Raw genomic sequence first — 115,343 nt, forward strand, 5'->3', positions numbered from 1 at the left:
GCGTGCGCAGTATCCGGACCTCTCGCCCCGGCCGCTCGCGGGAGAGCAGGCCGGCCTGTTCCAGCTGCCGGCGGTGCAGTGCAGCAGGTCGGCCAACTTGCCCATGGAGACGGGCCGGTTGCCCTTGCGCAGGATGACGGCCCGCAGCTCGCCGAGCGTCATGGCGAGCGCATCGGCCCCAGTCCCGTCCTCGCCTTCTCTCCCTGGAGGAGCGGAGCGAGCCCGGCGACGGGACAGCCGATGTACGCGTCACCGTCCCTGTCGACGCGATGGACACACGCGCGCGTGCCCGAGACGAGGGGCATGCAACGGTGCCGACTCCGGCCGGACATCCGGCGGGAGCGACGACAGACCTCCGGCGTGAGGAGCTCCGACGCGGTGCCCGTGAGGCCGGGGCACCGGGAAATTACCCATTGACCTCGCGGTCCGACAGGCGTTCCATGGACATAAAGGACAGATAAGGCTGCTGACAGGAGGCGGCCCACCATGACCACCCGTTCAGACATCACACAACACCCGGACCTGGCCGAGATGCGTTCCCGCTTCGAGCGGGCGACGACCAATCCCGCGGCCCAGGCCGTCGAAGCCCTGGCACTGCTGACCGGCGTCTACCTGGCGGCATCGCCGTGGATAGCCGGATTCAGCGGCCTCACCGCCCTCGCGGTGACCAACCTGATCCTCGGTATCGCCTACGCAGCCTGCATGGGCGGCCTGGGATCGGCGTACGAACGCACCCACGCCATGGCATGGGCAGGATGCGCCATAGGCGCCTTCACGATCATCGCGCCGTGGGTCGTCGCCGGAAACGTCGACACCACGCGGACCGTCATCAACAACGTGATCGTCGGCGTTGTCGCCCTGCTCTGCGCCCTGGCCATGGCAGTCGGTGCCCGGGGCGAGCGCGGACGCGGACGCAGCCTAGGTCCCTCTGCGATGAGCTGAGCTGTCGCAACCACTCGGACGAGGGCCCCGGCACGAGGATGTGCCGGGGCCCTCGTCCACGGGCCGTACGAGGCTCCGGCCGCCGGTCCTGACAGCGGCCCCGAAGACTCAGGGCCCGGGCTTCACCCCGCCCTTGAGGCGTTCCAGGTCGTCGGGGCGGACCTGGATGACGAGCAGCGCGAGCACCGCGGCGACGGCGGTGAAGACGGCGGCCACGATGAAGGCGGCGGAGACACCGGAGGTCAGGATCTCGTCGCTCCACGGCGCCGGCAGCTGACCGGTGCGCTCGAAGCGGATCCGTTCCGCCGGTGTCGCCTGGGCCGTGAAGCGGGGGATCTGGTCCTTGGCCTCGTTGGTGCTCGCCGTACCGAAGACGGTGACGAGGATGGAGAGTCCGAGGGAACCGCCCACCTGCTGCGTGGTGTTCAGCAGGCCGGAAGCCGCACCGGACTCGTGCCTCGGGACCCGGGAGAGCGCCATGAGGGTGATCGAGACGAACTGCATGCCCATGCCGAGACTGAAGACCAGCATCGGCCCCAGGACGCTGCCGGCGTACGTGGAGTGGACGTCGGTCAGTGTCAGCCACGCCAGCCCGGCCGCGGCCAGGAGCGCACCGGTCACCATGAACGGCTTCGGGCCGTATGTCGGCAGCAGGTGAGAGGTGAGTCCGGCGCCGGCCGCGATCAGGACACTGACCGGCAGGAAGGCGAGTCCGGCCTGGAGAGGGCTGAAGTCCAGCACGTTCTGGACGAAGAGGGTGAGGAAGAAGAACATCCCGAAGATCGCCGCCGCGAGGCACAGCATGATGCCGTACGTGCCCGCCCGGTTGCGGTCGGCGAACATGTGCAGCGGGGTGATCGGCTGCTTCGAGCGCCGCTCGACGGTGACGAAGGCGACGAGCATCACCAGGGCCGCCCCGAAGGACGCCAGGGTGAGCGCGTCACGCCAGCCCTCCTGCGCCGCGCGGATGAACCCGTAGACGAGCGCCGCCACGCCGAGGGTGGAGGTCAGGGCGCCGAGGAGGTCGAAGTGGCCCGGGTGCCGCTCGGACTCCTTGATCCAGCGCGGTGCGGCGATCGCGATCAGCAGACCTATCGGCACGTTGACGAACAGCACCCAGCGCCAGTCGAGCCATTCGACGAGCATGCCGCCCGCCAGCAGGCCGATCGCGCCGCCGCCGGCCGAGACGGCCGCGAAGACGCCGAAGGCCCGGTTGCGCTCCGGGCCCTCCTCGAAGGTGGTGCTGATCAGCGCCAGCGAGGTGGGAGAGGCGATCGCGCCGCCGACGCCCTGAAGGGCACGGGCGGCGAGGAGCTGTCCGGCGTTCTGCGCCAGCCCGCCGAGCAGCGAGGCGCCGACGAACAGCAGGACGCCGGAGACCAACACGCGGCGACGGCCGAGGATGTCACCGGCGCGCCCGCCGAGCAGCAGCAGCCCGCCGAAGGTCAGCGTGTAGGCGTTGAGCACCCACGACAGGCTGGTGGTGGAGAAGTCCAGCGAGGTCTGGATGTGCGGCAGAGCGATGTTCACGATGGTGATGTCGAGGACCACCATCAGCTGGCAGGAGGCGATGACCACAAGTGCCATCCCGTTGCCGCCGCCGCCCTTGTCGGGGGTGCTGCCCGAGAGGGCTGGTGTCGGCTGCGGGGTCGTCATGGCGCATCGTGCCTCTGTGGTGGGGAATCCTGTGCGGATATCACCCGTTCGGCAGGTTTGAAGCGGTTGAGTCCACTGTTTCGACGTTAAGCCCGGCCCTTGGGGAGTCACCACTCGATCATGGGCGGTCGCCGGCCCGTTCGGTGACGAAGGACCGCAGTGCGGCGGCCAGTTTCTCCGGTTGGTCCTCCGCCACCAGCGTGCAGCTGTCCTCGATCTCCAACAGCCGTCCGCGCGGCAGCAGTTCGGCCAGCCGGCGGCCGTGCTCGCGCGGCATCATGCGGTCGTCGGCCGCCCAGACCACCAGGGCCGGCCTGTCGAAGGAGGACAGTTCCTCGGCCGCTTCGAGCAGTTCGGTGCGGCGCACGCCCGCGTTGTAGCGGCGGAAGTCCTCCCGGATGGCCTTGTCGGTGCGCAGCGGCCGCAACCATCCGTCCACGATGGCGTCCGGGACCGGGTGCTTCACGAGGGCGCCGATGCCGATCAGCAGCCTGCGCAACGCCTTGAGCCCCAGCACCCTCACCATCAGCGCGATGCCGCCGGGCACCTTGCAGGCAAGGGAGATCATCTTGCCGGGAACGCCGGGCGGGTAGTTGTCGAACGCCTCGCAGATGAGGACCAGCCGGGCGAGGCGCTCGGGGTGCCTCGCGGCGACGGTCTGCGCCCGTCCGCAGTCGCTCTCGACGAGCGTGACGTCGCGCAGGCCGAGACGCTCCATGAACTCGACGACGAGCGCGTTGACGGCGTCGGGCGTGAGCGGGACGTCGCCGCGCATCGGAGTGTGGTGCGAGCCGTACGGAAGGGTCGGGGCGATGCACCGGTGGTCGCGCCGCAGTCGGCGACGACTTTGCGCCAGACGGTCGCGTCGTGCACAAGACCGTGCAGCAGGAGGAGGACGGGGCCGCTGCCGCCGGTGTCCTCGTAGTGGATCCTCCCGGCGCCGAGTTCGATCTCGGGCATCGCGTCTCCCCTCCACGGGTGTCTCCCGTGGTGGATAACGATGTTATTGCAAGCGGGTGCGGCCGGTACCAGGGACGCGGGGTCGCCGTCAGGGCAGTACGGCCGTCCCGTCCACCTCGACCAGGCAGGCGTCGTCCCACAGCCTGACCACGCCGATCACGGCCATCGCCGGGTAGTCGCGGCCCGCCAGACGCCGCCAGATGCGGCCCAGTTCGACGACGTGGGCCCGGTAGTCGGCCACGTCGGTGGCATAGACGGTGACGCGGGCGAGGTCGTGCGGGGTGCCGCCGGCCGCGGCGAGAGCGGCGAGCAGGTTGGTCAGGGCCGTCTCGAACTGCTCGGGCAGCGTGGTCCCCACGACCTTGCCGTCGGTGTCCAGAGCGGTCTGCCCGGCCAGGAACACCAGCCGCGTACCGGACGCGGTGACGGCGTGGGAGAAACCGGTGGGGGGCGACAGCTCCGCCGGGTTGTGCCGTTGCAGGCTCATCGGGCTGCCTCCTCGGCGTACAGCTCCTTGGCGATGATCGTGCGCTGGACCTCGGTCGCGCCCTCGTAGATCCGGGGGGCGCGGACCTCTCGGTAGAGGTGTTCGAGCAGGTGGCCGCGCTGGAGGGCGCGGGCGCCGTGCAGTTGGACGGCCGAGTCGACCACGTACTGGGCGGTCTCGGTCGCGAGCAGTTTGGCCATCGCGGACCGCGTCGGCACGTCGGCCGCCCCCTCGTCGTACGCGCAGGCCGCCGCGTACACCATCAGGCGGGCGGCCTCGGTACGGGTGGCCATCTCGGCGACCGTGTGGGCCACCGACTGCAGGTCGCCCAGCGTGCCGCCGAAGGCCCTGCGGTGCGCGGTGTGCGTGAGGGTCGCGTCCAGGGCGGCGCGCGCCATGCCCACCGCGAACGCTCCGACACTGGGCCGGAAGAGGTTGAGCGTGTTCATCGCGACGCGGAAGCCGCGGTCCGGCTCGCCGAGCAGGTCGTCGGCGGTCACGGGGACGTCGTCGAAGGCCAGGGCGCCGATCGGGTGCGGGGAGAGCATGTCGAGCGGCGTGCCGCTCAGTCCGGGACGGTCGGCGGGGACGAGGAACGCGGTGATGCCGCGGGCTCCGGCGCCTTCGGTGGTCCGTGCGAAGACGGAGTAGAAGTCGGCCTCCGGTGCGTTGGAGATCCAGCGCTTCTCGCCGCTCAGGCGCCAGCCGCGGCCGTCGGGCACCGCCTTCAGCATGAGCGCGGCGGCGTCCGAACCGGCGTCGGGCTCGCTCAGCGCGAAGGCCGCGACGGCCCGTCCGGCGACGACCTCGGGCAGCCAGCGCCGGCGCTGCTCCTCGGTACCCGCCTGGACGAGGGGAAAGGTGCCGAGGCCCTGGAGCGCGAGGGCGGTCTCGGCCTCCGTGCAGCCGTACGCCAGGGACTCGCGCAGCAGGCACAGTTCGAGGGCGCCCGCCGTGAAGAGGCGTTCCAGCAGGCCGAGTTCACCGAGGGCGGTCACCAAGGCGCGGTTGACGTGGCCCGGTTCGCCCTTCTCGGCGAGCGGAGCCAATCGGGTCATGGCCGTGGCGCGCAACTCGGCGCACCAGGCGGTCTGTACCGGATCGAGTGAGAATACGGGCATTCGCTCCCCACTTCGGACGGCCGGAGGCGCGGGGTGTTCCCCGGCGAAAAGCACAGTATCGCGCACCGTTGACTGTCGTCACCATCACGATACGCTCGTTTCACGACCCCACCACCAGAAGAGGGGCGAACCCATGGAGCTGACACCCTCGGCCCACCTGGACACCTTTGCGCGCGACCATCTGCCGCCCGGCGGGGAGTGGCCGGACATCCTCTTCGACCTGCCCTCGCTCCAGTACCCGCGGCGCCTCAACTGCGCGGCGGAGCTCCTGGACGGCACGATCGGGCGCCACGGCGCGGGCCGGCCCGTCTTCCGTACCGGCGAGGGCGCGGTCTGGACGTACGGTGAGCTGCGTGAACAGGTCGACCGCATCGCGCACGTCCTCACCTGCGAACTGGGCGTGGTCCCCGGCAACCGGGTCCTGCTGCGCGGGCCGACCACCCCTCATCTCGCGGCCTGCTGGCTCGCCGTCCTCAAGGCGGGCGCCGTCGCGGTCACCGTCCTGGCCCAGCAGCGGTCGAAGGAACTGGCCACGGTGTGCGAGATCGCGCGGGCCGGCCACGCCCTGTGCGACATCCGGTCGGTCGACGACCTGGTCAAGGCCGAGGTGCCGGGGCTGCGGATCACCACGTACGGCGGTGACGCGCCCGACGACCTGCTGCGGCGGGCCGCGGCGCGGTCCCCCGAGCCGTACGAGGCTGTCGCGACGGCCGCCGACGACGTGGCGCTGATCGCCTTCACCTCCGGGACCACGGGCCGTCCGAAAGGGTGCATGCACTTCCACCGGGACGTCCTCGCGATCGCCGACACCTTCTCGGCCCACGTGCTGCGGCCCCAGGCGGACGACGTGTTCGCGGGCAGTCCCCCGCTGGGGTTCACCTTCGGCCTCGGCGGGCTCGTGGTGTTCCCGATGCGGGCCGGGGCGTCCACGCTTCTGCTGGAACAGGCCGGTCCCCTTCAGCTGCTGCCGGCCGTCGCCGAGCACCGGGTGTCGGTCCTGTTCACGGCGCCCACCGCCTACCGCGTGATGCTGGACCACCTCGACGGGCATGACATCCGCTCGCTGCGGCGCTGTGTGTCGGCCGGTGAGAACCTGCCCGCGGCCACCTGGCAGTCCTGGCACGAGCGGACCGGTGTGCGCCTCATCAACGGCATCGGCGCCACCGAACTTCTGCACATCTTCATCTCCGCGGCCGACGACGCGATCCGGCCGGGCACCACCGGGGTCCCCGTGCCGGGCTGGCAGGCGCGCGTGGTGGACGAACAGGGCTACCCGCTGCCCGACGGCGAGCCGGGGCTGCTGGCCGTGCGCGGCCCGGTCGGCTGCCGCTACCTGTCCGACCCCCGGCAGACCGAGTACGTCCGGGGCGGCTGGAACATCACGGGCGACACCTACGTGCGCGAGCCGGACGGCTGGTTCCGCTACGTCGCCCGCGCCGACGACATGATCATCTCGGCCGGTTACAACATCGCGGGTCCGGAGGTGGAGGACGCCCTGCTGCACCACCCGGACGTGGCCGAGGCCGCGGTCGTCGGACGCCCGGACGAGCTGCGCGGCCAGATCGTGGTCGCCTACGTGGTGCTGCGCGAGGGGGCGGTGCGGGGCGACGGCACGGCCGCGGAGCTGACCGCGTCGGTCAAACAGCGCCTCGCGCCGTTCAAGTGCCCGCGCGAGATCGTCTTCCTCGACGCCCTGCCGCGTACACCGACCGGCAAGCTGCAGCGCTTCCGTCTGCGCGCTCTAGAGTGATCGCGTGGCCGAGCAGCACACCCCGCGATCCCTGATCGTCACCCTGTACGGCGCCTACGGGCGCGAGCACACGGGCTCCCTCGCCGTGGCCGAGCTCATCCGGCTGCTGAGCGTCCTCGGCGTGGACGCGCCGTCGGTGCGCTCCTCGGTGTCCCGGCTCAAGCGCCGCGGTCTGCTGGTGCCCGAGCGCACCGAGGACGGCGCCGCCGGTTACGCCCTGTCCGCCGACGCCCGTCAGCTCCTCGACGACGGCGACCGGCGGATCTACGCGGGCTCGTCGGCCGACCTCGCGGACGGCTGGGTCATCGCCGTGTTCTCGGTGCCCGAGGCGGAACGCCACAAGCGCCATCTGCTGCGCTCCCGGCTGGTCAGGCTGGGCTTCGGGGCTGCGGCTCCGGGCGTGTGGATCGCTCCTGCCCGCCTGTTCGAGGAGACGCAGCACACCCTGCGCCGCCTCCAGCTCGACACGTACGTGGACCTGTTCCGCGGCGAGCACCTCGGCTTCACCCCGACGGCGGAGGCGGTCTCGCGCTGGTGGGACCTGGCGGCGATCGCCAAGCAGCACGAGGAGTTCCTCGACCTGCACGAGCCGGTGCTGCGCTCCTGGGAGGCCCGGGAGGACACCGCGGCCGAGGACGCCTACCGGGACTACCTGCCGGCCCTGGACTCCTGGCGCCGGCTGCCGTACGCGGACCCGGGCCTGCCCGCCGAGCTGCTGCCCCAGGGCTGGCCGGGCGGACGCTCGGCGGACGTCTTCGCCCGGCTGCACGCGCGGCTGCGGGACGCCGGGGCGGCGTTCGTGCTCGGCGGCAGGGCCTGATCAGCCGAGCGTGAGCCTGGGCCTGGGCGCGTCGGTGCGGCCCGTCGGAGGCTTGCGGCTGCCCGCGCGGTACGGGAGCGGCCAGGGGGCCGCGTCGCCCTGGTAGTCCTGGTCGGCCGCCGCGTGCAGGGTCCAGTGGGGGTCGTAGAGGTGGGGCCTGGCCAGGGCGCAGAGGTCGGCCCGGCCCGCGAGCAGGATCGAGTTGACGTCGTCCCAGGAGGAGATGGCGCCCACCGCGATGACCGGCACGCCCGCCTCGTTGCGGATGCGGTCCGCGTACGGGGTCTGGTAGGAGCGCCCGTACTCGGGGCGTTCGTCGGGTACGACCTGGCCGGTGGAGACGTCGATGGCGTCGGCTCCGTGGGCGGCGAAGGCACGGGCGACGGCCACGGAGTCCTCGGCGGTGGTGCCGCCGTCCGCCCAGTCGGTGGCGGAGATGCGGACGGTCATGGGCCGCTCCTCGGGCCAGATCTCCCGCACGGCGTCGAAGACTTCGAGGGGGAAGCGCAGCCGGTTCTCCAGGGAACCGCCGTAGGCGTCCGTGCGGCGGTTGGTCAGCGGCGAGAGGAAGCCGGAGAGCAGGTAGCCGTGCGCGCAGTGGAGTTCGAGGAGGTCGAAGCCGCTGCGGGCGGCGCGGCGGGCGGCCGCGGCGAACTGGTCCCGGATCTCAGCCAGTCCGGCGCGGTCGAGCGCGTGCGGGATCTGGTTGACGCCGTGCCTGTACGGAATCGGGGAGGCGGCGGACACGGGCCAGTTGCCCTGCTCCAGGGGCTGGTCGATGCCTTCCCACATGAGCTTGGTGGAGCCCTTGCGGCCGGAGTGGCCGAGCTGGACGCCGATCGCCGCGCCCGGGGCCCGTTGGTGGACGAAGTCGGTGACGCGGCGCCAGGCGGTGGCCTGTTCGGGGGTGTAGAGCCCGGTGCAGCCCGGGGTGATCCGGCCCTCGGGGCTCACGCACACCATCTCGGTCATCACCAGGCCGGCGCCGCCCAGTGCGCGGGCGCCGAGGTGGACGACGTGGAAGTCGCCGGGGAGTCCGTCCTCGGCGACGTACAGGTCCATGGGCGAGACGACGACGCGGTTGCGCACGGTCAGTCCGCGCAGGCGGAAGGGGGTGAACATGGGCGGTGTGCCCGGCGGGCAGCCGAAGTCCCGCTCGACGGCCCCGGTGAAGGCGGGGTCGCGCAGCCGCAGGTTGTCGTGGGTCACGCGGCGGCTGCGGGTGAGGAGGTTGAAGGCGAACTGCCGGGGAGGCTGGTCGAGGTAGGTCGCGAGCTCCTCGAACCAGCGCAGGCTCGCGGCCGCCGCCCGCTGGGTGGACTCGACGACGGGGCGGCGCTCGCTCTCGTACGCGGCGAGGGCCGCGGGCAGGTCGGGCTGCTCCTGGACGCAGGCGACGAGGGCGAGGGCGTCCTCGACGGCGAGCTTGGTGCCCGAGCCGATGGAGAAGTGCGCGGTGTGGGCGGCGTCGCCGAGGAGCACGGTGTTGCCGTGCGACCAGCGGTCGTTGACGACGGTACGGAAGGCGATCCAGGCGGAGGAGTTGCCGCGCAGGGGGCGGCCGTCGAGCGCCTCGGCGAAGACCTTGGCGCAGCGGGCGGCGGATTCCTGCTCCCCGAGTTCGTCGAAGCCCGCGGCGCGCCAGACCTCCTCGCGCATCTCGACGATGACGGTGGAGGCGTCGGTGGAGAACGGGTAGCCGTGCAGCTGCATGACGCCGTACTCGGTCTCGGCGATCTCGAACCGGAAGGAGGGGAAGGCGAAGTCGGCGGCGAGCCAGATGTAGCGGCAGCGGTGGGTGGTGATCCGGGGCCCGAAGACGTCGGCGTGGGCGTCGCGGGTCGCGCTGTGGACACCGTCGGCGGCGATGACGAGGTCGTGGCCGGCGGCGAGTTCGGCGGCGGGCGGCGCGGGGGTGCGGAAGCGGAGGCGGACGCCGAGGGACGCGCAGCGCTCGTGGAGGATCTCCAGCAGGCGGCGCCGGCCGAGAGCGGCGAAGCCGTGCCCGCCGGAGGTGAGCGTGTGTCCGCGGTGGACGATGTCGATGTCGTCCCAGCGGACGAACTCGTCCTGCAGGGCGCCGTAGACCACGGGGTCGGCGTGCTCGATGCCGCCGAGCGTCTCGTCGGAGAGGACGACGCCGAAGCCGAAGGTGTCGTCGGGCGCGTTGCGTTCGTAGACGGTGATGTCGCGGGCCGGGTCGAGCCGCTTGAGCAGCGCGGCGGCGTACAGCCCGCCGGGCCCGCCGCCGATGACGGCGACGCGCAGGGGGTGCCCGTCCGACGGGACGGGGTGCCCCTGGGGCGCGTCGGCGTGCGGAGCGCCGGACACGGGCGTGGCGGGGGCGGGGGCCATGTCAGCGGCCCTGCCACTTGGGCGGGCGCTTCTCCGTGAACGCGGCGTGGAACTCCGCGTAGTCCTCGCCGTTCATCAGGAGCGCCTGAGTGGCCGCGTCCATCTCGACCGCCGCGGCGAGCGGCATGTCCAGTTCCGCGGTGAGCAGCGCCTTGGTCTGGGCGTACGCCAGCGCCGGGCCGTCGGCGAGACGCCGGGCCAGCTCGGCGGCGCGCTGGTCCGCCCGGCCCTCGTCGACGAGCTCGCTCAGGAGGCCGATCCGTTCGGCCTCGGGTGCGCGCACCGGTTCGCCGAGCATGAGGAGCCGCGTGGCGTGGCCCAGCCCGACCACCCGGGGCAGCAGGTACGCCGCTCCCATGTCGCCGCCGGACAGCCCGACCTTGGTGAACAGGAAGGCGAACCTCGCCGACGCGTCGGCGATCCGGAAGTCGGCGGCCAGCGCCAGCACCGCACCCGCTCCGGCGGCGACGCCGTGGACCGCGGCGATCACGGGGAAGGGGCACTCGCGGATCGCGCGGACGACCTGTCCCGTCATCCGGTTGAAGTCGAGGAGCTGCGCGGTGTCCATCGACAGGGTCGCGCCGATGATCTCGTCGACGTCGCCGCCCGAGCAGAAGCCGCGGCCCTCGCCGCCGAGCACGAGGGCCCGCACGGACCGCTCCCGGGAGAGCTCGGCGAGCAGATCGCGCAGGTCGGCGTAGGCGCCGAAGGTGAGGGCGTTGAGCTTGTCGGGCCGGTCGAGCGTCACGTGCGCCACGCCGTCCTGGAGCGTCAGCCGCAGATGGCGCCAGCGCTCGGTGGGCGTCGCGGAACCGGAAAAGGGGCTCATGGAGTGGGGCCTCCTTCGGCGGGCGGTCGGCCTGCTGCCTGCCTCTCGAAGTTATCACTCATCTGTGACTGCCGTCACGAGTGCGCGATATCCGTGTTGTGACAGTACCGGGATCCCGTCCCGGTTCTGGCACAGGTCACGGCCCCAGCCCTTCGGGGCCCCGGTCCGGCCTTCGGCTGTTCGTAGGGTGAACACACCACCGCCACCGAACGGACATACGCCTTGCCCGAAACCGCCGACTCCGCCGAGACCGCCTCCTGGCGCATCGCGCTGCCGCACACCACGGCAGCGGTGCCCATGGCCCGTGCGGTGGTCCGCGCCGCGCTGGCGGACATCGAGGCGTCCGCGGACAGCGACACGGCCGAGCTGCTCACGGCGGAGCTGGTGGCCAACGCGGTGGAGCACACTCCGTGCGGGGTGCCCATACAGCTGGTGATCGAGCTGCTGCCCACGGGCTGCCATGTGGAGGTGCACGACGCCGATCCGGCGCCGCCCGGCGATCTCTCACCGGCAGCGCCGGCTCATGCGCCCGACCCGTGGCAGGAGCACGGTCGTGGGCTGCTGCTCGTCCGCACGCTCAGCTCGGACTGCGGGCACCGCCCGACGGAGCGGGGCAAGGCGGTCTGGTTCACGCTGCCCGCCCGGCACTGACCGGCGCGCGGCCGGGGCTCACTCCACGGAGGCGGCGCCGGCCAGATCGTTCCGGCTGTCCGCGTCGCCCCCCGGGCCGGTGGCCAGCCGCGAGTGGCACCGGCCGTAGAGCGTGCAGACGACCGCGCCCACCAGCAGGAGGTCGTGCGGTGGGCGAGCGGGTGGTGCGGGCCCGCAGGTCGTGCACGGCCGCACACAAGGAAGTGGGGTCCGGGCTGAGCCCGGACCCCACCGATGGCGGCATGGAAACCGCCGTTGCGCATGATCGCCCGATCGGGCCCATGGCTATTCGGCAGCAGCGAGGGTGGCCACCATGACCGCCTTGATCGTGTGCATACGGTTCTCGGCCTCGTCGAAGACGACGGAGTGGGCCGACTCGAAGACCTCGTCGGTCACCTCCAGCTCCGTGAGGCCGTGACGCTCGTGGATCTCGCGCGCCACCGCGGTGCCGAGATCGTGGAAGGCCGGCAGGCAGTGCAGGAACTTGACGTCCGCGTTGCCCGTGGCGCGCAGCACGTCCATGGTCACCGCATAGGGAGCGAGCGCCTTGATCCGCTCGTCCCAGACCTCCTTGGGCTCGCCCATCGAGACCCAGACGTCGGTGGCGACGAAGTCGGCGCCTCGCACGCCCTCGGCGATGTCCTCGGTGAGCGTGATCCGCGCACCGCTCTCCTCGGCCACCCGGCGGGCCGTGGCGACGATCTCCTCGGCCGGCCAGTACGCCTTGGGTGCGACGATGCGCACGTCCATGCCCAGCAGAGCGCCGGTGACCAGGTAGGAGTTGCCCATGTTGAAGCGGGCGTCACCGAGGTAGGCGAAGGAGACGCTCTCCAGCGGCTTGTCGGTGTGCTCGGTCATGGTCAGCACGTCGGCGAGCATCTGGGTGGGGTGCCAGTCGTCGGTGAGCCCGTTGTAGACGGGCACGCCGGCGTGCGCGGCCAGCTGCTCGACGGTGTCCTGCGCGTCACCGCGGAACTCGATCGCGTCGAACATGCGGCCCAGCACCCGAGCGGTGTCCTTGGCCGACTCCTTGCTGCCGATGTGGGAGCCGGCCGGGTCGATGTAGGTCGTGGACGCGCCCTGGTCGGCGGCGGCGACCTCGAAGGAGCAGCGCGTACGGGTCGACGACTTCTCGAAGATCAGTGCGATGTTCTTGCCGCGCAGCCGCTGGACCTCGGTCCCCGCCCGCTTGGCGGCCTTGAGGTCGGCGGCCAGACCGATCAGGCCGCGGAACTCCTCGGCCGTGAAGTCCAGCTCCTTGAGGCAGTGGCGGCCTTCGAGATGTATCGCCATGGTGGCTGCTCCTGGGTCGCGGAAGGCGGTGACGATGGAAGTCTATACGACTCAATGCATCGCTATACAGCCTCGCGCTCCACAGGGCAGCTCATGCAGCGCGGGCCGCCCCTGCCCCGGCCCAGTTCGCTGCCGGGTATCTCGATCACCTCGATGCCCTGTTTGCGCAGATGGGTGTTGGTCGTGACGTTGCGCTCGTACGCCACGACGACACCCGGTTCGACGGCGAGCACGTTGCAGCCGTCGTCCCACTGCTCGCGCTCGGCCGCGTGCACGTCCTGGGTCGCGGTCAGCACCCGAATGTCCTTCAGCCCGAGCGCCGCCGCGATCGCGTCGTGCATCTGCTCCGGCGGATGGTCGCTGACCTTGAGCCCGCCGAAGCCGTCGGCCGGTTCGATGGTGTACGAGCGGAGCATGCCGAGCCCCGCGTACTGCGTGAACGTGTCCCCGTCGACCATGGTCATCACGGTGTCCAGGTGCATGAAGGCCCGGCGCTTGGGCATGTCCAGGGCCACGATCGTCCGCGCGGAACCGGTGGCGAACAGTCCGCGCGCCAGCATCTCCACGGCCTGCGGTGTGGTGCGCTCGCTCATCCCGATCAGCACCGCGCCGTTTCCGATCACCAGCACATCGCCGCCCTCGATGGTGGACGGGTAGTCGTCCTGCCCCTCCGACCAGTGGTGGAACGTCTCGGCCTCCGCACCCACGAAGTGGGGATGGTGCTTGTAGATGGCCTCGAAGTGCACGGTTTCCCGCTGCCGGGCCGGCCAGCGCATCGCGTTGATGCAGACGCCGTCGTAGATCCAGGCCGAAGTGTCCCGGGTGAAGAGGTGATTGGGCAGCGGCTGGAGCAGGAAGTCGTCCAGGTCCATCACATGGAAGCGGACCGACGTCGGCTCGGAGTGTCCTGCGAGGAACTCCCGCTTGGTCATCCCGCCCACCAGCGCCTCGACGAGATCGGACGTGGGCAGCGCGTCGAAGGCGACCCGCAGGTGGTCGGTCGCGAGCGGTCCGTACTCCTTCTCGTCGAAGACGCGGTCCAGCACCAGCTTCCTGGCCTCGGGGATCTCCAGCGACTCGCGCAGCAGGTCGCCGAAGAGATGCACCTCCACCCCTCGGTCACGCAGAACGTCCGCGAAGCCGTCGTGCTCCTGACGGGCCCGGCGGACCCAGAGCACGTCGTCGAAGAGCAACGCGTCCTTGTTGCTCGGCGTGAGCCGCTTCAGCTCCAGATCGGGCCGGTGGAGGATGACCTGGCGCAGTCGCCCGGTCTCGGAGTCGACATGGAATCCCATGTCTCCATCCTCGCCGCGCGGACGGTCCTTCACCCGGCGAACGGCCGACCTCGTGGAGTCCGCCGGGAGACCAGGGCCGGCATCGCCCGCCAGGCGGGGCTCGGCGCAGACATGGCCGCCCACGGACAGGCCGGAGCGCGTGACGTGCCGGCGGCCCTCCTCGCGCTCGGCACTGCCGGCCTCGTCCAGCAGCTCGCCGGCACGCGCGGCGTCGACGGCCGTGTCCCGTCCGGCGCCGGACCTGCGTACTGCGGGGAGGCACGGACCATGCCTCCCCGCAGCCGCACCGGACCGGGTCAGAGCCGGGGGTCGACCGGCTCCGACTCCAGGGCCAGCACCGCGAAGACGGCCTCGTGCACCCGCCACAGCGGTTCCCCGTCCGCGAGCCGGTCCAGGGCCTCCAGCCCCAGGGCGTACTCGCGCAGGGCGAGCGAGCGCTTGTGGTTCAGGAACCTCTGGCGCAGCCGCTCCAGGTTGTGCGGACGGGTGTACTCCGGGCCGTAGACGATGCGCAGGTACTCGCGGCCGCGGACCTTGATGCCCGGCTGCACCAGCCGGCCCTTCTCGTCCTTGGCGAGCGCCTGCAGCGGCTTGACGACCATGCCCTCGCCGCCGCGGCCCGTCATCTCCAGCCACCAGTCCACGCCCGCGCGCACGGACGCCTCGTCGCCGGTGTCGACGACCAGCCGCCGCGTGACCTGCAACAGGCCGGTCGAGTCGTGCTCCACGAGCCGGTCCAGCCAGGCGAGCTGCTCGTTGTGCGGGACAGCGGCCAGCGAGCGGCCCTGGGAGGCGAGGATCTGGAACGGCGCGAGACGCACGCCGTCGAGTCCGTCCGTCGTCCAGCAGTAACGGCGATAGGCGTCGGTGAACGCGGACGCGTCGCCGGCCCGTTCACGCTGCCGGCCGAGCAGACCCTCCACGTCGACACCCCGGGCGGCGGCCGCTTCCAGCGCCGCGCCGGCCCTGGGCAGCACGGCGCCGGAAGCCGCGCCGACCGCCGCGTACTGGGAGCGCAGCAGCCCGGACGCCTTGAGCGACCAGGGCATCAACTCGCCGTCCAGCAGGAGCCAGTCAGTGCCCAGCTCGTCCCAGAGGCCGGCCGCGGTGACGGCCGTGCGCAGCCGCTGGAGGATCTCCTCGGTGACCGTTCCGTCGTCGAAGAACGGCCGCCCGGTGCGGGTGTGCAAAGCCCCCGTGGCGCCCTCCACGCCGAAGCGTTCGCGCGCCGCCTCCGCGTCCCGGCACACGAGCACCACCGCACGCGACCCCATGTGCTTCTCCTCGCACACGACCTTGCCGATGCCGTCGGCCCGGTACTGCGCGAACGCCTCGGCCGGGTGCTCCAGGAAGGGTCCGTCAGCGGCTCCGCCGCCGGCGTCCTCCCGCGACGTCGCGGTGGGCGCCATCGTCGGCGGCAGGTAGACCAGCAGCCGGGGGTCGACGGCGAAGCGGCTCATGACCTCCAGCGCCGCCGCCGCGTTCTCCTCGCGGACGGCGATGCGCGCCATGTGCCGCGTCTCGACGACCCGGCGGCCCGCCACATCGGCGAGGTCCAGCGGGCGCCCCTCACGGGCGCCGGGCGCCTCCGTCAGGAGCGGCCTGACCGGCTCGTACCAGACCTTCTCGGCCGGAACGTCGACCAGTTCGCGCTCCGGCCAGCGCAGCGCGGTCATCCTGCCGCCGAAGACGGCACCGGTGTCCAGACAGATGGTGTTGTTGATCCACGAGGTGCTGGGCACGGGCGTGTGTCCGTAGACGACGGCTGCGCGGCCCCGGTAGTCCTCGGCCCACGGGTAGCGGACGGGCAGTCCGAACTCGTCGGTCTCGCCGGTCGTTTCGCCGTACAGCGCGTGCGAGCGGACCCGGCCGGAGGTGCGGCCGTGGTACTTCTCGGGCAGGCCGGCGTGGCAGACGACGAGCCTGCCCTCGTCGAGCACGTAGTGACTGACGAGGCCGTCGATGAAATCCCGTACCCGCTCGCGGAATTCCGGGTCCTTGGCGTCCTCCTTCTCCAGCTGCTCGATGGTCTCGGCGAGGCCGTGCGTGTGCTGGACGCCCCGGCCCTTGAGGTAACGGCCGAGCTTGTTCTCGTGGTTGCCCGGGACGCACAGGGCGTTGCCCGCGGCGACCATGCCCATGACGCGGCGCAGCACTCCGGGGCTGTCGGGGCCCCGGTCGACGAGGTCGCCGACGAAGACGGCGGTACGGCCCTCGGGGTGGGCGCCGTCCTCGTAGCCGAGCTTGGCGAGCAGGGTCTCCAGCTCGGAGCTGCAGCCGTGGATGTCCCCGATGATGTCGAACGGTCCGGTGAGGTGGCGCAGGTCGTTGTAGCGGCGCTCGAGAACGATCTCCGCGCTGTCGGCCTCCGCCGCGCTGCGCAGGACGTGGACCTTGCGGAAGCCCTCGCGCTCCAGCCCGCGCAGCGAGCGGCGCAGCTCGCGGCGGTGGCGGGCGATGACATGGCGGGGCATGCCGGCGCGGTCGGGTCGGTTCGCGTTGCGGGCGGCGCAGACGTCCTCGGGAAGGTCCAGGACGATGGCGATGGGCAGGACGTCGTGCTCGCGTGCGAGGCGTACGAGCTGCCGGCGGCTCTCTGTCTGCACGTTGGTGGCGTCGACGACGGTCAGCCGTCCGGCGGCGAGCCGCTTGCCCACGATGTAGTGCAGGACGTCGAACGCGTCGCCACTGGCGCTCTGGTCGTTCTCGTCGTCGGCGACGAGGCCCCGGCAGAAGTCGGAGGAGACGACCTCGGTGGGCTTGAAGTGCTTGCGGGCGAACGTGGACTTGCCCGACCCGGTGGCCCCGACGAGGACCACGAGGGACAGGTCGGTCACCGGGAGCCGGCGGCCCGGGGCGGTGACGGTGGTTTCCGTGGTGCTGGTCATGCGGCGGTCGCCTGCTTCGCGGTCGTGTCGGTCGTCGTCTTCTCGAACACCGCCATCTGGGTCGGCGGGCCCACCTCGGGGTCGTCGGGGCCGACGGCCACGAAGCGCACCGCGTAGCCGTGGCGTCCGGCGACGCCTTCGGCCCAGGTCCGGAACTCCTCCCGGGTCCATTCGAACCGGTGGTCGCCGTGGCGCACGTGTCCGGCGGGGAGCGTCTCCCAGCGCACGTTGTACTCGACGTTGGGCGTCGTCACGAGCACGGTGCGGGGGCGCGCCGTGCCGAACACCGCGTACTCCAGGGCCGGCAGCCTCGGCAGGTCGAGGTGCTCGATCACCTCACTGAGCACGGCGGCGTCGTAGCCCGTGAGGCGCTTGTCGGTGTACGTGAGCGAGCCCTGGATCAGCCGGACGCGGGCGGCCTGCCGCTCGCCGAGGCGGTCGAGCCTGAGCCGGCGCCCCGCGATGGTCAGGGCACGCACCGACACGTCGACGCCGACGATCTCGGTGAACCTGACGTCCTTGAGCAGCGCCTGCACCAACTGGCCCTGTCCGCAGCCCAGGTCGAGCACCCGGCTCGCACCGGCGGCGCGCAGCACTTCGAGGATGGCGTCCCTGCGCTGCTCGGCGAGCGGCACGGGGCGCTCCTCGGTGTCCGTGGTCTCGTCCACGGCGTTGTCCACGTCCTCGACCCCCAGGTCGTCGGTCTCGGCGAGGCGAACGAGCTCCAGGCGCTCCATGGCCTGCCGGGTCAGTCCCCAGCGGCGGGACAGGTAGCGGCTGGTGATGAGCTTGTGCTCGGGGTGCTCGGCGAGCCAGCCCTCGCCCGCGCGCAGCAGTTTGTCGACCTCGTCGGGAGCGACCCAGTAGTGCTTGGCGTCGTCGAGGACGGGGAGCAGGACGTAGAGCTGGCGCAACGCGTCGGCGAGCCGCAGCTCCCCTTCGAGCACGAGCCGTACGTAGCGCGACGCGCCCCATTCGGGGAACTGCTCGTCCAGGGCGATCGGTTCGGCCTCGACGGAGGTCCAGCCGAGTGGTCCGAAGAGCCCCCGGACCAGTTCGGCGCCGCCGCGGGCGGCGACGGCGGGCACCTCGATGCGCAGCGGCAGCGGGGCCTCGGCCCGTCCGGGCAGCGCCGCGCACACACCGCGCAGGGCGCTCTTGAACACAGTGCTCAGCGCCACTGCCAGCAGCGACGAGGCCGCGTAGGGGCGGTCGTTGACGTACTGCGCGAGCGCGGCATCGGGCGCGCCGCCGCGGCCCTTGCCCTTGCCGCGCCGCACGAGCGCCACCGGATCGACCTCCAGCAGCAGTGCGGCCGTGCACCGTTCCGCGGACGCCTCGGGGTAGAAGACGTGCGCGGTGCCGTGCGCGGTGGGATACGTCTGCGCCTTGTCGGGGTGCTTGTGCAGCAGAAAGCCGAGGTCGGTCGCGGGACGCTCAGGGGTGCCGGTCGTACTGATCGTCAGGAACACGCGTTTGAGTATCGTCCGGTCCGCCCGCCCCGACCAGCGGTTTTTGTCACAACCGGGCCGCAGAACGCCTTCCTCGCACCGCGGGGTCAGTCCGCGCCCAGCAGCCGGGCGAGGGCGCCGATCTCCTGCGGCCCCACGCGGCAGCAGCCGCCGACGAGGCGTGCTCCCCCGGCGCACCAGGCGTGTACCGCGGCGGGGTCGTACGCGCTCCCGCCCTGCCAGCGCCGCTCGGCGGCGTCCCAGCCCTCCCCGCTGTTCGGGTACGCGACGACGGGCTTGCCGGTCACCGCGGCGGCGGTCTCGACCGCCGCGGTCACCTCCCGCGGGTCGCAGCAGTTCACGCCCACCGCGAGCACGTCGTCCCGGCCCGCGGCCAGGGCGAACGCCTCCGCCAGGTCCTGGCCGGCCCTGGTCCGCCCGCCCGCGACGGTGTAGGAGAGCCACACCGGCACACCGCACCCCTCGGCTGCGCGCAGCAACGCCTCCGCCTCGTCGGCGTCCGGCACGGTCTCCAGGGCGAGCACGTCGGGCCCCGCGGCGACGAGGGCCTCGATACGCGGCCGGTGGAAGCGCTCGAGCTCCGCCGTGCCGAGCCCGTACCGCCCCCGGTACTCGCTGCCGTCGGCGAGCATCGCCCCGTACGGGCCGACCGAGGCGGCGACCCACACCTCGTGGGGCGCCGCGTCGGCGGCGGCGCGCGCCAGCGCGACACTGCGGCCGAGCAGGCGGGCGGCCGCCTCCGGGCGGACGCCCCTGCGGGCGAATCCCTCGAATGTGGCCTGGTAGCTCGACGTGATGAGCACCTGCGCACCCGCCCGCACGTACGCCGCGTGCGCCGCCTCGATCTGCCGCGGAGCGTCGGCGAGCAGCCGCGCCGACCAGAGGTCGTCGGACAGGTCGCAGCCCTGCGCCTCCAGCTGGTTGGACAGGCCGCCGTCGAGGACGAGCACGTCCCGGGCGAGCGCTTCGGCGAGTGTGCGGGCGGGTCTCACAGCGGCTCCCGGGGATCAGCTCAGCTGGGACTGGACCTGGGAGGAGATCAGCTCCAGGTGTTCGAGGTCGTCCAGGTCGAGCACCTGGAGGTAGATCCTCGACGAGCCGGTCGCCGCGTAGCGGCCGATCTTGTCGACGACCTCCGCCGGGGACCCGGCCAGGCCGTTCGCCTTGAGCTCGTCGACCTCCCGTCCGATCGCCGCCGCGCGGCGGGCCACCTCGGCGTCGTCCTTGCCGACGCACACGACCAGCGCGTTCGAGTAGACGAGGTCGTCCGGGGAGCGGCCGGCCTTCTCGGCGGCGGCACGGACGCGGCCGAACTGGCGCTCGGTGTCCTCGAGGGAGGCGAACGGCAGGTTGAACTCGTCCGCGTACTGCGCGGCGAGGCGGGGGGTGCGGGTGGCGCCGTGGCCGCCGATCAGCACGGGGACCTTGGTCTGGGCGGGCTTGAGCAGGGCCGGGGAGTCCGTCAGCCGGTAGTGGTGGCCCTCGAAGGTGTAGGTCTCGCCGACCTCGGTGGCCCACAGGCCGGTGATGATCTCCAGCTGCTCCTCGAAGCGTGCGAACCTCTCCTTGGGGAAGGGGATGCCGTACGCCCGGTGCTCCTCCTCGAACCACCCCGCGCCCAGCCCCAGTTCGACGCGGCCGCCCGACATCTGGTCGACCTGGGCGACCTGGATGGCGAGCACGCCGGGAAGCCGGAAGGTGCCGGCCGTCATCAGTGTGCCCAGACGGATCCGCTTGGTCTCGCGGGCCAGACCGGCCAGGGTGATCCAGGCATCGGTCGGGCCGGGCAGTCCGTCGGAGGAACCCATGTGCAGGTAGTGGTCGGATCGGAAGAAGGCGTCGAAGCCGAGCTCCTCGGTGGCCTTGGCGACGCTCAGGAGGGTCTCGTAGCTCGCCCCCTGCTGGGGCTCGGTGAAGATGCGTAGATCCATGCATCCATCCTGCACCTTTCGCCGCCGAGCAATCCGGTCCCGTGGGGGCTGGTGAGGTTCTCACGCGGGTCCGTGCGCCGGCCGGTCGCACCAGGACAGCCGCGGCTGCCCGCAGCACGGGGCGACCCGTGGAGTCCCGTCACGGCGCGCCGGCCGCGGAGTCCATCTCGGCGACGGGCCGCTCCGGGCCCGCCCGGCCGCGGACCGCTTCGGGCGGGCGCTCGTGCTCGTGCTCCGCCAGGCGGCGCAGCATGCCGCGCACGCGGTCGCTCGACTCGTCCGCGGCGTCTATCGTCTCGATGCACTGCCAGTAGAGCCCTTCGTCGTCCGTCGCGCAGGCGACCGCGACGAGAGCGATGCCGACCTCGCCGAGCAGGACGTTCAGCCCGGTCAACACCGCTTCGGGATCGGCCACTTCGGTGAGCTGGGCGGCCCGGACCCCGCCGCTGCGCACCATCGGGTGGTCGAGCACCCCGCACCCCCGTCCACCGATCTCGCCGAGCCCCCGGGCCTCGCCTCTCAGCTCGGCGGGCCCGCTCGCCGCGAGCCGGCTGCCGATCGCCTGGGCCAGCGCCTGGGCCTGCCATGCCTCGGCCACGGTCTCCGGCACGGACCGGCTCTGTGCCAGCGCGTGGCGGCTGATCTCGATGAGTCGTAACGCGTCCATGACCGCGCCCCCGTTCGCACGACTATCTGCCCACTCAGTTCATTACCCAGAGTGAAGGTCTTCGACCAGAAAAGCCAGGGGAATTCGGAAATCTGTGGACACCAAGGCTGTTGTGGATAACTCGACAACTCCGAAGAGTGACGAAGGGGTGTCGAAACGGCCCTCGGCCACCCCTGCGCGCCCGTCCGCGGCGCCCCGGCTCTACTGCGCCGGGAAACGCCGCTCGTTGCGGTCGATCTTGTCGGCCAGGGCCTGCAGCACGTCGATCCCGAGCACCTCGCAGAACTGGAGCAGGTAGGCGAGCACGTCCGCGACCTCGTCGCGGACGCGGTGGGCCGTGTCCTCCTCCTCCATCACCCGGGCCGACTGCTCGGGCGTCAGCCACTGGAAGATCTCGACCAGTTCGGCGGCCTCGACGCTCAGCGCCACCGCCAGGTTCTTCGGGGTGTGGTAGGGCTGCCAGTCGCGTGCCGCCGCGAACTCCGCCAGTCTGCGCTGCAGTCCCGCCACGTCCAGCCCGTCGTCTCTCGTCACGGCATCAGGTCTACCACCGACACGCCCTCGGTCCCCCGCGCGCACGACGGGTCGGACACGGCCCCCACCAGGCGGATGTGCCCCCGCGCGCACATCTCGGCTGCGAGACCCACCAGTTCGCGCGCCTGAGCCGGATCCAGGCACCGGTCGAACCCGTCCGCGAGCACCGTGAGCGACTGGTACGCGGCCGGCACCTCGGCCACCTGGTCCACGGACAGCACGCCCGGCCCCGTGAGCAGCACCAGGGCCAGGGCCAGATACCTCAACTCGCCCTCCCCGAGCCGTCCGAGGGGCGTGCCGGGACGGCCGCCGCCACGGGCGAGCAGTGCCCGGACCGTGCCGTCCCGAAGCTCCTCCACGCACAGGTCGGTCACCGGCCCCGCGCACCCCGCACGCGCCGCCGCCGCGAGCCGCGCGTGCCGCTTGCCGCATTCACTGCGCGTGCGGTGCAGGACCTCGGCAAGGTTGTCGCACCCGCGCCGCAGTCTGCCGGGCCCCGCGGCGACGGGCTCGCGCATCCGGTGGGGCCGCGGGTCGCAGGCGAAGACGGACCTCAGGGCGAGCACCACCTGCTCGGCCGCGGCCAGCACACGCAGCTGCGCCTGCGTCCTGCCGGCGACGTGCAGGGGCAGCAGGGCGGTGCCGAGCCGGTCGCCGGGCAGCCGGCCCCGGGTGACACCGTCCGCACCGGAGGTGTGCCAGGCGGCCTCCACCTCCGCGCGGCCGGGATCGCGCAGGGCCGTGGCGAGTAAGGTCCGTCCGCCGCTCGTCAGCCGTTCCCCGACGACGCGCAGGCGCGGCACGGCCTCCACCGCGAGGTCGAGGCGCACCGGGCCCGCGGGGCCGTCCACCGTGCACCCGATCCTAAAGCCGCGGCGTCCCTGGCGGTCGGGCCGGGCCCCCTCCGGAACGCACTCGGCCGCCTGCGGGAACGCGGTCTCCAGAACGTGTCCGGCGCCGAGCAGGGCGAGTGCCTCGTACGCCTCGAGGGCGCTGGACTTGCCGCTGCCGCTGACGCCGGTGAAGAGTGTCATGGGGCCGAGGGGAAGCGCCGCCCCTCGGTGCCTCCTGTAGGCGGAGAGCCGTAGTTCGGTGACGGCGGGCCGGGCGGCGCCCGCCTCCGCGGGCAGTGTCCTCGGGCCGGTGACCAGTGCGTTCGCGTCCATGGGCGGGACGGTACGCACCGTGCTCACCGCCGAACCGTTCCGTCGTGGCGGCCGTCCTACGAATGAGGTACAGCGGCCGACTCGGCTCCTTCCACCTCGGTGCCCACCGGCGCGAGGAGGAACACGTTGCGGTCGACCCGGTGCATCGCGCTGCCGAGTCCGAAGACGACGCCGCTGCTGAAGTCCAGGATGCGCTTGGCCACTTCGGTGTCGGCTGCGGTCAGGTCCAGCAGAACGGGCGTGCGGTTGACGAGGTACTCGGCGACCTCGCGCGCGTCGGCGAAGACCTGCACCCGCAGCACGACGAAACGACGCTGCTCGGCGGCCGCGTAGTCCTGCGGGACCGTCCGGTGGTCCACCCGCGACGGCCACTCGTCGCGACTGCGCAGCGGCACCACCTGTGCCAGGCCCTCCCACTGCTCGTCGGTGACGTCGTACCTCTCGTACCTACTCATGGGACCATCCTCCCGCCCCTCACCCGTTCGGCCCATCAGCGACACGGGTGAGGAGCGGGGGATCACGAATCGGTCAGCCGCGCTCGAAGACGGCGACCGTACGGGCCGGGACCGTGAAGGTTCCCGAACTCCGCTCGTACGACGAGGCCTTGACGGCCTCGTCCGCACCCGAACGCTGTACCGGGTGCAGGGCGTAGCCGCTGCCCGCGAGGTCCGCGACCCGCTGGGTCTGCCGCTCGGGCGTGGCGTTGAACACGACGACGAGGTCACCGAGGCGCATGGTGATCACGCCCGGGGTCTCGTCCGTGCCCGACAGCGGGAAGGACAGCGCCGACTGGACGTCCTCGGCGGTCGCGAGGCCGAACACGGGCTCGGTGGTCCGGATCCGCAGCAGGTCGCGGTAGGCGGCCGAGGCGCCGTCGATCTGCGCGCAGCCGACGGTGAGCGACGCGCTTGTCAGCAGCGGCTTCGCGTATCCCCACTTGGGCTTGTTGTCCGCGGCGGGCGGCAGGCCGCGGCCGAAGCCGTTGCCGTCGCGGCAGTCCCAGTGGATGGCGTTGAACCAGTCGCCGCTGTCGTACGAGTTGCGGTCCAGCGACTTGGAGCGCAGCAGGTCGGTGCCCGCCTGGGAGAGGGCGGGCCCCTGCGACAGGGCCGAGGTCGCCATCGCGAGCACCTGCATGCGCGCCCGGTCCGCGGCGGACGTACCGGCCGGGAGCTTGAAGGCGAGTGCGTCGTACAGCGTCTCGTTGTCGTGGGCGTCCGCGTAGGCGAGCGCGTCACCGGGCGCCGCGGCGTAGCCGGCCGGGGCGCCGTTGTAGTCGACCTCGGAGCCCTTGACGGCGCGGCCGCGGGTGTCCGTGAAGGAGTACGAGGCGAGGTTGCCCGAAAGACCGACCTTGATCAGGTCCTGGTAGTGCAGCAGCCGCGCCCTCTGCTCCGCCTCGGTGCCGTTGGCCTTCGAGGAGTTCGGCTCGGTGTACAGGCCCGAGGCGAAGCCCTGCACGCCCGGGTCGTCGTCGAACGGACCGCCGCCGCGCACGGCGTCGCGCGCACGGTCGGAGAAAGTCGCGATGCCGGTGCCGGCCATGTTCTTCTGGGTGGCCTGGACGAAGCGGGCGTCGTCGGCGATCTCGCCGAAGTCCCAGCCCTCCCCGTACAGCACGATCTTCTTCCCGTCGACGCCGTCGCGCTCCACGGTGAGCTCGTCGAGCGCCTGGCGCACCGCGAGGATGTTGGCCTTCGGGTGGTGGCCCATCAGGTCGAAGCGGAAGCCGTCCACCTTGTAGTCGCGCGCCCAGGTCACGATCGAGTCCACGACGAGCTTGCCCATCATGGCGTTCTCGGGGGCGGTGTTGGCGCAGCAGGTCGAGGTCGCCACCGAGCCGTCGGCGAGCAGCCGCTGGTAGTAGCCGGGCACGATCCTGTCGAGGACGGACTTGTCGGCCTGGCCGCTCGCGACGGTGTGGTTGTAGACGACGTCCATGACGGTGCGCAGGCCGTCGTCGTTGAGGGACTTCACCATCTGCCGGAACTCGACCGTGCGCCGCGTGCCGTCCGGGTCGGTGGCGTACGAGCCCTCGGGGACCGTGTAGTGCAGGGGGTCGTAACCCCAGTTGTAGGCGTCCTTCGCGGCGGCCTTCGCGACGCAGGCCTGCTGCTCCTCGGAGTCGGGTGCGTAGATCTTCAGGTCGCACTCGGGCTGCTGCTGGTCGGCCTTCTTCTCGGGGATGGTGCCGATGTCGAAGGCGGGCAGCAGGTGGACGTAGGAGGTGCCGGCGCCGGCGAGGGCGCGCAGGTGCTTCGAGCCCTTGCTGTCCTTGTCGGCGAAGGCGAGGTACGTGCCCCGGTGGTCGGCCGTCGGGTCCGCGACGGAGAAGTCGCGGATGTGCAGCTCCTGGATCTGGGCGTCCTTCAGCGGCACGGCGGCGGGCTTCTTCAGCGAGGACCAGCCGGCGGGGGCCAGGGACGGGTCGGAGAGGTCGGTGACGATGCTCCGCTCGGAGTTCGCCGTCAGGGCGACGGAGTAAGGGTCGGTGACCTTGTTCGTGACGACCTTCTGCACGCTCGGGGCCCACACGCGCACGTCGTAGCGGTACTTGCCCCCCTTCCAGCCCTTCCTGCCGCGCACCGACCAGACGCCGCTCGCGTCGTCGCGGCGCATGGCGACCCTCTCGCCGTCGATCTCCAGCGCGACGTGCTGCGCGGTCGGCGCCCACAGCCGCAGCGTGGGCACGCCCTTGCGGTCGAACGTCGCGCCGAGCGACGCCTTGGTGGCCTCCGGCGCGTACAGGTCGTCGAGGACGCCGGCGATCTGGACGCCGGTCGCCGTGACGACGGCGCCGTTGGCCGCGTACTGGGCGGCCACGACCTGGCCGCGCAGGGCTTCGCGCACCCGGTCGCGGTCGCGTTCGTCGACGCGGTGGGCCGTGTACGTCTTCAGGTGCGGGTGCTTGGCCTTCTGCGCGTCGGTCAGCGACGCCTCGGTCAGCCGCAGCACTCGCGCGTCACCGGTCAGCGCGCCGTTGTCGACGGCGACGGAGCCCTCGTGGGAGTAGAGCAGGGCGCTGGACGCGGCGGCGTCACTGCCGTTCCAGGCGACGGTCTCTTCGTCGATCCAGACGGCGTGCGCCTTGGTGAGGTCCAGGGCCGCGCCACCGCCCTTGGGCTGCGGCAGCAGGTACTTCTCCTGGCCGGCCAGGAGCCACACCTCGTGGCCGTTCGCCTTGAGGTCGAGGGACTGGTCGGAGGGCAGGTCCTTCTGGTCGCCCTTGTGCAGGATGTAACTGAGCGAGGTGGCTCCCGGTGCGAGCGGCACCTCGAAGACGGCGCCGTACGCGTCCGTCCGTACCGGCTCCAGGGGCTTGGACCAGTCGGTGGGGTTCGCTGCCCCGGTCCAGGTGTGCAGGCCCCAGCCCGTGTAGTCTCCCCCAGAGCCTCCGGCCTGGGACGTACCCTCATCGGCGCGCTTGTAGTGCAGAACGGCCTTGGACGTGTCCTGGGGCGGGTAGGCCCCCTCGGGCGCGGTGTTCGACAGGCCGGGCCTGCCCTGCTCGATCCACACCTCACCGGTCTTCGACAGGTCGATGGTGCGGTCGGCGTCGGTGTCCTTCACGCCGTCCTTGTTCACGGCGATGAAGCCGACGGAGGAGGCGCCGGGCTTCAGCTTCACGTAGGCGAAGGCTCCATACGCGTCGCGGCCGGTGAAGGGCTTGCCCGCGGGCCAGGTCGTGCCCTCGCCTTCGGCGATGTCGCCCCAGGTGTACAGGCCCCAGTCGGCATAGTCGCCGTCGGCACGCTTGTAGTGGACGATCGCATAGTCCCGCTGGGCCGCGGTCGGGGGCTGTTCGACGGCGGGTGCGCCGCTGGTCGTGGCGGCCGTGGCGCTCGCGGTGCGGCCCTCGGAGTCGACGACGACGGCCTTGTAGCGCAGGGCGGTTCCCGCGGGGGCGGTGATGTGCTGGGTGACCTTGTAGGGGGCGTGGTCGGCTGAGCCGAGGACCTGCCAGGGGCCGTTGCCCACCTGCGCGGCGAACACGACCCGGCCGAGCGGCCCGCCGTCGGCGTCGGCCGAGATCTCGACGGTGCCGGTGGCGCCGGCTTCCGGCGTCTTCAGAACGACGGACGGCTTCGTGGCGGGTGCGGCGAGCGGCTTCGCGGCCTTGAGCACGAGCGACGAGAGCGCCGGGACGGTGACCTCGACGGTCCGGTCGCTTCCGCTGCGGACGGTGGCGTCGCCGCCGTGGATCGCGGTGAAGTCCGTGTCGGCCGAACCGGTCGGGATGCGGACCGTCTTGGCGGCGCTCGCGTTGTTCAGGGCCACGACGTACTCGGTCTTCGCCGCGGCGTCGGTGCGGGAGAAGGCGTACACGGAGCCCTCCGCGTAGCGCTGCTGCTGCACGCCGTCCCGCAGCGCCGGGTGCGCCTTGGTGAGCTTCGACAGCGCGGCGACGGACCGGTACAGCGGGTGGGAGGTGTCGTACGCGTCCTCGCCGTGCGTGCGGTCGGTGCCGAGCTGGTCGTCGTCGAGGTAGTCGGCGGTCCGCGAGGCGAACAGGCTCTGGCGCGCGTCCTTGTCGCCGCCCGCGCCGGTGTAGCCCTGCTCGTCGCCGTAGTAGATCACCGGGTTGCCGCGGCTGAGGAACATGAGCTCGTTGGCGAGCCGGTGGCGCCGCAGCAGCTCGGCGTCGGCGGCCTGCGGGTTGTCCTGCCGCAGGAAGGTGCCGAAGCGGCCCATGTCGTGGTTGCCGAGGAAGGGTACGGACTCGTAGGCGTTGGCCTTGTCCGTGGTGTAGCGGTAGTCCTGTGCGAAGAGGTGCGCGAGCTTGTCCGCGGAGGCGCCCTGCGAGGCGTAGGCGCGGGCGGCGTCCTGGAACGGGAAGTCGAGGGTGGCGTCGAGGCGGCCCCGCGTGACGTACGGCGAGGTGATCGCCGGGTCGCCCGAGTAGACCTCGCCGAACATGAAGAAGTCGTCCCTGCCCTGCTGGGCGGCGTACGCGTCGAGCGCGGTCGCCCACTGCGTCCAGAACTCCATGTTGACGTGCTTGACCGTGTCGATGCGGAAGCCGTCGATGTCGAAGTCGCGCACCCAGCGCTGATAGATCTTCGCCATGCCCTCGACGACCTCGGGCCGTTCGGTCCACAGGTCGTCGAGACCGGAGAAGTCGCCGTGCTCGGCGGACTCGCCCGCGAAGGTCGAGTCGCCCCTGTTGTGGTACATCTCCGGGTCGTTGAGCCAGGCGGGGACCTTGATGTCCTTCTTCCCGGCGGGCACGACGGGGGTGCGCGGGAAGGAGTCCCGGTCGGTCGCCGGGAAACGGCGTGCCCCGTCGGCGTAGTCGCTGTCGTCGAAGGGCTCGCCGTCCTTCGTCAGGTAGGGGAAGGCGCCCTTGGAGAGGTAGCCGTACGACTTCTCCTGGTAGTCGACGACGTCGGCGGTGTGGTTGGTGATGACGTCGAAGAAGACCTTCATGCCCTTGTCGTGGGCCTTGTCGATCAGCCTCTCCAGGTCGGCGTTGGTGCCGAAGTGGGGGTCGACCTGGGTGAAGTCGGTGATCCAGTAGCCGTGGTAGGCCGCGCTCGCGTCCTTGCCCTCGCCCTGTACCGGCTGGTTCTTGAAGATCGGCGCCATCCAGATGGCGGTGGTGCCGAGCCCCTTGATGTAGTCGAGCCTCTCGGTCAGCCCCTTGAGGTCGCCGCCCTGGTAGAAGCCCTTGTCGGCGGGGTCGTAGCCGGTGGTCGTCCGGGTGCCGGTGAGGCCGCCGCGGTCGTTCTTCGGGTCGCCGTTCGCGAAACGGTCCGGCAGGACGAAGTAGAACTGCTCACGGGTCAGGTCGTGACGGGCCGGCTGTGCGGCCAGGGCTCTGTCCGAAGGCGGCGGGGGCGGCTCGGGCGAGGCCACCGCCGGCAGGGCGGGGACGAGCGCCGCGACCGTCGCCGCGGCGGCGACGGCGGCCGCGCCCGGGCGCAGGCGGATACGGGGGCGTATCACAGCGGATCTCCTGGATGAGGATGTGAACGGATGCGGAGTGCCGCCCCGCTCCGGGGAGGAGGAGCGGGGCGGCGGGAGTGGGTGGATGTCAGCCGCAGGAGCGGGCGCCGGCGTGCAGCGCGACCGCGGTGTTGGGGCCGAGGGTCGCGGTGAACTGACCGGAGCCGTTCACCGTGACCGGCCTGTTGTTCTGGACGTCGCAGTAGGTGCCCGACGGCAGGGAGGTCTGGAAGGTGCGGGTGAGCGACCACGTCTCGTGGTTGATGGCCACATACGCCTTGGAGCCGCGGCCGAAGGCGATCTGGTCGCCTCCGTTGTCCCACCAGTTGGTGACGGACTGGCCCCGGGAGACGTTGCGGAAGGCGACCATGGAGGAGATCTCGCGCCAGGCGTGCTGGCACTTCCAGCCGTCGTTCCAGCAGGCGTTGACATGCCCGCCGCCCGGCGGACCTGCGTCCCTGTCCGACCACTCGTAGCCGGAGTGCACGTCGGGCGACCCGTAGGGCCAGGCCAGCATGAAGACGCCTGCCAGGGTGTAGTCGGCGCCGTTCTTGTAGTTGAGCGTGTCGCCACCGCGCTCGGTGTCGTGGTTGTCGACGAAGACGGCGGACCTGGCGGACTCCATGTAGCCCCAGCCCTCGCCGTAGTTCTTCAGGTAGGCGAGGTTCTCGTTCTGGAAGACGCGCTTGAGGTCGCGTGCGTAGCGGAACTCCTGCACGTCGCCGTTGCCGAGGTACTCGGCGGGCGAGACCGCCTCGCCTGCGCCGTGGATGGCCTCCTGCTTCCAGTACACGGACGGGTTCGTCAGCTTGGCCTTCACGGCCGCGAGGTCGCCGGCGGCCATGTGCTTGGCGGCGTCGATGCGGAAGCCGTCGACACCGAGCGACAGCAGGTCGTTCATGTAGCCGGCGATCTTCGTGCGCACGTACTCCTCGCCGGTGTCCAGGTCGGCGAGCCCTACGAGCTCGCACTCCTGCACGTTCCAGCGGTCCTGGTAGTTGCTGATCTGCGCGGTGCAGTTGTTCAGGTCGTACCAGGAGTACAGCCCCGGGTAGTCGTACTTCCCGTACGAGGAGCCGCCGGTGCCCGTCCCGGAGCCCGCGGCCATGTGGTTGACGACGGTGTCGGCGACGACCTTCACGCCTGCCGCGTGGCAGGTGTCGATCATGTTCTTGAAGGCGGTCCGGTCGCCGAGGCGGCCGGCGATCTTGTAGCTGACGGGCTGGTACGAGGTCCACCACTGCGGGCCCTGGATGTGCTCCTGGGGCGGCGAGACCTGGACGTACCCGTAGCCTGCCGGACCGAGCTGGTCCGTACAGGCCTTGGCGACGGAGGCGAACTTCCACTCGAACATCACGGCGGTGACGTCCTTGTCGCCGGGCGGCGCGGCCTGGGCCGGTGCGGGGGCCGTGACGGCCGCAGCGGCTCCCGCCAGGACGGCGAGTGCAGCGGCCACGGTTCTGCGGGCCATGATTCCTCCTGCTCTTCAGGGAGGTGCGGATGCGAGGGGGCAGCCTCGTACGGTCAACGCGCCGTGCCCGCAAGGCCTTTTGAGAATTCTTGTGCAAGAAGACTGAAACTCGTTGCGGTCGAGACCGTACGACCCACCGCGCGACCCGGTCAACCCTCCGGACAGGGGTTCATGACGGGCGGGTGACAACCGGAAAACGTGGCCGTTCCGTGTCCGCAAACTCTTTCGCAAGTCATTGCAGCGGTGTTACGTTCAACCACGTCTCCGGACCGGCCCCTTACGGGGGCCGTGGATCCGGGCAGGGCCGCTGGCGGTCACCCCGAGCGGGTGGCTTCCACGGGGTTCGCGCCGGCCGGGGGTCCCGGTCCGTGCCGGGCCCTACGCGCCCGGCCGGCCGGACCGATCCCCCGTCAGGCGCCGTGGCCGGATGGAGCGCCCGTGGAGCCGCGCACCACGAGCTCCGGCTGGAAGACGAACTCCGTGCGCTGTACGGGGTTTCCGTCGATCTCCTCGATCAGCGCGTCCACCGCGGCCGTCGCCATCGCCTGCACGGGCTGACGCACCGTCGTGAGCGGCGGATCCGTGAACGCGATCAGCGGCGAGTCGTCGAAGCCGACCACCGAGGCGTCGCGCGGCACGTCGAGGCCGCGCCCGCGCACGGCGCGGATCGCGCCGAGCGCCATCAGGTCGCTGCCGCACACGATGCCGGTGCAGCCCGCGTCGAGCAGTGCGCCGGCGGCCACTTGACCGCCCTCCACCGAGAACAGCGTGCGCCGGATGAGGTGCTGGGCCTCCTCGTGGGGTATGCCCAGCAGCGAGTGGAGGGCCGCCGTGAATCCCTCGGTCTTGCGCCGGGAGGGCACATACCGGGTGGGGCCGACGGCGAGGCCGATGCGTTCGTGCCCCAGCTCCACGAGATGGCGCACCGCCATGCGCGCCGCCGAGCGGTCGTCGGGCGAGACGAAGTGCGCGTCGACCCGCTCGTTGAAGCCGTTGATGAGGACGAACGGCACGCCCCGGGAGGCGAGTCGCACATAGCGCGACGGGTCGGCCGAGGTGTCGGCGTGCAGCCCGGACAGGAACACGATGCCCGTGACGCCGCGCTCCTCCAGCTGCTCCACGAGCTCGTCCTCGGTGGCACCGCCCGGCATCTGCGTGCACAGCACGGGCGTGTACCCGTGACCGGCCAGCACCTGCTCGATGACCTGCGCGAACGCCGGGAAGATCGGATTGGTCAGCTCGGGGATGACGAGCCCGACCAGACCGGCGCTGCGCCGCTTGAGCCGCACGGGCCGCTCGTAGCCGAGCACATCGAGGGCGGCCAGCACCCGGTGCCTGGTCGTGGCGGCGACACCCGCCTTGCCGTTGAGCACCCGGCTGACGGTGGCTTCGCTGACCCCTGCCTGGAGGGCGAGGTCGGCGAGCCTCGGGGCGCCGCTGGTGTCGCCCCGAGGCGACTGAACCGTCACACCGCCCACCAGACAGTGGTGTCGGCGGGCACCTCTGCCATGTCGTCCACGATCATCACCGTGTCGTTGGCAAGCAGGGTCCGGCCGGGCACCGGGATACGGACCGTCTCGCCGGTGGTGTTGGCGGTGCACAGGAAACCGTCGCGGCGGAACGCGAGCACGCCCTCGGGAGCGTTCACCCACTCGACCGCGTCACCGGCGCCGAGCCCGGGGTGCTCACGGCGGACGGCGAGCGCACTGCGGTAGAGCTCGAGTGTGGAACCCGGGTCGCCGGTCTGCGCCTCGACGCTCAGCGCGCCCCAGCTGTCCGGCTGCGGCAGCCAGCTGCCGCCGCTGCCGAAGCCGTACGAGGAGCCCTCGACGGTCCACGGGATCGGTACCCGGCAACCGTCGCGGAAGCCGTCCTGGCCCGCGGCGCGGAAGAACGACGGGTCCTGGCGCACCTCGTCCGGCAGGTCGGTGACGTCGGGCAGACCGAGCTCCTCGCCCTGGTAGATGTAGGCGGAGCCGGGCAGCGCCAGCATCAGCAGGGTCGCGGCGCGGGCGCGACGCAGACCGAGTTCGCGGTCGCCGGCCTCGCGCAGCTGGGTTCCGAGCCCGGCCGGGTTGGCGAAGCGGGTGGCGTGCCGGGTCACATCGTGGTTGGACAGCACCCAGGTGGTGGGTGCGCCGACGGGCCGCATCGCCGCGAGCGAGTCGTCGATGACCTTGCGCAGCTCCGCCGCGTCCCAATGGGTGCCGAGGTACTGGAAGTTGAAGGCCTGGTGCATCTCGTCGGGGCGCACGTAGTTGGCGGTGCGCTGGACGGTGGGGGTCCAGGCCTCGGCGACGAGGACGCGGTCGTCGCCGTATTCGGCGAGGACTTTGCGCCAGGAGCGGTAGACCTCGTGGACGCCGTCCTGGTCGAAGAACGGCATGACATCGTTTCCGAGCAGTTTCAGCTGGTCGTGCGTGCCGAGGTCCGGCAGGCCCGGCGCCTTGATCAGACCATGGGCGACGTCGACGCGGAAGCCGTCGACGCCCATGTCGAGCCAGAAACGCAGGATGGAGCGGAACTCATCACGGACGGCGGGGTGCTCCCAGTTGAAGTCCGGCTGTTCGGGCGCGAACAGGTGGAGGTACCACTCTCCCCCAGCCTCCGGCTGGGAGGTGCCCCCATTGCCGTCCGGCACCTCGACCCGGGTCCAGGCAGGGCCACCGAAGATGGACTCCCAGTCGTTGGGCGGCATTTCACCGTTCACGCCCTTTCCGGGGCGGAAGTGGTAGCGCTCCCTCAGCGGCGAGCCGGGGCCCTCGCGCAGTGCGCGCTGGAACCACTCGTGCTGGTCCGAGGAGTGGTTGGGGACAAGGTCGACGATGATGCGCAGGCCCAGTTCGTGCGCCTCGCGGATCACCGCGTCGGCGTCGAGCAGGCTGCCGAACATGGGGTCGATGGCGCGGTAGTCGGCGACGTCGTAGCCCGCGTCGGCCTGCGGAGAGGCGTAGAAGGGGCTGAGCCAGACGGCGTCGACGCCGAGGTCCCGGAGGTACGGCAGCCGGCTGCGGATGCCTTCCAGGTCGCCCATGCCGTCGCCGTTGCCGTCGGCGAAGCTGCGCGGGTAGACCTGGTAGATCACCGCGTCACGCCACCAGCCCGTGTGCGTGCCGGAGGTGGGAGCAGCGGGGACAGCAAGGTGCTGGGTCATGTCATCCCTGAAGGTCATGGGGTGGGGTGCGGCGCCGGCCCGGGAGTCGGACACGGACCGGCGACGCCGCTTCATACGGTGGTTCAGCCCTTGACGGCACCGGCGGACATACCGGTCACCAGATGCCGCTGGGCGAAGAGGAACACGAGGCCGGCGGGGATGGCGATGAGCACGGAGGCCGCGGTCATCAGCCCCCACTGGGCTCCGTACTGGTTGACGAACTTCTGCAGGCCGCCGGCGAGCGTCAGGTTCTCGTCACCGACCAGGAACGCGGAGGCGTACGCGACCTCGCCCCAGGCGGTGATGAAGGAGTAGAACGCGGTCACTGCGATGCCGGGTTTGGCGAGCGGCAGGATCAGCCGCCAGAACGTCCCGAACGGGGTGAGGCCGTCGACCTGCCCCGACTCGTCGACCTCGGCCGGGATGGTGTCGAAGAAGCCCTTCATCATCCAGGCGCAGAACGGCACGGCGATCGTCAGATAGGTGATGACCAGGCCGGTGGCGCTGTTGAGGAGCCCCAGGGTCGCCATGATGTTGTAGATCGGCACGATCAGCACCGCGACCGGGAACATCTGGGTGATCAGCAGGGTCCACATCAGCCCGCGCTTGCCGGGGAACCGGAAGCGGCTCACGGCGTACCCGGTGGTTGCGGCGATGAAGACACCGAGGACGGTGGTGAGAGCCGCGACGATCAGCGAGTTCGCGAACCAGGCGATGAACTCGGTGTCCTCGAGCAGCTGCCGGTAGTTGGCGAGCGTCGTCTCCTTGACGAAGTCCGTGGTGTTCGCGTACTTGGCCGGCTTCAGCGAGGTCAGCAGGACCCACAGCACAGGGAAGACGGCGATCACGGACGTGACGACCAGGGTGGCGTGAAGCCCGAAGGAGGCGAGTGGCGAACGCTCGCCGCGTCGGCGGACCTTGGCCCGGGGCGTGGTTGCTGCGGTGGTCACCAGACTTCTCCCTGCTTGCGGAGGACTCGCCGGTAGACCGCGGCGAAGAACATCAACAGGACCAGGATCAGGACGCCCCAGGTGGACGACTGAGCGAAGTCCCGCGGGCTGATCTCGAAGGAGAACTTGTACGCCTGAGTCACCAGGATCTGCGTCGCCTCGCCGGGACCGCCCCGTGTGAGGAGGAAGATCACCGGGAACATGTTGAACGTCCAGATGGTGCTGAGCAGGATCACCGTCGTGCTGACGGAACGGAGTCCGGGCATGGTGATGTTGCGAAACCGCTGCCAGGCCGTGGCGCCGTCCATCTCGGCGGCCTCGTAGAGCTCACCGGGAATGGACTGCAGTCCGCCGAGCAGGGCGACCATCATGAACGGCACACCGAGCCAGACGTTCACCGCGATCACCGACAGCTTGGCCATCGTCGGGTCGTTCAGCCACGGGACCGCGTCGATCCCGCCGCCGGCGAGGACCGTGTTCAGCAGGCCGCGGCGCTCGTCGTAGAGGAAGCGCCAGGCGAAGACGGAGACGAAACCGGGAACGGCCCACGGCAGGATCAGCAGCATCCGGTAGAAGGAGCGGCCGGCGATCCTCCGGTTGAGCATGTTGGCCAGACCGAGACCGAGGGTGAAGGTGATGGAGACGCAGGCCACGGTCCACACCAGCGTCCACCCGAGCGTCCCGAGGAACTGGTCGCCGGTCAGGGCATCGGTGTAGTTGTCGAGGCCGACGAACTCGTAGGTCGCGGGGATCTCGTTGACGCCGATGGTGCGCGCGACGTTGCGCTCCGTGGCGTTCGTCAGGGACAGGTAGATCCCGCGGACGAGCGGGTATCCGATGATCACGCCGATCACGGCCACGACCGGAGCGACCATCGCCCAGGCGTACCAGTGGATCGAGACGGAACGCTTGAGCTTTCCCTCGGGCTTGCCAGTACCGCGGCTCCGGCCGCGGGCGTCGTCGCCCGCGGCCTGCGCCACCGACTGGCTGGTGTCCACAGCCATCAGCCGGTCAATCCTCCTTGCTTACTTCCAGTCCTTGAGGAGCTTTCGGTACTCCTCGCCGACGGCCTTGACGCCCTTCTCCGGGGTGGTCTGGCCGGTGAGGACCTTGGTGTACTCGGTGACCAGCGGGGCGAACAGGCTGCCGGTCTCGGGGATCCAGGGACGCTCGACGGCCTTGTCGACGACCGGGCGGAAGAAGTTGACGTTCTCATTGCCGGCGACGCCCGGCTGCGAGTAGACCGAGTTGCGGGTCGGAAGCAGGCTGAGGTCCTTGGCGACCTTGGCCTGGTTCTCCGTGTTGGTCATGTACTCAACGAAGGCGTAGGAGGCGTCCAGGTTCTTGGACCCCGCGTACACGGCGAGGTTGTGGCCGCCCTGCGGGGCGCCCTGGCCGGCCGTGCCGGCCGGGACCGGGGCGATGCCGAGGTTGGACTTGTCGGTGAACTGCGCACCCGTGTAGGTGTCGGTCACGGCCCACGGGCCGTTGATCATCATGGCGACCTTGCCTTCCTTGAAGGCGGCCTGCATGTTGTCCCAGCCGTTGGTGGCGTCGGTGATCGCGGCCTTGGAGTCGACCAGGTCCTTGACGACCTTCATCGCCTTGACGCCCGCCTCGTCGTCGACCGTGACGGTCTTCTTCTCGGCGTCGACCAGGTCGCCGCCCTCACCGTAGAGGAAGGAGAGGAACCAGTAGGCGTCGTCGCCGCGGAGGTAAAGGCCGGTCTTGCCGGTCTTCTCCTTGATCGTGGCGGAGACCGTCTTCAGCTCGTCGATGGTCTTGGGGGCCTCGACACCGGCGTCCTTGAACATCTTCTTGTTGTAGAAGATGCCCATGGAGTCGATGACCTGCGGCACCGCGTAGGTCTTGTCGTTGTAGACGGTGGACGCGGCCGCCTGCTTGAGGAAGTCGTCCTCGTTCTTGAGGGCAGTGGTGCCGTCGAGCGGCGCGAGGTAGCCGAGGTCGGCGAACTCGGGAGTCCAGGCGACCTCGGAGCGGATGACGTCGGGGGCGCCGGAGCCGGACTGCGCGGCGTTCTTGAACTTGTTCTGCGCCTCACCGAACGGCACATTGACGTACTTGACGGTGACCTTCGGGTGCAGCTTGGTGAAGTCCTCGGCGATCTTCTTGAAGACCTTGTCCTCACTGCCGACCGTGGAGGTGTCCCACCAGGTGACGGTGCCGCTGAGCTCGCCGGAACTGCTCTTGCCACCCTTGTTGCCGTCGTCCCCACCGCACGCCGTCGCCGACACGGCCAGTGCCGCGACCAGTGCAGTGGCCGCTATGCCACGCCGCATGTGAACTCCTTCAACTGAGCCCGGAAGGGCGGAGGCGAAAACCTGCCTCCCGCCGTCCGCTCCCTCGCGGTGCCGGGTTGCCAGGAACGTAACAGGGCTGAAAACCATCGGAAAGACCTTGCGGCAAATTTCTGCAAGGACGGGTGATCGTTACATCCGCGTATCCTGAGAGTTGCCGAAGGATCGCTTGACACCGTCCCCGACACAGGGTGAGGCCTGCCGCAAGGCGTCCGCAACCACTCCGCAAGGTTTTGCAGACCTGTGATCGAACGCTCACACCGTCGTGCCGCAACCGTCCGAATCCGATGCGTGGTGGGCAATCCCCCGTACGCCCGGTACAGTCCACTGACATGACCGCGCGGCTCGCCGACATCGCAGCCCAGGCGGGGGTCAGTGAAGCCACAGTCAGCCGCGTGCTCAACGGCAAGCCCGGTGTGGCCGCGGCCACCCGTGAGTCCGTCCTGGCCGCACTCGACGTGCTCGGCTACGAACGGCCCGTGCGGCTGCGCCAGCGCAGCGCGGGCCTGGTCGGCCTGATAACCCCCGAGCTGGACAACCCCATCTTCCCCGCCCTGGCGCAGGTGATCGGCCAGGCGCTGACCCGCCAGGGGTACACCCCCGTCCTCGCCACCCAGACACCCGGCGGCTCCACCGAGGACGAGCTGACCGAGATGCTGGTCGACCGGGGCGTCTCCGGGATCATCTTCGTCTCCGGCCTGCACGCCGACACCACCGCCGACATGGAGCGCTACGACCGGCTGCGCGCCCAGGGCGTGCCGTACGTCCTGGTCAACGGCTTCTCCTCCAAGGTGCAGGCGCCCTTCGTCTCCCCCGACGACCGGGCCGCCATGCAGCTGGCGGTCACCCACCTGGTCTCGCTCGGCCATACCCGGATCGGCCTGGCCCTCGGCCCCAGGCGGTTCGTGCCGGTGCTGCGCAAGATAGAGGGCTTCCAGACGGCGATGAAGGAGCGGCTGGGCCTGTCCCTGGAGGAGTCGCAGGAGCTGATCCAGCATTCGCTCTACACGCTGGAGGGCGGCCAGGCCGCCGCCTCCGGGCTCATCGCGCGCGGCTGCACGGCCATCGTGTGCGCGAGCGACATGATGGCGCTCGGCGCGATCCGGGCGGCGCGGCAGCAGGGGCTGCACGTGCCGAAGGACATCTCGGTGGTCGGCTTCGACGACTCGCCGCTCATAGCGTTCACCGACCCCCCGCTGACCACGATCCGCCAGCCCGTGCAGGCCATGGGCCAGGCCGCGGTCCGTGCGCTGCTGGAGGAGGTCGGCGGGACACCGGCCCCCCACAGCGAGTTCGTGTTCATGCCCGAGCTGGTGGTCCGCGGCTCGACGGCATCCGGAACGAAGAGGTCCGGCTCCGACCGGTGAGCGGCCCCGCCAGAGGGCGGCGCGCCGACTCGTGTACGGCTCCGGTCCCCCGACGAGCCGGTCTCCCGCGTCGGACTCCGACAACGCCGGCGGCGGCCATCTCGCCGTCCGTCGCCTGGCCGCCGCCGGCCGCCGGAAAATCGTCACGATCACGGGTCGCCCGGACATCTCCGTGGCCCGGTGCCGGCCGGCCGCCGCACGATCCGGAACCGTCTGCGGGCGGCGGTGGGCTTCTTGGGCGGCCGCCCCGCCCGTGCCACCATGAAGATCCGTCCGCGGGAACCGCCGCGCGACCCCGGCCCCGAGGTACTGCTGTGACGAAGCCCGCCGCCCGCGAGCCGCAGAGGCGCAACTCCCGCTCCAACCGCGCCCGCATCCTCGCCGTCGCACGGAGCGAGCTGGGCTTCAGCCCGGACACCACGCTCGAGGAGATCGCGCGGGCCGCGGGTGTCGTGCGCCGCACCGTCTACGGCCACTTCCCCGGCCGCCAGGCGCTGCTCGAGGCGCTCGCCGACGAGGCCGCCGCGGCACTGCGGGAGGCGGTCCGCGCGTTCGCGGCGACGAGTGCCCCCGACGAGCCCGCCGAGCGCGCGCTCGCCCGTTTCGTGCTGACGATGTGGCCGGTCGGCGACCGCTACCGCATGCTGATCGCCCTGGCCCGGCGTGACCTGGGCGTCGAGCGTGTCACCGGGATCCTCTCCCCCACGCGCACGACGGTGCGGACGATCCTGGAACGTGGCCGGGCGGCCGGGGCGTTCCCCTCCCCCGTCCCGGCGCCCGCGCTGAGCGCGGCCCTCGAGTGCCTGACGCTCTCGCTGCTGGAGAGCGTCAACACTGGTGCCTGGAAGGACGACGGGCGGGCGACCGCCGTCGCGACGCTCATCGCGGCGGGAGTGCCCGCAGGGCAGGCGGAGGCCGAGGTGCTCGCGCTCGTCGCGCAGCCGGGGGTCATGCCCGCCGGTCGGGCCGCGGACACCGAAGCAGGGAACTGATGCGCCCGTTGCCCAGGACCCGCGTCGCGGCCACCGCCACCGCCGCTGTCCTGCTGGTGCTGCTGAGCGCGTGCTCCACGGCCACGGACCCCCCTCCGCGTCCCACGGCGCCCGGTCCCGACGGGGACGGCGTCCTCCGCCCGGCGGCGGGCGCGGTGTTCGACTATCAGCTGGGCGGCGCCTATCCGCCGGCCGACGACGTCGAGGCCGTCTCCCGCGACCGGGGCGCCGAGCCCGTGCCGGGCCTGTACAACATCTGCTACGTCAACGCCTTCCAGACACAACCCGGGGACGCCGTCGCCTGGTGGCGGAAGAAGCACCCGGACCTGCTGCTGCGCGGGCGCGACGGCAAGTTGGTCGTCGACGAGGAGTGGGACGAGCCGCTGTTCGACCTCTCGTCGGCCGCCAAGCGCCGCTCGCTGCTCGGTGTCGTGGGGCCGTGGATCGACGGGTGCGCGGAGCGCGGATTCGACGCGGTCGAGCCCGACAACCTCGACTCGTACACCCGCTCGGACGGCCTCCTCAGCGAGGCCGACGCCATCGCCTTCGCCCGGCTGCTGGCGGACCGGGCCCACGCGCGGGGGCTCGCCATCGCCCAGAAGAACACCGCCGAACTGCTCGACGGACACGAGGACATCGGCTTCGACTTCGCGGTCGTGGAGGAGTGCGCGCGCTACGAGGAGTGCCCCGGCTTCACGCGCGCGTACGACGGCCGCGTGTTCGACGTCGAGTACGAGCAGGAGGACTTCGCCACCGCGTGCCGCACGTGGCCGCGCCTGTCCGTCGTGCTGCGCGACCGCGACGTGCGCCCTGCGGGCGAGCCGGGTCACGTCCGCGAAACCTGCTGAACGCCCACCGGCCCGAACCGGGTGCTCCGCCCCCGTGCCCGCCTCCTGCACCCGGCGGGCCGGGGGCCGAAGCCCCGGACGGATCAGACCAGGCCCTGGGCCAGCATCGCGTCCGCGACGCGCTCGAAGCCCGCGATGTTCGCGCCGGTCACGTAGTCGCCGGGGACGCCGTAGCGCTCGGACGTCTCGTGGCAGATGCGGTGGATGTCGCCCATGATCAGGCCGAGCTCCTTCTCCATGCGCGCGGGCGTCCAGGAGTCGCGGGAGGCGTTCTGGCGCATCTCCAGGGCGCTGACCGCGACGCCGCCGGCGTTGGCCGCCTTGCCGGGGCCGAGGGCGACACCCGCGTCCTGGAAGACGCGCACCGCCTCGGGCGTGCAGGGCATGTTGGCGCCTTCGGAGACCGCGCGCACGCCGTTGCGGACGAGCGTGAGGGCGTGCTGCGCGTCCAGTTCGTTCTGGGTGGCCGAGGGGAACGCGATGTCGGCCGGGACGTCCCACACACTGCCGCCCGGCACATAGCGGGCGGAGGACCCGCGGCGGTCCGCGTAGTCGCTGACGCGTCCCCGTTCGACCTCCTTGACCTGCTTGAGGAGTTCGACGTCGATGCCCTTCTCGTCGACGACGCAGCCCTGGGAGTCGGAGCAGGTGACCGGGTGCGCGCCGCTGCTCGTCAGCTTCTCGATCGTGTGGACGGCGACGTTGCCGGAGCCGGAGACCACAGCCGTCAGGCCCGCGAGTTCCTCGCCGCGCAGGCTCAGCATCTCGGCGGCGAACAGCACGCTGCCGTAGCCGGTCGCCTCGGTGCGGAACGCGGAGCCGCCCCACGCGAGTCCCTTGCCGGTGAGCACCCCCGCCTCCCAGCGGTTGGTGATGCGCCGGTACTGGCCGAAGAGGTAGCCGATCTCGCGGGTGCCCACCCCGATGTCACCCGCCGGCACATCGGTGTGCTCGCCGATGTGCCGGTGGAGTTCTGTCATGAACGACTGGCAGAAGCGCATGACTTCGGCGTCCGAGCGGCCGCGCGGGTCGAAGTCGCTGCCGCCCTTGCCGCCGCCGATGCCGAGTCCGGTGAGGGCGTTCTTGAAGATCTGCTCGAAGCCGAGGAACTTCACGACACCGAGGTTGACCGAGGGGTGGAAGCGCAGCCCGCCCTTGTATGGGCCGAGCGCGCTGTTGAACTCCACCCGGAATCCCCGGTTCACGTGGACCGCGCCGTGATCGTCCTGCCAGGGCACCCGGAACATGATCTGCCGCTCGGGCTCGCAGAGCCGCTCGACGAGCCCCGGCTCCGCGTACTCGGGACGCGCGGCGAACACGGGGCCCAGGCTCTCCAGGACCTCCCGGGCCGCCTGGTGGAACTCGGGCTCGCCCGGGTTGCGGCGTTCCAGTTCGGTGCGGAGGGCGGCCTGCCGGTCCTTCGCGGGTGAAGCTGTCACAGCGTGTCCCTTCCTGCCCGGCCGACGCGGTCGGTGCCCGGCCGGGACGGTGGTCCGGTGTCGTTGCCGGCGAGGAGTACGGCCGTACGGCCCCGGGTGTTCACGCGGGCGGGACCCGCGCAACAGTCCCCGGCTCCTCCCCGGGTGCCCTTCCGGCCGGGCTCCGGCACGGGAAAGGGGAGGCGGCAAGCCGCCTCCCCTCGGACGCTATCAGGCGTTCGCGGCTCAGCCACGACCCGTCGGTGAACGGTGGAGCAACGACTCCAGCACGTCGGACAGCACGGCTTCGGGGTCGGGTACGGAGCCCGGCGAGCGCCAGGCGACGAAGCCGTCCGGCCGTACGAGGAGGGCTCCTTCGCCGGTCGTACCGTGCGCGGCCCGCCAGTCGACGCCGGTCTCGGGCACCAGGTCGGCGCCCGGGCCCTCGCCGATGCGGTACACGTCGAGCGGGACGCGCAGACGGGCGGCGGCGTCCACCCCGGCCGCGTGCCAGGCGCCGCCGCCGGGGCCCGCGTCCGTCAGCAGGACGAAGGAGCGTTCGTAGAGGTCGAGGGTGGACACCATGCCGCTCTCGCCGCCGCGGCGCACCCACAGGTGCGGTGCGCGGCTGCCGGGTTCACCCGTGAGCTGCAGCTGCTGGGGGACGATGGGCAGTTCGGGGTCGGCGCCCAGGACCGCACCGCTGCGGTAGCGGTAGCCGAGGGCGACGGTCAGCATTCCGCTCTGCTTTCCGCCGCCGCCGGGAGCGGGCGCGTAGCCGGGGTGGCTGTGCTCCTCGGAGCGGACGGAGGCCCGCTTGCTGGTGGCCATCGCGACCGGCCGGCGCTCGGCGTCGTAGGTGTCCAGCAGGCCGGGGCCCGCGTGGCCGCGCAGGACGGCGGCGAGCTTCCAGGCGAGGTTGTGGGCGTCCTGGATACCGGTGTTGGAGCCGAACGCGCCGGTCGGGGACATTTCGTGCGCCGAGTCGCCCGCGAGGAAGACACGGCCGTCGGCGTACCGTTCGGCGACCCGCTCGGCGGCGTGCCAGGGCGCCTTGCCGGTGATCTCGACGTCGAGGTCGAGGGCGCCGGTGGCGCGGCGGATGTGCGTGATGCAGCGCTCGTCGGTGAAGTCCTCGATCGTCTCGCCGGTCTGGGGCTGCCACGGCGCGTGGAACACCCAGTTCTCGGCGTTGTCCACCGGCAGCAGGGCGCCGTCGGCCGCCGGGTCGGTGAGGTAGCAGACGATGAAGCGGCGGTCCCCGACCACGGCCGCGAGGCCGCGCGAGCGGAACGTGATGCTCACGTTGTGGAACAGGTCGCCCGGCCCCGACCGGCCGATGCCGAGCCGTTCGCGCACCGGGCTGCGCGGCCCGTCGGCGGCGACGAGGTAGTCCGCGCGCACCGTGCCGAGCCGGCCCGTCATCCGGTCCTCGACGACCGCCGTGACGCCCCCTTCGTCCTGTTCGAAGGAGCGCAGCTCGGTGGAGAACCGCAGATCGCCGCCGTACTTCGTGGCGTACTCCAGGAGCACCGGCTCCAGGTCGTTCTGGCTGCACACGCACCAGGGGGCCGGGCTGAAGCGGGACGCGCCGCTGCTGTGCTGCACCTCCTTGATCAGCCATTCGCCGCCACCGCCGGTGAGCGAGGGCGTCTGGAGGATGCCGTGGTTCTCGGCCAGGACCCGGCCGGCCTCACGGATGGGATCGTCCACGCCGGCCGTGCGGAACAGCTCCATGGTGCGCACGTTGTTGCCGCGGCCGCGTGGGTGCATCGAGGTGCCCGCATGTCGCTCGACCAGCATGTGCTCGATGCCGAGCCGGCCGAGGAAGAGGGACGTGGACAGGCCCACCAGGGAGCCGCCCACGACGAGGACAGGTACGCGTACTTCAGCCTGTTGTTGCATCGATCAGCTCCTGCTGCGGCTGCCGGGAAGTGGACGACGTTTCCATGCCCCCGGGAAGGTGCTTCGGGTCGCCGCTTCACCCACCTGGTTCACACATCTCGCGCCACCGGTGGTACGTGGCGAGGATCGAGACCGGACCGCCACAGCCGTTGACGGCGATCGACGGACCGTACGCACCGGATCTCATGCTCGGGATCTTCCGAGGACCGATGTCGTACGCGGGTGTGGCGGGCTCACTGTCCAAGGAGAGGCGTGACCATGACGACGCTGTCCGAACGTATATCCCAGTCGGCCTTCGACGGCTCCCGGCTGCGCGTGGTACTGATGCTCGATCTCTACGACGGGGCACAGCAGCAGTTCCTCGCCGCCTACGAGCACATGCGGCACCAGGTGGCGTCCGTCCCCGGCCACATCTCCGACCAGCTGTGCCAGTCCATAGAGAACCCGTCCCAGTGGCTGATCACCAGCGAATGGGAGAGCGCTCCGCCGTTCCTCGCCTGGGTGAACAGCGAGGAGCACCTGGAGACCGTCCAGCCGCTCCACGACTGTGTCCGCGATACCCGGTCCTTCCGTTACAGCGTGCTGCGCGAGACGGACGGGGCACGCACCCCGGTCTCCCAGAAGCGCCGCACGGGCACGCAGCCGGCGCCCCGCGTCGGTGACGGCGTCGTACGCCACGCCCTCACCTTCACGGTCAGGCCGGACAGCGAGCACAGGGTCGCCGAGATCCTCGCGGGATACACCTCGCCCGAGGCCCGGGTCGATGACACCACCCGGCTGCGCCGTACCTCCCTGTTCATGCACGGCAACCGCGTCGTGCGGACCGTGGAGGTGCAGGGTGACCTGCTGGCGGCACTGCGGCACGTGGCCCGCCAGCCCGAGGTGCGGGCGGTGGAAGAGGCCATCAACCCGTACCTGGAGCAGGACCGCGACCTCGACGACCCGAAGTCGGCCCGCGTGTTCTTCACCCGCGCGGCTCTCCCGGCCGTCCACCACCTGGCCACGACCGGCGGCAGCCCGCAGGACGTCGTGCGGCACGGCCTGTTCTACCCGGCCAAGAAGGGGTGCGGCATGGCGCTGGCCAAGCTGCTGGCCCAGCAGGACGAGGCCGCCGCTGACGTTCCCGCAGGGCTGATCGACAGCAGCACCGTCTTCCAGCGCGACGACATCGTCGTACGGCTCGTCGACGCGCGCGGTCCGCTGGACACCGACCCGCTGCTCGCCCTCGGCGCGCGCGGCCCCCGCAAGGCTGACGTGCTGGCGCGCCTGCTCGATCTCGATGCTCTCGGTGTGGACGGGTCGCTCACCGACGAGAAGGTGGCGGCGCGCCTCCTGGAAAGCGCCGACATGCGTCTGATCACCGACCGCCGCGCTTCCTGAACCGCGCCCGTCCGAGCGGAGCCGGGCGCCGCACACCGCGGCTCCCGACTTCCGGCCCTGTGGAGGAAACAGTCATGAGCACAACGCACCGCATCGTCGACCTCAGCGAGACCCAGCCCAACCGCCGGCGCGGTGGTGACCTGCGCGCCATGCTCACGCCCACCGTGGTGGGAGCGACGAGCGGCTTCATGGGCCTCGCGATCGTCGAACCCGGAGACCGCATCGGCGAGCACTACCACCCGTACTCGGAGGAGTTCGTGTACGTGGTCGCCGGCGATCTCGAGGTCGATCTGGACGGCGAGACGCACCCGATCCGGACCGACCAGGGGCTGATGATCCCCCCGTACGTGCGTCACCGGTTCCGCAACGTGGGCCGCACCGAGGCCCGCATGGTCTTCCACCTGGGGCCGCTGGCCCCGCGCCCGGAGCTCGGGCACGTCGACACGGAGGAGACACCCGCCGCGGAGGGCACCGCGACGCACCGGCCCTCCGAGCCCACGGGAGCGGTTTCGTGAACCGACGTGTGGCGGTGACCGGTGTCGGCATCGTCGCACCCGGAGGCGTGGGCGCCCCGGCGTTCTGGGGCCTGCTCGCGGACGGCCGGACCGCGACGCGGGGCATCACCCTGTTCGACCCGGCGGGCTTCAGGTCCCGTATCGCCGCGGAGGTCGACTTCGATCCCGCGGTCCACGGCCTCGACGCCCAGCAGGTGCAACGGGCCGACCGGTACGTGCAGTTCGCCATGGTCGCCGCGCGCGAGGCGCTCGCCGACGCCGGTCTGGACATGGGACGGGAGGATCCGTGGCGGATCGGGGTGTCCATGGGCACCGCGGTCGGCGGCACCACCCGGCTGGAGCACGACTATGTGGCGGTCAGCAGCTCGGGCCGCCGCTGGGACGTCGACCACAGCGAGGCGGGGCCGCATCTCCACCGGGCGTTCTCACCCAGCGCCCTCGCCTCGGAGATAGCGGAACTGACGGGCGCGCACGGACCCGTGCAGACTGTGTCCACGGGCTGCACGTCGGGGCTGGACGCGGTGGGTTACGCGTTCCACGCCATCGAGGAGGGCCGGGTCGACATCTGTGTCGCCGGCGCCTCGGACTCGCCGATCTCCCCGATCACCGTGGCGTGCTTCGACGCGATCAAGGCGACGTCGCCGAACAACGACGACCCGACGCACGCCTCGCGCCCGTTCGACGCCCACCGCGACGGGTTCGTGATGGGCGAGGGCGGCGCGGTGCTCGTACTGGAGGAACTCGAGCACGCCCGCGCCCGCGGTGCCCGCGTCTACTGCGAGATCGGCGGCTACGCCACCTTCGGCAACGCCCACCACATGACCGGTCTCACCCGCGAGGGCCTGGAGATGGCGCGCGCCATCGGCCACGCCCTGGACCACGCCCGGCTGGGCGGGTCGGACGTCGACTACGTCAACGCCCACGGTTCCGGGACGCAGCAGAACGACCGGCACGAGACCGCCGCGGTCAAGAGGTCGCTCGGGCAGCACGCGTACAAGGTGCCGATGAGCTCCATCAAATCCATGGTGGGCCACTCGCTGGGCGCGATCGGCGCGATCGAGGTCGTCGCCTGCGTCCTGGCACTCGTCCACCAGACGGTGCCGCCCACGGCGAACTACGAGACGCCCGACCCCGAGTGCGACCTGGACTACGTCCCGCGCACGGCACGCGAGGCGAAGCTGCGCACCGTGCTGTCGGTCGGCAGCGGGTTCGGCGGATTCCAGTCCGCGGTGGTGCTCACCAGGCCAGGTGGGAGGACACCATGAGCCTTCGTCAGAGCCGTCGCCCCGTCATCAGCGGCATCGGAGTCGTCGCCCCCGGCGGCGTGGGAACCGACGCCTTCTGGAAGGCCACGCGCGAGGGGATCAGCGCGCTCGACCGCGTCACCCGCGAGGGCTGCGAACACCTGCCGCTGCGCGTCGCGGGCGAGGTGCGGGGTTTCGACCCGCAGGCGCTGGTCGAGCAGCGGTTCCTGGTCCAGACGGACCGGTTCACCCACTTCGCGATGGCGGCCGCCGACATGGCGCTGGCGGACGCGCGGCTGAACCCCGGGGGCCAGGAGGAACCGTTCGCCGTCGGGGTCGTCACGGCGGCAGGGTCGGGCGGCGGCGAGTTCGGCCAGCGAGAGCTGCAGCGGCTGTGGGGCCAGGGCTCGACGTACGTGGGCCCGTACCAGTCCATCGCCTGGTTCTACGCGGCGAGCACCGGCCAGATCTCGATCCGCGGCGGCTTCAAGGGGCCGTGCGGTGTCGTCGCCAGTGACGAGGCCGGCGGGCTCGACGCCCTGGCGCACGCCGCCGGGGCCGTACGGCGTGGCACCGACAGCGTGGTCGTCGGCGCCGCCGAGGCGCCGCTCGCGCCGTACTCGGTCGTCTGCCAGCTCGGCTACCGGGAGCTCAGCACGTCCGACGAACCGGATCGGGCGTACCGCCCGTTCACGGCGCACGCGTGCGGGTTCGTGCCCGCGGAGGGCGGCGCCATGCTCGTCGTCGAGGACGAGTCCGCCGCCGTCGCGCGCGGCGCGGTCGTGCGCGCCGAGGTGGCCGGGCACTGCGCGACGTTCACCGGCGCCTCGCGCTGGGAGGAGTCCCGAGAGGGGCTCGCCCGGGCGATCCGCGGGGCGCTCGACGAGGCGGGCTGCGCACCCGAGGAGATCGACGTGGTCTTCGCGGACGCGCTGGGGCTGCCGGACGCGGACCGCGCCGAGGCGCTGGCCCTCGTCGACGCCCTCGGCCCGCACGGCAGCAGGGTGCCGGTGACGGCGCCCAAGACCGGCACCGGCCGGGCCTACTGCGGAGCGCCGGTGCTCGACGTCGCCGCCGCGGTGCTCTCACTGGAGCACGGCCTGGTCCCGCCCACCCCCCATGTGTTCGACGTCTGTCACGACATCTCTCTGGTGACGGGCACGGCACGGCCCGCCGCGCTGCGCACGGCACTGGTGCTGAGCCGGGGACTGATGGGTTCCAACGCGGCGCTCGTGCTCCGGCGCGACGCCGACAACCTCTCGTGAAGGAGGATCGCATGACCGCACAACTGACCGTCGAGGAGCTGTCCGCGCTGATGAAGAAGGGCGCCGGCATATCCGTCGACCCGGCCCAGATGGACAGCAACCCGGACATCCCGTTCGAGGCGTACGGCCTCGACTCGCTCGGCCTGCTCGGCATCGTCGGCGAGCTGGAGAACCGGTACGGCCGGGCACTCCCGGTCGAGGCCGACCGCTGCAAGACACCGCGCGAGTTCCTCGACCTCGTCAACGACACTCTGATGGCAGGAGCCTGAAATGGCCGGGCACACCGAGAACGAGATCATCATCGACGCCCCCCTGGACCTGGTCTGGGAGGTGACCAACGACGTGGACCACTGGCCACAGCTGTTCACCGAGTACGCCTCCGTGGAGGTGATCGAACGGGACGGCAACCGGACGGTGTTCCGGCTGACCATGTACCCGGACGAGAACGGCAAGGTCTGGAGCTGGGTCTCGGAGCGCGAGGCGGACCGGGCGGCCCTCACGGTGCGCGCCAAGCGCGTGGAGACCGGACCGTTCGAGTACATGAACATCCTGTGGACGTACGCCGAGACGCCGCAGGGTGTCCTGATGCACTGGACGCAGGACTTCGCGATGAAGCCGGACGCTCCCGTGGACGACGCGTGGATGACCGACAACATCAACCGCAACTCACGCATCCAGATGGCCCTGATCCGGGACCGCATCGAGCAGCGTGCCCGCGTCCGCGAGACCGCTCCGGTCACGCCGAACTGACGGCCCTTTCCCCCGACGGCATCCGAAGGGACGCCCCCGATGCACCAAGCACTGATCGTCGCCCGTATGGCACCCGGGTCCGCGCCGGACATCGCCGAGGTGTTCGCGGCCTCCGACAGCGGTGAACTGCCGTACCTCGTCGGCGTCCGGCGGCGCAGCCTGTTCCAGTTCGGCGACGTGTACCTCCACCTCATCGAGGCCGACCGGCCCCCCGGGCCGGCGATCGCCAAGGTGACCGAGCACGCCGCGTTCCGGGACGTCAGCGAACGCCTTGCGGCCTTCGTCAGTCCCTACGATCCGCAGACATGGCGGAGCCCGAAGGACGCGATGGCCACGCAGTTCTACACCTGGCAGAGCGACAAGGGCGCCTGAGCGCGCACGACACCAGCAGCCGGCCCCGCGGATCACCGCGGGGCCGGCTGCTGGTGTCGTGCGCTCCTCCTTGCCGGGCCGGTGGCTCAGCCGGGGACGACGCTCTCGAACGCGTGCAGGTAGGAGTTCACCGGGCGGATCTCCCCGACGACCAGACCGGCGGCCTCCATGCGGCTGGTCATGCTCTCCTTCGTGTGCTTGGCCCCGCCCACGTTCAGGAGGAGCAGCAGGTCCATCGCGGTGGTGAACTTCATCGACGGCGAGTCGTCGACGAGGTTCTCGATGACGATCACCCGGGCCCCGGGGCGGGCCGACCCGACGACGTTGCGCAGAGTCCGGGCGGTGCTGTCGTCGTCCCACTCCAGGATGTTCTTGATGACGTAGACGTCGGCGTCGACCGGCAGGGCCCGACGGCAGTCGCCGGGCACGATGCTCACCCGGTCGGCGAGCGCACCGCCCTCGCGCAGCCGCGGGTCGGCCTTCTCGACGACACCCGGCAGGTCGAACAGCGTGCCCTTCAGGCCGGGGTTCTTCTCCAGCAGGCTGGCCAGCACGTGCCCCTGGCCGCCGCCGATGTCGGCGACCGTCGACGCCCCGGTGAGGTCGAGGAGTTCGGCGACGTCGCGCGCGGACTGCATGCTGGAGGTGGTCATGGCCCGGTTGAACACGTGGGCCGACTCCTCCGCGTCCTCGTGGAGGTAGGTGAAGAACTCCTTGCCGTACAACTCCCCGAAGACGCTGCCGCCCGTGCGCACCGCCGTGTCGAGGCGGGGCCAGGCTGCCCAGGTCCACGGTTCGGTGCACCACAGGGCGATGTAGCGCAGGCTGTGCGGGTCGTCCTCGCGCAGCAGCCGCGACATGTCGGTGTGCGCGAACCGGCCGTCCGCGTCCTCGGTGAAGATCCCGTAGCAGGCCAGGGCGCGGAGCATGCGCCGCAGCGCTCTCGCGTCGGTCTTCACGGCCGCGGCGAGGTCCTCCGCGGTGCTGGGGGTGTCCTCCAGGGCGTCGGCGACGCCGAGCCTGGCCGCCGCACGCACGGCGGCGGCGCAGGCCGCGCCGAAGACGAGTTCGCGCAGCCTCATGGAGGCATGGGGCGCGGTGGGCTCGATGGGCGCGGTGGATGCGGTGAGTGCGGTGGATGCGGTGGTGGTCATGCCGCCTCGCTTCTCGTGAGTGGGGCCGGGCCTGACGGCCCGGCCAGTCGGTCCCTCGCGGCGTCGCTCAGCACAGTCCGGCGGGCTCGGAGACGCCGCACAGGTTGGCGTCGAAGCGGTTGCCGGTGCCGGCGGAGTCCCGGTCGGCCAGGTCGGCCGCCCCGTTGCGCACGACGACGTTGTCCCGGATGACGTTGTCCGTGCCGGGGATGCCGACGACGCTCTTGAAGAGGACGATGCCGCCGGAGAACGGCGAGGAGCCCACGTTGCCCCACACGATGTTCCGCTCGACGACGGTGTCCTCGGTGCCGGTGAGGACGATGCCCGCGCCCTGGATCTCGGGCAGCCGAGCCGTGGCCTTGCATGCCTTGTTGTTGCGCAGGACATGGTTGCCACTGACCGTCAGAGCGCCCGCGCGCGGCTTCGATTCGTCGCCGACGAGGAACAGACCGGCGCAGTTCGCCATCATCGTGTTGCGGTCGACGGTCAGGTTGCGCACCCGCCGGACCGTGGCGCCGATGCGGTTGTCCGTCATCACGTTGCCACTGATCCGCGTCCCGAGGGTGTCGGTGGCACCGGCCTCCTCGGAGACCGTGTTCGCCACGAAGATGCCGGCGTCACCGTTGGACCGGACGATGTTGCCCGTCAGGACGGAGCGGGTGGAGCGCTGCTCGGCGATCCCCCAGGTGCCGTTCTTCTCCGAGGTCACGCCCCGCACGGTCAGCCGGTCGGTCCAGGAGGCCCACACGCCGCTCTTGGTGAAGCCCGACAGGGCCAGCGCCTGGACGCGTACGCCGTCGACGGACTGCTCGGCCGTGCCGGTCACGCAGACACCGTTCCCCGCGGCGGCGCAGGCGTTCTTGGCCCGCGCGGTGGCCGCCGCGGGCTTGATCACGGTACGGGCACCCGCCCCGCGCAGCGTCAGGCCGGACGTGGTGATCAGCACGCTCTCGTGGTACGTACCGGCGGCGATGACGACGGTGTCGCCCGGCCGGGCGGCGTCCACGGCGGCCTGGATCGACTGGCCGGGGCTCACATGGTGGGTCTCGGCGGCGTGGGCGGGGACCGCGGCGGCCGCTCCGGAGGCGACGAGCAGGGCTGTGGAGGCGAGGCAGGTGATTTGTCGTTTCGTCATAAGGCGAAGCTATGCGCCGAAGCAGATGAATCGGGACATACCGGGGCAGTCTGTGGTCGTGTCGCGCGCGTCGCTTCCCCGTGCAGCGCAATGGATCTCCCCAGAGGGAGCAACGTCTCCGGGCCTGTCCCCGACGCCTTATCGTGGTCGTCATGACTGTGCCCGAGCGGATCCGCATCGTCTCCCGTTCCTCCCCGATGGCCCTCGCCCAGGTGGAGCGCGTACGCGCCGAACTGGCCGCGCTGCATCCCGGCATCCGTACGGAGGTCGTGCCCGTCACCACGACCGGCGACCGGTGGATGGGCGACCTGGCCGAGGTCGAGGGCAAGGGGGCGTTCACCAAGGAGGTCGACGCCGCGCTCCTGGCCGGTGAGGCCGACCTCGCGGTGCACTGCGTGAAGGACATCCCGGCCGACCGGCCGCTGCCCGCCGGCACGACGTTCGCGGCCTTCCTCAAGCGGGACGACATCCGTGACGCCCTGATCCACCCCGGCGGTCTGGCGCTCGACGAGCTGCCGGCCGGTACGCGGATCGGCACGTCGTCCGTCCGGCGGACGGCCCAACTGGCCGCCTCGCACCCCGAGCTGGAGTGCGTGCCGATGCGGGGCAACGCCAACCGGCGCCTGGAGAAGCTGTACGCGGGGGACGCGGACGCGCTCCTGCTCGCCGTCTCCGGCCTCGAGCGCATCGGCCGCACCGACGTGATCACCGAAATCCTGTCGGTCGAGACGATGTGCCCGCCGATCGGCGCCGGGGTCCTCGCTCTCCAGTGCCGCGAGCACGACGACGCCGTGATCGACGTGGTGAGCGCCCTCGGCGACCCGGACGCCCACCGGGAGACGACGGCGGAGCGGATGTTCCTGCACGTCCTGCAGGGGCACTGCAACAGCCCGATCGCCGGTTACGCGCAGGCCGAGCGGAACGGCGATCTGTCGCTGCGAGCGAAGGTCTTCACCCCGGACGGCAAGACCGTGCTCAACGCGCACGAGTGGGCCGGGCGGCTGGACCCGGCCACGCTCGGCACCTCGGTGGCCGTCGCACTGCTGCGCCAGGGAGCGCGCGAGCTGATCGACGGCATCGCGCACTAGAGGAGCGCGACGGGCGTGGTGCTCAGGACTCCTCGAAGTAGGCGTCGAGCACCGCGTCCAGCTCCGCCGTCCACTCCTTGAGCCGGCCTCTGGCGTCCGCCTCGACCTCGGCGTTGAACCAGCGATTGGCCGCGACGTGGACCGTGACGGTGAAACGGCGGCCGAACCGCGGGGTCTTGACCTCGACCGCGCCGATCTCGTCCCAGCGGAAGTCGGCTTCCTGGTCGTCGAGGCGGAAGCGGACGCCCTCGCGGTTCGCGGTGATCGAGCCGCGGCGGTCGCTGATTTCGAAGACGGGGCCTTCGTCCCCTGCGCCGTCGGCGTCCTCACCGTCCGCTGCCGTGCCGTCCGCTGCCGTGTCGTTCCCGGCCGCGGGCCCGGGGGCATCCTCGATCGCGTCCTCGGCCTCGTCGTCGGAGACCGCCTGCGGGGCGTCCTCCCCGGCGGCGTCCTCCGGCTCCTTGTCCTCGCGCTCCCGCGTCCCGCCGGCCGCCGCGGGGGCGGGACGGGCGCCGACGAGGCCGGGGAGGAAGGCCGGGTCCGTGCTCACGGCGAAGTCCGGCTTGATGTTCGGATCTATCTGCTGCTCCACGGCGGGCAGTATGGTCGACGAAGCTGTGCGAGGCCAATGGGCGTTCGGGGCGGCGTTTCGCCGCGGCGGATCCGATCAGGGCGGAACGGACCGGCCCCGCCGCCCGGCGCGGTGTCCGGTCTTCCGACCGGACGCGGCCCACCGGGCAGCGGGGCCGTCCGGCACCGCCGCGGCGTCAGCGGCGCAGCAGCTGCTTCATCCGCTTGCCCTCACGGGACTCGGCGAGGGTGTCCCACAGCTTCTTCGAGCTGGTGGAGGTGTAGACGCCGGGCGCACCCTGCTCACCGCAGCCCTCGCCGTACGACACGATGCCGATCTGGTAGGTGCGGCCGGCGACCTTGCGGAACAGCGGGCCGCCGCTGTCGCCCTGGCAGGAGTCCTTGCCCTCGACGCCCGCGCAGACGTTGACGGCCTTGTTGTACGCCGGGTACGTCGCCGTGCACTCGGCGTGCGAGAGCAGGGGCACCTTCACGCCGCGCAGCCGGTCGGGGAAGCTGGGCACCTCGGTGTCGGTGTTGCCCCAGCCGATGACCGTCGCCTGCGCGCCGGGGCGGAGCAGGGCGTCCGTGCCCGCGGTCGGCATCTTCACGGCGGCGATGCCGGCGACGGGCTTGGCCAGCTCCAGCAGCGCCAGGTCGTACGCCTCGTCCCCCTTGGCGTAGCGGGGGTGCGAGACGATGCTCCGCACGTTGCGCAGCTGCCCCTGGCGCTTGTCGGACAGCACGGTCCGGCCGACCGTGACCTCCAGCTGCTTCGCCTCGGTGCCCGTCACGCAGTGGGCCGCCGTCAGGACCACGTCCGCGCTGATCAGGCTGCCGCCGCAGAACTGGCGGTCGGTCGGGCTTCCGGAGCCCTTGTTCAGGAGGGCGGCCATCCACGGGTGGGCGGAGGCGGGCTGCTCCACGCCTCCGATGATCTTGATACTGGGCCTGGCCCGCTCCTCGTCGGGTGCCGTGTGCGCGGCGGCCGTGGTGACGGCCGACGCGACGAGGGCCAGAGCCGCACTCGCCACGAGCCCGACGGAGGTTATCCGGCGGACACGGTGACGGGTCGGGGAAACTCTCATGGGGGTTGGTCTCCACTTCTGATCACGGACACCGAAGGGCCGTTCCCGGCAAGGGCGTTGACCCTTCGGCACTGTCGTGTCATCAGAGCGGCAAATCGCGCGTGAGGTTCACTCGCCACCGGAGGTTTTCCGGTGCGGCGCGCTCAGGCCAGCGGCTGGTAGTCGAGGCGCGGGAAGTAGTCCTCCCGCGTGCCGTCGCGGCGCACGTCCCACGTGGCGCAGTGGAGGGAGCCAAACCCGCCGGCGCGCGACGGCCCTGCCGGACCGGTCCGCCGCCGTACGCGTCCGGCGGTCCGTCCCCGTACGGCCGCCCCGGCCGTTCGAGGCCGCCCGCCGCGCAGAACCGGTCCACCTCCTCGCGGCTCGCGGCCTGGAACGCCTCGCGCCAGTCGAGGCCGACGCCGCTGCCGTAGTTGCGCACGTAGCGCAGGCCCCGGGTCTCCACCGCCTCGACCACCTCGGAGGGAATGTCCTCCAGCACGCCGGCGACGTCCGTGACCGGCGTCGCTCCCCCGGTCTCCGCCGAGGTCGCGCAGAAGAAGGCCAGCCGTCCGGGCCACGCGCCGGCGTACGACGACTCGCAGTGCTGCGGGATCACCTCACGCGCCGGATACTCGGTGGAGGTGAAGACGCCGTCGCCGACCTCGCTGCGCGGCGTGGAGCGCTCGGTGTACTCCAGCGGACTGAAACCCATCGCGTCCAGGGCCCGTTGGAACGCACCGACACCGTCGGCGGCGGCCTCTCTGATCAGTACGGCTCCGGTCGCGGCGACGGCCTCGTCGATCGCCCGCGCGTACCGGTGCACGAAGGATCCCAGCTCTCCGCCGTGCGCCTCGATCACGGTGATCCCGGTCAGATCGTTCAACCTTCACAACTCCCTGGGGAAGGGGCCCCGCAGCGGTGCCCGGGTGTACGCGACAACGCGGCCGGTCATGGCAGCGCCGCCGTGACGGCGCCGAGCACGGCCGTGGCACCGGTGAAGCGGCGACATCGCCACCCGCCACGAGGACGGGTCCCTCAGCGTGCTCGGACGCACCGACTTCCTGGTGAAGGTACGGGGATTCCAGGTCAGCACCCAGAGCGTCGAGGCCATCCTGCTGGAACACCCGGCGGTCGCCGAGGCCGCCGTCGTCGCGCCCCCCGACCCCGTCGCAGGCCACCGCCTGCACGCCCGGCTGCGCCTGAACGAACCCGGGGCCGTGGGTGTCCTGGCGCTGCGTCAGCACTGCGCGGAGCGCACGGTCCGCGCCGCCGTACCCGGCGTGATCGAGACGGTGACCGACCCGCTGCCCAGGACCTCGACCGGCAAGATCGACCGGACCCGGATCAGGGAGTCGCTGCTCGCCTCCGACTGACGTCCCGGCACGGGACCGAGGGAACAGTGAAGGGCTGCCCGGCCGGGCAGCCCTTCACTGTTCCCTCGGTCCCGTCCTCATCCGCGGGCGGCACGGAAGGCCTTGAACACCCCGCTCGCACCGATCACCAGCACGATCAGCGCCGCGCCGTCGTAGACCGGGTCGGGCGAGCTCCAGAGCGTCTTGACGTCCGCCAGGAAGGCCGGGTTGAGCAGCATCTGCTCGTGCAGGATCCAGGCCAGGGAGAGCGTGAACAACGCCTGGGCCGCGGCGTACCAGGCGGCGAGCCGGAAGGTGCCGCGGTGGGCGGCCACCTGGGCCAGTCGGACCGCGACCAGACCGGCGAGACCGACGAGGACGGGCCAGATCCAGCCCGACCACAGCGCCGGGTCGAGCACCTCGACCGACTCGCCGTCCTCGACGCGATAGGGCTTGGCCGTGTGCTGCCAGGCGATCAGGGCGATCAGCAGCAGGTCCCATACGGCGGTGAGGCCGGTGGCGGCGAGGAGGCCCTTGCCGGACTGACGGATCTCGGGCAGGTCGTCGGACGTCCAGGCGGTGGCTGCCGCGACCACTCCCCTCGGGCGGCGCAGCCGCTCGGCGGCCGCGTACAGGACGGTGACGGCCGCGAACAGCTGGGCGCCGAAGGTGAGCAGGGCGCTCACGCCTGTGCCGAGGGCAGCACCGATCCCGCCCCCGTCCACAATCTCCAGGAGCATGAGCCCGACGGCGACGACGGGCAGCACGGTGGCCAGCAGCGTCACCGTCAGGCGGCGGTACGACGGGTACAGGTCGGGCCCGATGAGAGCGAGCGGCCGGTCCGCGTAACGAGCGGCGTACCGGACCGGATCCCCCATCTCGCTGAGCACCTCGCGCTCCACGACCCGCGGATCACCGGCGCCGCGTCCTTCGACGGTGTCGGCGATGGTGGCGCGCAGTTCCTCGGCGATGTCGTCCCGCTGGTCGGCGGGCAGCCGCCGGACGACCTCGTGCACGCAGCGCTCGGTGAGCGTGCTCGTGCTCATCCGTTCTCCTTGGTCAGTCGTGAGATCGAAGCGACGAGGTTCTGCCACTCGCGCACCAGACCGGTGCGCACCTCGGAACCATCGGGGCTGACCCGATAGAACTTCCGCGGCCGGGACTCGTCGGTGTTCCATTCGCTCGTGAGCAGGCCCTGCTTCTCCAGTCGGCGCAGCAACGGATAGAGCGTGTTGCCGTCGACGGTGACCCCCGCGTCGTTGAGCGTCTCCAGCAGCGCATACCCGTACCGCGGCGTCCGGAGCAGCGCCAGACAGGCCAGCACGACCGTCCCGCGACGCAGCTCCTGCGCCTGGCTCAGGGTCAGTTCTTCTACGGACACGACTCACACGATACTGTGCGACGCACACTAATGTCACGCGATGCGGCGACGAGCGACGGCATCAACAGGCGTACGCCGCCAGCGAGTCGGGACCAGTCCCCGACTCGGCTGCGGCGCACGGCCAGAGACGCCGGGGACTCATTTCAGGTCGCGAGCGCGCCGCAGGGGGCTCCCCAGCATCAGCACAGGGATCAGGAGACCGATGGCGCAGGACAGCCACAGCGCACCCCGGGTCCCGAGGGCCGTCGCCGTCAGGCCCGCCGCGAGCGCGCCGAAGGGTATCGCTCCCCACGAGACGAAGCGGACGGTGGCCATCACGCGCGGCAGCAGATCGGACGGGGTCACGGTCTGGCGGTGCGTGCGGGTCAGGATGCTGAACACCACCACGCCGCAGGTAAAGCCCGCGTTCCCCACCACGAACACCACGAGGCGCCAGCCGGAGCCGCTGAGCGGGAGAAGGAACTGGCAGGCCATCAGGAACACGGTGGCGTACAGCACCGTGCGGGCGCTGCCGATACGCCGTGCCACACGCGGGGTGACGGCCGCGCCGAGCAGGCTGCCGACACCGCCCGAAGCCATCAGGAGACCGACCAGGCCCGCGGACACGTCCACGGTGCGGACCAGGAAGACCGGAACGAGGGCGGCCAGGGCGCCGCAGCAGAAGTTGATGAGCGTCGCCGCCGCCACGCAGGGCCTGATGACCGGGTGGCGTGCGACGAAGCGCCAGCCGTCCTTGATGAGTTCGACCGCCGGCACTCCCCGCCCGCGTTCCGCACCGTCGGTCGCGGGCGGCCTGGGAAGGCTCCTGAGCAGAACGGCCGACACCAGGTAACTCGCGGCGTCAACGAGCAAGGTGGCCGGAGCGCCGAAGAGCTGCACGAGCACGCCCGCCGCGGAGGGGCCGCCCAGTTCCGTGGCGGCGTTGGACGCCGACGTCAGGCTGTTGCGCGAGGTGAGCTCCTCCTTGCTGACGATCGACGGCAGGAACGTGGAGTTGCCGACGTCGAACACGACGGTCGCGAGGCCGATCACCAGAGCGACGGCGACGAGGAGCGTCAGGTGCAGGCCGCCGATCGCGGCGGCGAGCGGTACGGAGAGCACCGCGACGGCCCGCAGGACGTCCAGGGCCACCTGCGTGCCCCGCAGCGGCAGCCGCTGCACGATCACCCCGGCCGGCAGGCCGATGAGCAGCCAGGCCGCGTACCCGGCGGCGGTGACGAGACTGACCTCCAGGCTGCTGGCGTGCAGCAGCTCTATCGCCACCAGGGGCAGGGCCACAGCCGTGATGGCGTCACCGGTTCTGCTCACCGTCGAGGCGCTCCAGTAGCGCCAGAACACCCCCGCCCTGTGACGGGGAGCCGAGGGCGGGGACGCCACGGTCGTTCGAGCCATCGCTGTTACCTGTCTCCTCTATGCGCAGATGCCGATCTGCCGGTCCGGGTCATGACACGTAGCCGTGGGCGTGCAGTTCGGCCTGCGCCCCGGGGTCGTCGAAGGCGCCCAACTGGTCGAGGCAGCGCCGTAGCCAGTTCCTGGGCGAGGCTCATCGCACCTCCTCCACGGTGTCATCGGCCTGCTGCGCCGAGCAGGTCGTTTCCGCCGGATCACCGGCGCTGTCGGGCCACTTCGCGTTGAACCCGAGTTCTGCGGACAGCTCCCGCGCGGCGGTGAGCACGGTCTGCACCGCCGTGGCGCGGGTGAGAGGGTCACGCATCCTGCTGCCGGCGGCCGCAAGCGTCACACTGGCCGCGACCGCGCCGGTGGAGGTGAACACCGGTGAGGAGACGGCCCGGACGCCGCGGTCGAGTTCGTCGTCGCAGACGTCGTAGCCACGGGCCCGTACGAGCGCGAGGTGGGCGAGTACCTCGTCGACCGTCACCGGGGTCTCCTCGGTGAAGGCGGTGAGGGCCCGCTTGGCCAGCAGGTTGCGTACGTCCGGCTCGGGCCGGTAGGCCAGCAGCGACCGGCCGGACGCGGCGGCGTGCAACGGCATCTCCTGGCCGATGCGGACGAACAGGCGCAAGGGGTGGCGGCCTTCGGACAGGGCGACGCACACCGCCCTGTCCCCGATCAGCTCCGTCAGAAAAACGGTCTCGCCGCTCGCCTCCGCCGCTGCGACGACGGCGCGGTGCGGGGTGACCAGGAGAGCGGACTGGTTCCGGTTCTGCTCGGCCAGCTGACGGGCGATCGGGCCTAGGAAGAAGCGCCGGTTCACCGGTGAGCGGGTGACGAAGTCCTCGTTGCCGAGGGTGGTGAGCAGGCGGTGCAGGCTTCCGACCGGAATGCCCAGCTCTTCGTGCAGTTCCTGGAGGGTGGCGCCCTTCGGCTTGGCGGCCAGCGCCCGCAGGACGTGCAGCGCACGCACCACGACTTGCATGGATGTCTCCTTCGTTCGTCGGGCGGAGGCCGGACTTTGGGTGCGTCCCGGCGGTCAACGGCTCCCAGACGGGCATCAGGGCGCTCAGCTCCGGACCGAAGCAGCCGGAGGTAGGCATGACCGGGTTTCGCAGCGTCAGTTCCCCCGACCGCACATGTAAGCCGTTATCGGCCAAGCAATGCGGCTTCGCGTCAAAAAGGTGGTCTCGGTCATCCAGCACCGCGGCATCAGACAGCGCATCCATCATGTGAAAACGCACCCTCCGCCTCACGGATGGTCTGAATATGCGGGGTGTGGTGACCCTCCGTCAAGAGCGGTCATGTGACGGCTCGTTATAGGAGAGGAAGCAGAAAACCGCAGTTCAGAGACACTGCGCGCACAGTTTCCATGGGGCGGTTCACTTCGGCTCGAATAGTTCCGTGACGCGGAAACCGGAAGCCGTCGCCCTTCCATCGATTCGTCCGGCGATTCCCGCGAATAGACAACGGGCACTGCCGAGAACCGTGACGGACACTGCGGGGCGGCTCGAATTCCACCTGGCTGCCGATGTTCACACCCCATCGCGAAGGGTCGAAATCCGGACGGAATGCTTCGCTGCGCATCAGATGGGGCGAACGGGCGTGTGATCGGGGCGAGTCGCACGACGGCCGCCGGATCAGCTGTTGGCCGGTCGCCCCACGGCCCGGGACGCGCTGCGGTACCCGCGTGAACCACCAGGGGGGCCGAAGCTCTGCGGCCTCGGCACCACTGGCCACGACGACCGGTCGTCGCGCGGCACGGTCAGCGCGAGGCGCCGACGACGCCGGTGGTGACGTCGGCGCCGAGGCGCCGGGCGTCTCGTTCCGGCCGGATGGCCGCCACGGCGAGGAGCCCGAAGGGGATCATGACGGCTGCGGACGTGAGAAAGGCCGTCGTACAGCCGGCGGCCGCGATGTCGGCGGCGTCGATGAGATGACCGGTGAGGAAGGGCGCCACGAGCCTCTTCCGCGAGCGCACGGCGTCGCAGCTCGGCGTCACCCCCGGCGTCCCCCGACGTCGTCGCCCGGGCCTGGACCGGCGAGCCGCCGCCGCCCCGGCCGACCGGGCACCGCCGATCACCACTGCCGCCAGGGCCTCCACCCGCGGGGAGCGGCAAACAACCTTAAAATGGAACAAATTATTCGTGGGTGATCGAGGGCAATTGTGTCGGCCGATGGTGTGGCATCGAGCTCGTACCCGTTCGGCGCCGCGAGTGGCGGCGAAGCGTCCGAGCGCGACGACGCGCTGGTCAGTGCGGTCATCAATGCCGTGGAGGTGACCGGAGCGCATGCCGGAAGCGTCTTCCTGCTCTCCGGCGACCATCGCTCGCTCCTGCTGGCCGCGGCGTGCGGGGCGCCGCCCTCCCTCCTCGGCGGGTGGCGTCGGATCCCGGTGAACAGCCGTATCCCCGTGGCGGAGGCATACCGCTCCGGGCGCATGGTCCACCTGGCCGGCGCGGAGGAGACGATGCGGCGCTTCCCCCAGCTCTCGGTCGCCGTGCCCTACCCGTTCGGTTCTGCCTCAGTGCCCGTGCGAACGGGACAACAGACCTTCGGAGCGATGGCCGTGCTGTGGGCGCCCAGGCCCGAGGGGACGGGGCTGTCGAGGGCGCAGCGCGGGCAGCTGCGCTCCGCGGCCGACCGTCTGGGCACCACCCTCGCCGGGCTCAGCGCGCGCAAGGAGCTCGTCGAATACGACGAACGGACAGCTCCGGTAGTGGTCCCGCTGCCGTCCGCTCCACTGATACGGGTGGGTCTGTTCGACTGGAACCTCGACACCGGGGCCTTCACGACCGACGACGAGCTGTGCGCGATCTTCGGGATCCCGCCCCGTGATTTCGACGGACGGGTGGACACCCTGGCGGCCAGGATCGAGCCCGCGGATCTGCCCGGCTTCCGGTCCGCCGCCCGTGCCGCGGTCGAGGAGGGCCGTGTGCTCGCGCACTGCCTGCGGATCCGGGACCCCGGTGGAGGCCACCGCGCTGTGGAGCTCTGGGGCCGGGTGCCCATGAGCCCGGAGGACCCGCAGGCGTCGTCCCATCTGGTCGGCGCGGTACTCGACTCCGGGAGCGGCATGGCCGCCGTGGCGGCGATCGAGCGGCTCGCGTACGGCTTCTTCGCGCTCTCCCCGGAGGGGCATGTCGCCTACGCCAACCACAGCCTGGAGACTCTGCTGCGGGTCCGCCAGGACGAACTGCTCGGCCACCGACTCTGGGACATCCTGCCCTGGCTGGCCGATCCCGTGTACGAGGACCGCTACCGGGCCGCCCTGGTCTCCCAGCAACCGGTCTCCTTCCTGGTCCGCCGCCCACCCGACGGGTGGCTGGTCTTCTCCCTCCACCCGGGCTCACAGGGCATGACGGGATGGGCGGCACCCGTGCGACAGCCGGTACCGGCCGGCACCGGCCCCGGGACGTCCGTCGCCGAGGAGGGTCCGCCCGTCTCCTCGTCCCCTCCGCCCGCGGCCCCGCGCCTGGGTGCCCTCTACCGCGTGCTCCAGCTGGGCAGCGCCCTCACCGAGGCGGTCACCGCGCGTGAGGTGTGCGATGCCGTCGCCGAGCAGCTGCTGCCCGCATTCGGCGGCCAGAAGCTGGCGATCTGCGTGGTGGAGGAGCGGCACCTGCATCTGTTCGCGCAGCGCGGCTGTTCGGAGGAGGTTCTCGCCCGGCTGGAAGGCGTCCCGCTGCATGACCGGCTGCCTGTGACGGACGCGCTGACCTCAGGGACCCCGCTGTTCATCGAGTCCCGGGAGGAGCTCTGCGAAACGTATCCCGGGATCGTGTCGGGCGACTCCCGTTCCTGGGCGTTCCTGCCGTTGATCGCCTCCAACCATCCGGTGGGAGCCTGCATGCTCGCCTTCGACGACGTCCACCGGTTCCCCGACGAGGAGCGTGGAGTCCTCACCGCGCTGGGCGGCCTGATCGCCCAGGCCCTCGAACGCGCCAGGCTCTACGACGCCGAGTTCGCCCTCGCCCGCGGCCTGCAGAACGCGCTGCTGCCGCACCGGCTGCCCACGGTGCCGGGCCTTCGCGTCACCGGGCGTTACCTTCCGGGCACCAGGGGCATGGACATCGGCGGCGACTGGTACGACGTCATCCCCACCCGCGAGGAGGTCGCGCTGATCGTCGGGGACGTCGAGGGACACAACGTCGCCGCCGCGGCCACCATGGGCCAGCTGCGCAGCGCGATGCGGGCCTTCGTCACCGCCGGCCACCGGCCGAGCGACATCGTGGCCAGCACCAACCGGCTCCACATGGACCTCGACCCGTCGCTGCTCGCCAGCTGCTGCTACGCCCGCCTCCATCTCCGCTCCGGGATCGTGCGCATCGTCCGGGCGGGCCACTGCCCGCCCCTTCTGCGCCTGCCCGACGGACGCACCGAGATCCCGGATGTGCCGTGCGGGCCTCTGCTCGGCGTCGAGGCAGCGCCCGACTATCCGGAGTCGGAGCTGCGCCTCGTGCCCGGATCGGTCCTGGCCCTGTACACGGACGGGCTGGTCGAGAGGCGCGACTCGGACATCGGTTCCGGCATCGACCGCCTCCGGACCTCGCTGGCCCGCTTGGGCGGGGGCAGCCTGGAGGATCTGGCCGACGGGCTGCTGGAGGATGCCGACCAGTCACCCGACAGGGCGGACGACATCGCACTCCTGCTCGCCGAGTACGCGCCGCCGGCAGCCGCGGCGCCGTCCGCGCGCTGACTCCGTCCCGTCGGCGAGCAGCGCTCAGTCCCGCCCGGGATGCCACGCCGCGGAGACCGGCTCCCCCACAGCCGCCGGACACCGGCACACCGGCACACCGCAGCAGCCGGCCCCACGGGGCCGTCCGCCGTGACGCAGCGGCACCTCCCGCACGTCCTCGCCCCGGCCCAGGTCGCAGTACGGCGCCCGAAAGGGCAGCGGCGGGCGCTTCGGTGGCTGCCCTTGCAGGCGTGTGAGGGAGGCGCCGCCTGGCGCAGCATGGGTTGCGGAAGGGGTGAGGGGTCCGTGGTCAACTGCGCAGTGTGCGGGAATCGGTGTGATCCCGGAGAGCAGTTCTGCGGCGCCTGCGGGACCTTCCTCGAGTGGTCGCGGCCGAGCACCCCGGCAGCCGCGGGCCGGCCGGATGCCGCGGTCCCGACCCCGGCAGGGCCGGACGTCGCCGTGCCTCGGGAGGAACCCGCAGCGCAGGCGAGCGGGCCGGCCATTCCGCCGAAGCCCACCGCCCCGCCCCTGCGCGCAGTGCAGCCTCAGGTCGAGGAGCCCGGCCGTCCGGTGCCACCGCCGACACGGCACGGGGACGCCGCCGAACCGCCGCCCCAGGCCGGGGACCTCATCTGCGGCCAGTGCGGCAGCGGGAACGTGCCGACGAGGCGCTACTGCCGACGTTGCGGCGCCTCCCTCGCGGACGCCCCTGTCGTACCCCGCCCGCCTTGGTGGCGGCGGCTGTTCACACGCCGCCCCAGGAAAAAGCCCTTCGCCGGGGAGCGGCCACCGCGCCGGCAGTGGCGGCGGCCGCGATTCGTCCTGCCGCTGCTGGTGCTTTGCGCCCTCGTGGCGGTCGGGTACGTCTTCCACGGCGAGGCCGGCCGAGTGCTGGAGGCCGTAAGGGACCGGACGTCCAAGGCCGAGCAGATGCATGCGGTGAAGGTGACGGCGTCGAGTGCGGGGAAACAGCACCCGGCCGCCCTTGCCGTGGACGGGACCACGGACAAGTACTGGACACCCGCGCTGCCCGGAGCCTTCGAAGGGGAGTATCTGGAGGCCTCGTTCGCCGAACCCGTTCGCCTGCTCGATCTCGTCGTCCATCCCGGCACCTCTCCTGTGGCCGAGAAGTTCCTCACCCAGGCGCGGCCCAGCAGCCTGCTGATAACCGTCACCTCGAAGGACGGCCGGACGACCGTGAAGACCGTCCCACTGGCCGACGTGCCGGGAGGCCAGCGCTTCCACCTCGCGGTCAGCGATGCCGTCCGGGTCCGGCTCACGGTCCAGGGCGCGTACGGGGGCGGGGCCGGCCGGTATCTCGCCTTCGCCGAGGTCGAGTTCTTCAGACGGCGCTGAGCCGGGAGTCTCACACGACACCCAGGGTGTCCAGCATCTGCGCGTGCCGGCGCTCCGCGTGCCGGGCCGCCACCGGGTCACCGGCCTGCCGGTGGGCAGCGATCAGCAACCGCCACACCGCGTCCTGGAACGGGTCCAGGGACAGGGCGTGCGCCGCGGCCGCCACCGCATCCGCCGCACGGTTCCGGCCGAGTTCCACTTCGGCCAGCGCGTGGGCCGCCCGCACCGCCTGGTTGCGATACTGCTCACGGATCGGCACCACCCACTCCGCCGGGCCGTCCTCCGGCAGCAACTCCCCGGTGTAGAGCCGCAGGGCCCGCCCCAGCGCCCCCGCCGCCCGGTCCGCCTCCCCGCGCGCTGCCGCCCGCAGTCCCTCCCCGGCCGCGCCCTCGAAGGCCTGTACGTCGCAGCTGGCCCCGCGGTCCAGTACCAGCATGTACGCCTCGCCCGACCGCACCAGCAGCTGGGCCCTCCCTCGTCCGGTGCCCGGTTCCAGGACGGTCCGCAGGGCCGAGACCGCGACCTGCAGTCCGCGTCCGGCCGTATGGGCCGGGCTCTGCGGCCACAGAGCGGCCATCAGCTCCTCCCGGTGGACGGGCCGCCCCGCGTGGACGGACAGCAGCCGGGCCAGCGCCCGTACGCGCGGCCGTGTGCGGCTCCAGTCCAGCGGACGCCCCGCCAGTGTGGCCTCGTACCGTTGGAAGCAGCGCAGAGCCAGCGACGCGGACGGGGCCGCCCCGTCGGTGCGGTGCACGGTGCCCGTGTGCCGGGCCGGCCGTACGCAGCGCCGGGCCAGGTGCGCCCGCAGCAGCGGCACGTCGGTCTCCAGGCCGTACTCGTCGGCGAGTTCCGGCGCGTCGGCCGCATCGTGGCCGCCGGGGTCGTCGGGTCCCCGTTCCATCAGACGCACGAGCCGGGGCGGCAGCGCTTCCAGCACTTCCCGGTCCAGATAGGTGCGCAGGCCGGCGGACTCCAGCGGGTCGCGGCCCGCCAGTACCGCCGGCCTGCTGAGTCTGAGCACACCGGGCCATCCGGAAGTGAGCTCGGCAAGCTCCCGGGTCACCTCCGGCGCGTCAGGGAAGACGGACGCGATCTCGCCTTCGCCCAGCCGCAGTTCAGCGGCGCGGAGCACCGCGGTATCGGCCAGTTCCAGCCGGGTGAGGTTCAGCGCGGGCATCCGACGGCCGGCCAGGATCAGCCGCAGGTTCCGCGGCGCCAGCACGGCCAGTTCCTCGAGTAATGCCTCGGCCGGGCTGCCGTGGACGTGGTGGACCCCGTCGACGAGCAGCAGGACGGGATCCGCACGGCGCTCGACGGCCAGCAGGACGGACTCCACGGACACCGTGTCGGCAAGCTCCAACTGCCGTCCCAGACTGGCGAGCAGTGAAGGCACCCCGAGGGTGTCGCGGCAGGGCCGCCAGTGCAGCACCTTCCCGGGGAAGACGTCCGCCGTCCGCGTGAGCAGGGTGGTCTTGCCGTACCCGGCGGGAGCGACGAGCAGCGTCAGCGGTGCCGTCCCCCGAGCGAGCCCCGGCACCAGCCGCTCGCACACCGTTTCGTGCATATAGGCCTCCTCCCCCGACAGGAGGTCAAGGATGGGCGCTCACTCTCCGCACCGGCGGAGTAACTGATTACCCCATATGGGCCTGCGCGTGCAACATCCGTGCTTCCCCGGGCGTTCCGCGCGCTCCCGGTCATTCGGGGCCGCCGGGGCGCAGGTCGTACGCCCCTACGGCTCCACGATCACCTCGACGGTGAACGGCAGATGCACCGGCCTGTTGCGGGCCACGAGCGCCGACACCGCCGCCTCGTCCACCGCCTCCGTGTCGGGGACCCGCAATCGCACGGTCAGGTGCGGCTGCGGCGCACCCGGGAGCGGGGTCAGTGCGGTCGCCGACCACACCGTGCCGCCGCTCTCCTCGATCTCCGGGATCGCCCCGAAGACCCGGCGGATCTGCTCCGCAAGGCCCTTCGCGGTGCCCCGGGAGGCGTGCCCGGGCACCGCTCCGCACACCTCGCCCTCGGCGCCCACCCAGGCCGCGAGCAGCGCCCGGAAGTCCTCGGGGGCCAGGCGCGGGTCGAAGTACGCGGACAGGCTGTCGAGCACGCCCAGCACGGGCGCCAGCACCTCGTCGAGGGCCTCCGTGAGCCGCTGGACGAGGTCGTCGTCCGCGTACACGCCCGGCAAACGGGCCCCCAGCGGATGCCGGGTCGGCAGCCCCGGCACGATCCGGCGCTCAGTCACCACCGGTCACCTCCACTCGTCTCACACCACCCGCACCTGGTGGTCGTAGCTGAAGACCAGCGAGCCCGCGTCCAGCGGTATCCGCTCCACCTCTTCGCCGCGCCGGCGGGTCCGAAGGTCCGCGGGGAACAGCCGTACGTTCTCCACCGCCTCCACCCCGGCGACCTGCTGGAGCACCGCGAAGACCTCCCCGCTGTGCACGGCCCGCCCGAAGGGCCAGCCGTTCCCGTCCGGGCCGCCGGTGAGCGGGTTCAGACGGCAGTACAGGGCGGCGAGCGCGGCCTGCTGCACCCGGGCGGCCGGGACGCCCGCCGCCGCCTGGAGCACCGCGACCACCGTCACGCCCTGGTAGTACGGCGGCTCGACGACCAGCCGTGCGCCCAGCATGCGCCGCGCGTCCAGATGTGCCGCGACCCGGGCCAGGAGCTGCGGCGGGCAGGCCATCTGCCCGAACTCCAGGCGTCCTTCACCGTCGTCCTCGGCAGTCGGGACCAGCAGCACCCGTACCCCGCCCGCGCCCGTGTCCACGCACCGCACCCGGGCGATCTCCGGGGCCGCCTGCCTGGTCAGGTACTCGTAGTCGTCGGCCGTCACGGCCCGATCCCGGGTGCGCAGCGCCGACGCACCGCGCAGCCGGGCGTTCGCCACGTCCTCGCCGTCGACCCCGCCGCTCGCCGCCCGCCGGTTCTCCACCCGTGCGATGTACGGGATCGAGCTGCGCAGCACGGCGAGGGCGCGGCGCGCCACGTTGCCGCGCCGTCCACCCCCCGCGAGATACGAACGGGCCCGCACCGGGACGCCCTTGGCGGGAACGGCCCCGTAGTGCCGCAGGCTGCCGTCGGCCTGCCGTACCGCCGGGCCGAAGCTCACCTCGCCGGTGCTGCGATCCAGTCGTATGTGCCGGTCCAGGGGGCCGGATTCGCCGAAGTGCTCGACCTCGGTCCACTCCGTCCAGTCGCCTCCGGGGGCCACGGTCTCCACGACGAACGGCGGGCCGCCCGCCACCACGGGAGCCCGGTCCAGCGTGAAGGTCTGGGCGGGCACGCCTTCGGAAACGCCGAGGAGTTCCTCGCCCGAGCTTTCGGCGTGCACGGCCGGGGCGGTCGCGCCGATGGTGAACGCCTCCGCGGACAGCAGCTCCGGAGTCGCCGAGTACGTACGCTGCCCCTCGACGGGGGCCTGCACCACGCACCGCAGCCAGCCTGCCCGCTGCCGGGCCTCCACGGAGGCCAGGTGCCCGGCGGGCAGCTGGACCAGTACGTCGCCCGGCCGGTTGAAGCCGCCCGTGCCGTCGCGGTCGACCTCGCAGCGGGTCCAGCCCTCCGCGGTCCACGCCTCCCAGGCCAGCGGCGGGTGCTCGGGGTCGATGCCGTGGCCGGCCACCGGGAAGTCCAGCCGCAGCGCCACCACGCAGGAGGGCGCGGCCCCCGAGAGGCCGAAGAGCACGGCGTCGCCGGGCTGCGGTACGGCGGAGAAGCAGGGCACCCCGCGGCCGGCTGGGGGTCCCCCCGGACGGAGTCTGGGGGACAGCTCCGGCCCTTGGTCGGCGGCCACGGCGCCCGGTTCGCCGGTCACGACGGCGAGGACGGTCAACTCCACGGGCACGACGGCCACTTCGCGAACCGTCGAGAAGACCACGGCCTCCTCGGTCTCGGTGCGGTGCGTGGCGACTTCGGTCCCCTCCCGCACCTGCACGGTCTGGTCCTGCGGCGCCGAGAGCCAGAAGGTGACGTCGGTGCGGGCGGCCGTGGGCGGGTGCAGGGTGAGCCCGATCAGGTCGAGGAACGCCAGGTGGTTCTTGTCCGGGACCCGGTTCAGCCGGTAGATCAGCTGATCGGTCATGTGCGCGAAAGCCTCGATCAGCGTGACGCCCGGGTCGGAGACGTTGTGGTCGCTCCACTCGGGGCAGCGCTGCTGCACCATCCGTTTGGCCTCGTCGACGAGGTCCTGGAAGCGCCGGTCGTCGAGATGGGGCTCGGGCAGGCTCACCGGTCACCTGCCTCCGCGGAGCCGTTCTCGTGCGCGGGGATCACATAGAACGGAAAGACCAGGTTCCGGGGGTCGTTCGTGCCCCGGGGCGCGTACCGGATGTCGATGTAGAGGGTGCCCTCGTCCTGCCCGTCGAAGGTGACGTCGACGTCGACGAGGTCGATCCGCGGCTCCCACCGCTCCAGCGACAGCCGCACCTCGTACGCAAGGTGCGCGGCCGTGGCCGCGTCGGCGGGCGCGAAGACGTGGTCGTGGATCGCGCACCCGAACTCCGGGCGCATGGGCCGCTCGCCGGGCGCGGTGCCGAGGATCAGCCGCATGCTCTCCTCGATCTCCCGGTCCCCGCCGACCAGCGCCACGGCCCCCGTCGGGTCGGTCCGTACCGGAAAGGCCCAGCCGGAGCCGATGAACTGCTCTCCCACTGTCCTCAGCCCCCGATCAGCACGGTGACCGCGCCCATGACGATCGGCGCCCCGCACACGGCCAGGTCGCCCACACGCGCGGCCGGCAGGCCGCCGATGAGAACGGTGGGGCAGCCGGGCGGGGCGATCGCGGACGGAGGGTGCACGGCCGGCGGCGGGAACGAGCAGATGTGGGGGGTCGAGACCACGGCCGCGGGCATCCCCGCGATCAGCACGGTGGGCACCCCGGGCGGCCCGATCACCCCCGGGTGCCCGGTGGGGTCACCGACGCGTGCGGCAGGCGGCATCTCGTACGACTCCTCAGGCTGGTTGATGCGGTTGGTCGATACGGCTAGTTGATGCGGACGAGGGCGGCGCTGATCGAGCAGCTGGCCCCGCCCTTGATCTCGGTGCTCGCCTTCCCGTCGACCCCGACGGTGGTGCCCTTGACCTCGACCTGGCCGTTGGTCTGCAGCCTCACCGCACCCGCGCCGCCGTCGACGTCGACCCCCGTCCGGGCCTTGACCTGAACGGACTGACCGGACAGTTCGAGCTTTCCGGTACCGGCGTCCATGCTGATGCCCTGCTCGGCCGTCACGGTGACCTTCTCCTTCGCGGTGATCTCGACCTTCCCGTCGCTGTGCACGGTGACGGAGGTGGCCTTCTGGTCGAGGTGCAGGGTGAGTTTGCCGTCGCCGGTCGCCAGGCGTACGCCCTTGGGCCCGTTCGCGGCGTCGAGCAGCTCCAGCCGGTTGCCGGAACGGGTCACCAGGGAACGGCGGTTGGTGGCTCCACTCGTGGAGTCGACGAGCGCGCAGTCGTGCTCGGACGGCTTGTCCTGGCCGTTGTAGAGCCCGCCGATGACATAGGGACGGTCCACCCGGCCCTGTTCAAAACCGACCAGCACTTCGTCGCCGACCTCCGGGCCGAAGACGCCTCCGCCGCCCTTGCCGCCGAGGTCCGCGGTCCTGGCCCAGTCGCTGACGTACTCCCCGTCCAGCCAGGGGAAGGCGAGCTTCACCCGGCCCCGCCCCTCGGGGTCCCGGGTGTCGGTCACCGTCGCGTTGACGAGGCCGCCGACGCGGTCCTGCGGGAGTCCGCCGCCCCCGCCCGAGGCGAGTCCGTACAGCGAGCGGTTGGAGCGGCCGCCGACCGTGATCCACGTCTGGTAGCCGGTGTCCGCGTCGAAGACGTGCCGGCTGCCGGAGATCGTGTACTTCCCCTCGAAGGGCGCCCCGACATTGGCGAGGGTGACCGCTGTCCCGGCGCGCAGCTGCGGGATGCCCATGGCGACCGCGTCGAGCTCCGCGAACGAGGCGGCGAGGTCGGCGGCGAGCGCCTTGGCGGCCTGGTCGGCCTCGGCCTGAGTGCCGTACGGGGTGTCCGTGGCCAGGAAGACGGCCTTGCGGAAGGAGACGGCGGCCTGACCCGGCGTGAGCCCGAGCTGGAGCCGTTCGCTGCGGTCGGCGGGAGCCCGGCCGACGACTGCGGCCTTGGCCTGCACGTCCCAGCCGCGCACCTCGACCTGCTGGACCTGGTCGGCGGCGGTGACCGCGGCCTGGCAGCGCAGCAGGTTCCGCCCGAACTCGAGCACGTAGGGGCTGGCCTGCGGCCGGGTGGAGGTCGCGGGCGCCGTCTCGGCCCTCGCCGGATCCCGGAAGACGAACTTCCCGTCGACGACGGCGACTTCGGTGCCCGCGAGGTCCGCGAGCCGGTGCAGGAACTCCCAGTCGGTGATGCCCGGCTGGGCCAGGTGCTCGTACACCGTGGTCGTGGAGTCGACCCTGCCGATCGGCAGCCCGGCCCGCTTGGCCACCTGCACGGCGATGTCGGAGGCGGTCATCTGCCGGTACCCGGCGACGCGGCGGCCGCGGAAGAACCGGTGCGCGTGGTCGAGCCCGCGGACCACGGTGAAGGTGCCGGTGGCGTCGAGGTCGATCTCGACGGCCGTGACCTCGCCGGAGACCAGGAGTTGACGCTGAGCGTCGTCGCCGGCGCGTGCGTACAGCTTCATCGGCGTGCCGATGGTGATGCCCGTCCTGGGCAGTACCAGGTGGTGGGGGTCGCGGAAGCGGACGACGAACAGATCGGGCAGCTGGGTGGAGTCGTCGACGTAGGCGGAGACGATCAGTTCGGCCACGGGCGCGGGCAGCGGCTGTCCGTTCACCTCGACGGCGAGGGAGTTGGCGAAGCTCTCACCGGCCATGCGGGGCCCCGATCTCCTCGGCGGCGGGCAGCAGCAGTTCCGTCCCGGGTGCCAGGCGCATCGGATCGTCGATGCCGTTGGCCTCGGCGATGTCCCGCCAGGCGGCCGGATCTCCGTACTCGCGCCAGGCCAGCAGCGCCAGCGTGTCCCCGGAGACCACCCGGTGCACCCGGCGGGCGGCGAGCGCGCCCGAGGTGGGGTTCTGGCCCGGCACGGGCCCGCTGATCTCCTCCAGGGTCACCTGGCAGGTGGCCCGGATGGGCAGGCCCCCGGGCGTGAACAGGGTGTACTTGGCCTGCACTTGGCTGACGTACCCGACGAATCCGGTGAGCCCGCCCCAGTGGAAGATCACCCACGGCGGCACGCCCTGCTGCTTCTGGTGGGTCTGGTCGGTGGGCACACAGCAGGACAGCAGCGACTCGACGGCCGACACCACGCTGTCGTCCTGCTGCGCGGTGGCGTCGAAGAACATCTCCAGGGTGAGCTTGGACGGACCCGCGCCCTTGAACTCCGCGGGCCCGGCCTTCTTGGCGCCCTTGGCGGTCTTCCGCTCCCACTTGGCGGTCTTGGCGAGGGTGAGTTCCTTCGGGTTGAACTGGAAGTCGATCTGCCCCATGCGCGGGCCGGGGGTCGTCGTCCCGCCGTCGGCCGGGGGCTGGCGCAACTCCAGATAGGCCCGTTCGAGCTTGGGGCGGGAGCCGCCGCCCCCCTTCGGGTCGGCGGGTCCGGGCGGGGCCGCAGCGGCGATGAACGCGACCGGCTGGTTGGCCATGCGACTCAACTCCCCCCGTGGAGAAAGCCGTGGTGGGCGATCTCGAGTGTCTCGGTGGCCACCTTGACGTTCTCCGGGCTGAGGGACGGCCCGGTCCAGCGGACGGGGACCACGTCCATCAGGCTCCAGCGGGCCACGACGGTGCCCTCGACGGTCATCGCGCTGATGTGCGCGGTCTTCCGGGCAACGCCGTTGATCATGCCGGACAGCCAGGCGGTGACCTTCTCGGTGTCCTTGGTGACGGGCCGGCTCAGCTTGATGTTGGAGAACTTGATCCGGGACGGCAGCTGCCAGACGTAGCCGTTGTTGCCGCCCTCCTCACGTTGCTCCATGACGACTTCGCAGCCGAGGCCTTCGCAGCTGTTGAACGCCCCGAGGTTGATGTTGTCGATCTCGACCGTGAAGCACACGCTCACGGCGGGGTCCGGCTGCTGGTTCCGAGCCATGGCTTCCCTTCAGGCGTTCGGTGATTCTGACGTCGTTCAGTGACGGGGATCGAGGCGTACGCCGGCCCGCTCCCGGTCGAGCCGCAGCTCGGCGCGGAGCAGTCGGCCGAGGGGCCCGACGAGCCGCCGGACGAGCTCGTCGGTGGACTCACCGCCGCCTGGAGCGGCCGCAGTTGCCGGGGCTGAGGACTGCTGCTGCGCCTGGGCGGGGAGTGGCGGGGCCGACTGGGGCGGCTCGGGTTCCGGTTCCGGGGCTGGTTCCCGTGCTGGTGCGGGTTCCGGTGCTGCCTCGGGTGCTCGCTGTACGGCCGCGGGCGGGAGCGCCCAGGAAACCGGTGCGGTCGGCCCGGGCGGCGGCTCGGGCAGCGCGACACGCTGTACGGGTAGGTGCGCGGCAGCGGGCGCAGGTACGGGCCCGGGCTCCCACGGCACGGGCGCCGACGAGTCGGGCGCCGTGGATCGCTGTACGGACGCGGACGCGGACCCGGCCACGGGCGGAGGTGCCCAGGACGGTACGGCCGCGGACACGACGAGGCCGGAGACGACCGGCCCCCCTCGCTGTACGGGAGCAGCGGGCGAGGGTACCCAGGTCACCGGCACGGCCGCGGGCGGCGCGGGGTCCGGGCTCCGGGCCTCGGTCCCGGGCACGGGCACAGGTGCGGCCTGCAGCTCAAGTGCGCGCTCCCCCACGAGCCCGGCCACGGGCTCGGGCCCCGGGTCCGGCGCGAGGGGCACCTCCTCGGGGGCCCGCTGAAGCGCCGTGGCCCGTACCACGGTCAGCGGCTCCTCCTGACGCTGAGCGGAAGCGGGTTCCGGCCGTAGATCCTCCGGCACGATCTCCGGTACGACGGGCACGGGGACCGTCGGCTCCGGTGTCGGAGCGGGAACCGATACGGGCGCCGGAGCCGCTGCCGGTTCGGGTACGGCGGCCAGCGGAGCCCCGAGGCCCAGCCGCCGGGCAGGCGGCTGCTGCTCCCGGCGCTGCACGGTTACGGGTACGGGCCCCGCCACGGAAGCTCCCGGCGCGGACGACAGCGGGGCCCCCAGCCCGACCCGCCGCGCCGGAGCAGGCTCCGGAGTGACCAGTGGTGGAGCGCCTGCAAGGCTGAGCGGCTGCTCCCCCACCAGCGGGCGCTCACCCATCGGGGAGCTCTCCGACCCGGTCCCTGGTCCTGGCTCCGGCTGTTCCGTTCTCTGCACCGGCAACGACTCTTCGGGGTGGGCGTCCGGAGTCATGGGCACGTCGACCGGCTCCGGCCGGATTCCGGCCGACGACCGTGGCGTCGCCGACGGTGCATCGGCCATCGGCACAACGGGCAGCTCCACCCCTTGCACCGGTACGGATGGAGGCGGCTCCGAGGCCGATGCCGAGGGACTGACGGCCGCCAGTGGCTGGTCCCCCACGAGGGGTCGCACCTCCGCACCATGAGCAGGAGGCAGTTCTGCCCTGGAAGGTTCACCCGCCCGTTGAACGGAGACGGCAGCCTCGCTCGGCAAGACCGGCGCCGTTGAGGCCGACGGGGGCGCATCGGCGGTTCTGGCCGGCGGTTCCGTGGAGGCCCCGGCCGCATCGGACGGGAGGGCAGTGGCCGGGGAGCCCGGGTCGCCGCGGACGGGGACGGCGACGAGGGGCACCTCCCCGGCAAGGGGCCGATCACTCTCCGCAGGGGTCACCGCAGGGGTCACCGCAGGAGTCACCGCAGGAGTCACCGCCGGGTCCGACCTCGGATCGGGATCGGCCGTGGACCGCTGCACCGCCATGGGTTCCGCCGCGGGCACCTGCTCCTGGGGGTCTGGACGGGCGACTGCCGGGCGGTCCGGCACACTCCGCGTCTTCGGCTCCGGTACCGGCAATGCCCTTACCGTGAGCGTCGGAACCGGCAGCTCCACGGCGCGGGCCACGGTGAGGGCCCGCTGCGGGGCGAGCGGGACCACCACCGGAGGAACCGGCGCCTCGGGGGCGACCGGAGCAGCGAGCCCAGGCGCCTCCTGCACGGCCGCAGAAGCCACCGCGTCGGCCGGCCGAACCGACTCGGCCGGCCGGGTGGCCGCAGCCGTCCCATCGCCGGCCGCATGCCCCATCGGCCGCCCGTGCGGCGGGACCTGTCCTGCCGACGACTCCCACCTCTGCACGGACGCGGGACGCGGTGTGGGCTCCAGCACTCCGCCGACGACCCCCGACGGCGCGTCCGCGCTCACCGTGTGCCCCAGGCGGCGCTGCAGCGACGGATTGCGCCAGGAGGCCAGTGAGTCACCGAAGCCCTTGGGGTCGCTCACCAGCGCGGGCGCCCCGAACGTCAGCCGCTGCACCGGCAGATCGCGCCAGCCGGGATCGGCCTCACGAGGCTGCACAGCAGTCGGCTCCATGCCCGAACCTACGCCGGCCGGGGGCACAGGAGCCCTTCCGCGGAACCAGCTCCGCAGCGCGTCGAACACCGTCTCTCACCGCCCCCCGGCCGGCCGGTTCAGCCGGGCGATCTGGTCGACGTACCTGCGCCGCTCGGGGTGCTCCAGTTCGAGGATCGCCTCCAGTGGCCAGTGGAAGTGGTAGGCGATGTACGCGACTTCGCCGTACAGCTGCTCCGTCGCGTACGTCATGATTCCCCCAGGCGTCCACCACCCGCCAGGTCGACCGCGAAGGCCGATTCACAGGACGGACACGTCACCTGCGCCCGGGTGTGCCCCTCGGCGTTGATTCGCTGGTAGAAGTCCTGCAGGAACGCGAGGTCGGAGGCGAACAGGTCCTCGATGACGCCCGCGTGGATGTCCGTCACCGAGCCGATGCGCTCCACCACACGCCCGAGCAGCACCACCGACAGATACGCCGGGTTCTCCCGCACCCGGTCGTCCCGCAGCGGTACGAGTTCGTCGCGAGCGGTGGCGAGCCGCATCACCCCGCTGCGGTGCACCCGCCCCGTCTCGTCGACGTATCCGCGGGGCAGTTCGAAGGTGAACTCGGTGCGCATCGAGTCGGCTCCTCCACCGGCCCGGGCCTCGACCGCGTCGAACCCACGGGCCGCCTCGAACCCCTCGAGCGGGTCGACGGTTTCGGCCCCCGCCCCGGCCTTCTCCCCGATGGCGGACGTCGGTGCAATCTTTCGTCGCATCAGGCGCTCACGCCACGTCCATCTGCTCGTACGTGATGACGAGCTTTTCCGTCAGGACACTGGTGTCGCCCGCCTTCAGCGAGCTGATCTCCAGGCTCTTGGGCCAGGCGTTCACCAGGGTGTAGCGCTTGATCGCCTGGCCTTCGTAGTCGAAGACGATGATCGCGCCGCCCTTGCGGGCCGTGCCCATCTTCCCGAACCGGGCGTCCTTGATCCATTTCTCGAAGTTGTTGTCCGCGGTCAGACCGCGCGTCAGCGTGACCTCGCCCGCCTTCGGCCGACCCGGCAGCTTCTTGATGACGTACTTGCCGTCCGCTGTGTTCTGCTTCAGCTCGATGACGTCCTGCTCCATCTTCAGGCCCGTCACCTCGTTGATCTGCTTGATGACGACCCCGTCGATCTCCAGCCCGAAGGAGTGACCGACCGAGGTGTCCATGTCCGGCAGTGCCATGCCATCCGCCCCTTACCTGCTCATGCTCTGCTTGCTGCTCTACTCGTTGACGAGGCTGGTGCCGCCCGAGAACTGGGCCAGCCGGAAGATCACGAACTCGGCCGGCTTCACGGGCGCGATCCCGATCTCGCAGACCACCTCCCCCGCGTCGATCCCCTCGGCCGGGTTCGTCTCGCGGTCGCACTTCACGTAGAAGGCCTCGTCGGGCGTCAGCCCGAACAGCGCGCCCTTGCGCCACTCGTTGACCAGAAAGGCCGAGATGGTCCGGCGGATCCGGGCCCACAAGGCGTCGTCATTCGGTTCGAAGACCACCCACTGGGTGCCGATGAGGATCGATTCCTCGATGTAGTTGAACAGCCGCCGGACGTTGAGGTAACGCCAGGCCGGGTCGGACGACAGGGTGCGCGCGCCCCACACCCGGATTCCGCGTCCCGGGAAGCTGCGGAGGCAGTTCACCCCGATCGGATTGAGAAGGGCCTGCTCGGCCTTGGTCAGATGGACCGCCAGGTCCACGGTTCCCCGCACGACTTCGTTCGCGGGGGCCTTGTGCACGCCGCGGCTCTCGTCGTTCCTGGCCCATACGCCCGCCATGGCCCCGCTCGGCGGGACGAACTTCGTCTGGTTCGGGGCCATGGGGTCGGCCACCTTCACCCAGGGGTAGTACAGGGCCGCGTACTTGGAGTCGTATCCGGCGCCCGTCCTGCGCCAGTCCTTGACCCTCTGCGGCGAGAGGTCGGGCAGCGGGTCGATGATCGCGACGCGGTTCCCCATCCGCTCACAGTGGGCGATCATCTCCAGTTGGACGGCCTTGACCCCTCCGGCGTCGAGCGCACCCTGCTGGTAGGCGCTCATCAGATCCGGCACGGCCAGCATCGTGATCTCGTCGACGGTCTCCAGCCCGCCGAACCCGCTGCGTTCGGCGGTGCTTCCGACGTAGTCGGCAGCGCTGAGGGCCGGGGGGACGGCGGGCGCCGCCGGCGCGGGGGCGGGCGCCGGAGCGAGGCCGACCGTCTGGTTCTCGGGCCGGCCCAGCGCCTGCGCGGGCCCGGCGTCCTCCACCGTGATCAGCCGCGATTTGTCCCGTACCACCGTCACCACGTAGTTGCGCTGGCTCCGCTTGGCGGAGACCTCCCAGGTCTCCTCGACCCGGTCCGCGCGCTTCACGTTCAGCGTGAAGGCGTCCTCGCCGGGCGACTCCCCCTTGGCGTCCGCCACCTCCACAGCGATCTGCTCGCCCGTCCCCTCCAGGGCGGCGACCTGAAACCCGCCGAGCGCAGTGCGCGGCCCTGCGGGGAGCGCCCCGGTCTTGCCCCGCTTCCCGGCGGCGGTCGCGGGCCGCGACTCCTGGGCGGCCGGCCCGCCGTCCCCGCCGATCCGTACGACGTAACAGGTCCCGCCCCCGTTGAGGAAGTAGGCGTAGACGGCATGGGCCAGGTACGACCCCTCGATGAAGTCCCCGAAGGTGGAGGTGAACTGGCTCCAGTTCGTCACCAGGGTCGGCGTGTGGTACGGCCCCTCGGCCGCCAGCCCGACGAAGGCGGCCACAGCGGTCCCGACGCCCTCGATCGGGCGCGAGCCGGCCTCGACCTCTTCGACGTAGACGCCTGGTGACTTGTACGACGGCATCCTGGCCCTCCCCTGGGACGTAACGGTCGCCCCAAGCGTGCGCCGCGTGACCCTTCAAGGTCATGACCTGTCGTACGGCCCTGGGGGAACCCCGGGGTGCCCCTTCGGGCACCCTCCCGGCCCTTCGATGGCGGCTGCGATCGCGTCGACGCCGCACCCGTGATCGCCTGGGCAGTGAGCGCGACGACACCGGGCAGCCCGCTCGACTGGGGCGATGCAGAACCGAGGTCCCGCCTGACTGGCGACGGGTACGGCGCGTACGACGCGTACGACGGGTACGACGGCAGGTAACACCATGGGGAGTCAGTCCCATTCGGCTGGGCCGTCGATCCCGCCCTCCTTCCGCGGGCGTACGGCTGCCTCGGCCTCCTGCCCCCGGTGCGCCGCCGAGTGTGCCCGGGCCGTCAGGATGACGACATCGATCTCCTCGAGGGTCTGCCGCTCGCCGCCCTGTCCCTTCTTGTCGATCTCGTCATCCGTCCGCTGGCCGGCGGCGAGGCGAACGATCTCGTTCCTCCGGTCGTCGGAGGGGGCGCTTCGCAACTCGTCCGCAAGCTCCTTCAGTTCTGGATACTTGCTCGTCCCCTTCTTGGCGTTGGCGATGAATCCGTTGATCCTGGCCCTCAGCCGCTGTTCGCGCGTCTCCTTGTGTACCCCTGGGGACTGCGCCACTTCCTTGTCGTGGTGGTGGGCCTGGAGGACTTGCCCCCTCTTCTTCGGAGTGAGCGTCACATCGGGGTAGACGGCCTTGACCGGGCGCGTTGCCTCCACCACCCGCTGATACACCTCGTGAGCGTTGGCGCCGCCGTTCGTCCGCGCGTCGTTGAGGATGTCGATGGCAGCCTGCAGTGCGGCAGGCATGCCCGGGTCGGTGCTCATTCTGGCAATCGCCCGCAGTGTCTTGACGTTGTCCTCGTAAGTCGCCTCCGAGAGCCGGACCCGGGCGTCGTGTTCAGTTCCGCCTTCGCGGTCAACGATGGAATGCAGGCACGCCTCCAAGTGGCCGATGAAGACCTCGTCCTCGGCACCGTCCTCGGCCTCCAGGTCCAGTCCCAGCCGGGACTTCGGGTTGACCTCTCCCTCGACCGCCCACTTCTTTCCGTCCAGCACGAGGTCCAGCCGCAGCAGGCCGTACCGCGCCCTGATTGCGGCGAGTCCAGGCGTGAGAAGCTCCTTGGCCACAGGCTTCCCGGCGAACCGCGCCGCGAGGGCGCCGGCCGCAGCCATGCCCCTGTCCAGGCGTGCCTGCTTGCCCTCCGGGCTGTCGTCGCCGCCCTGGACCTTCGCCTTGAGTTTGCTCAGGACCTTCTTGCCCGCGCTTACGATCTTGTCGATGACCCAGTCGACCGCCTTCATCACCGGCGCCTGGACCTTCTGCAGGATCTCCTTGATCTTCGCCGAGATGCCGCCCAGGCCCAACAAACTGGCCAGGAAGTCCAGGACCACCGGGACCGCCTTCGCCAGGCTCTGCTCGATCAGGGCCGGGACGCCTCCGCCACCGCCCCGTGCGATGCCTTCGATGGAGTCGAGGACGGAGTCGACGAAGCTCTTGATCTGCGCCGCGCGGTTGACGAAGAACATCACCACGTCGTAGATCGCCTTGCAGGCCCGCACGAACGCCGACGCCGGGTTCAGCATCGAGACGATCCAGGTGATGCCCGCCGTGACGATCTTCTCGGTGACGAAGTCCTTGATCGCGCCGATGACCGTGTCCTTGAGGTCGGACATCTTCTCGGCGATCCACTTCCAGAGGCCTCCGACGCCCTCCGTCACCAGAACCTTGACCATCTCGAAGCCGGTCTCCAGGGCCCCCATCGCGCGCTCGCCGATCCGGGCCACGATGCGGGTGCGGATGTTGGTCCAGGTCAGGCCGAGGATGGAAAGGATCAGCTTGATGATGCCCTTGGCGTCGAAGGTTTCCGGGATTTCGATGCCGCCCGCCGAGAGCTGGCCGAACAGCCACTGCTTGAGGCCGTTCTTGAGGTGTTCACCGATCCGCGCGGCGAAGCCCGTCACGCCCGCCTTGACCGCGTTGACGAGGTTGCCGAGGAATCCGATCGGGTTGGAGATGATCTTGTCGATGGCGCCGGCGGCCCGGGCCAGGACGCCGAGGAGCATGTCCTTGAGCTTCAGGAGGGTCGCGGCGGTCTCCGCGATCGCGTCCTTCGCCTTGCTCAGCAGGCCCTTGTTCTCCTCCTGAAGCTTCTTGATCTCCTCGTCGAGCTCGCCGCGCGCCGCGACGTACTTGTCCGCCAGGTCCTGCACCAGGCTCTGGGACTTCTCCGAGACCAAGGACTCGAGCTGCTCGAACTCCCCGCCGATGTCGTTCGCAGCCTGCTGCGCGAACTGCCGTAGATTCTTGGGCTGTTCGGCGACCTTGTCGGCGATCCTCTGCTTTCCTCGCGCGATCGCGTTCGACGCGTCGGCCAGCCGCTTGCCGATCAGGTCCGCGATGTTCGAGATGACCGCCCGCATCTCGCGCTCGTAGACCAGTCGGGCCTCGGCGAAGATCTGGTTGGCGCGCGGCGGCGGGTCCAGCACCGCGTCGGCGAGCCAGCGGGCCGCGCCCGTGATGCCCGAGTAGCGCTCGTCCTTCCAGGCCTTCATCTTCGTCTGGTGGTCCGCGTCGAAGGCCGCCTTCGCCGCCTTCTGCCCGTTGTCGAACGCCGTCTCGACCTCGGTGTCGAGGGCGCCGAGGATGCCCTCGACCTCCTTCTTCGTCGCGTCGAAGGTCCCCCTGATCTCCGCCGCTACTCGCGCCCGCTCCTGCTCCTCCTTGGATTGCGCGGCGCCCTGGCCCGACGCGACCTGCTGCGCGGCACCCGCCTTCGCCGCCGTCATCGCCTGGATGCCGACCGGGCCGGCGGCGGCCGCGCCGCCCTGCTCGGCGGCCACCCGCGCCGCCTCCGCCGCCCGGAACTGGGCGGGCGCCGTCGCCGCGTGCGCGTCGGTCGCTTTCTTCGCGTCCAGCGCCTCCTTGAACTGCGGCTCGTTGGAGTGGGCCAGCTGCTCCGGGGTGACCTTGGCCTCCGCCATCATGGCGTCGGTCTCCTTGGGCCCCGTACTCAGGTCGGTCTGCTCGGGCGGGGCCTTCGCCACCGCTGCCGCCTTCGGGTCCGGAGGCGCGAGCGTCGGCGGTGGGGGCTGCCCCGGCAGCGGAGTGACCGGTTTCTCGACGGCCTTCGACTCGTCAGGGGCCTTCGCGGTCTTCTCCGTGATGTCCTTGGCCGAGCCCTCCTTGCCTGCCTTCACCTGGCCCGACACCTGGGACTTGATCTCGTCGGTCTTCCCGGACCGGGTGAACGTGTCCGCCTCGTCGAGGGTCTTGGGCGCCTTTGTGGCGATCGCGGCGGACACGGCCGCGACGAAGGCCTCCTTGTCGAAGGTGCCGGGCTTCGCCGCGCCCATCTCCCCGGCCTGCGCTGCCTTGGCCTGCGCCTCCTTGTCGTCCCCGGGCGGCTTCGCCGCGTCCTTCGCGGCCTTCACCTGGGACGAGGTACTCGGATGGGCCGCCAGGGCGTTCTTCTTGGCCCGGATGTCACCGGCGACCTTCTGGAAGCGCGGGTCCGTCTGCGGTGTCAGGCCTGTGGGCGCAACGGGCAGTGCGGAGCCGGAGTCCAGCCGCTGTACGGGTGCGGGCTGCGGCTTCGCCACGAGGCGGGCCACGGCGGCGTTCCCCGCACGGGCCTGCAGCCGCTGGACCGCTCGTGGGTCCAGCGGCCGGGGCCGGGTGGCCGCGGCCGGACCGCTGTCCGGGGCCCGGCGCGGCGGCGCCTTGGTCTCCCGTGCGGGTTCGTCCCCGGCGGCCCGGTCCGCTGTGGCCTTCACCCCTACTCCGCCGGGGCCTCGTCCTCTTCGGCCTCCTCGGCCTCCGCGCGCTGCACGAACACGCCCTGCACGGAAGCCTCCTGGCCCTCTTCGGCCGCCCGCTGCACCGAGGCGGCGGGGACCACAGGGGCCGGGGCGGCCATCACCCGCTCGGCGTTGGCCACGGCCTCGCGCTCGAACCGGTCGGACGGATCGCTGACCTTGATGCCCCCGGCGGTCTCGGTGCCGTCCACCGGGCCCGACCGCTGCTGCACGACATGCGTCAGCTCGTGCGCCAGGGTGGTACGGCCCTGGTGGGAGCCGGGGTCGTAGGCGTCCCGCTGGAACACGACGTGCGAACCGACCGTGTATGCATGTGCGTTGACCGATTGCGCCGATTCTTGCGCGGCGGAGTCCGTGTGAACCCGCACGTCGCCGAAGTCGTGCCCGAGCCGGGCCTCCATGTCGGTGCGGACCTCGGCATCGAGGGGCCTGCCGCCACCGGAGTTCACCACGTCGTGCACGGAGGAGCGCTGCACCACGGCCCCGACACCGCTGTTGCCGAGGGCCCGTTGCAGCCGCAGCATCCCGCCCGGGCCGAGCACATCGGCCCGCCCGCCGGCCGCCGCCTTGAGCAGCAGGGCATCGGGGGCGCCCGCGTCGTCCTGCTCGGCCTTGGGCCGCGGACCGGCCACGTCCTCCGCGTCGTGCTCGTGCCCGTGTTCGTGTCCGTGCATCTCTCCCCCTGACCCCGGTGCCGCTGTGAGGGCTCGGTTCGCCTGGCTCACCTGCCACCATCCGCCGTGCCGCGCCCGTCGGACAGAGGCTCCCGGTGCCACCCAGGGGCAGGGCCGACTGCCCCTTCGGGCAGATGGCACCCCTACGGCTATCGCACAAGGCCCACATACGGGCCGAACTCGCTCTCCAGGCACAGCCGGCCCAGCTTCCGGTACTCCCGCGCCACCGCCGCCACCAGATCCGCCATCGAGACCGGACGCTCAGCCTCCGCCGCCAGGTAGGCCGCCGTGACCGCCGCCGAGCGGATGTCGCCACCCGCCAGCTCGAACGCCCTCCCGCAGAAGGCCAGGTCGATGTCGTCCGCTCGGGGGAGCGCCGTGCCCAGGCAGCGGTCCCACAGCGCCTCTCGCTGCTCCGCGTCCGGCAGCGGGAAGTCCACCACCAGGTCCAGGCGGCGCGTGAACGCCTCGTCCAGGTTCGCCCGCAGGTTCGTCGCCAGCACCGCCAGTCCGTCGAAGGTTTCCATCCGCTGCAGCAGATACGCGCTCTCCACGTTGGCGTAGCGGTCGTGCGCGTCCTTCACCTCGGAGCGCTTGCCGAAGACCGCGTCCGCCTCGTCGAAGAGGAGCACCCCGTTGACGCCCGCCGCCTCCGTGAAGATCCGTTCCAGGTTCTTCTCCGTCTCCCCCACGTACTTGTCCACGACCGTCGCCAGATCGACCGTGTACAGGTCCAGTCCCAGCGCCCCGGCGATGACCTCCGCCGACATCGTCTTGCCGGTGCCCGAGTCCCCGGCGAAGAGCGCCATCACCCCGCGTCCGCGTCCGCCGCCCGGCCGCATCGCCCAGTCCCCCAGCACCCGGTCCCGGTGCCTGGCCCGCGCGGCCAGCTCCCGCAGCTGGCCCAGTACGCCCGGCGGGAGTACGAGGTCGGCCCAGCCCACCGCCGGCTGGATCCGGCGGGCGAGCCGCTCCAGACCGGAGGTGCTCTGCGCCCGCGCCCCGTGGAGCAGTTCCGCCTCGCCCACCGGGCCGCGCTCCAGGACCGCCTGCTGCCGGGCCGCCGACGCCGCGCGCCGCATCTGCTCGGGGGTGAGGACGAAGGCAGCCACCGAGTCCCCCGTGCTCCCGTCCCCCAGCACCTGCCGCCACAGCGCCGCCCGCGCCGCGGCCCCCAGCCGTCCGATCTCCACCAGCAGGGGCGTGCCGTCCGACCACTGCGGGTCCCAGCCCGCCTGGCCTGCCAGCAGTACCGGTACGGGCAGCCCGGCCAGGACCCGCAGCAGCTCCAGCCGCTCCGCCAGCGCTTCCACCGGGGCCGCGATCAGGCCCGCCCCTGCCAGTGCGGCCTCCCGGCCGGCCGCCCTGACCAGTGCCTCGGGACCGGTCTGCCGGGCCAACCGCGCCAGGTCCAGAGCGAATGCCGTGCGCCCCGCCCCGGCCAGGGCGTCGGCGGCCAGCTCCTGCGCGGTACCACCCGCGGGCTCCCGTAGGTACACCGGCGAGATCGCGTCCCGTACGGCACCGGCGAGCCGCTCCGGAAGATCGCCGAGGGCCCCCTCGGGCAGGGCCCCGGCCCGCACCGGGCGCATCACGTCCACCAGTACCGGGTCCATGGCGTCGTCACCCAGCAGATGGCTGGTGACCCGGTCCGGGACCCGCAACGACCGGCCCAGGAAGGGGCGTTCCCACTCCTCCACGAGCAGCAGGCCACGCTCCACCAGCGGTGCGTCGGCCGCCAGCCGGGCCCGCGCCCCGGCCGAGACCGCGGCCACCCCGCACAGACCGAGGGCCAGCCCGATCGTCGGACGCCGGCGCGTCACGTCGTCGTTGAGATAGCCGTAGAGCTGCTCGAACCGGCCGTCGAGGTCCGGTGCCAGCGCGATGAGCAGCAGCTCGACGTCCAGCGGCGTCAGGCCGAAGTTCCGTTGGAGCGCGGTCAGCCTGGAGGACTCCGCGGCCCGCTCCAGGGCCTCCCGGTCGGGCACGTCCACCGGGTCGTCCGGCCATGGCACGGTCCGCGGCTCGTCCAGAATCCGCAGGACAGCGTCCTCCGACAGGTACAGGCCCCGGAAGGGGTCGTCCGCGTCCGGGTCCACGGCCCGTCGTGCCTGGACGGCCCGGCGTACCCGTGCCTCGACGATCCCGAGCCGTCCCAGCAGATGGTCCATCAAGCACCCGTCCGGTCGCCGGGGCGGCGGGCGCGTCGCGGGCCACGCGGCCCCGGGACGGGTACGGACGCCGGAGCCGCGGTCGGCGCATGGACGTCCGACAGGTCGACCGCCAGCCCCTCCTCCACCGGTGGCCCCGCCGGGTAGACCGGTGCCGTGGTGACCGGCGCGCTCACCACCACGTCGAGCGAAGGCTTCAGCTCCCCTCCGAGCGCCGACCACACATCCGCGAACGCCCGGTCCTCCGGGGGTGGCAGTGCGATGGAGACCGGCACGGGCAGCCCTGTCGCCGTCAGCTCGGTTCCCAACCGCCCGCTGGGCAGTGCGGAATGCCGGAGAAAGCACGCCAACAGGGCGGAGAGCAGCCGGTGTTCGTCCTCCGGTCGCTGGGTCCACGCGCTGATCAGGTACGAGAGGGTGAAGTAGCGGGGCGGCAGGGTCCGGGCGGTGACCCGGCCCTGCTCGTCGTAGATGTTCTGCCGTCCGCGCGAGCGCCGCCGCAAGTCCTCCCGGATGTCGTACAGGTAGAGATTCACGGTGGGGGTGTTGCGCCGGGCCGCCCAGTCCCGGGTCGGCGCGTCGAAGACGACCTCGACGTCCGCGCCCTCCCCCAGCGCCTCCCCTCGCACCAGTTCCCGCAGCGCCTCGTCCACTTCATGGATCATGTCCGGTCACCTGCGCCACTGGAAGACGGACGGCTGCAGCACTCCGGGCACCACGAGGTACTCGGCCTTCACTTCGCGGAACAGCGGCCCGGGCACTGCGTCGTGCGTCGCCCGCAGGGCCCGCGGCCCCAGCGCGTCCTGTACGAGCACGAGCACCGGCGCCGAGAAGGTCCCGTCCGCCCCGACCACCACCGGCGCGGACGCCGCCGTCACGCCCTCGCTCCAGCGCAGCCGCACCGTGGCCCCGGGCGGGAAGGAACTGCCGCGGGCCTGGGTGACCGCACCGGGCGGTCCCAGCTCGGGGTCGAGCCGGAGCACGGGCCGACGCACGGTCAGCGGGGCGCTCGCGGTGTTGTCGGCGGGGTTGCTGTCCGAGCCCGTTGTCGTGACCGTCGCCGTGATCGCTCCGGTCAGCGCCCGGTCCGCCGCCAGCCGCAGCCGTACGGTGGTGCCGGCCGCGGGCGCCAGGTTCCCGAGCCCGCAGCCGTCCGCGGTCAGGCACGGCGGCCGGGACACCGACACGACCCGGAGCCCGGGCGGCACGACGACCTTCAGCGTCAGCCCGGTCGCGGTGACCTGCCCGGCATTACGGATGGTCGCCTCGGCGGTGATCCGGCCGCCCGAGTACGCCGTGCGCGGCCCGGCGGTCACCGACACGGACGGGTCCGCGGAGCGCCGCGGGGGCGACGGCCGCTCGTCCACGGTCAGCGGCGCGGAGGCGGAGTTGTTCCCCGGGTCGGTGTCGGGGCCGGGAGTGGTGACCGTACCGGCGACGGACCCGCGCAGGGCGTTGCTCGCGGTCACCACCCGGGTCACGGTCGCCGTGGCTCCCGGCGCCAGGTCCCCGAGGGCGCAGCCGGTGGCGGGGCAGGCGGGTGTGGCGGTGACGACGGTCAGCCCGCTCGGCAGTACGGGCGTCAGCAGCACCGACTTCGCGGGGGCGTCGCCGAGGTTCCGTACCGTGTAGACGACGGTCGACCTGTCACCGGGCGGTATCCGGGAGGGCGTCGCGGTCACGGTGATCGCCGGGTCGGGCATCCGGGGGTCGACGACGGTCAGGTCCACCGACGCGCGGTCGTTGTCGGGGTTGATGTCCTGCGTGGTCGCGGTCACTCTGCCCTCGATCGTCCCGGAGAAGGCGTTCCGGGCTGTGTAGACGAGGGTGACCTTCTTCTCCGCGCCGGGAGCGATACTGCCCAGGTCGCAGCCCGCGGCCGGGCATTGCGTGCCGGACACGAGCGTGAGGCCGGGCGGAACGGCCGGCGTGAGCCGGGCGTTCGCGGCGGTCGCGGAGCCGGCGTTGCGGACCGTGAACTCGACGGTCGACCGCTCGCGGATCTTGATGACCGGCGGGGTGGCCGTGGCGGTGACCGCCAGGTCCGGGACCACGACCTGGACCACCAGCTCGTCGGTGTTGTCCTGCGGCTGATGGTCGGTCAGGGCGCCCTCCGCTGTCGCCTCGATCGTCTGTGCACCCGGTGCGACGCCCTTCACGTCCAGCTCGATCCGCACCTCGGTGCCGGACTTCAGCACGCCCACGTCGCACAGCAGTTGCCGGGCGTCGGCCGGATCGGCCGTGCAGGCTCCCTGGGGGTCGGAGGGCGCGACGAAGTCCAGTCCGGTCGGCAGCTCGACGCGGACCCTGGTCCGGGGCGAGTAGGCGACGCCGTGGTTCCGCACGACGAGGACGACCGTGCCGGTGTCGCCCAGCATCAGCGGAGAATCGGGGGTGGTGAGGTGGACCCGCAGGTCGGAGCTCGGTTTCCAGGTGGGCTGCTGCTGCCCGTTGTAGAGCTTGCCGGGCAGCGTCTCTCCCTGGCCGTTCGCCGGGTCGACCACGCGGATCCGGCGGTCGGTCACCGAGTCCCAGCCGGACACCACCACGTCGACGGCCAGCCGGTGGCCGTCGGGCGACCAGGCGGGGTTGTCCGGCATGTCGTAGCCCGGCCCGTCGCCGTCGACCGGGGGCACGGCGAGAGGGCATGCGTCGCCGAAGGGCACGAGCCCCCGGCAGCGGGTGCCGTCGTCGCCCACCTCCAGCACCATCCGCGGCCCTTCGTAGCCCGAGACGGGTGCGGCACGCAGGCCGGGGTCGATGGGCACGCTGGTCTGGCGTACGAAGGCGATGCTGCCGGTGCCGGGGCGGTAGGCGGGCCGTACGTCGACCACGCGGCACTCGGGGCTGCCGCACTGCGCGGCCGACACGTCGAACTGCACGCCGCCCCGCTTCGCCTCGGCGGTCCAGATGTGGCGGTCTCTGGTGTCGTCCTGGGTCCGGACGGGACCGTCGGAGGTTCCGGCGCCGTCGTCCGAAGGCGGCCCGTCGTCAACGGGAGGCCCGCTGCCGTCCGACGTTCCGCCGCCGCTGTCGTCGTCGACGGCAATCCTGGCGCCACCCGGGGCCGGTCCCCTCAGCGGTTGCCCCGGAACCGCGCTGATCCTCGAGCAGTAACTCGCCCGCGAGAAGGCGAGCTTGCCGCCGTCGGGTGACCAGGTCGGGTCACGGTCGTCCGAGTAGCACCCGTATCCGGGCCTCGTCCGCTTCGGCACCACGTGCAGCAGCTGTCCGTCCTGCGGTCCCCGGGAGATGTCCACGACCACGATCTGCGCAGCCGGATCCGGGTCGCCGGGGCTGGGAGGCGCCGACCGGGCGAAGGCCAGCTTGGTGCCGTCCGGGGACCAGGCCGGCCGCTCCTGGTGTTCCCCCTGACCCATTTCCTCGTACCGGAGTGGCACCGCCCGGGCCAACCCGAGCTCCTCCCCCACGAGGATCCGCTCGGTGGCCGGTGCATCCAGCGGCCCGGTGGTCCGTACGAAGGCCATCGTGCGCCCGTCCGGCGCGTACACGGGATCGGACAGGGCGCTCTCCTCGCCCTGTGCGGCCCGCAGTTCGAGCCGGTCCAGCGGTACCGCCGCCCGTTGGCTCTCGATGGTGAAGTCCTCGAGGTCCCTCCCGGACACCAGGACGGCAGGCTCGCCCCCGGCCGGGCTGAACCAGCCGACGTTCTCTGTCTCGTACAGCACCACGTTGTCGGGGTCGAACAGCGGCGTGCCCCGGCAGGTGCCGCAGGCTTCGGCCCTGGCGTCGACGAGGAACGGCTCACCGGACAGGAACACCAACTCCTTGCCGTCGGGCTTCCATGCGGCGCCGTGTCGTCCGTACCGGTAGCGGTCCCCGACCGCAAGGATGTCGGCCGGCGTCTCCCCGCGGCCGGCCGCGGGGACCGTGGCGAGCGCCTGCTCATCCTCGCCGGTGCGGGTGATGTACGCGATCCGGTCCCTGCCGCCAGGGACTGCGGGCTCCCAGACCGGCCTGGCCGCCGGAGTCTGCCCGTACGAGACCGGGACCTCCGCACCGCCCGCGGCCACGGTCGTACGGTAGGCCCGCTCCTCCCGCGTGAAGACGAACTCCGTGCCGTCCGGGGACCAGTCGGCCCAGTCCGCGTTGCTGACGGCCTCACGCAGCCCGGTGCCGTCCGTACGCACGACCCACACGGAGGGCTGCGCACCGCCGAACCGGCCTCGGGAGTCGTCGCAGCGGTAGGCCGACGTGCGGCTGCCCTCGCCGTCGTCGTTCTCCCACGACACGAAGGCGATCCAACGCCGGTCCGGGGACAGCACGGGATCGGCCAGCCGCCCGCCGTCCAGGTGCACGACCGGGGTCACCGGCCCGTCGCCGGTGCGCCGGAACACCCCCTCCCCCGTGCCGCTGCGGTCGCTGACCCAGACCACGTCGTCGCCGCGTGCGGATGCCTGGCAGTCGTTGCCCGCCGCGCCGGGCGGCAGCAGTGGCACAAGAGCGCCGCCCTGGCCGATCGTGGCCACGCTGCGATGGGGGCCGTCGCCGACGTACGCGATCCGGCCCGGGTCGGGCGGGAGTTCGTCGACGGCCGGCGCGGGCGGGGATTCTGCGGCCATGACGGCGGGACCCGCGGCGGGTGTCGTACTCACGAGCACCATGGCGAGCAGCAGACCCAGCCCTCGCCGCCCCCGGACGGAGCGGAAAACACCTTCAAGCACGCGCATCCGCCGGACGTTTCCCCCGCGCCCCCGGGGGGGCGCGCCCCCCGGGGGGCGCCGACAGCATCCGGGCAGCCCTCCTCAGGACAACCCTGTCCGCAGCGCACCCCGCAGGCAGCCCGAGAAGGGGCACCGGTCGGGGTAACCCCAATTGCCCTAAGAGGCAGTGCGTCCGGGCTCAGCGCGAACGAGCCGGTGTTCGGCGGCGCAGGCCCGGCGGCGGCCGACCGCGGTGACCCCGGGCCCGTCCGGCGCCGACCCGGGCCCGGGCAGGCCCGAACTCACCTTCGCGCGGTCCAGGTTCGGGCCGGGTCAGATGAAGCCCTGCCGCATCGCGTACGCCACGGCGTGCGAACGGTTGCGCAGCTGCAGCCGCGTCGTCACGTCATGGAGGATGTTCTTGACCGTACGCTCCGAGAAGGCCAGCGTCCGCGCGATCTCCGCGGTGTCGCTGCCCTCCGCGATCAGCCGCAGCACGTCGACCTCCCGCGGCGCCAGCCCGGTGAACGCGAGGCCGCGCGGATCCAGCACCTGCCGCTGCAGCCGCCCCACCTGGTCCAGCAGGCGTCCCAGCAGGTCCGCGGGCACGCTGCCCTCGCCGCTCGCCGCGGCCGTGATGACCTGCACCAGCCGGTCCGTGGACGCCTCGGCCCGCCGGACGACACCCAGCACTCCGCATTCGGCGGCGGCGACCAGCCCCGCATCGTCGATCTCGGTGGCCACGAGCACGGTGCCGCATCCACCGCCTCGCTGGAAACGGCGCAAGGTCTGCATCTCCGTCTCCCCGATCCGGTCCACGGACACCACGGCCACGGCCGGCCCGTCGTTCTCCTCCTCCCCCAGCAGCTCGAGTTGGGGGCAGTTCCTCAACTGCCCCGCCAGCCCGGCCCGCGAAATCGGGTCCTGGGCCATCAGCCGCACCCGGATACGCTCCGCGCCGCTCTCTCCTTGGTATCGCATGTTCAGCAACCCCCCAAAGTCGGCGCGCCCCCACGCCATGCGAGAGCGGCGCCTGTCGTGCCAGGCACTTCCTCACCTGTGGTCCAGTGAACACCCGGGCAGTCAGCAGCCACTCCACGCCGGCTCAACGGGCAACGCAACGTGCCCTTGGGTGTGTCCGCAGGGGAGCGGAGCCCTCCGGCCCGGGTCCCTACCGTCCCCTCATGACCACTTCCGCTCTTCTGGATGCCTCCCCCGCCCCGGTGCTGCCCGGCGAGGAGGCCCGGATCCCGCTCGAGATCCGCAACGGCGGAAACGTCGTCGAGGCCTACAGTTTCGAGGTCCTGGGTCCGGCCGCCGACTGGAGTGTGGTCGAGCCGGCGACACTGTCCCTGAACCCCGGCACCAGCGGGCAGGTGGAGCTGGTGGTCCGACCGCCCAGGGACACCACTGTGCCGCCGGGTGAACTCACCTATGGCGTACGGGTGCTGCCACAGGAGCAACCGCAGTACGCCACGGTGCCCGAGGGCGTCCTGCACATCCGGCCGTACGCCGACTTCACCGCGGAACTGACCCCGCGGCTGGGCCAGGGACGCACCGGTGCCCGATTCCAGGTGGCGCTGGACAACCGCGGCAACTATCCCCTGTCCGTTGCCCTTTCGGGCAAGGACCAAGGTGATCTGCTGAAGTTCGGGCTGCCTTCCCAGGCCACAGTGGTGGAGCCGGGACGGGCGGCGTTCGTGAAGCTGCCCGTCAAGCCGAGGAGGTGGATGTGGCGCGGGGTGGCCGTGCCGCACGTCTTCCAGGTGATCGCGGCCCCGTCCCCCGGCCCGGAGGGGGCGCCGGAGGTGGCCCCCGAGCCTCTCGACGGCAGTCTGCTGCAGCGTCCGATCGTCTCGGCGGGCCTGCTGAAGCTGCTGATCGCGCTGCTGGTGCTCCTCGGCGTGCTGGCGGGTCTGTGGTTCGGGTTGCTGCGGCCGGTCGTCCGCAGCGCCGCCAAGGAGGCGGTGAAAGTCCCGGTCGAAGCGGCGGAGTCCAAGGCGGCCGAGGCGAAGGAGGCGGCGGACGAGGCCAAGGAGGCCGCGTCGGCGGGTGCCGGCGGCGGCAAGCCGGGCCCGGGCGGCAGTGCGTCCCCGTCGGCCTCGGCGACTCCGGGCACAGGCCCGGCCCCGCTCCCGCAGGCCGCCCTGTTCTCCTACCGCCTGACTCCCTCGGCCCCGGCCGGCGGCACAGCCGCGGCGGCGTACACGGTCCCGGACGGCAAAGTGCTGCGCCTGACGGATCTGGTCCTGGAGAACCCTCAGGGCGACGCGGGCACCATCACGCTCTCGGTGGGCGACAAGACCCTCCTCGCCCCCGCGCTGGAGAACTTCCGCGAGCAGGACTTCCACTGGGCATCGGCGATCCTGGCGGGCCCGAAGCAGAAGATCACGGTGACCCTCGCCTGCCGCACAGTGGGCCGCCCGCCCTCCGGCCCGGCCCCCGACCGCTGCAACGCGGCGGTCCTCTTCAGCGGCACGCTGGAGTAACACGGCCGGAATCGCCGCGCGACGGAGCCGACGCGCCGCCGCCACCCATGGTTCGCGACCCCAGGTGGCCTCTCTCCGCAGACCGGAGCAGCCCGGTACGGCCTCCGGCCCGGAGACGGTGACGAGGAAGAAGTCGCCACCCTCCTCTGCTCGCTGGAACTCCGCAGACGTCAGCCGCACCGCCTCCGGCTCGGCGCCTCCCGTACGCCTTGAGTTCGCAGAATCGCGACAGCCCGTCCACCGCGTCGGCGCCGAGGCCGTGCTGGGCCCGCAGGTCGCGCGCCCGAACCGGCACGAGGCCGTGGCAGTCCGGCTCCGTGGGCACAGAATCCGGCCGGAACCCACTTCTGCTCAAACGCTTGACCAGGTGTTACAGCGACTTTACGCTCCAGCTCAAACGTTTGAGCAGAGGAGTCACTGTGCGGCAAAGCGTGTTCTTCCAGCCGTCCGACGGGTGGGTGGGAGATGTCATACCGTTCGAGCAGGACGGTGAGCTGTGGCTCTTCTATCTGCACGAGCGGCGGGAGACCCCCAAGCCCGGCACCCCGTGGTCCCTCGTCACCACGCGCGATCTCGTGCGGTTCGACGACCACGGAGTGGCTCTGGCGCACGGCGCCGACGACGATGCCGACTTCAACGCCTACACCGGCAGCGTCGTCCGCGACGCCGACGGCGTGCACCATCTGTTCTACACAGGCCAGAACCCCGCGAAGGCAGGCGCCGACGGGCAGCCGCTGCAGCTGGTCATGCATGCCACGAGCGCCGACGGCATGCGTTCGTGGGTGAAGCACCCCGAGCACACCTTCGGCGCCCCGGACGGCTACGAGACCGCCGACTGGCGCGACCCGTTCGTCTTCCACGACGAGCGCCGCGGAACGTGGCGGATGCTGATCGCCGCCCGGCACCTGACCGGCCCCGAGCGGCGGCGCGGCGTCATCGCGCAGTGCGTGTCGACCGACCTGGTGAGCTGGGAGCCTGCCGAGCCCTTCTGGGACCCGCGCCGCTACATCACCCACGAGTGCCCGGAGGTCTTCGCGCTCGGCGACTGGTGGTATCTCGTCTACTCCGAGTTCTCCGACTCCTTCTGCACGCGCTACCGCATGGCGAAGAGTCCGGACGGGCCCTGGCTGGTGCCGGACCGGGACACCGTCGACGGGCGCGCCTTCTACGCCGCGAAATCCGCGGAGCTCGACGGCCGCCGGTTCTTCGCGGGATGGATCGCGACCCGCGAGGGCGACACCGACGACGGCGCCTGGCAGTGGGCCGGCACCCTGTCGGTTCTGGAGGCGGTCCAGAACGCCGACGGCACGCTGGGCTTCTGCCTTCCCGCCGAGATCGTCGAGACCTTCCAGGAGGAGGTCCCGACCGGCATCGCGCCGACCGCGCTCGACGCATCGGACTCCTTCGCCTGCCTCGTCGGCACCGAGCCGATGCCGTCCCAGTACTACGTACGCGCGGAGCTCGACATCGATCCCGGCACCACCGAGTGCGGCCTGCTGCTGCGGGCGAGCGAGGACGGCGACCACGGGTATCTCGTCCGTCTCGAACCGAAGCGCGGGCGGATGGTGCTCGACCGGTGGCCCCGCAGGTCCACCGGCGACGCCCAGTGGCAGATCTCCGGTGACGTCCCCTTCGAGATCGAGCTCGAACGGCCCGCCGACCTCAGCGGCGAATCGCACACGCTCGAGGTGATCGTCGAAGGCGACATCGCCGTCGTCGTCCTCGACCGCCAGGTCTGCCTCAGCACCCGTCTCTACGACGACACCCACGACCGGCTCGGGATCTTCGCGGGCGAAGGCGCCGTGAAGGTCCGTGAACTCCAGGTGCGCCGGCGCACCACCACCCGGTGACCCGCAGTGATGCGCAACTGTTCGAAGGAGATCAGCCGATGAAGAAGGCCCTCGGATCGGCCTGGGCAGCAGGACTCGTCGCCCTCACCCTCACTCTCACCGGATGCGGCAGCACCGGTGGCGCCAACCCCACGGACGTGGAACCCACCGGCAGGATCGAGCCTCGGGAAATTTCGTGGCTGCTCTCGCGCCCGGTCGACGGCGCGGTCATCAAGACCATGAACAAGCTCGCCGACGAGTACGCCGAGAAGCATCCTGGCTTCAAGCTGAACCTGATCACGACCCCCGACCGCCCCTCGTACATCCAGAAGTACGAGACGCTCGCCGCGGCGAACAAGCTGCCCGAGCTGTTCGACACCGACGCCACGCCGTTCGCCCGGAAGCTCGCCACGCAGGGCCGGATGATGGACGCCGCGAAGCTGCTGAAGAGCCTCGGTGTCCACGACACCTACCGGAAGGCGGCACTGGACTACCAGCGTTTCGACGACGGGTCGCTCTACATGATCCCGTTCGAGTACCAGCTGGAGTTCTTCTGGTACAACAAGGCACTCTTCAAGAAGGCGGGCATCGACGTACCCAAGTCGCTCGACGACTTCCCGGCCATGTGCACCGCGCTGCGCAAGGCGGGCGTCACCCCGATCGCGCTCGACGGACAGGACCAGTGGCCGCTGGAGCGGTACGCCGCCTACCAGCCCTTCCGTACGGACGGCCCGTCCTATGTGCAGCAACTGAAGAGGAACAAGGCGAAGTTCAGCGATCCCGCCGGTCAGAAGGCGGTGAACTGGCTGAGCTCCCTGGGCAGGGCCGGCTGCTTCGCGAACGGGTTCTCCTCCACGGGGTACGCGGACGCCCAGAACCAGTTCACCTCCGGCAAAGCGGCGGTCTACAACATCGGCACCTGGGAGCTGGGCAGTCTCGCGACGACCGAGCTGAATCCGGTCGTGCGGGACGACATCGACTTCTTCACGCTTCCGACGACGGCGGGATCGGCCACTGCGGCCAACGAGTTCGTCGCCCCCTCCGGCATCGGCATGGCGGTCAACGCCCGCACCTACGACCCGCTCGTACGTGACTTCCTGAAGTTCGCGCTCACCAAGTACCCGGCGGCATACGCCGCGACCGGGGAGCTGTCACCCACGACGAACGCGAAGACCGCCGTCCCCGCGAACGCCACCCCGCTGTACGCGCGTGCGGTCGCCGCGGCCGACACCGTGGGGGAAGAGCTCGCGATGCCGTGGGACACGCAGCTCGACCCCACCACCAACACCCGGCTCCAGCGCGAACTGGTGCTGCTCGTCCAGGGCGACGTCTCCCCCTCGGAGTTCACCTCGACGATGGATGCCGCCCTCGGGCAGAACGCGCCGAAGTACTTCAAGTGACCCCAGTCGGCGGGGTCCGCGGGAACCCCGGACCCCCGCCCCGAAAGGCCGCCATGCTTCCCAACCGCTCCAAGTTGTCGGTCGCAGTCTTTCTGCTCCCACCGTTGCTCCTCTACGGCGCCGCGGTGCTGCTGCCGATCGTGCAGTCGCTGGTGCTCAGCTTCTTCTCCTGGGACGGCATCACCGAGATGCAGTTCGTCGGGCTGTCGAACTACCGGCACATGCTGGTCGGCGACACGCTGTTCTGGACGACGTTCGTCAACCAGCTCGGCTATGTGGCCATCTGTCTGGCGCTCCAGCTCGGCGGCGGCCTCGCCGCGGCCGCCCTCCTCGCGTCCCTCACCCGCGGCCGTGAGGTCGTCAAGGTGCTGTACCTGCTGCCCGCCGTCATCTCGACCCTCGCCATCGCGTTCCTGTTCCAGCGCATCTACTCGATGGAGCCGGTCGGGCTGCTGAACGGGCTGCTGGGTTCGGTCGGCCTCGACGGCCTGGCACGCCCCTGGCTGTCCGACGTGCACACCGTGCTGGCCGCGGTCTCCGCCCCGGAGGGCTGGAGGTTCATCGGGCTCTACACGGTCATCCTCTACGCGGCCCTGCTCGCGGTCCCGAAGGAGATCGAGGAGGCCGCCCGGCTCGACGGGGCGAACCAGTGGCAGGTCTTCACCCGCATCCGATTCCCCTACATCCGGCCCGTGTGGACGACCACGTCCATCATGGCCACGACCTACGCCCTGCGGGGCTTCGACATCCCCTACCTCCTCACCAACGGCGGTCCCGGTCACTCCTCCGAGCTGGTCACGACCTACATGTACAAGACGGCGTTCACCAGCACGGACTTCGGCTACGCGAGCGCCATGTCGGTGTTCATCGTGATCGAGTGTCTGGTCGCCGTCGGTCTGATCCTGCTCGTCCTCCGCCGGAAGGCCGTCTGATGTCCACGCAGACCTTCACTCGCACGCCCGTCGCCCCGGCCGAGGACACGCGCCCTCCCGCACCGCAGGCGGCCAGGCGTCGGCCGAACATCCACCGGGTGCTGTCCCGGGTGATCATCTCGGTCCTGGTCGTCGTGCAGGTCTACCCCCTGGTGTGGCTGTTCCTCACCAGCGTGCGCGACGAGCAGGACTTCGCCTCCGGCAATCCGTTCGGCCTGCCGACCTCGTTCACCCTCGACAACTACACGCGGGCCTTCGACCAGGGCGACCTCGGCTCGTACATCCTGAACAGCCTGATCGTCACCGCGGGTGCCGACGTGCTGATCGTGGTGTGCGGAATGATGGGCGCGTACGCCATCCAAGTGCTCGGCTTCCGGTTCAGCAACGCGGTGCGCGCCCTGTTCCTCATCGGGATCATCGTGCCGGTGCAGATCGCCCTCGTGCCGCTGTTCATCGACTACACGAAGATCGGCCTGCTGGACACCTACCCGTCGATGATCATCCCGCTGGCCGGCTTCTCGCTGCCGATGGCCGTCTACCTCTTCTCGTCGTTCTTCGGCTACATACCGCGCGAGACCTACGAGGCCGCCTCGCTCGACGGCGCCGGCCCGTACCGGATCTTCGCCCAGATCACGATGCCCATGTCGGTCAACACCATCGTCACCGTGGTGATGGTCAACAGCATCTTCATCTGGAACGACTTCATCTTCGCCAACACGTTCGTGCTGTCGGAGGACCTGAAGACGATCCCTCTCGGCCTGCAGAACTACATCGGCGCCATGGGCAAGACCGACTGGACGGCGACCTTCGCCGCCGTGTGCGTCACCGTGACACCGCTCCTGCTCGTCTTCCTCGTTCTCAACCGGGCCATGATCTACGGGCTGGAGAGCGGAGCGAACAAGGGATGACGATGGACGAGAGCGGAGCGAACAAAGGATGAACGAGATGGACGACAGCACACCACGAGCCGTCACCATGCGTGACGTGGCGCAAGCAGCCGGAGTGTCGGTGTCGACCGTGTCGCACGTCGTCAACAACAAGAAGGGCGCACGGATCGGCAAGGACGCCTGGGAGAGAGTCCAACGGGCCATCCAGGAGCTCGGCTACCGGCCGAACGCGATGGCCAAGGACCTCGTCAAAGGCCGCTCACGGTTCATCGGCCTCGTCGCGGACGTCATCGCGTCGACACCGTTCGCGGGACAGATCATCCGCGGCGCCCAGGACGAGGCGTGGCGGCACGGCTATGTGCTCCTCGTCGCCAACACCGAGGGAAACGAAGCGGCGGAGACGGAAGCCATCGCCATGATGCTGGAGCACAAGGTGCGCGGCGTCCTGTACTCGGCGTGGTACCACCGCGAGGTCGAGCTGCCCGCCGGTCTGTCCGAGACCGACTGCGTCCTGGTCAACTGCTTCGCCTCGGGCAGCGACGTCCCCGCCGTCGTACCGGACGAGGTCGCCGGCGGACGCGAGGCGACGCGGATGCTGCTGGCCGCAGGCCATCGACGCATCGGTTTCATCAACACCACCACGCCCTCACCCGCCCACGACGGCCGGCTGGAGGGCTACCGTCAGGCCCTCGCCGACGCCGGCGTCCCCTTCGACCCGGCGCTCGTCGTCGACGCGCGGCCGGAGCAGGAGGGCGGCTTCGACGCCGTCGGCCCCCTGCTCGCCCAGGAGGTGACCGGCGTCTTCTGTCACAACGACCGGGTCGCCATGGGCGTGTACGACGGGGTCCGGGAGCTCGGCCGCCGGGTGCCCGAGGACCTGGCCGTGGTCGGGTTCGACAACCAGGAGGTCATCGCCGCCCATCTGCGCCCGCCGTTGTCGACGGTCGCCCTTCCGCACTACGAGCTCGGCCAGGTCGGCGTGCGGGTGCTGCTCGGCCTCGACGCGGCGGCGGACGACGGCCGCGTCGTCGTCGCCTGCCCGCCCGTCCACCGCTCCTCGGTGAGCATCACCGCACCGGCCTGAACGTCTTCCCCGTCTTCCCCGTCCCCCGTCACCGAACGTCCTCCCCGTCATCTGTGCCACCCCCGGCCGACCTCCGTCGGCTGTGCCATGCCCGGAAGTCCTCCGCCGGCTGTGCCATGCCCAGCAGTCCTCCGTCGGCTGTGCCATCGCACCGATCCCTGCGAGGAAGGACCCGCACCGTGCCGAACCCGTCCCGCCGCACCGTACTCCAGGCCCTGACCACCGCCGCCGTCGTGGGCGCGACCACGCGCATCCCCACCGCGGCGGCCGCGCCTTCACAGCGCGCGGTCTACCACCTGACCCCGCCCTCGGGCTGGCTCTGCGACCCGCAGCGGCCGATCCACACCGGCGGTTCCTACCACCTGTACTACCTGCACAGCGCCGAGAACAACGCGCCCGGCTGGTGGCAGCACGCCACGACGACGGACAACGTGGCCTTCACCGATCAGGGAGTCGGCATCCCCATGGGGACCGATTTCCCGGTGTGGACCGGCTCCGGAGTGGTCGACACCGCCAACACCGCCGGCTTCGGCGCCGGCGCCGTCGTCGTCCTCGCCACCCAGCCCACCGGCGGCGACCGGTACGACCAGGAGCAGTACCTGTACCACTCGACCGACGGCGGGTTCACCTTCACCGCCTACGGGCCCCCGGTCATATCCAACCCGGACCACAACGACTGGTTCCGGGACCCGAAGATCCACTGGGACTCGGCCAGGAACGAATGGGTCGCGGTCATCGGCAGGTGGCAGTCGATGTGGTTCTACACCTCGAACAACCTGATCAACTGGACGTACAAGTCGTCGTTCGGCTACACCACGCCCAACATCGGCGGCATGGAATGCCCGGACCTGTTCGAGATGACCGCCGACGACGGCACCAGCCACTGGGTGCTCGCCGCCAGCACGCAAGGCGACTACAGCGGCCTGCCCGACACGTACGCCTACTGGACCGGAACCTGGAACGGGACGTCCTTCACCACCGGCGGAACCGATCCGCAGTGGCTCGACTGGGGCTGGGACTGGTACGCGGCCGTCACCTGGCCCAACGCCGCCAGCCCCACCACCAGCCGCTTCGCGATCGCCTGGATGAACAACTGGCACTACGCGGCCCGCACGGTGCCCACCGACCTCAGCGACGGCTACAACGGCCAGATGTCCGCCGTCCGCGAACTAGGGCTGGCCAGGCAGCCGGGCGGCTGGTACAGCCTGCTGTCCCAGCCCGTGCCGGCGCTCCGGAACCGCGTCACCCGCACCGTCGACCTCGACAGCGTCACCACCACCGGCAGCGTCGACCTCCCGTACCGGGGCTCGTCCTACGAACTCGAGCTCGACATCAGCTGGGAGCAGCTCAACAACGTCGGACTCTCCGTGGGCAAGTCGGCGGACGGCACCCGCCACACCAACATCGGCGTCTTCCAGGGCTCCGTCTACGTCGACCGCGGGCCCTCCGACCGCGCCGGCTACACCTTCGGCGCCTACACCCAGAGCAACGCGCCCATCGACCCGGCGGCCCGCCTGGTCCACCTGAAGGTGCTCGTCGACAAGCAGAGCGTCGAGGTCTTCGTCAACGCCGGCCACACCGTGCTGTCCCACCAGGTGTACTTCGAGACGGGAGACACCGGCATCTCCGTCTACGCCGACGGCGGCGCCGCGACGTTCTCGAACATCACGGTCAGGGAACTCGGCTGACAGCGTCCGGTACGCGTCCGCGGGCGAACCGGCTTCACGCAGGCCCGCCCGCGGACACCCTTCCGCAGGGCGCGGTGCCATACCGGCACCGGCCCTCGGCAGCAGTTCAGCGCTTCACCCAACTGCTCGACACTCGATCGATCAGCGATGCAGCAGAGCAACGACACCACCCTCACATCCGGGCGTCGAACGTCAGCCCCGATGCGAAGGCAGGCCGTTGGAGCGGTGCCCGGGGAACCCGCTGCCATGGCAGCACACGACGTGCTCGACGTCGAACTCTCCAAGGCGGTGTGCGGGTCTCTGCGGTCAGTGTGTGCGTCTGCGGCAGGCGGCGCGGGCGTGGGCAAGTCGGGCGACAGCCGTCCCGATGACGGCTGCGGCGAGCAGGCAGGCGAGGCGATCGCCGAAGGGGCCAGCACCCTGCTCACCCCGCTCCGCGACCTGTTCGCCGCCGTCTTCTTCGTCTTCTTCGGCCTGTCCGTCGTCTCGCCCGCCGCCCCACGCCCCGGCGCCGGTCTCCGTGCCGACGCGGCATCAAGAACGCGTAAAGATTGCCGGAGTCCGGCAGTGACCTTCTGCGCCGACCGATGCGACGATGCCGCAGGCGGCGGAAGCGGCCCAGCAGCCGAAGGAGCGGGGACATGGTCTGGTTTCTCGGTCTCGGCATCGGGGGTCTGGTGCTGCTGGTCCTGTCCCTGGTCTTCGACGGGGTACTGGAGGGGGTCCTCGACGGTATCGGCGGGGGGCTCGACGGGTTTCTGTCGTTGCCGGTGATCGCCGGGTTCGTGTCGATGCTGGGTTTCACCGGCGCGATCACACTCGGCACCACCGGCCTGGGGGCGGGGGCCGCCACTGGTGCGGGCGTGGCCACGGGGGTCGGCGCCGCCTGGCTGACCTGGAGGTTCAGCCGGGCACTCATGCGCGACGGTGCCGCGCCCGCACCCAGGGGCGAGGACCTGACGGGCACGTCGGGTTCGGTGGTGACAGCGATCCCGGCGGACGCGTACGGCGAGGTGCTGCTGTACCTCGCCGGTCAACCGGTGAAGTACGCGGCGAAATCCGCCGCACCCGTCGCCCGCGGCACGGAGGTCTGGGTGGAGTCCGTCCTGTCGGCGACGTCCGTCGTCGTCCGCGCGGTCGAACGCTGACCACCGCCGTACTCAGTTCACTCAACCCGGCTCGAACCAAGGGAACGCTTCATGAGCCCTGTCCTCACCGCTGTGGTGGGCATCGTCGTACTCGTCGTCCTGCTCGCCCTCGTCGTCATCACCCGCTACAAGGTCGCCGGCCCCAGCGAGGCGTTCATCATCACCGGACGGCGCGGCAAGCAGGCCACCGATCCGCAGACCGGTCGCGTGTTCACCGACAACAGCGGCCAGAAGGTCGTGGTCGGCGGCGGCGTCTTCGTCGTGCCGTTCGTACAGCAGAAGTTCACCCTCGACCTCTCCAGCCGCCACATCCCGGTGGCCGTGCGCGGCGCGGTGACCCTGCGGGGAGTCAAGGCCAACCTGGAGGGCGTAGCGATCGTCAAGGTCGGCGGCACCGAGGACTCGATCCGGGCCGCCGCCCAGCGGTTCCTGATGCAGCAGGACGGCATCGTCGGCTTCACCCAGGAGGTGCTGTCCGGCGCGCTCCGTTCCATCGTGGGCCGTATGTCGGTCGAGGACATCATCCGCGACCGCGCCGCCTTCGCCGGGCAGGTCGCGGAAGAGGCCGAGGCCAGCCTCTCCGGCCAGGGGCTCGTCCTGGACGCCTTCCAGATCCAGGACATCACCACCGAAGGCTCCTACCTGGAGGACCTCGGCCGCCCCGAGGCCGCCCGCGCCAGGCAGGAGGCCGACATCGCCGAGGCCGTCGCCCGCCGCGCCGCCGAACAGGCCCGGCTCAAGGCGGAGGAGGAGATCGCCATCGCGCAGCGGACCCTCTACCTGAAGCAGGCCGAGATCAAGGCGCAGACCGACGAGGCCGCCGCCCAGGCGAATGCGGCCGGTCCGCTCGCCGAAGCCGACCGTCAACAGCAGATCCTCGCCGAGCAGGAGAAGGTTGCCGAGCGGCAGGCGGCACTGACCGACCGTCAGCTCGACACCCAGGTCCGCAAGCCTGCCGACGCCGCCCGCTACCAGGCCGAACAGGAGGCCGAGGCACGCCGCATCGCCCTGGTCAAGCAGGCCGAGGCCGACGCCCAGCGCTCCCGCCTGACCGGTGAGGGCGAGAAGGCCCACCGCGCCGCCCTCGCCGACGCCGTACGCATCGAGGGCGAGGCGCAGGCCGCCGCCATCGCCGCCAAGGGCTCCGCCGAGGCCGAGGCCATGCGGAAGAAGGCCGACGCCTTCGCCCAGTACGGCGACGCCGCCGTCCTCCAGATGCTCGTCGAGGTCCTCCCGCAGGTCGTCGCCAAGGCCGCCGAACCCCTCGCCGCCGTCGACAAGATGACGGTCATCTCCACCGACGGTGCCAGCCAGCTGTCCCGTACCGTCGCCGACAACGTCGCGCAGGGCATGGAACTCCTCTCCTCCACCACCGGCGTCGACCTCGCCTCGCTGCTCCAAAGCATCACGCGCAAGAAGCCGGCGCCCGAGTCCGCTCCGGCTCCGGCGTCCTCGAGCACGCCGGTCGAGATCACCGGCTAGGACAAGGGCAAGGGGGGACGCGGTGAGAACCAGCTTCAAGATTCACGCAGGGGCGCAACTCTCCCTTTCCGTCGCGGGACTTCTCGCCGCGTCCCTCGCCGCCCTCCCGTTCCCGCCCCCGTTCGCCAACGAGTGGCTGCTGCTCGGGATCGGCATCGCCCTGCTCGTACCGCTGCACGTGGCGACGATCGTCCGCAGCATCGCCGTTGGACTCCGAGACATGCGCTTCGCGAGCAGCAAGGCAAACCAGTGGCGTGCCCTGCGCTCCCTGCCCCGCCGAGTCCAGGGGCTCCTCGCGGGCGTGGGCCTGGCCGGAGTCATGCTGCTCGTCGGCGCCGGAGCCGACGACTCTTCCCTCCAGGGGGCAGACTCCGTCCGGGGCAGGTACTTCGCGATCGACACCTCCGACCCCCAACGCGGGCGGATCGAGATCACCAGAAGCGAGTACGAAGCCCTGCGCAAGGAGGACCAGCAGGTCGTTTTCGCGGCGTTCGCCCTCTTCGCGGCGGGCGGTGGCGGCCTGACGCTCGTCTTCGCGAAGCTCGGCACCCAGGCCGGCAGGTGGTGACCGACGGCTCCCGGCATACGCGGCGGTCGCCTCGCCGGCGCATGGGCCTGTACCGCACCGTCCTGCACGAGGGGATGCGCGACGACCAGCCCCCGCTACCTCAATCAGACCTGCTCCTCCAGATCTGGCCGGTGCTGCGCACCTTCGTCGGTCGCACCGTGCGCGCCGTGTGGAAAGACGCCTTCCCCCGGCTCACGTCCCGCACCCGGGCAGCCGCGTGACGGACATGCCGGCCAGCGGTCACGGCCCCGCTGCCGAGGCGCTCAGTCCTGCCGGCCGAGAACTGCCTCGCCGAGGTGGGTCAGGCGATGCAGGGTCAGGTTGTTCCGACGCTCCGCCGCGACCAGCCCGGACCTGCGCAGGATGCCCAGATGTCTGCTGACGGAGGGGTGAGAGAGGTCGAGACGGCGCGATATCTCACTGATGGATACGGGCGATCGTAAGGACTCCAGGACGTTCGCGCGTGTCTGCCCGAGGAGGTCGCTCAGAGCAGCGGTCCGGTCCTCTTCCTGCTGCTGCCAGAGTCCGGCCGCGGAGTCAGTGGTGGGCGTGACGTTGTAGACGAGGACGGGAGCACCCTGTCCGCCCGTCTCCGTGTCGAGGACCATCGGCGCGGGCGCGAACAGCGACGGGGCGATGACCAGGCCCTCCCCGAGGGGATCGGCTCTCTGCCCTTCCTGTTCGTTGTCCACGCAAAGAATCGGGGCACGCCAACTGACAGAGGGGTGCAGCGCGTTGAGGACACTGTCCACACCGCCGGAGAGGACGGCGCGGCCGCGCGCCTCACGTTCCAGTTCCAGGTAGTTCCGTATGCGCCCCCAGAAGGGCACTACAGCCGCCGAGCTGAAGCTGCGGGCATCGGCGTGAGGTGCCGCTCCCGGCGCCCGTCGCGGAAACCCGCTACCCGGCACGCCGGGAGTGCTCGCGCGGCGCAGTCTTCTCCGCACCTTCATGCGCCACTCCGCGAACTCGTCCGGCCGCGTGTCCGCGTATCTGAGCTCGGCGAACCGGGCTTCGAGGTCCGGCCCGAGGGAGCCGACAAAGCGGATGCGAGAGAGGTCTTCCACCGTGAGATGCAGGCAGACCAATGCGTTATCTCCTCAACTCGACCCTTGCGGTTCGTGGGTCATGTGGTGTCGTAGGCATCGGCTGTGGCCCAGCCGTGCTGGACGGCGCGGATCCGTCAGGGTGCGCTGGGCTGTACCGACCGCTGGAAACCGGGTGGTCTCGGTGATCGCGCGCGGCAGAGCCGGGCAGCCCTGCAGCGCAAGTACGACTCGGCCTTGGCAGGTGACCCACCCCGAGTGGCGACTGGCTACAGCCCGGTCCACGTCTGTGTGGTGCGGGACCGGGCGTGGCCGGTGCCAAGGTGTCGGGCAGTGTCCCCGGTGGACGGTAGTCGTCGAAGAACGTGGCAAGCGACGAACCACGTACGATCACTCGCCGCTGTCCGGCAGCCACGATGGCCACCCGAGAGATACGCGAGGCACCGGCACAATTGACGACGCGACGGAGCGCCTCCGCTGTGTCCGCCCGGATCTTCCTTGCCGGCGGAGTGCATCACGACCGCGCCACAGCCTGGACCGAAGTCGATCGATCTGTCGGCCGCCCCCACACCCTGTGCAGCACCGGCAACGCTGTCCGCACAGACCGGATCTGCGTCGAATTCGTCCGGCTGCGGTGCGGATGTCATGCCTGTGATTCCCCCTTGTACTTTTCCGTACGACACCGGTGCGGCGTCGGACGTACCACGAAGAGCTCTCGGCGGGTCACCGCCCCGTCATGTCCGTCGGTGGTCAGCCGGCGGACGTTGGTGCATCGACTTCGGCCGTGCACGAGCCATTGACGGGGTCGCCGAACGTTCCCATCACCTTGGGCTGAGTTGGGGACGACACGACCGGATACCCCTACGCAAAGGCCGACGCTAGCACTCGGGGACCGTACTCAGCGAATAAAAAAGCGTCAACTGATCCGCTGACACTCCCTGACGCCACCTTTGTCCTGATCATGTGTCACACGCACCATCATGCACAGCGCTGGACAAGTTTTGAGCCAAAGGCGAACGAACGACCGGACGAGAGTGTTCAAGGCGGGCGGGTGGCTGCTTAAGTTGAGTGCCATATCCTGCCCGCTGGACACAGGAGCAGCATTGCGCACGGGAGTTGGAGACTTGGCCAGTAGCAGCAGCGGCGACAACGGCACGACAGGTCCGTCATCACTGGCTCGGCGGCTTGAAGACATTGTCAACGCGTACTACCGGGGCAGTCGGCCTCCCTACAGCAAGATCGCCGAGGAAATCCGCGAGAGCACAGGGCGTACGTTCTCGGCCACCTACCTCTGGGAACTGGCCACAGGGCGGAAGCGGAACGTGACACGCGACCATCTCCGCGTACTGGCAGAGCATTTCGGCGTCACACCGGACTACTTCACCGACGAGGAGGTCTCCGAGAGAGTGAGGCGCCAGATGGAGTTCGCAGTTTCCCTGGGAAACAGCAAGGTACGTACGCTGGCCTTCCGCGCCGACGGACTGTCGGAAGCGGGACTCGACGCCCTGCTCGCACTCGTGAACGCGATGTCCGGCGAGTCCGACACGGGGCGACGTCACAACCGTTCCGGCCGATAGGAACCATGCGGAAAGCCGGCGCAGCAACGACCGGTGAGAGCAGGAGGGACGACACCCGCTCATGCAAGCGCTCAGGCGCCTATTTGCCGTTTCCGTCTTCCGGGAACGGGGGTGACAGCAGGTGAGGAGAACGGGCGAGTACGCCGAGTTGCAGCGGAAATGCACGGCGATCCTGCGTGATCTCGGGGTGCACCGGTCACTGTCCCTCGACGCGATCCGTGAGCGGGTGGAGGAGCTCAGGGGCCGCCCACTCGTTCTCAAGGAGCTGCCCGAGCAGGCAGCGGTGGCCGGGGCCTGCGGTCTCTGGCTGGGTACCGATGACGCCGATTACGTCTTCTACGAAGCCCGGACCGCGCCCCTCCACCGCGAGCACATCATCCTGCACGAGATCGGCCATGTGCTGTGCGACCACCACCGGGGCATCACGGTCCAGGGCGACGAGCTGACGGGTCAGCTCCTCAGCGGTCTGAAGCCCCATCTCGTCAAGCGCCTGATGGCCCGGACCAGTTACACGACCACCGAGGAACAGGAAGCCGAGATGATCGCCAGCCTGATACAGAGCGCCGGGAAGACCGGCCGAGCGGCCGGCCCTCTTGGACGACTCGGCGCCTTCTTGGGAGTGACGGTCGATGTCGACAAGTGAGCTGGCGACCCAGGTGGGACTCGGCAGCGTCCTCACCATGTGGTTCGCCCTCGTCCTGCGGGCCCGGCCCGCATTGCGTCAGCCCCACCAACGGGGACTGTGGCTCACGGTCCTGGCCGCGACCATCGCCATCACTCTCTTTCAGCCCAGAATCGTCGGATGGCTCACGAACGCCGGCATGGAAGTCCACACGGTTGCCCTGACCCGCAACCTGATCGGCGTCCTCAGCGCCGGCTTGGTCCTTCTCTTCATGGTCGACTCCACCCGCGCTCGTCGCCTGCATCTCTCCGTCGTGGTGGGGCTCACGACAGCCATGGGCGCGTTGCTCGTCCTGGACCTGCTCCAGGTGGCTCCCCCTGGCGAGGGGCCCGCGTCCGTTCAGGGGCCGGCCGATCCGGCATTCGCCTACTGGTTGATCCTCGTCGTAGCCCATCTGGTCGGTGACATCGTCGCCGTCGTGGTCTGCTGGTCGTACAGCCTGCGGACAGCAGATCGCGATCTCGTCTGGTCGCTGCGGCTGTTCGCGGTGGGAAGCGTCTTCGCGGTCGCCTTCTGGGGCGGCTATCTCTGGCACCTCCACGGCGGCTCCCCCGCCATGCTCCCCTACCTGTCACTGATCATCGGCGTCCACGGCTTCATCCGCGCGGCATCACTGCTGGTCCCCACCGCGACCGCCCTGGCTCGGACGTGGACCGCGCTGCGGGTCACCTGGCATCTGTGGCCACTGTGGCGCGATCTTGTCGTGGCGGTGCCCCAAGTGGCGCTCGCCGGACCACAGCGGACCAGGCTCCAGGAGGTGCTGCGACCGCGTTCCCCGCTGACGCTTCAGGCGCACAGGCAGACCATCGAGACGTACGACGCGCTCCTGGATCTGCAGCAATACGTCCAGCCCGGCGCCTACGAGGAAGCACACCGGCACGCCCGGCGGGCAGGGGTGCGAGACGGTCGTCTCGCCGCGGCCGCACTCGCCGGTGCGCTGGGACAGGCCCGGCGCGCCAAACTCGTCGGCACGGCACCGTCCGTCGCCCGCCCCCTGCCCGGCGTGGTGCACGGAAACCCGGCGACCTTGCTGGGAATCGCCCGGATGTGGCCGTCCATGACGGACGCCCTGCCGTGCCACGAGAGGCCCGCTCCGGCCCGGCGGCCCTGACCCGCCACGGTCAACGGACGCAGACGTCAGGAGAGTTGCAGGTCCAGCGGTGCTCAGCGGGGGGTGTCGGACGCTTCGTCGCCGCGTGGCACGACATGGAAGTCGAACGCGAGCGTCCCGGGATCCAGGGCCGTCGCCCCGCCGTCGACGGTGAGCACGGCGCCATTCACATACGACGCTGCCGGGGACAGCAGCCAGCCGACGGCCTCCGCGATCTCACGCGGCTCACCCGGCCGGCCCAGGGGAAGGAGTCTGGTCACCTCTTCGTAGGCCGTCTCCACGCCGTCTCCCCGCAGGTCCGCCTCCGCGGCGAAGCGCGCCATGCGGCGGTCGGCCATCTCGCTCCTCACCCAGCTCGGACACACGATGTTGGCCCGCACCCCCTGACGCCCGTAATCGACGGCGACGGAACGGCACAGCTGGAGCAGGGCTGCCTTGGACGTGGCGTATGGGGCGTTGCTCGCGCCGTTGCGCAACGCGGACACCGAAGCGACGGCGACCACCGCCCCGCTCGTCTCCAGCAGGTGCGGGATCGCCGCGCGCAGGAGCAGCAGCGGGCCGGTGACGTTGGTGCGCATCACCTCGTCCCAGTCCTCCAACGACACGTCGCCCACGGTCCCTCCGCGCCCGATGCCCGCGTTGAGCACCAGTCCGTCGAGTCGTCCATACGCGGCCAGGGCTACTCGGACGAGACTGTCGGCGGCCTCGGGGTCCCCTACATCGGACGGGTACCCGAGTGCCCCGGTCTCCCGTTCGAGACGTCGCAACGGCTCGCTCCGCCGACCGGAGACGACTACGTGGTGACCTCCTTCGCGCAGCAGCCGGGCGGTGGCCTCCCCAATGCCCGTACCTCCACCGGTCACGATGACAACTCGCTTGTCCACCACTGCTGTTCCGGCTCCTTTGGGATCACAAGACGCATCCGAGCCTAGGACCCACTGATCCATTGCTGACGACTTTGAGACAAGAAGCCGGTCCGGCCCTGCGAGGAACTCGCCGTCTCGCAGTCCTGCCCGACGGCGGGCCGAGGCACGGCAGGGGCGCGCTGAGGCTGCGGGGCGCGCGGTGGTGGGGAAAACCCGACCTCCGGGTCTCGACTTGGCTGTCATGACGTGGCGTGACGCTCCCGATGCAATGGACGAGTGCTGACTCATCGGGCTCAACTTCGACCAGACAAGCGGAAATTGTGGTGCGGCGGCTGGCTTGTGGCCGCTGTGTGGGCCGCTGTCTTTCCGTTGATCACGGCTCCCGAGCCGCACCGTCTGTGGGGCATGAGTGCCTGCCTGGGTTACCTCTGCGCGGCAGTCGCCGCGCTGTCGTGGCGCCCGTGCGGCCGCGCCGTCTCGGTCTGGTTCGCCGTCGGTGGTGCCGTCGTCGTGCCCCTCGCACTATTGGTGCTGACCGGCGCGGCACAGAGTGAGGTCGGTGTGGTCGAGCGCTCCGGGCTGCTGACGCTGCGTCAGGCCACACCGTACCTGGCGGATCCCCGGACGGTGGTCGAGGTCACCCCGTACCTGCCGGGCATGGCAGTGTTCGGGTTGCCGCGTGCGGCGCTGGGCGACAGTGGCCCACTGCTCAGGCTGCTGGGTGACGCCCGGCTCTGGTGTGCGGCGGCGTTCTTCGGCTGTCTGTGGGCGGCTCGGCGTGCGACCCGGCGCCAGGCCGGCGGTCCGTCGGCGGCCGTCGGCAACACGATGAGCCGATACGCCGTCGGCGCATTCGTCGCCTCGCCGGTCGTGGCGCTCCCGCTCTGCGTCAGCGGCGTGGACCTGCCGCTGACCGGACTGCTGTTCCTGGCTCTGGCGTATGCGGCGCGGCAGCGGCCGGTGGCCGCCGGGCTGGCGCTCGCCGCCGCCTGCTCCCTCAAGTGGACGGCATGGCCCGCCGTCGCGGTCGCCGTGACGCTGCTCGCCCACCAGGGCGGGATCCGGGGGGCCGTGCGCGGGGCGGCCGTGGCGGTGGGGGGCCTGGTCCTGCTCGTTCTGCCGAGCGCGCTGTTGTCGCCCGGGCCCCTGGTGCAGCAGGTGTTCGCGTTCCCGACCGGGCGCGGGCCGTGGGAGACTCCGGCGGCCAGTCCGCTGCCGGGCCGGTTGCTCGCCGACCTCGGGCCGACCGGTTGGTATGCGGCGGTCGCGCTGCTGTTGGCCGGTGGGCTGGCCGTCGCCGTGTCCCTCCTGGTACGGCCGCCGCACGACTCGTGTCGGCCGCCGACCGGCTTGCCGTCGGCCTGTGCGTGGCGTTCCTCCTCGCGCCGGCCGGGCGTTTCGGGTACCTCGCCCTGCCGGTCACCCTGGCCGTGCTGGCCCGGCTGGTGGGCGGCACCCGCCGGAAGAAGCCTGCACGCGACCTCGTCGTACGGGCCTCCCGGCCTGCGCGCCCGGTCCCGGTTCCGGTCGGGTGGGGTGCCCGGTGAGGGCCCGTCGTACCGCGGTGGTGACGGCCGCCCTGCGGTGGGGTGCACACCGGTTCCCGTTCGTGGAGGACGAGGCAGCGGGTCTGCGGGCGTTCGTACCGGCGGGGTCGGTGCGCGTGGACGTGGGCGCTCTCGCCCCGTGGTGGTCCCCGTCCGCATCCTCGATCACCTGCCCACGAGATCGGCCTGGAGCGGCCGGCGTTCGTCAAGGCCGACGTCGAGTGCACCGAACTCGCGGTTCCGAAGGGCGGCTCGGCCACTCTGCGCCGCCACCGGCCCACGCCGCTGCCGGAGATCGAGCGGCGTCACCTGGCGAAGTACGGCGTGGATCCGGCCGATGTCCTGCGGCACCTGCGGGACATCGGCTACCGGGCCCACCGCCGCGGCGCAGCCAGTGGGTCCCCGTCGCCCGCGTCACCGATGACTGTCACAACCACCGATTCACCGCCTGACCACCTCCGTCCCGAAGGCAGCGACCAACCATGGGCACCACCCTGATCGTCACCAACGACTTCCCGCCCCGCCAAGGAGGCATCGAGACGTTCGTCGACGCCATGGCGACGCGCATCCCCGGGAATGACGTGGTCGTCTACACGTCCAGTGAGCCGGGTGCCGCCGCGTACGACGCCACTCTGCCGTTCCCGGTGATCCGGGACCCCAGCCGCATGCTGCTGCCCACCCCCAGGGTGACCCGCCGCACTCTGGAGATCGCCCGGCGGCACGGCTGCGATCGAGTCTGGTTCGGGGCCGCCGCTCCGCTCGCGGCGATGGCGCCGGCGCTGCGGCGCGGCGGCATACGGCGGATGGTCGCCACGACGCACGGTCACGAGATCTGGTGGGCGCGCACACCGGGCGCCAGGCAGGTGATGCGACGCATCGGCGACCATGTGGACGCCGTCACGTACCTCGGCGAGTACACCCGGCGCCGTATCGCGCCGGCGCTGGGGCCGCGGGCCGAACTGGTAAGGCTGGTTCCGGGCGTGGACGCGGCGGCGTTCCTGCCCGAGCCCGGCCGGGCCCGGCAGGTCCGGGAGCGGCACGGCATCGTGGGCCGCAAGGTCGTCCTGTGCGTCTCGCGGCTGGTCCGGCGCAAGGGCCAAGACATGCTGATACGGGCGCTGCCCGCCATACGGCAGGCCGTACCGGAGGCGGTGCTGGTGATCGTGGGCTGCGGCCCGGACGAGGAGCGGCTGCGGAAGCTCGCGCGGCGGCACGCCGACGGACACGTGGTGTTCGTCGGCGGGCTGGACCACGCGTCGACGGCCTCGTACTACGCGGCGGCGGACGTGTTCGCCATGCCGTGCCGGACCCGGAAGGCCGGGCTCGAGGCGGAGGGCCTGGGCATCGTGTATCTGGAAGCGGCCGCCAGCGGTCTGCCCGTGGTCGCCGGAGCCTCGGGAGGCGCGACCGACGCGGTCGTCGACGGGGTGACGGGCACCATCGTGGACGGCACGGACGTACGGGCCGTGGCCCACGCCGTGTCGGCGGTCCTGCGCGCCCCCGGGAAAGCCGCGGCGATGGGCGAGGCCGGCCGGGCCTGGGTGGCTTCGCAGTGGTCCTGGGACACGTCGGCACAGCGGCTGACGCGGCTGCTCGCCCCGGGCGCCGACCTCAGGGCGGTCGTGTCCGGGCGGGGCGACGGGGAGGGCTGACGGGCCTGCGGCCCTCCTGCAGGCGGGCGGGCGCGGCCCGGTCAGACCTGCGGGGCCTCCCGGCGGAGGTGGGCGAGGACCGCCAGGACTCGCCGGTTGCCCTCGGCCGGGTCGAGATCCAGCTTCATGAAGATGTTGCTCGAGTGCTTGACCACCGACGCCTCCGTGATGGTGAGCCGCTGCGCAATGGCCTGGTTGTTGAACCCCTCCGCCATGAGAGCCAGTACCTCCCGCTCGCGGGGCGTGAGGCGCTGCAGCGGCTCGTCGGCAGCCCGCTGCTGCAACAGCACGCGGACCACTTCCGGGTCGATCACGGTCTGCCCGCCGGCGACGCGGTCCAGCGCGTCGAGGAAGTCGGTGACCTCCCCGACCCGGTCCTTCAGCAGATACCCGAGTCCTCCCTCGGCGGACGAACTGCCGCTGAACAACTGGGTCGCATACGCCGTGGCGACGTACTGCGACAGCACCAGCACCGGCAGACCCCGGTGCCGGCCCCGCAGTTCCAGCGCCGCCTTCAGTCCCTCGTCGCGGAAGCCCGGCGGCATCCGCACATCCGTGATGACGACGTCCGGCCGGTCGGCGTCCACGGCGCGTGCCAGTTCTACGGCGTCCCCGGCAGCGGCGGTCACCTCGTGTCCGACTCGGGACAGCAGCTCCACCAGGCCGGCGCGCAGCAGGACCGCGTCCTCGGCGAGCACTACGCGGAGCACGGCACCTCCACCCGCAGTTGCGTGGGTCCGCCGATGGGACTGGTCACGACGAGTCTCCCTTTCAGAATGGCCACTCGGTCCGCCAATCCTTGCAGACCGGCTCCGGCGGCCGGATCCGCGCCGCCGTGCCCGTTGTCGGTGACGAGCAGGACCAGTTTGTCGTCGCGTAGGCGGCCGACGACGGTGGCCTGGTCGGCGCCGCTGTGCTTGGAGGCGTTCGTCAGCGCCTCGGTGACGGTGAAGTACGCCGTCGTCTCGACTGCCGGCGGCAGTCGGTCCGGCAGGTCGATGTCGACGGTCACCGGTATCGGGTTACGCAGGGCCAGTTCGGATACGGCAGCCGGCAGTCCGTGGTCGGTGAGAACTTGGGGGTGGATGCCGCGTACCAGGGAACGCAACTGGTCCAGGGCCTGGCGGGCCTCGCCGCGGGCGCGGGCGATGAGCGGAGCAGCCTGCGAGTCGTGGCCGCGCAACTCCAGCTCGGCGAGTCCCAAGGTCATGCTGAGCGCCACGAGTTGCTGCTGCGCACCGTCGTGCAGATCACGTTCGATACGCCGTCGCTCCGCTTCGAACGCGTCGATCAACCGGGCTCGAGAGCGGGTCAGTTCGATGACCCGGGTGCTCAAGTCCTCGTCTCGCACCGACAGCAGGGACTGGGCGACCCACACCTGCGCGCCGGTGAGCAGTCCGCCCACGTATGCCGAGACGAGCAGCCCGAGCAGGCCCGCGGCGCTTCCCGGCAGGGCCGCGGCGGGGTCGGAGATGGGCCGGCCGGGCACGAGCATCACCGTGTCGGGTGCGATCGCCCACACGATGACGGGTGTCGCCGTCAGCAGGACCGACAGGCCGAGCAGGGCGGCGAAACCGATCCCCGTGGCGGTGAAGACTACGCCCAGGGCGAGGGTGTACCCCAGTTCCCGCCAGGTGGCCCGCTCACGCAGCCGGGTGCGCAGCCAGGGCCAGGCGCCCGTACCGGGCAGGGAACCGTGCGGGTCGAGGAGCGGTTCCGGTTCGACGAGCCGTAACCGGCGCCGCTCCAGGGCGGCGACGGGGATGCCCAGGACGGCGACCCCCATGAGGACGAGCAGCCCGACACCCACCACGGACAGGCCGATTCCCACGAAGAGGAGGGCTGTCAGGAGGAGCAGCGCGAAGAAGCCCACGACCGTGCCGCTCAGCAGGAACGCCCAGGACCGCAGCGGCCAGGTGGAGAGAGCGAAACGCAGCGGGCGTCGTCGCATGGCCTCCCACACGGCGACGGTCATGGTGTGTGTCCCTCCGGGCCGTGCGCGTGCGGGTCCACCGGTTACTCTAACCGGCCGGTGGCCTCGGCGGATGGTAGGGAAAACCCACCCTCCAGGACTCTTTGCAGGCCTACTGACCCGGGTGGCCCGCTCTGCTGGACTGGGAGCATGTCACTGCTTACCGACATCCAGCTCCCGGCTGTCCAACTGGCCGCCGTCTCCAAGAGTTACCCGGGCGCCGCAGGCCGTGTCCCGGTGCTGCGCGAGGTCAGTCCGAGCTTTCCGCAGCGGGCGCTGACCGCTGTGACGGGACCCTCCGGCTCCGGCAGGACGACGCTGCTGAACTGCGCGGCCGGCCTGGACAAGCCCGACAGCGGCAAGGTCGAGTTCTTCAGCCTGAAGCACCGCGTCCTGCGCTACCTGGTGGAGCACGAGGGCTTCCGCACCTTCGCGCTGCAGACGAGTTGGAGCAGCGGTCTGCGGCTGGACACGTATGTGCGGACCGGCGAGGGCGACCCGCGGCGCCTCATGCGTGAGGAGTTCCAGGACACGTACGCGTGGTGGAACACGAGGAGTACCTGAACCTCGTCGAGTGGATGCGCGTGTACAACGTCCGGCACCCGGGGGACCCGGTGCGCCGTGGCGCAGACCGCACGCGGCTACGCATGCGACTTCGACGACCCGGAGCAGCTGAGGCAGTCCATTGGGCTACCGCGACCGGCTGATGCATCTCCAGCGCGGTGAGGCGTGCCGGATCGAGCGGTAGTCCACCGCGAGTTCCGGGTGCCCGCCGTGCACAGGTCTGCCCCTCCCCGCGCCACACCCTTGTTCCCTTCGGCGTGGGCGATCCCTCGCCGCCGGGCGGCGGTCCCACCGCAAGTCGGCTCAGCCGGCCCGGTCCGACGTGGTCCTCGCGCTTTGTTCAGTGGGCCAGGCCCGTGAGTGCGGAGGAGACGAGCGCCTGGACTCCAGGGGCCACCACGGACAGGTCGGGGGCGAAGAGACGGCTGTGGTTCCCGGGGACGTGGGCGAACTTCTCCTGGAGGGTTTCACCCTGTGCCGCTTCCCAGGTGGCCACGTCCGTCGCGGTCACGAACCAGTAGTCGTACGGGACGCCCGGCGGGGCCAGGCGGGCGAAATCCTCGCTGCCCATCGAGGGGCCCGGGTCCACAACCGTGTCCTGGCCGAAGAGTTCCCGGTGGGTGGCCGCCACCTCGTGGTCGAGCGTCGCGTCGTTGACCGTAGACGTGAAAACGCCGCCCACCGTGATCTCCGGGGGCACCGGGCAGCCCGCCGCGGCACACTCGCCCTGCACGATCCGACGGATCGCGGCGATCATGCGCTCCTGCACCTCGGGGTCCTGGGAGCGCAGGTTGAGGGCGAGGCGCGCCTCCGGCGGAATGATGTTGTGCTTCTCGCCCGCCTGGAACCGGCCGACTGTCAGCACGGCCGAGTGCCGGGCGGCGATCTCCCTGGCGACGACGGTCTGGAGCCGCGTGACGATGTGCGAGGCGGTGACGATCGGGTCGACCGTCGACTCCGGGCGGGAGCCGTGGCCGCCGACACCGTGCACGACGACGTCCACGTCCGCGGCCGCCGACATGACGAGGCCGGGCGTGTGCGGGTAGAGGCCGACCGGCCCCGGCGCCACGTGTTGCCCGAGCACCACGTCGGGCCGCGGAAAGCGGGTGTGCAGCCCGTCCGCCACCATGGCCTCGGCACCGCCGCCGCCTTCCTCGGCGGGCTGGCCCACGATCACGATCGTGCCCGACCATGCGTCCCGTCCGGCAGACAGCGTCTCGGCGGCACCGAGCAGCCAGGTGACGTGCATGTCGTGCCCGCAGGCGTGCATCACCCCGTCGGTCTCGGAGGCGTAGGAAAGCCCGGTCCGCTCCCGCACGGGCAACGCGTCCATGTCCCCGCGCAGCATGACGACCGGCCCGTCGCCGTTGCGCAGGACGCCCACGACGCCGGTGCCGCCGACGCCTTCGGTCACCTCGTAACCGGCGGCCCGCAGCCGCGCTGCCAGCTTCCCAGCGGTGCGGTATTCATGCCGGGACAGCTCCGGATGGCGGTGCAGGTCGCGGTAGAACTCCTCCAGATCGGCGGTCTTGAGGCCGGTGGTGAGGTCCCTCGTCAGTTGAGCGGTCGCTCGAGAGGGCATGGTCATGGGGTGGTCCTTCCTGAGGTGTGCCGGGGCCGGGGTCAGGCGACGCGGGGAGTCTCACCGAGGGCCGGCGCGGCCGACGGCACGCTGGCGAGGAGCAGACGGGTGTACGGATGGTCCGGCGCGCGGTACACGTCCCTCGCAGGCCCCTGTTCGACGATCTCGCCGTGACAGAGCACGGCCACCTCGTCGCTGACGTGCCGTACGACCGCGAGGTCGTGGGAGATGAACAGCATGGTCAGGGAGAGGGATCTGCGCAGCTCCTCCAGGAGGTTGAGGACCTCGGCCTGCACGGAGGCGTCGAGTGCGGAGGTGATCTCGTCGGCTATCACCACGTCTGGTTCGACGGCCAGGGCGCGCGCGATGGCGACGCGCTGCCGCTGTCCGCCGGAGAACTCGTGCGGGTAGCGACCGGCGGCGGTCCCGTCGAGTGACACCATCTCCAGGCAGCGTGTCACCGTGGCCTCGTGCTTCTTGGCGTCGGCCCGCACCGGGTCGACGGCCTCGGCGAGAGCCTGACCAATGGTCATGCGCGGGTTGAGTGAGGCGTACGGGTCCTGGGATATGAGCTGCACCCGGCGCCGTACGGCGGCCAGGTCCCTTCCTCGGAGTCCGGCGACATCCTGTCCGTCGAGCCTGATCCGTCCGGATCGGGCCGGGTGGATGCCGACGATCGCCTTGGCGATCGTCGACTTCCCGGAGCCCGACTCGCCGACCAGGC

Annotated in this window: 94 protein-coding genes and 5 pseudogenes (2 of these 99 cut by a window edge); 39 read left to right on the forward strand and 60 right to left on the reverse strand. The window is 71.3% G+C overall.

Annotated features, from left to right (window positions below; genetic code table 11):
• Positions 1-162, reverse strand: partial view of a hypothetical protein gene (locus QFZ82_RS10675; RefSeq protein ID WP_307712938.1) — the 5' portion only. 27 nt of this gene lie to the left of the window's left edge; the window shows 162 of its 189 coding nt (coding positions 1-162); its start codon is at positions 160-162; the stop codon falls past the left edge of the window.
• A gap of 324 nt (positions 163-486) precedes the next feature.
• Between QFZ82_RS10675 and QFZ82_RS10680 the strand changes: the two genes are divergently transcribed.
• Positions 487-942, forward strand: coding sequence for an SPW repeat protein (locus QFZ82_RS10680; RefSeq protein WP_307712939.1), 456 nt, complete (start codon positions 487-489; stop codon positions 940-942).
• 108 nt (positions 943-1,050) lie between these two features.
• Here QFZ82_RS10680 and QFZ82_RS10685 read toward each other — a convergent pair whose 3' ends face one another.
• The 4 genes and pseudogenes from QFZ82_RS10685 to QFZ82_RS10700 all read right to left on the reverse strand — a co-directional run bounded on the left by QFZ82_RS10685 (position 1,051) and on the right by QFZ82_RS10700 (position 5,166).
• The gene (locus QFZ82_RS10685) at positions 1,051-2,529 is read right to left on the reverse strand and encodes an MFS transporter (protein ID WP_307717690.1); all 1,479 of its coding nucleotides are present in this window, start codon (positions 2,527-2,529) and stop codon (positions 1,051-1,053) included.
• A 187-nt stretch (positions 2,530-2,716) separates the two neighbouring features.
• Positions 2,717-3,558 (reverse strand): annotated as a pseudogene (locus QFZ82_RS10690) (alpha/beta fold hydrolase).
• A gap of 88 nt (positions 3,559-3,646) precedes the next feature.
• Entirely contained in the window at positions 3,647-4,045 is a 399-nt protein-coding gene (locus tag QFZ82_RS10695; protein ID WP_307712940.1) for a RidA family protein, read from the reverse strand.
• On the reverse strand, positions 4,042-5,166 hold the full coding sequence (locus QFZ82_RS10700) for an acyl-CoA dehydrogenase family protein (RefSeq protein ID WP_307712941.1): 1,125 nt from the start codon (positions 5,164-5,166) through the stop codon (positions 4,042-4,044). The genes QFZ82_RS10695 and QFZ82_RS10700 overlap by 4 nt, the downstream gene beginning before the upstream one ends.
• 133 nt (positions 5,167-5,299) lie before the next feature.
• Between QFZ82_RS10700 and QFZ82_RS10705 the strand changes: the two genes are divergently transcribed.
• Together QFZ82_RS10705 and QFZ82_RS10710 are read left to right on the forward strand one after the other, a co-directional pair.
• Positions 5,300-6,916, forward strand: coding sequence for an AMP-binding protein (locus QFZ82_RS10705; RefSeq protein WP_307712942.1), 1,617 nt, complete (start codon positions 5,300-5,302; stop codon positions 6,914-6,916).
• Positions 6,917-6,920: 4 nt separating this feature from the next.
• Complete coding sequence (locus QFZ82_RS10710; RefSeq protein WP_307712943.1) at positions 6,921-7,736, forward strand: PaaX family transcriptional regulator C-terminal domain-containing protein; 816 nt, start codon at positions 6,921-6,923, stop codon at positions 7,734-7,736.
• On the opposite strand, the gene QFZ82_RS10715 is transcribed toward QFZ82_RS10710, so the two are convergent.
• Together QFZ82_RS10715 and QFZ82_RS10720 are read right to left on the reverse strand one after the other, a co-directional pair.
• Positions 7,737-10,091 carry a bifunctional salicylyl-CoA 5-hydroxylase/oxidoreductase gene (locus QFZ82_RS10715; RefSeq protein ID WP_307712944.1) on the reverse strand — a complete coding sequence of 785 codons (2,355 nt, stop codon included), beginning with the start codon at positions 10,089-10,091 and terminating at the stop codon, positions 7,737-7,739.
• A gap of 1 nt (position 10,092) precedes the next feature.
• Positions 10,093-10,920: an enoyl-CoA hydratase family protein gene (locus tag QFZ82_RS10720; RefSeq protein ID WP_307712945.1), complete on the reverse strand. Its 828-nt coding sequence runs from the start codon at positions 10,918-10,920 to the stop codon at positions 10,093-10,095.
• A 222-nt stretch (positions 10,921-11,142) separates the two neighbouring features.
• On the opposite strand from QFZ82_RS10720, the gene QFZ82_RS10725 reads away from it, so the two are divergent.
• Complete coding sequence (locus QFZ82_RS10725; RefSeq protein ID WP_307712946.1) at positions 11,143-11,571, forward strand: ATP-binding protein; 429 nt, start codon at positions 11,143-11,145, stop codon at positions 11,569-11,571.
• 285 nt (positions 11,572-11,856) lie between these two features.
• Here the strand turns inward: QFZ82_RS10725 and argF are convergent, their stop codons facing one another.
• The 17 genes and pseudogenes from argF to QFZ82_RS10810 all read right to left on the reverse strand — a co-directional run bounded on the left by argF (position 11,857) and on the right by QFZ82_RS10810 (position 36,638).
• Positions 11,857-12,864 carry an ornithine carbamoyltransferase gene (argF, locus tag QFZ82_RS10730; protein WP_307712947.1) on the reverse strand — a complete coding sequence of 336 codons (1,008 nt, stop codon included), beginning with the start codon at positions 12,862-12,864 and terminating at the stop codon, positions 11,857-11,859.
• Positions 12,865-12,926: 62 nt separating this feature from the next.
• Positions 12,927-14,159 (reverse strand): arginine deiminase, encoded by a 1,233-nt coding sequence (locus QFZ82_RS10735; protein ID WP_307712948.1) that lies wholly within the window; start codon positions 14,157-14,159, stop codon positions 12,927-12,929.
• A 296-nt stretch (positions 14,160-14,455) separates the two neighbouring features.
• Positions 14,456-17,047, reverse strand: a complete 2,592-nt coding sequence (locus tag QFZ82_RS10740) for a polynucleotide kinase-phosphatase (RefSeq protein WP_307712949.1) — start codon at positions 17,045-17,047, stop codon at positions 14,456-14,458.
• Complete coding sequence (locus QFZ82_RS10745; RefSeq protein WP_307712950.1) at positions 17,044-18,519, reverse strand: 3' terminal RNA ribose 2'-O-methyltransferase Hen1; 1,476 nt, start codon at positions 18,517-18,519, stop codon at positions 17,044-17,046. Before QFZ82_RS10745 ends, QFZ82_RS10740 begins: the two co-directional genes overlap by 4 nt.
• A gap of 86 nt (positions 18,520-18,605) precedes the next feature.
• The gene (gene mmuM / locus QFZ82_RS10750; RefSeq protein ID WP_307712951.1) at positions 18,606-19,511 is read right to left on the reverse strand and encodes a homocysteine S-methyltransferase; all 906 of its coding nucleotides are present in this window, start codon (positions 19,509-19,511) and stop codon (positions 18,606-18,608) included.
• A gap of 15 nt (positions 19,512-19,526) precedes the next feature.
• The gene (locus QFZ82_RS10755; protein ID WP_307712952.1) at positions 19,527-20,450 is read right to left on the reverse strand and encodes an LLM class F420-dependent oxidoreductase; all 924 of its coding nucleotides are present in this window, start codon (positions 20,448-20,450) and stop codon (positions 19,527-19,529) included.
• 139 nt (positions 20,451-20,589) lie between these two features.
• A complete protein-coding gene (locus QFZ82_RS10760; RefSeq protein WP_307712953.1) occupies positions 20,590-21,117 on the reverse strand; it encodes a DUF6099 family protein in 528 nt (175 codons plus the stop codon).
• 201 nt (positions 21,118-21,318) lie between these two features.
• Positions 21,319-21,651 (reverse strand): nucleotide pyrophosphohydrolase, encoded by a 333-nt coding sequence (locus QFZ82_RS10765; protein WP_307712954.1) that lies wholly within the window; start codon positions 21,649-21,651, stop codon positions 21,319-21,321.
• Positions 21,648-22,817: an ATP-binding protein gene (locus QFZ82_RS10770; RefSeq protein ID WP_307712955.1), complete on the reverse strand. Its 1,170-nt coding sequence runs from the start codon at positions 22,815-22,817 to the stop codon at positions 21,648-21,650. Before QFZ82_RS10770 ends, QFZ82_RS10765 begins: the two co-directional genes overlap by 4 nt.
• A 56-nt stretch (positions 22,818-22,873) precedes the next feature.
• Positions 22,874-23,272 (reverse strand): cell division protein SepF, encoded by a 399-nt coding sequence (locus QFZ82_RS10775; protein WP_307712956.1) that lies wholly within the window; start codon positions 23,270-23,272, stop codon positions 22,874-22,876.
• 73 nt (positions 23,273-23,345) lie between these two features.
• Positions 23,346-28,763 carry a pullulanase-type alpha-1,6-glucosidase gene (pulA, locus tag QFZ82_RS10780; protein WP_373429268.1) on the reverse strand — a complete coding sequence of 1,806 codons (5,418 nt, stop codon included), beginning with the start codon at positions 28,761-28,763 and terminating at the stop codon, positions 23,346-23,348.
• 94 nt (positions 28,764-28,857) lie between these two features.
• Positions 28,858-30,234 (reverse strand): annotated as a pseudogene (locus QFZ82_RS10785) (alpha-amylase family protein); the annotation flags it as partial.
• 410 nt (positions 30,235-30,644) lie between these two features.
• Complete coding sequence (locus QFZ82_RS10790) at positions 30,645-31,712, reverse strand: LacI family DNA-binding transcriptional regulator (protein ID WP_307712957.1); 1,068 nt, start codon at positions 31,710-31,712, stop codon at positions 30,645-30,647.
• Complete coding sequence (locus QFZ82_RS10795; protein WP_307712958.1) at positions 31,700-33,388, reverse strand: alpha-amylase family glycosyl hydrolase; 1,689 nt, start codon at positions 33,386-33,388, stop codon at positions 31,700-31,702. The genes QFZ82_RS10790 and QFZ82_RS10795 overlap by 13 nt, the downstream gene beginning before the upstream one ends.
• Before the next feature lie 83 nt (positions 33,389-33,471).
• Entirely contained in the window at positions 33,472-34,341 is an 870-nt protein-coding gene (locus QFZ82_RS10800) for a sugar ABC transporter permease (protein ID WP_307717692.1), read from the reverse strand.
• Entirely contained in the window at positions 34,335-35,342 is a 1,008-nt protein-coding gene (locus QFZ82_RS10805) for a carbohydrate ABC transporter permease (protein ID WP_307712959.1), read from the reverse strand. Before QFZ82_RS10805 ends, QFZ82_RS10800 begins: the two co-directional genes overlap by 7 nt.
• A gap of 21 nt (positions 35,343-35,363) precedes the next feature.
• Positions 35,364-36,638: an extracellular solute-binding protein gene (locus QFZ82_RS10810; protein WP_307712960.1), complete on the reverse strand. Its 1,275-nt coding sequence runs from the start codon at positions 36,636-36,638 to the stop codon at positions 35,364-35,366.
• A gap of 350 nt (positions 36,639-36,988) precedes the next feature.
• Between QFZ82_RS10810 and QFZ82_RS10815 the strand changes: the two genes are divergently transcribed.
• The 3 genes from QFZ82_RS10815 (at position 36,989) to QFZ82_RS10825 (ending at position 39,863) form a co-directional block, all read left to right on the forward strand.
• Positions 36,989-38,023, forward strand: a complete 1,035-nt coding sequence (locus QFZ82_RS10815) for a LacI family DNA-binding transcriptional regulator (RefSeq protein WP_307712961.1) — start codon at positions 36,989-36,991, stop codon at positions 38,021-38,023.
• Positions 38,024-38,337: 314 nt separating this feature from the next.
• Positions 38,338-39,015, forward strand: coding sequence for a TetR/AcrR family transcriptional regulator (locus QFZ82_RS10820; protein ID WP_307712962.1), 678 nt, complete (start codon positions 38,338-38,340; stop codon positions 39,013-39,015).
• Positions 39,015-39,863, forward strand: coding sequence for an endo alpha-1,4 polygalactosaminidase (locus QFZ82_RS10825; RefSeq protein WP_307712963.1), 849 nt, complete (start codon positions 39,015-39,017; stop codon positions 39,861-39,863). The genes QFZ82_RS10820 and QFZ82_RS10825 overlap by 1 nt, the downstream gene beginning before the upstream one ends.
• Before the next feature lie 83 nt (positions 39,864-39,946).
• Here QFZ82_RS10825 and gdhA read toward each other — a convergent pair whose 3' ends face one another.
• The gene (gdhA, locus tag QFZ82_RS10830) at positions 39,947-41,302 is read right to left on the reverse strand and encodes an NADP-specific glutamate dehydrogenase (RefSeq protein WP_307712964.1); all 1,356 of its coding nucleotides are present in this window, start codon (positions 41,300-41,302) and stop codon (positions 39,947-39,949) included.
• A 225-nt stretch (positions 41,303-41,527) separates the two neighbouring features.
• Positions 41,528-43,186 carry an FAD-dependent monooxygenase gene (locus tag QFZ82_RS10835; protein ID WP_307712965.1) on the reverse strand — a complete coding sequence of 553 codons (1,659 nt, stop codon included), beginning with the start codon at positions 43,184-43,186 and terminating at the stop codon, positions 41,528-41,530.
• Positions 43,187-43,444: 258 nt separating this feature from the next.
• On the opposite strand from QFZ82_RS10835, the gene QFZ82_RS10840 reads away from it, so the two are divergent.
• The 7 genes from QFZ82_RS10840 to QFZ82_RS10870 all read left to right on the forward strand — a co-directional run bounded on the left by QFZ82_RS10840 (position 43,445) and on the right by QFZ82_RS10870 (position 48,712).
• Entirely contained in the window at positions 43,445-44,566 is a 1,122-nt protein-coding gene (locus QFZ82_RS10840; protein ID WP_307712966.1) for a SchA/CurD-like domain-containing protein, read from the forward strand.
• Positions 44,567-44,640: 74 nt separating this feature from the next.
• Positions 44,641-45,081, forward strand: a complete 441-nt coding sequence (locus QFZ82_RS10845) for a cupin domain-containing protein (protein ID WP_307712967.1) — start codon at positions 44,641-44,643, stop codon at positions 45,079-45,081.
• Entirely contained in the window at positions 45,078-46,346 is a 1,269-nt protein-coding gene (locus QFZ82_RS10850) for a beta-ketoacyl synthase (protein ID WP_307712968.1), read from the forward strand. The genes QFZ82_RS10845 and QFZ82_RS10850 overlap by 4 nt, the downstream gene beginning before the upstream one ends.
• Positions 46,343-47,590 (forward strand): ketosynthase chain-length factor, encoded by a 1,248-nt coding sequence (locus QFZ82_RS10855; protein WP_307712969.1) that lies wholly within the window; start codon positions 46,343-46,345, stop codon positions 47,588-47,590. Before QFZ82_RS10850 ends, QFZ82_RS10855 begins: the two co-directional genes overlap by 4 nt.
• 11 nt (positions 47,591-47,601) lie before the next feature.
• Positions 47,602-47,859: an acyl carrier protein gene (locus tag QFZ82_RS10860; RefSeq protein WP_177152254.1), complete on the forward strand. Its 258-nt coding sequence runs from the start codon at positions 47,602-47,604 to the stop codon at positions 47,857-47,859.
• Between the two features lies 1 nt (position 47,860).
• A complete protein-coding gene (locus QFZ82_RS10865; protein ID WP_307712970.1) occupies positions 47,861-48,340 on the forward strand; it encodes an SRPBCC family protein in 480 nt (159 codons plus the stop codon).
• A gap of 39 nt (positions 48,341-48,379) precedes the next feature.
• Positions 48,380-48,712 (forward strand): TcmI family type II polyketide cyclase, encoded by a 333-nt coding sequence (locus tag QFZ82_RS10870; protein ID WP_307712971.1) that lies wholly within the window; start codon positions 48,380-48,382, stop codon positions 48,710-48,712.
• 86 nt (positions 48,713-48,798) lie between these two features.
• Here QFZ82_RS10870 and QFZ82_RS10875 read toward each other — a convergent pair whose 3' ends face one another.
• Both QFZ82_RS10875 and QFZ82_RS10880 read right to left on the reverse strand, forming a co-directional pair.
• Complete coding sequence (locus QFZ82_RS10875; protein WP_307712972.1) at positions 48,799-49,866, reverse strand: methyltransferase; 1,068 nt, start codon at positions 49,864-49,866, stop codon at positions 48,799-48,801.
• Positions 49,867-49,933: 67 nt separating this feature from the next.
• Complete coding sequence (locus QFZ82_RS10880; protein WP_307712973.1) at positions 49,934-51,001, reverse strand: nitrous oxide reductase family maturation protein NosD; 1,068 nt, start codon at positions 50,999-51,001, stop codon at positions 49,934-49,936.
• Between the two features lie 152 nt (positions 51,002-51,153).
• On the opposite strand from QFZ82_RS10880, the gene hemC reads away from it, so the two are divergent.
• On the forward strand, positions 51,154-52,089 hold the full coding sequence (gene hemC / locus QFZ82_RS10885; RefSeq protein ID WP_307712974.1) for a hydroxymethylbilane synthase: 936 nt from the start codon (positions 51,154-51,156) through the stop codon (positions 52,087-52,089).
• A 22-nt stretch (positions 52,090-52,111) separates the two neighbouring features.
• On the opposite strand, the gene QFZ82_RS10890 is transcribed toward hemC, so the two are convergent.
• From QFZ82_RS10890 to QFZ82_RS10900, 3 genes are all read right to left on the reverse strand, one after another.
• Complete coding sequence (locus QFZ82_RS10890) at positions 52,112-52,681, reverse strand: hypothetical protein (RefSeq protein WP_307712975.1); 570 nt, start codon at positions 52,679-52,681, stop codon at positions 52,112-52,114.
• Positions 52,682-52,856: 175 nt separating this feature from the next.
• Complete coding sequence (locus QFZ82_RS10895) at positions 52,857-53,747, reverse strand: trypsin-like serine protease (protein ID WP_307712976.1); 891 nt, start codon at positions 53,745-53,747, stop codon at positions 52,857-52,859.
• A gap of 82 nt (positions 53,748-53,829) precedes the next feature.
• Positions 53,830-54,612 (reverse strand): TauD/TfdA family dioxygenase, encoded by a 783-nt coding sequence (locus tag QFZ82_RS10900; RefSeq protein ID WP_307712977.1) that lies wholly within the window; start codon positions 54,610-54,612, stop codon positions 53,830-53,832.
• Between the two features lie 157 nt (positions 54,613-54,769).
• Here QFZ82_RS10900 and QFZ82_RS10905 point away from each other — a divergent pair, with 157 nt between their 5' ends.
• Positions 54,770-55,102 (forward strand): hypothetical protein, encoded by a 333-nt coding sequence (locus QFZ82_RS10905; RefSeq protein WP_307712978.1) that lies wholly within the window; start codon positions 54,770-54,772, stop codon positions 55,100-55,102.
• A gap of 77 nt (positions 55,103-55,179) precedes the next feature.
• On the opposite strand, the gene QFZ82_RS10910 is transcribed toward QFZ82_RS10905, so the two are convergent.
• The 5 genes from QFZ82_RS10910 to QFZ82_RS10930 form a co-directional block, all read right to left on the reverse strand.
• On the reverse strand, positions 55,180-56,127 hold the full coding sequence (locus QFZ82_RS10910) for a hypothetical protein (RefSeq protein ID WP_307712979.1): 948 nt from the start codon (positions 56,125-56,127) through the stop codon (positions 55,180-55,182).
• Positions 56,124-56,462, reverse strand: coding sequence for a PadR family transcriptional regulator (locus tag QFZ82_RS10915; RefSeq protein ID WP_307712980.1), 339 nt, complete (start codon positions 56,460-56,462; stop codon positions 56,124-56,126). Before QFZ82_RS10915 ends, QFZ82_RS10910 begins: the two co-directional genes overlap by 4 nt.
• A gap of 138 nt (positions 56,463-56,600) precedes the next feature.
• Positions 56,601-57,854 carry an MFS transporter gene (locus QFZ82_RS10920; RefSeq protein ID WP_307712981.1) on the reverse strand — a complete coding sequence of 418 codons (1,254 nt, stop codon included), beginning with the start codon at positions 57,852-57,854 and terminating at the stop codon, positions 56,601-56,603.
• 151 nt (positions 57,855-58,005) lie between these two features.
• Positions 58,006-58,839: an IclR family transcriptional regulator gene (locus QFZ82_RS10925; protein WP_307712982.1), complete on the reverse strand. Its 834-nt coding sequence runs from the start codon at positions 58,837-58,839 to the stop codon at positions 58,006-58,008.
• 780 nt (positions 58,840-59,619) lie between these two features.
• A complete protein-coding gene (locus QFZ82_RS10930; RefSeq protein WP_307712983.1) occupies positions 59,620-59,856 on the reverse strand; it encodes a hypothetical protein in 237 nt (78 codons plus the stop codon).
• 180 nt (positions 59,857-60,036) lie between these two features.
• On the opposite strand from QFZ82_RS10930, the gene QFZ82_RS10935 reads away from it, so the two are divergent.
• Entirely contained in the window at positions 60,037-62,553 is a 2,517-nt protein-coding gene (locus tag QFZ82_RS10935) for a SpoIIE family protein phosphatase (protein WP_307712984.1), read from the forward strand.
• A 552-nt stretch (positions 62,554-63,105) separates the two neighbouring features.
• Complete coding sequence (locus QFZ82_RS10940) at positions 63,106-63,891, forward strand: hypothetical protein (RefSeq protein ID WP_307712985.1); 786 nt, start codon at positions 63,106-63,108, stop codon at positions 63,889-63,891.
• A gap of 10 nt (positions 63,892-63,901) precedes the next feature.
• On the opposite strand, the gene QFZ82_RS10945 is transcribed toward QFZ82_RS10940, so the two are convergent.
• The 8 genes from QFZ82_RS10945 to QFZ82_RS10980 all read right to left on the reverse strand — a co-directional run bounded on the left by QFZ82_RS10945 (position 63,902) and on the right by QFZ82_RS10980 (position 71,950).
• Entirely contained in the window at positions 63,902-65,455 is a 1,554-nt protein-coding gene (locus tag QFZ82_RS10945; protein WP_307712986.1) for a BTAD domain-containing putative transcriptional regulator, read from the reverse strand.
• A gap of 165 nt (positions 65,456-65,620) precedes the next feature.
• Positions 65,621-66,136: a phage tail protein gene (locus QFZ82_RS10950; RefSeq protein ID WP_307712987.1), complete on the reverse strand. Its 516-nt coding sequence runs from the start codon at positions 66,134-66,136 to the stop codon at positions 65,621-65,623.
• Positions 66,137-66,157: 21 nt separating this feature from the next.
• Positions 66,158-68,125: a putative baseplate assembly protein gene (locus QFZ82_RS10955; RefSeq protein WP_307712988.1), complete on the reverse strand. Its 1,968-nt coding sequence runs from the start codon at positions 68,123-68,125 to the stop codon at positions 66,158-66,160.
• The gene (locus tag QFZ82_RS10960) at positions 68,122-68,547 is read right to left on the reverse strand and encodes a GPW/gp25 family protein (protein ID WP_307712989.1); all 426 of its coding nucleotides are present in this window, start codon (positions 68,545-68,547) and stop codon (positions 68,122-68,124) included. The genes QFZ82_RS10955 and QFZ82_RS10960 overlap by 4 nt, the downstream gene beginning before the upstream one ends.
• Positions 68,548-68,552: 5 nt before the next feature.
• A complete protein-coding gene (locus tag QFZ82_RS10965) occupies positions 68,553-68,834 on the reverse strand; it encodes a PAAR domain-containing protein (protein ID WP_307712990.1) in 282 nt (93 codons plus the stop codon).
• A 44-nt stretch (positions 68,835-68,878) separates the two neighbouring features.
• Positions 68,879-70,732 (reverse strand): VgrG-related protein, encoded by a 1,854-nt coding sequence (locus QFZ82_RS10970; RefSeq protein WP_307712991.1) that lies wholly within the window; start codon positions 70,730-70,732, stop codon positions 68,879-68,881.
• The gene (locus QFZ82_RS10975; RefSeq protein WP_307712992.1) at positions 70,722-71,504 is read right to left on the reverse strand and encodes a LysM peptidoglycan-binding domain-containing protein; all 783 of its coding nucleotides are present in this window, start codon (positions 71,502-71,504) and stop codon (positions 70,722-70,724) included. The genes QFZ82_RS10970 and QFZ82_RS10975 overlap by 11 nt, the downstream gene beginning before the upstream one ends.
• Positions 71,505-71,509: 5 nt before the next feature.
• On the reverse strand, positions 71,510-71,950 hold the full coding sequence (locus QFZ82_RS10980; protein ID WP_307712993.1) for a phage tail protein: 441 nt from the start codon (positions 71,948-71,950) through the stop codon (positions 71,510-71,512).
• A gap of 39 nt (positions 71,951-71,989) precedes the next feature.
• Here QFZ82_RS10980 and QFZ82_RS10985 point away from each other — a divergent pair, with 39 nt between their 5' ends.
• A complete protein-coding gene (locus QFZ82_RS10985) occupies positions 71,990-72,136 on the forward strand; it encodes a hypothetical protein (RefSeq protein ID WP_307712994.1) in 147 nt (48 codons plus the stop codon).
• 2,256 nt (positions 72,137-74,392) lie between these two features.
• On the opposite strand, the gene QFZ82_RS10990 is transcribed toward QFZ82_RS10985, so the two are convergent.
• From QFZ82_RS10990 to QFZ82_RS11005, 4 genes are read right to left on the reverse strand one after another with little or no spacing between them, the layout of a single operon-like run.
• Complete coding sequence (locus QFZ82_RS10990; protein ID WP_307712995.1) at positions 74,393-74,548, reverse strand: DUF6760 family protein; 156 nt, start codon at positions 74,546-74,548, stop codon at positions 74,393-74,395.
• Positions 74,545-75,057: a hypothetical protein gene (locus tag QFZ82_RS10995; protein WP_307712996.1), complete on the reverse strand. Its 513-nt coding sequence runs from the start codon at positions 75,055-75,057 to the stop codon at positions 74,545-74,547. Before QFZ82_RS10995 ends, QFZ82_RS10990 begins: the two co-directional genes overlap by 4 nt.
• 7 nt (positions 75,058-75,064) lie before the next feature.
• Complete coding sequence (locus QFZ82_RS11000; RefSeq protein WP_100110404.1) at positions 75,065-75,508, reverse strand: phage tail protein; 444 nt, start codon at positions 75,506-75,508, stop codon at positions 75,065-75,067.
• Between the two features lie 39 nt (positions 75,509-75,547).
• Positions 75,548-77,134, reverse strand: a complete 1,587-nt coding sequence (locus QFZ82_RS11005) for a phage tail sheath C-terminal domain-containing protein (protein WP_307712997.1) — start codon at positions 77,132-77,134, stop codon at positions 75,548-75,550.
• 159 nt (positions 77,135-77,293) lie between these two features.
• Here QFZ82_RS11005 and QFZ82_RS11010 point away from each other — a divergent pair, with 159 nt between their 5' ends.
• Positions 77,294-77,425 carry a hypothetical protein gene (locus QFZ82_RS11010; RefSeq protein ID WP_307712998.1) on the forward strand — a complete coding sequence of 44 codons (132 nt, stop codon included), beginning with the start codon at positions 77,294-77,296 and terminating at the stop codon, positions 77,423-77,425.
• A gap of 12 nt (positions 77,426-77,437) precedes the next feature.
• On the opposite strand, the gene QFZ82_RS11015 is transcribed toward QFZ82_RS11010, so the two are convergent.
• The 6 genes from QFZ82_RS11015 to QFZ82_RS11040 all read right to left on the reverse strand — a co-directional run bounded on the left by QFZ82_RS11015 (position 77,438) and on the right by QFZ82_RS11040 (position 89,494).
• Entirely contained in the window at positions 77,438-80,962 is a 3,525-nt protein-coding gene (locus QFZ82_RS11015; protein ID WP_307712999.1) for a hypothetical protein, read from the reverse strand.
• 2 nt (positions 80,963-80,964) lie between these two features.
• The gene (locus QFZ82_RS11020) at positions 80,965-81,678 is read right to left on the reverse strand and encodes a DUF4157 domain-containing protein (protein ID WP_307713000.1); all 714 of its coding nucleotides are present in this window, start codon (positions 81,676-81,678) and stop codon (positions 80,965-80,967) included.
• A gap of 149 nt (positions 81,679-81,827) precedes the next feature.
• Entirely contained in the window at positions 81,828-83,849 is a 2,022-nt protein-coding gene (locus QFZ82_RS11025) for an ATP-binding protein (protein WP_307713001.1), read from the reverse strand.
• A complete protein-coding gene (locus QFZ82_RS11030) occupies positions 83,849-84,514 on the reverse strand; it encodes a DUF4255 domain-containing protein (RefSeq protein WP_307713002.1) in 666 nt (221 codons plus the stop codon). Before QFZ82_RS11030 ends, QFZ82_RS11025 begins: the two co-directional genes overlap by 1 nt.
• Before the next feature lie 6 nt (positions 84,515-84,520).
• Positions 84,521-88,465 (reverse strand): hypothetical protein, encoded by a 3,945-nt coding sequence (locus QFZ82_RS11035; RefSeq protein WP_307713003.1) that lies wholly within the window; start codon positions 88,463-88,465, stop codon positions 84,521-84,523.
• A gap of 381 nt (positions 88,466-88,846) precedes the next feature.
• On the reverse strand, positions 88,847-89,494 hold the full coding sequence (locus QFZ82_RS11040) for a response regulator transcription factor (RefSeq protein WP_307713004.1): 648 nt from the start codon (positions 89,492-89,494) through the stop codon (positions 88,847-88,849).
• Positions 89,495-89,697: 203 nt separating this feature from the next.
• Here QFZ82_RS11040 and QFZ82_RS11045 point away from each other — a divergent pair, with 203 nt between their 5' ends.
• The 11 genes from QFZ82_RS11045 (at position 89,698) to QFZ82_RS11095 (ending at position 102,241) form a co-directional block, all read left to right on the forward strand.
• Complete coding sequence (locus QFZ82_RS11045; protein WP_307713005.1) at positions 89,698-91,002, forward strand: hypothetical protein; 1,305 nt, start codon at positions 89,698-89,700, stop codon at positions 91,000-91,002.
• Between the two features lie 419 nt (positions 91,003-91,421).
• The gene (locus tag QFZ82_RS11050) at positions 91,422-92,852 is read left to right on the forward strand and encodes a family 43 glycosylhydrolase (RefSeq protein WP_307713006.1); all 1,431 of its coding nucleotides are present in this window, start codon (positions 91,422-91,424) and stop codon (positions 92,850-92,852) included.
• A gap of 38 nt (positions 92,853-92,890) precedes the next feature.
• Positions 92,891-94,231 carry an ABC transporter substrate-binding protein gene (locus QFZ82_RS11055; protein ID WP_307713007.1) on the forward strand — a complete coding sequence of 447 codons (1,341 nt, stop codon included), beginning with the start codon at positions 92,891-92,893 and terminating at the stop codon, positions 94,229-94,231.
• A gap of 104 nt (positions 94,232-94,335) precedes the next feature.
• Entirely contained in the window at positions 94,336-95,163 is an 828-nt protein-coding gene (locus QFZ82_RS11060; protein WP_307713008.1) for a carbohydrate ABC transporter permease, read from the forward strand.
• Positions 95,163-96,071 (forward strand): carbohydrate ABC transporter permease, encoded by a 909-nt coding sequence (locus tag QFZ82_RS11065; protein ID WP_307713009.1) that lies wholly within the window; start codon positions 95,163-95,165, stop codon positions 96,069-96,071. The genes QFZ82_RS11060 and QFZ82_RS11065 overlap by 1 nt, the downstream gene beginning before the upstream one ends.
• 37 nt (positions 96,072-96,108) lie before the next feature.
• The gene (locus tag QFZ82_RS11070) at positions 96,109-97,134 is read left to right on the forward strand and encodes a LacI family DNA-binding transcriptional regulator (RefSeq protein WP_307713010.1); all 1,026 of its coding nucleotides are present in this window, start codon (positions 96,109-96,111) and stop codon (positions 97,132-97,134) included.
• 179 nt (positions 97,135-97,313) lie between these two features.
• On the forward strand, positions 97,314-98,822 hold the full coding sequence (locus tag QFZ82_RS11075) for a glycoside hydrolase family 32 protein (protein WP_307713011.1): 1,509 nt from the start codon (positions 97,314-97,316) through the stop codon (positions 98,820-98,822).
• Between the two features lie 641 nt (positions 98,823-99,463).
• Complete coding sequence (locus QFZ82_RS11080) at positions 99,464-99,970, forward strand: hypothetical protein (protein WP_307713012.1); 507 nt, start codon at positions 99,464-99,466, stop codon at positions 99,968-99,970.
• A 51-nt stretch (positions 99,971-100,021) separates the two neighbouring features.
• The gene (locus tag QFZ82_RS11085) at positions 100,022-101,452 is read left to right on the forward strand and encodes a flotillin family protein (protein WP_307713013.1); all 1,431 of its coding nucleotides are present in this window, start codon (positions 100,022-100,024) and stop codon (positions 101,450-101,452) included.
• Between the two features lie 22 nt (positions 101,453-101,474).
• Positions 101,475-102,020: a hypothetical protein gene (locus tag QFZ82_RS11090; protein ID WP_307713014.1), complete on the forward strand. Its 546-nt coding sequence runs from the start codon at positions 101,475-101,477 to the stop codon at positions 102,018-102,020.
• Positions 102,021-102,061: 41 nt separating this feature from the next.
• Entirely contained in the window at positions 102,062-102,241 is a 180-nt protein-coding gene (locus tag QFZ82_RS11095) for a hypothetical protein (RefSeq protein WP_307713015.1), read from the forward strand.
• 42 nt (positions 102,242-102,283) lie between these two features.
• Here QFZ82_RS11095 and QFZ82_RS11100 read toward each other — a convergent pair whose 3' ends face one another.
• On the reverse strand, positions 102,284-103,087 hold the full coding sequence (locus QFZ82_RS11100; RefSeq protein WP_307713016.1) for a winged helix-turn-helix domain-containing protein: 804 nt from the start codon (positions 103,085-103,087) through the stop codon (positions 102,284-102,286).
• 1,103 nt (positions 103,088-104,190) lie between these two features.
• Between QFZ82_RS11100 and QFZ82_RS11105 the strand changes: the two genes are divergently transcribed.
• From QFZ82_RS11105 to QFZ82_RS11115, 3 genes are all read left to right on the forward strand, one after another.
• A complete protein-coding gene (locus QFZ82_RS11105) occupies positions 104,191-104,643 on the forward strand; it encodes a hypothetical protein (RefSeq protein WP_307713017.1) in 453 nt (150 codons plus the stop codon).
• Between the two features lie 121 nt (positions 104,644-104,764).
• Positions 104,765-105,286, forward strand: coding sequence for a regulator component (locus QFZ82_RS11110; protein WP_307713018.1), 522 nt, complete (start codon positions 104,765-104,767; stop codon positions 105,284-105,286).
• Positions 105,273-106,436, forward strand: a complete 1,164-nt coding sequence (locus QFZ82_RS11115) for an MAB_1171c family putative transporter (RefSeq protein ID WP_307713019.1) — start codon at positions 105,273-105,275, stop codon at positions 106,434-106,436. The genes QFZ82_RS11110 and QFZ82_RS11115 overlap by 14 nt, the downstream gene beginning before the upstream one ends.
• Before the next feature lie 53 nt (positions 106,437-106,489).
• Here QFZ82_RS11115 and QFZ82_RS11120 read toward each other — a convergent pair whose 3' ends face one another.
• On the reverse strand, positions 106,490-107,323 hold the full coding sequence (locus QFZ82_RS11120) for an SDR family NAD(P)-dependent oxidoreductase (RefSeq protein WP_307713020.1): 834 nt from the start codon (positions 107,321-107,323) through the stop codon (positions 106,490-106,492).
• A 318-nt stretch (positions 107,324-107,641) separates the two neighbouring features.
• Here QFZ82_RS11120 and QFZ82_RS39735 point away from each other — a divergent pair.
• The 3 genes and pseudogenes from QFZ82_RS39735 (at position 107,642) to QFZ82_RS11135 (ending at position 110,501) form a co-directional block, all read left to right on the forward strand.
• Positions 107,642-108,849: pseudogene (locus QFZ82_RS39735) on the forward strand (glycosyltransferase 87 family protein).
• A gap of 42 nt (positions 108,850-108,891) precedes the next feature.
• Positions 108,892-109,347: an FkbM family methyltransferase gene (locus tag QFZ82_RS39740; protein ID WP_373429269.1), complete on the forward strand. Its 456-nt coding sequence runs from the start codon at positions 108,892-108,894 to the stop codon at positions 109,345-109,347.
• The gene (locus QFZ82_RS11135; protein WP_307713021.1) at positions 109,332-110,501 is read left to right on the forward strand and encodes a glycosyltransferase family 4 protein; all 1,170 of its coding nucleotides are present in this window, start codon (positions 109,332-109,334) and stop codon (positions 110,499-110,501) included. Before QFZ82_RS39740 ends, QFZ82_RS11135 begins: the two co-directional genes overlap by 16 nt.
• A gap of 41 nt (positions 110,502-110,542) precedes the next feature.
• On the opposite strand, the gene QFZ82_RS11140 is transcribed toward QFZ82_RS11135, so the two are convergent.
• Together QFZ82_RS11140 and QFZ82_RS11145 are read right to left on the reverse strand one after the other, a co-directional pair.
• Positions 110,543-111,211, reverse strand: a complete 669-nt coding sequence (locus QFZ82_RS11140) for a response regulator transcription factor (RefSeq protein WP_307713022.1) — start codon at positions 111,209-111,211, stop codon at positions 110,543-110,545.
• Entirely contained in the window at positions 111,199-112,476 is a 1,278-nt protein-coding gene (locus QFZ82_RS11145; protein ID WP_307713023.1) for a sensor domain-containing protein, read from the reverse strand. Before QFZ82_RS11145 ends, QFZ82_RS11140 begins: the two co-directional genes overlap by 13 nt.
• 147 nt (positions 112,477-112,623) lie before the next feature.
• Here QFZ82_RS11145 and QFZ82_RS11150 point away from each other — a divergent pair.
• Positions 112,624-112,788, forward strand: a pseudogene (locus QFZ82_RS11150) (ABC transporter ATP-binding protein); the annotation flags it as partial.
• Positions 112,789-112,836: 48 nt separating this feature from the next.
• Positions 112,837-113,093, forward strand: a pseudogene (locus QFZ82_RS11155) (erythromycin esterase family protein); the annotation flags it as partial.
• Positions 113,094-113,377: 284 nt separating this feature from the next.
• On the opposite strand, the gene QFZ82_RS11160 reads toward QFZ82_RS11155, so the two are convergent.
• Both QFZ82_RS11160 and QFZ82_RS11165 read right to left on the reverse strand, forming a co-directional pair.
• On the reverse strand, positions 113,378-114,625 hold the full coding sequence (locus tag QFZ82_RS11160; RefSeq protein ID WP_307713024.1) for an amidohydrolase: 1,248 nt from the start codon (positions 114,623-114,625) through the stop codon (positions 113,378-113,380).
• A gap of 35 nt (positions 114,626-114,660) precedes the next feature.
• Positions 114,661-115,343 carry the 3' portion of an ATP-binding cassette domain-containing protein gene (locus QFZ82_RS11165; protein WP_307713025.1) on the reverse strand. The gene runs 121 nt beyond the window's last position, so the window shows 683 of its 804 coding nt (coding positions 122-804); the start codon falls outside the window, past its right edge — the gene reads right to left on this strand; it ends in the stop codon at positions 114,661-114,663.

It is taken from the genome of Streptomyces sp. V4I23 (assembly GCF_030817975.1).
Lineage (GTDB): Bacteria > Actinomycetota > Actinomycetes > Streptomycetales > Streptomycetaceae > Streptomyces.

What these genes read in the sequence shown, in the direction of transcription:
- QFZ82_RS10680 (WP_307712939.1), top strand. Translation starts at nt 487, where the DNA reads ATGACCACCCGTTCAGACATCACACAACACCCGGACCTGGCCGAGATG.
- QFZ82_RS10685 (WP_307717690.1), bottom strand. Translation starts at nt 2,529, where the DNA reads ATGGCACTTGTGGTCATCGCCTCCTGCCAGCTGATGGTGGTCCTCGAC.
- QFZ82_RS10695 (WP_307712940.1), bottom strand. Translation starts at nt 4,045, where the DNA reads ATGAGCCTGCAACGGCACAACCCGGCGGAGCTGTCGCCCCCCACCGGT.
- QFZ82_RS10700 (WP_307712941.1), bottom strand. Translation starts at nt 5,166, where the DNA reads ATGCCCGTATTCTCACTCGATCCGGTACAGACCGCCTGGTGCGCCGAG.
- QFZ82_RS10705 (WP_307712942.1), top strand. Translation starts at nt 5,300, where the DNA reads ATGGAGCTGACACCCTCGGCCCACCTGGACACCTTTGCGCGCGACCAT.
- QFZ82_RS10715 (WP_307712944.1), bottom strand. Translation starts at nt 10,091, where the DNA reads ATGGCCCCCGCCCCCGCCACGCCCGTGTCCGGCGCTCCGCACGCCGAC.
- QFZ82_RS10720 (WP_307712945.1), bottom strand. Translation starts at nt 10,920, where the DNA reads ATGAGCCCCTTTTCCGGTTCCGCGACGCCCACCGAGCGCTGGCGCCAT.
- argF (WP_307712947.1), bottom strand. Translation starts at nt 12,864, where the DNA reads ATGGCGATACATCTCGAAGGCCGCCACTGCCTCAAGGAGCTGGACTTC.
- QFZ82_RS10735 (WP_307712948.1), bottom strand. Translation starts at nt 14,159, where the DNA reads ATGGGATTCCATGTCGACTCCGAGACCGGGCGACTGCGCCAGGTCATC.
- QFZ82_RS10740 (WP_307712949.1), bottom strand. Translation starts at nt 17,047, where the DNA reads ATGACCAGCACCACGGAAACCACCGTCACCGCCCCGGGCCGCCGGCTC.
- QFZ82_RS10755 (WP_307712952.1), bottom strand. Translation starts at nt 20,450, where the DNA reads ATGGATCTACGCATCTTCACCGAGCCCCAGCAGGGGGCGAGCTACGAG.
- QFZ82_RS10760 (WP_307712953.1), bottom strand. Translation starts at nt 21,117, where the DNA reads ATGGACGCGTTACGACTCATCGAGATCAGCCGCCACGCGCTGGCACAG.
- QFZ82_RS10770 (WP_307712955.1), bottom strand. Translation starts at nt 22,817, where the DNA reads ATGGACGCGAACGCACTGGTCACCGGCCCGAGGACACTGCCCGCGGAG.
- QFZ82_RS10775 (WP_307712956.1), bottom strand. Translation starts at nt 23,272, where the DNA reads ATGAGTAGGTACGAGAGGTACGACGTCACCGACGAGCAGTGGGAGGGC.
- QFZ82_RS10795 (WP_307712958.1), bottom strand. Translation starts at nt 33,388, where the DNA reads ATGACCCAGCACCTTGCTGTCCCCGCTGCTCCCACCTCCGGCACGCAC.
- QFZ82_RS10805 (WP_307712959.1), bottom strand. Translation starts at nt 35,342, where the DNA reads ATGGCTGTGGACACCAGCCAGTCGGTGGCGCAGGCCGCGGGCGACGAC.
- QFZ82_RS10810 (WP_307712960.1), bottom strand. Translation starts at nt 36,638, where the DNA reads ATGCGGCGTGGCATAGCGGCCACTGCACTGGTCGCGGCACTGGCCGTG.
- QFZ82_RS10815 (WP_307712961.1), top strand. Translation starts at nt 36,989, where the DNA reads ATGACCGCGCGGCTCGCCGACATCGCAGCCCAGGCGGGGGTCAGTGAA.
- QFZ82_RS10825 (WP_307712963.1), top strand. Translation starts at nt 39,015, where the DNA reads ATGCGCCCGTTGCCCAGGACCCGCGTCGCGGCCACCGCCACCGCCGCT.
- QFZ82_RS10835 (WP_307712965.1), bottom strand. Translation starts at nt 43,186, where the DNA reads ATGCAACAACAGGCTGAAGTACGCGTACCTGTCCTCGTCGTGGGCGGC.
- QFZ82_RS10840 (WP_307712966.1), top strand. Translation starts at nt 43,445, where the DNA reads ATGACGACGCTGTCCGAACGTATATCCCAGTCGGCCTTCGACGGCTCC.
- QFZ82_RS10845 (WP_307712967.1), top strand. Translation starts at nt 44,641, where the DNA reads ATGAGCACAACGCACCGCATCGTCGACCTCAGCGAGACCCAGCCCAAC.
- QFZ82_RS10855 (WP_307712969.1), top strand. Translation starts at nt 46,343, where the DNA reads ATGAGCCTTCGTCAGAGCCGTCGCCCCGTCATCAGCGGCATCGGAGTC.
- QFZ82_RS10860 (WP_177152254.1), top strand. Translation starts at nt 47,602, where the DNA reads ATGACCGCACAACTGACCGTCGAGGAGCTGTCCGCGCTGATGAAGAAG.
- QFZ82_RS10865 (WP_307712970.1), top strand. Translation starts at nt 47,861, where the DNA reads ATGGCCGGGCACACCGAGAACGAGATCATCATCGACGCCCCCCTGGAC.
- QFZ82_RS10870 (WP_307712971.1), top strand. Translation starts at nt 48,380, where the DNA reads ATGCACCAAGCACTGATCGTCGCCCGTATGGCACCCGGGTCCGCGCCG.
- QFZ82_RS10875 (WP_307712972.1), bottom strand. Translation starts at nt 49,866, where the DNA reads ATGACCACCACCGCATCCACCGCACTCACCGCATCCACCGCGCCCATC.
- QFZ82_RS10880 (WP_307712973.1), bottom strand. Translation starts at nt 51,001, where the DNA reads ATGACGAAACGACAAATCACCTGCCTCGCCTCCACAGCCCTGCTCGTC.
- hemC (WP_307712974.1), top strand. Translation starts at nt 51,154, where the DNA reads ATGACTGTGCCCGAGCGGATCCGCATCGTCTCCCGTTCCTCCCCGATG.
- QFZ82_RS10895 (WP_307712976.1), bottom strand. Translation starts at nt 53,747, where the DNA reads ATGAGAGTTTCCCCGACCCGTCACCGTGTCCGCCGGATAACCTCCGTC.
- QFZ82_RS10910 (WP_307712979.1), bottom strand. Translation starts at nt 56,127, where the DNA reads ATGAGCACGAGCACGCTCACCGAGCGCTGCGTGCACGAGGTCGTCCGG.
- QFZ82_RS10920 (WP_307712981.1), bottom strand. Translation starts at nt 57,854, where the DNA reads ATGGCTCGAACGACCGTGGCGTCCCCGCCCTCGGCTCCCCGTCACAGG.
- QFZ82_RS10925 (WP_307712982.1), bottom strand. Translation starts at nt 58,839, where the DNA reads ATGCAAGTCGTGGTGCGTGCGCTGCACGTCCTGCGGGCGCTGGCCGCC.
- QFZ82_RS10945 (WP_307712986.1), bottom strand. Translation starts at nt 65,455, where the DNA reads ATGCACGAAACGGTGTGCGAGCGGCTGGTGCCGGGGCTCGCTCGGGGG.
- QFZ82_RS10965 (WP_307712990.1), bottom strand. Translation starts at nt 68,834, where the DNA reads ATGCCGCCTGCCGCACGCGTCGGTGACCCCACCGGGCACCCGGGGGTG.
- QFZ82_RS10970 (WP_307712991.1), bottom strand. Translation starts at nt 70,732, where the DNA reads ATGGCCGGTGAGAGCTTCGCCAACTCCCTCGCCGTCGAGGTGAACGGA.
- QFZ82_RS10975 (WP_307712992.1), bottom strand. Translation starts at nt 71,504, where the DNA reads ATGGCCAACCAGCCGGTCGCGTTCATCGCCGCTGCGGCCCCGCCCGGA.
- QFZ82_RS10980 (WP_307712993.1), bottom strand. Translation starts at nt 71,950, where the DNA reads ATGGCTCGGAACCAGCAGCCGGACCCCGCCGTGAGCGTGTGCTTCACG.
- QFZ82_RS10990 (WP_307712995.1), bottom strand. Translation starts at nt 74,548, where the DNA reads ATGACGTACGCGACGGAGCAGCTGTACGGCGAAGTCGCGTACATCGCC.
- QFZ82_RS10995 (WP_307712996.1), bottom strand. Translation starts at nt 75,057, where the DNA reads ATGCGACGAAAGATTGCACCGACGTCCGCCATCGGGGAGAAGGCCGGG.
- QFZ82_RS11000 (WP_100110404.1), bottom strand. Translation starts at nt 75,508, where the DNA reads ATGGCACTGCCGGACATGGACACCTCGGTCGGTCACTCCTTCGGGCTG.
- QFZ82_RS11005 (WP_307712997.1), bottom strand. Translation starts at nt 77,134, where the DNA reads ATGCCGTCGTACAAGTCACCAGGCGTCTACGTCGAAGAGGTCGAGGCC.
- QFZ82_RS11020 (WP_307713000.1), bottom strand. Translation starts at nt 81,678, where the DNA reads ATGCACGGACACGAACACGGGCACGAGCACGACGCGGAGGACGTGGCC.
- QFZ82_RS11025 (WP_307713001.1), bottom strand. Translation starts at nt 83,849, where the DNA reads ATGGACCATCTGCTGGGACGGCTCGGGATCGTCGAGGCACGGGTACGC.
- QFZ82_RS11030 (WP_307713002.1), bottom strand. Translation starts at nt 84,514, where the DNA reads ATGATCCATGAAGTGGACGAGGCGCTGCGGGAACTGGTGCGAGGGGAG.
- QFZ82_RS11040 (WP_307713004.1), bottom strand. Translation starts at nt 89,494, where the DNA reads ATGCGATACCAAGGAGAGAGCGGCGCGGAGCGTATCCGGGTGCGGCTG.
- QFZ82_RS11045 (WP_307713005.1), top strand. Translation starts at nt 89,698, where the DNA reads ATGACCACTTCCGCTCTTCTGGATGCCTCCCCCGCCCCGGTGCTGCCC.
- QFZ82_RS11055 (WP_307713007.1), top strand. Translation starts at nt 92,891, where the DNA reads ATGAAGAAGGCCCTCGGATCGGCCTGGGCAGCAGGACTCGTCGCCCTC.
- QFZ82_RS11065 (WP_307713009.1), top strand. Translation starts at nt 95,163, where the DNA reads ATGTCCACGCAGACCTTCACTCGCACGCCCGTCGCCCCGGCCGAGGAC.
- QFZ82_RS11070 (WP_307713010.1), top strand. Translation starts at nt 96,109, where the DNA reads ATGGACGACAGCACACCACGAGCCGTCACCATGCGTGACGTGGCGCAA.
- QFZ82_RS11080 (WP_307713012.1), top strand. Translation starts at nt 99,464, where the DNA reads ATGGTCTGGTTTCTCGGTCTCGGCATCGGGGGTCTGGTGCTGCTGGTC.
- QFZ82_RS11085 (WP_307713013.1), top strand. Translation starts at nt 100,022, where the DNA reads ATGAGCCCTGTCCTCACCGCTGTGGTGGGCATCGTCGTACTCGTCGTC.
- QFZ82_RS11095 (WP_307713015.1), top strand. Translation starts at nt 102,062, where the DNA reads ATGGGCCTGTACCGCACCGTCCTGCACGAGGGGATGCGCGACGACCAG.
- QFZ82_RS11115 (WP_307713019.1), top strand. Translation starts at nt 105,273, where the DNA reads ATGTCGACAAGTGAGCTGGCGACCCAGGTGGGACTCGGCAGCGTCCTC.
- QFZ82_RS11135 (WP_307713021.1), top strand. Translation starts at nt 109,332, where the DNA reads ATGGGCACCACCCTGATCGTCACCAACGACTTCCCGCCCCGCCAAGGA.
- QFZ82_RS11145 (WP_307713023.1), bottom strand. Translation starts at nt 112,476, where the DNA reads ATGACCGTCGCCGTGTGGGAGGCCATGCGACGACGCCCGCTGCGTTTC.
- QFZ82_RS11160 (WP_307713024.1), bottom strand. Translation starts at nt 114,625, where the DNA reads ATGACCATGCCCTCTCGAGCGACCGCTCAACTGACGAGGGACCTCACC.